The organism is Winogradskyella sp. HaHa_3_26 (genome assembly GCF_019278425.1).
Classification (GTDB): domain Bacteria; phylum Bacteroidota; class Bacteroidia; order Flavobacteriales; family Flavobacteriaceae; genus Winogradskyella; species Winogradskyella undariae.
The window spans coordinates 685,858-801,200 of sequence record NZ_CP058981.1 but is presented as its reverse complement, the minus strand read 5'-3'; the positions used below and the strand labels follow the sequence as shown (position 1 = coordinate 801,200).

The window sequence follows — 115,343 nt, the reverse complement described above, 5'->3', positions numbered from 1 at the left end:
GTGGAACTTATTGTTTTTAATCCGCCTTGGTTACCTGAAACTCGAAATGTAGAAAATTTAGATGCAGCTATTTATTATAATGATACATTGTTTCCTCATTTTTTCGAAGCAGCAAAACAAATGCTACTGCCAGACGGTAAGTTGGTGCTCATTTTATCTAATCTAGCAGAAATAACAGGCTTATCTAAATCAAATCCTATTGAACAAGAAATAGCAGAAGGAGGACGTTTTCAGTTAGAAAAATGTTATACCAAAAATGTTAAAAAGGCATCTGATAAAACAACTCGCGATTCTCATTATCGTAAAACCGAAGAAGTTCAGTTATGGGTGCTTACTCATGCTATGTAAAAGGTTGTAACATTTGGTTTTTAAAATGTAAATACGTGAAGGTATTATTGATTTAAATTTTAATCAATATAATAAGTTCATTAATATTTCGGTGTACCTACAAATAAGGTTAAAGAAGAATACAGGGATATTATAAAGGTTTTAAAATCTTAATATTTAGACGTTTCTATTATATATTTGTGAAATTAATTAGATTAATTCTCTATAAGTATCAAATATGTGATGTATTCGTCATACTTTTTAGAAAGTATCAATAATTTAGTATATATTGGCTAAAGAGCATTTTTTACCGACAAAGTGTTTTTGAAATTAGCCCCAATATAACATGAAAGTAGAGCAACTATCCTTAAAGGATTCTACATGGAATGATGAGGTAAATAATATTAAGATTGTACCTACTATTCTCTTATTATTTGTATCACCTTTATTTGTTTCTAAGAATGATTTGGTAAACAAATTAATTAAACTTTATCCTGAAGCTACAATTGTTGGCTGCTCTACAGCTGGTGAAATATCTAATACAAACGTATCTGATAATTCTGTCTCACTTACAGCAATTGAACTTGAAAAGACAAATCATAGATTAGTAAAAGTTGACGTGGATAGCATGGCCAAGAGTTATGAAGCGGCTACTTCTCTTGCAAAAAAACTTAATAAAGACAATCTTAAACATGTTTTGGTGTTTAGTGATGGCTTAAATGTTAATGGTGCTGAATTAGTAGCAGGCTTAAAAAGCATTTTACCAGAAGTTAGTATTACTGGTGGTTTAGCTGCTGATGGATCAGATTTTAACGAAACGTTTGTAATAGCAAATGGCACTATAACGGATAAGATAATGGTTGGATTAGGGTTTTATGGTGACCACTTAAAAATTGGTTATAGCTCTAAAGGAGGATGGGATAGTTTTGGCATTGATCGTTTGGTAAGTAGGTCTGAAAAAAATGTACTATACGAATTAGATGGTTTACCAGCATTAGAATTGTACAAATCTTTTTTAGGAGACAATGCATCAAAATTACCCAGTTCAGGCTTATTATTTCCTTTAAGTATGCGTGTAAATGAAACGGATGCACCTGTTGTAAGAACTATTCTAGGTATTAATGAAGAAGAACAAAGCTTAACTTTTGCGGGCAATATACCAGAAGGTTCTTATGTACGCTTAATGAAAGCAAACGTAGACCGGCTTATTAATGGAGCAGAAGATTCTGCAAAAAAAGCATTAGAAGTTACAAAGCAAGATACAAAATTGGCAATTTTAATTAGTTGTATAGGTCGTAGATTGGTATTAAAACAACTTATAGAAGAAGAAGTCGAGGTTGTAAGAGATGTAATAGGTAAGGATACTAAAATTACAGGCTTCTATTCTTATGGAGAAATAGCTCCCTTTGGTTTATACTCACCTTGCGAACTTCATAATCAAACAATGACAATTACGACATTATCCGAATGGTAAATTCTAACATGCATAGATTATTACGAAGACAAATTCGTAAAGCAGGCTTTGAAGAAGCAGATTTAGAAAAGTTTAAAGACTTTTTTGAAGTCGTTAATGAAGCCTATAAAAGTTTTGATGATGATGTAAAACATCATGAAATTATTTTTGAAGAAAGCTCTAACGAACTTTATAGAGCTAATCTAGCTTTGAAATCAAAAGTAAATAGTGTAGAAACTAATTTAAATGCCATTGTAAATTCTATTGAAGGTGTCATCTTTAAAACAGATATAGATGGCAATTTTAAATATCTAAACAAAGCTTGGGAAGACTTAATTGGTATACCTATTAAAGATGTATTGGGTAAGAACTATAGAGATTTATCAATAGGAATAAATAAAAAAGAACAAGTTAAAATTTCTAAATTTTTAAGAGGAAAAGATAATGATTATAGTTCTTTATTTTACTTTAATAAATCTAAAGGAGAAAAAATTTGGATTCAATTACGATTAGTTATTATTTGCGATTCAAATGGTACATATAATGGCACTATTGGTACTATGACAGATGTAACTCAGTTAAAAGAAATTGAACTAGAGTTAAGTGAGGCTAATAAAACAAAGGATGAATTTGTGTCTACAATGTCTCATGAAATAAGGACGCCTTTAAATGCTGTAATTGGTATGTCTGATATCTTGTTGTTGGAAAATTACTTGCCAGAACAATTAGAGAATTTGCAAATTTTAAAATATTCAGGAGAACATTTATTAGAATTAATTAATGACCTGTTAGATCTCAATAGATTTAAGTCTGATGAAATAAAACTTATTGAAAAAGATTTTAATCTTCCAGAATTTATTCAGAATATCCAACTACACTTTAAGCAAACAGCAACAAAAAAGAAACTCAATTTCGATACCATTATAGATAGTAACATTCCTTTGGTTTTAAAAGGAGATAGTCTCAAATTATCACAAGTTTTAAGAAATTTATTAAGTAATGCTTTTAAATTCACAGATGAAGGTGGTGTTGTTTTTAAAGTAGAGGTAGTTGAAACTGTTTCAAATAAAACTAAAATACGTTTTAGTATTATAGATACGGGAATTGGTGTTTCTTATAATAAGCAAAAAGATATATTTAAAAGCTTTGTTCAGGCCAATGATAACACATCTGCGCTTTATGGAGGTTCTGGTTTAGGATTATACATTAGCAAGGAACTTATAAAAATTCATGATAGTAATTTACATATAGAAAGTGAAGAAGGAAAAGGGGCTAAATTTTGGTTCGAAATTTCATACAAGCACTCTAAAGTAAAATTAATCGATGACCATAATTATGTATCAAAAACAGAAACAATTGATATAAAAGTTTTAGTAGCAGAAGATAATAACCTTAATGCATTATTACTTAAAAAGTTATTTAAAAAATGGAAAATAGATTATGCAATAGCTAAAAACGGACAAGAACTATTGGATATATACATAAATGAAGATTTCGATTTAATCTTAATGGATTTACAAATGCCTGTTTTAGGTGGTTATGAAACAACAATGAGAATCAGAAAAATGTCGGATAACATTAAATCGATCATCCCTATTGTTGCATTGACAGCTTTTACAGAATCTGAAGTTAGAGATAAAACAAAGCGCTATAAAATGAATGGATATCTTAGCAAACCTTTAGATATTAATGAATTATATGATGTTCTTAATCTTTACAGTTCTAAAAAACAATAATTATTATAATTGTTTTTGTTCAATATTTTAGTACTTTAGGTCAATGCAAGAAGATTTTCTTCATTATATATGGAAACATAAAGCCTTTAATTCGTCACTGTTAGTAACTACAAAAGACGATAAAGTTAGCATAGTACATTTAGGGCAGCATAATCATAATGCTGGTCCAGATTTTTTTAATGCGCAATTAACGATTGAAAATCAACTTTGGGCAGGTAATGTAGAAATTCATATTAAATCTTCAGATTGGTATGTTCATAATCATGAAACAGATAAAGCTTACGATAATGTAATTCTTCATGTGGTTTGGGAGCATGATACCGAGATTTTTAGAAAAGATAATTCAGAAATTCCAACCTTAGAATTGAAACATTATGTAGATAAAAGTTTAATTCATAATTACCAGAAACTTTTAAAGTCTAAAACATGGATTAATTGTGAAACCAATTTCAATGAGGTTGATGATTTTTTACTTAATAATTGGCTAGAGCGTCTTTATATTGAGCGTTTAGAGCAAAAATCAGAAACTATTCAAGATTTATTAATAGCTTCTAATAACGATTGGGAAGCTGTATTGTTTAAAATGTTATTGAAGAATTTTGGATTAAAAGTAAATGGAGAATCGTTTTTAAGCATAGCAAATTCTTTTGATTTTTCAGTTTTTAGAAAATTAAAAAATAATGTACATAATGTAGAGGCATTATTGTTTGGTCAGCCCAATTTATTAGAAGATCAAAATACAGAAGAAACCTATTTTTTAGACTTAAAAAAAGAATACGATTTTTTAAAGCAGAAGTTCAATTTAGATAACCGTGGTGTTTTACCTCTACAGTTTTTTAGGCTTCGGCCACCAAATTTCCCAACCATTCGTTTATCTCAATTTGCTAATTTATATGCGACTGAGCCTCATTTGTTTTCAAAAATGATGAATTTAAATACTTTGAATGAGTTATATGAATTATTTAATTTAGGTGTAACTCAATTTTGGGAGACGCATTATACATTTGCTAAATCTTCAAAAAAAGCAAAGAAAATAATGACTAAATCTTTTATAGATTTATTAATTATAAATACTTTAATTCCTTTTAAATTCAGCTATGCTAAATCACAAGGAAAATCGATTGAAGAAGATTTATTTCAGCTTATTAGAGATTTAAAAATTGAAAATAACAGCGTAATCAATAAGTTTTTAGAGCTTAAGTCTGTTGATAAAAATGCATTGAGTTCTCAGGCATTATTGCAATTAAAACAATACTACTGTGATAAAAACAAATGTTTGCATTGTGCCATAGGAAATCGTCTAATTGTAAAAAAATAGTAAATTGCAGCATGAATTGGTTCTATGCACTCTTATTATATTTTCAAAAACGCGGTTATTACGTTTGTCAACGTATAGCTGATCGTCTAGGGATTAGAGCAAAAATTGTGAGAACATCATTTATGTATCTCACCTTTGTAACTCTAGGTTTTGGTTTTGCACTGTATTTATTTATGGCCTTTTGGATGCGTATTAAAGACATTGTTTATACAAAGCGCTCTTCTGTTTTTGATTTATAAAAATGAATAACACTCTTTTAAAACTTTACCGATCTAAGATTTATACAGCTGTGATGCTAGTCATTATCTTGCTTACTATTGGTGTTTTAGGTTATCGGTATATTGCAGGGTATTTTTGGTTAGATGCTTTATATATGACAGTTATTACCGTAACAACTGTTGGTTTTGCTGAAGTCAATCCGTTAGATACTCCTTCTAAGATATTTACTATTTTTCTAATCTTAACAAGTATTATTGTTTTAGGATATGCTATTTCAATTATAACAGAATATATTTTGAACAGGAATAATTATGAAGATATAAAACAAAGGAAGATGCAAAAGAAAATTGAAGAGATGTCAGAACATATTATTATATGTGGATATGGGCGTAATGGAAAACAAGCTGCTAAAAAATTATTATCCTATGAAAAATCATTTGTAATTATAGAAGAAAATAAAGAAGTCATAGAGAAATGTCAAAATCATGATTTGCCTTTTGTCTTAGGAAATGCAAATGATGACGAAATCTTAATAGAAGCAGGTATAAAAAAAGCAACAACTTTAATTTCTGCTTTACCTAATGATGCAGATAATTTATTTGTGGTTTTGTCTGCAAGACAGATTAATGCTAAGTTAAATATTATTAGTAGAGCATCCGAAGAAACATCGTACAGTAAATTAAAATTAGCAGGAGCTAATAATGTAATACTACCAGATCGAATTGGAGGAGACCATATGGCTTCTTTAGTGGTTACGCCAGATTTAATTGAGTTTATAGATAACTTAAGTATTGTTGGAGAACGCAACGTAAATATGGTTGAAGTTAAAGTAGAGCAACTTTATAATGCACAAGAAGAAAAAACAATTAAGGACTTAGATTTGAGAAATAGAACAGGTTGTACCGTTATCGGATTTAAGAATAATAATGGAGATTATATTGTTAATCCTGAGGCAGATACTAGGCTGGTTCCTGGGTCCCATATCATAGTCTTAGGACGTCCTGAACAAATTATGAGGCTCAATTCTGAGTTCGAATTGGAGTAAAAAATATCATCATTTTTTGAGCTCATACTTCATATGCTCAATTTTTTTTTGCATCTTGTCGACTTCTAAACTTAAAAACTAACTAATAAAGATACTAATGAAGAAATACCTTCTATCAATTTTTGCATTGATTTTACCGCTTTTAAACTTCGCACAAGAAACAACTTCCGAAAAAATTGATGTCATTTTCAAAGATTACACAGGTTGGTTTGTAGATGCTATTTTTTATGAAATTCCATTCTCTGAGACTTATAAAATTCCATGGGTGCTTATCGTTTTAGTTGGTGGTGCCTTATTTTTTACGATCTATTTTAAATTTATCAATTTTACGGGCTTTAGAATGGCCATTAGAGTTGTTAAAGGGGAATATGAAGATATTGAAAAGCATGGTGCAGATACTTTATATGGCGATAATACAGCAAATGAAGGAGAAAATATAATTGAAACCATGAGAGATGATGGTGCAGACGGAGAAGTTTCGCATTTTCAGGCTCTAACAGCTGCTTTATCAGCAACTGTTGGTTTAGGTAATATAGCAGGTGTTGCTGTAGCCTTATCTATTGGTGGGCCAGGAGCTACATTTTGGATGATTGTTGCTGGATTACTAGGTATGGCTTCAAAATTTGCTGAATGTACACTTGGTGTAAAATATAGAGATGTTGGTGAAGACGGAACTGTTTACGGAGGTCCAATGTACTATTTAACCAAAGGATTAAGATCTAAAGGAATGGGTGGCTTTGGTAAAGTACTAGCCGTATTATTTGCCATATTCGTGGTTGGTGGTTCTTTTGGTGGTGGAAACATGTTTCAGGCCAATCAAGCGGCAGCACAATTTGTTAAAGTATTCGAATTAGATCCAGCTTCTAATGCAGGTCTATATTTTGGTTTAGTTATGGCTGTTCTTGTCGCGGTTGTAATTATTGGAGGTATTAAGCGTATTGCTAAGGTTACTGAAAAAGTAGTGCCGTTTATGGCAGGTATATATGTGTTAGCTTCTTTAATTATTTTAGGAGCTAATTTTAGTTTAATTGATGATGCTTTTGCTTTAATATATGAAGGTGCATTTTCAGGGTTAGGTATTGCAGGTGGACTCGTAGGTGTAATGATCCAGGGTATTAGAAGAGGAGCATTCTCTAATGAGGCAGGTGTTGGTTCTGCTGCAATTGCACATTCTGCTGTTCGTACTAAATATCCAGCTTCAGAAGGTATTGTGGCTTTATTAGAACCATTTATAGATACGGTTGTTATCTGTACTATGACAGCTTTAGTGATTGTAATTACTAATTTTGATGGTGGTTTTATGGAATATGGAGTAGAGATTACTGAAGGTGTAGAGATAACAGCGACAGCGTTTGATTCTGTGATTCCTCATTTCTCTATAATATTAACAATTGCAGTTATATTATTTGCTTTTTCAACGATGATTTCTTGGTCATACTACGGAATGCAAGGTTGGGTGTTTTTATTCGGGAAAGGGAAAATTACAGATTTAATCTATAAAATATTATTCTTATTCTTTGTTGTAGTTGGTGCTTCTATTAGTTTAGGTGCCGTAATTAACTTCTCTGATGCTATGATTTTTGCGATGGTAGTCCCTAATATTATAGGTGTAGTAATTTTATCTCCAATTATTAAGAAAGAATTGACGAGATATTACAAAGCTATTAATGTAAAACATGAGGCAATAGAAGACGGTGCTGATAACTTAAATGAAATTCTATAAAATAAAAATATAATATTATGAAATCCCATTTCCAGTTTACTAATCAACAGCGGAATGGGATTTTTTTATTGTGTGCTATTATAGTTATTCTACAGTGTTTGTATTGGTTTGTTCCAAATGTCTTTTCATTTACTAATAATACTATTCCTGAAAATACAAATAAGATAAATGCTTTTAAGAAAGAATTAGATTCACTTAGATTAATTGAAATAGAAAATAGTAAACCTAAAATTTATCCATTCAATCCTAATTATATTACAGATTATAAAGGCTATTCATTAGGTATGACAAATGCTGAAATAGATAGACTTCATAAATTTAGAGCGACAAATAAATGGGTGAATTCAGCTAAAGAATTTCAACAAGTCACTAAAGTTTCAGATTCTTTTTTAAAAACAATAACACCTTATTTTAAATTTCCTGATTGGGTTACGAATCCAAAACCAAAATCTCAAGGGAATTATAACTCGTACACTTCAAAGCCAAAGACTTTTAATCAAAAGATAGATTTGAATACTGCAACGGCAATCCAGTTGCAAAAAGTGTATGGAGTAGGTGAAAAGCTTTCAGAGCGTATTATTAATTACCGAAATAAATATAAAGGCGGATTTATAGCAGATATTCAGCTTTCTGAAGTTTGGGGTTTATCCACAGAAGTTATTGAGCGTATACATAATGATTTTACTGTTAAAACTCCTAGAGCGATAAAAATTGTCCATTTAAATACAGCAACAAGAGATGAGTTAGTCACCGTTCAATACATAGATTATGAGGTTGCTAACAATATTATTGAAGAAAGAACGCTTAGGGATGGCTTCAGTTCTTTAGATGAACTAATGAAGGTCGAAGATTTCCCTATCAAAAAAATAGAGATAATTAAGTTATATTTGCAACTCTAACAAACAACAATTCATGTCTAACTTATATTTTACAGAAGAGCACAATTTATTCAGAGAAAGTCTTAGAGACTTCTTGCAAAAAGAAGTCGTTCCTCATATTGATAAATGGGAAGAAACAGGCCATATAGAACGTTTTATTTGGAAGAAATTTGGAGATATGGGCTATTTTGGAATTGCTTACCCAGAGCAATATGGCGGACTAGATCTAGATCTTTTTTATACCATTATCTTTCTTGAAGAATTACAACGTATTAATTCTGGTGGATTTGCCGCTGCAATGTGGGCACATGCTTATTTAGCGATGACCCATCTAAATAAAGAAGGTGATGATGCTATAAAAGAAAAATATTTAGCAGATAGCATTTCGGGTGATCAAATAGGATGTCTTTGTATAACAGAACCTTTTGGAGGTAGTGATGTTGCCGGTATGCGCACAACAGCTGTAAAAAAAGGAGATACTTATGTTATCAATGGTTCTAAAACCTTTATAACAAATGGTGTTTATAGTGACTATTTAGTTGTTGCTGCTAAAACCAATCCTGAATTAGGAAATAAAGGGATTAGTATTTTTGTTATGGATAGAGATACACCTGGTATTTCTGCTACAAAATTAGATAAATTAGGCTGGAGAGCTTCAGATACTGCAGAAATTGCATTTGATAATGTTGTAATCCCTACTTCTAATTTAATGGGGGAAGAGAATAAAGGATTTCCATATATTATGCAACATTTTGCTTTAGAGCGCTTGATAATGGGGGTTAATTCTCATGCAAGAGCAGAGTATGCTTTAGAATACGCAAAACAATATATGTCTGAAAGAACAGCTTTCGGTAGAACAATAGATAAATTTCAAGCCCTAAGACATTCTTATGCCGATTGCGAAACGCAAATGGAAATTTGTAAGCAATTTAATTATTATGTTGCCAAGCGTTTAGATATGGGAGAATATGTAGTGAAAGAAGCTACAATGTCTAAGTTGCAGTCTACAAAAATGGCAGATGATGTTATTTATCAATGTCTTCAGTTCTTAGGTGGTTATGGTTATATGGAAGAGTATCCTTTAGCACGTATGTCTAGAGACAGTAGATTGGGCCCAATAGGAGGTGGAACTTCAGAAATACTTAAAGAAATCATTGCTAAAATGGTAATAGATAGTAAAGACTATAAACCAGCAACGTAAATCTCACATTATAATATTGAATTTAAAATCCTGCTAATTAGCAGGATTTTTTTTACCTATTCTTTAATTTTAGAGATGTTAATCGTTATATTTAAAATTAGTCGCACATTTGTAATATGAGTCTAAAACCTTTTTCAGATTATTTATTATTAGAAAAAAAATACTCTAAGCATACACTGATTGCTTATGTCAGAGATATTGAAACTTTTCAAGAGTTTTTAAAAAAGCATCACAATTCAGAGAGTGTCACTAAAGCAGGTTATTCCGAAATCAGACAATGGATTGTAGAGTTAGTAGATAATGATATTTCAAATAGAACTATAAATAGAAAGATAACGTCATTGAACACCTATTATAAATTCTTACAAAAAGTAGAAGAGATTAAAGAGAATCCTTTAAAAAAACATAAAGCTTTAAAGGTTGGAAAGAAAGTACAACTTCCATTTTCAGAGAAAGAATTAAAAATAGTATTAGAAAATGCTATAGAAGTAAATGATTTTGAAACGGCAAGAAATCAATTAATCATTGAGATGTTTTATGCAACAGGTATGAGACGAATAGAATTGGTCAATGTAAAGTTAGTTGATGTAGATGTCGAAAGCAATCAAATTAAAGTGCTAGGGAAGCGAAATAAGGAGCGTTATATCCCATTAATTGATTCTGTTATTAAATCTTTAAAATGTTATTTAAAATATAGAAAAGATTTGCCCTTAATAGAAAATAGTGAGATGTTATTTTTAACCCAAAAAGGGGTTAAAATTTATGAAAAGCTTGTTTACAGAATAATAAATAAGTACTTTAGTGAAGCTTCCACGAAAGTAAAATGCAGCCCTCATGTGTTAAGACATTCGTTTGCTACACATTTATTAAGTAAAGGAGCTGATTTAAATGCAATTAAAGAACTTCTTGGTCATGCTAGCTTAGCAGCCACTCAAGTTTATACACATAATAGCATTAGTGAATTAAAAAAAGTGCACGAAAAGGCACATCCAAGAAACCTACGTTAAGCTTTATGCTTAACATATAGAAATTACTGCTAAAGCAAATAAATAGGCTTTAGTAGGTTTATACAACTTAAAATAAACAATATGAAAGTAAACACTCAATCCGTTAATTTTACAGCAGACACTAAACTGATAGATTTTATTCAGAAACGAATGGATAAATTAGATATGTATTACGATAAAATAATACAATCAGATGTGTATTTAAAAGTTGAAAACACAAGTGATAAAGAAAATAAAATTTTTGAAGTAAAACTAAGTGTACCTGGTGATAGTTTTGTTGTTAAGAAGCAATGTAAGACATTTGAAGAAGGGGCAGACGCTGCTATTGCATCTTTAGGAAGACAAATTAAGAAGCGAAAAGAGAAATTAAGAGCACATATTTAAAATTTTTTTCAAAAAAGTTTTGAATAACTGAAAAAAGGTTTTACATTTGCATCCCGTTAGAGATAGCGGGACTTTTTATGAGCTCTTTTAGAGAGTTGAAAAGTAATAAAAGCCGATGTAGCTCAGCTGGCTAGAGCAGCTGATTTGTAATCAGCAGGTCGTGGGTTCGAGTCCCTCCATCGGCTCTTTAAGGATTTAGTTTTTAAATAAATTCTTGATGTTTTTTTTGAAATATTGAAATATTTTTTTGGGGAGATACTCAAGCGGCCAACGAGGGCAGACTGTAAATCTGCTGACTACGTCTTCGCAGGTTCGAATCCTGCTCTCCCCACAATTATTTTAAAACCTTTAATTAAAGAGATTTAATTATAAAATGCGAGAGTAGCTCAGTTGGTAGAGCGTCAGCCTTCCAAGCTGAATGTCGCCAGTTCGAACCTGGTCTCTCGCTCAAAATTTTCGAGTTTAGACGCGTGATTTTTACTTCATAAATCTAACTAATCGGTAATCGTAAATGAAAAGCCGGTGTAGCTCAGGGGTAGAGCGTTTCCTTGGTAAGGAAGAGGTCACGAGTTCAATTCTCGTCATTGGCTCTTTTTTTTTCTAAGTTAATTACATTTAGAATATATAATTAAACACTAATAATATAATTAAGATTAAAATAAATTAAACATGGCAAAGGCAACTTTTGATCGTTCAAAACCACACTTAAATATTGGTACTATTGGACACGTAGATCACGGTAAAACAACTTTAACTGCTGCTATTACTAAAGTATTAGCTGATGCAGGTTTATCTGAAGCGAAAGATTTCGATCAAATCGATAACGCACCAGAAGAAAAAGAAAGAGGTATAACAATTAATACTTCACACGTAGAATATGCAACTGCTAATCGTCATTACGCTCACGTTGACTGTCCAGGTCACGCGGATTACGTAAAGAACATGGTTACAGGTGCTGCTCAAATGGATGGTGCTATCTTGGTTGTTGCTGCAACAGATGGTCCAATGCCACAAACACGTGAGCATATCCTTTTAGGACGTCAGGTAGGTATTCCAAGTATGGTTGTATTCATGAATAAAGTGGATATGGTTGATGATGAGGAGTTACTTGAATTAGTTGAAATGGAAATTAGAGATTTATTATCATTCTACGAATATGATGGTGATAATGGACCTGTAATTGCTGGATCTGCTTTAGGTGCTTTAAACGGAGAACAAAAATGGGTTGACACTGTTATGGAATTAATGGCAGCTGTTGATGATTGGATTAAGGAGCCTGTTCGTGATATGGACAAGCCTTTCTTAATGCCTATAGAAGATGTATTTTCTATTACAGGTCGTGGTACTGTTGCAACTGGTCGTATTGAGACTGGTGTAGCTAACACAGGAGATCCTGTTGAGATCATCGGTATGGGTGCTGAGAAATTAACATCTACTATTACAGGTATTGAAATGTTCCGTCAGATTTTAGATAGAGGTGAAGCTGGTGATAACGCTGGTATCTTATTAAGAGGTATTGAGAAATCTCAAATCTCTAGAGGTATGGTAATCGTTAAGCCTGGTTCTGTAACACCACACTCTAAGTTTAAAGCTGAGGTTTACGTATTGAAAAAAGAAGAAGGTGGACGTCATACTCCATTTCATAATAACTACCGTCCGCAGTTCTACGTTCGTACAACTGACGTAACAGGGAACATTATGCTTCCTGATGGAGTTGAAATGGTTATGCCTGGTGATAACTTAACAATTACTGTTGAGTTGATTAACACAATTGCAATGAACGTAGGTTTACGTTTCGCTATCCGTGAAGGTGGTAGAACAGTTGGTGCTGGTCAGGTTACTGAAATTTTAGACTAAGCTTTATAGTTAAAATAATTTAATTAAGGTGTCTTGAAATCTCGAGACACCTTGATTAATGTTTACGGGTTTAGCTCAGTTGGTAGAGCACTGGTCTCCAAAACCAGGTGTCGGGAGTTCGAGTCTCTCAACCCGTGCAAATAAAATTTAATGGATTATTTTTTAATCCTTAATAAAGTAAATTACAAATGGCAGGATTAGTAACATATATAAAAGAATCGTTTGGTGAGTTGAAGAACAATGTGTCATGGACACCATGGCCAGAAGCTCAAAAATTAGCCGTGATTGTTGCTGTATTTTCAATTATTTTTTCTCTAGCTATTTGGGGAGTTGATACTGTTTTTAGTAGAGCGGTAAAAACTTACTTTGAAATAATTCACTAACAATTATACAAGAAGAGAGTATGTCTGATAAAAAATGGTATGTTGTTAGAGCGGTAAGCGGTCAAGAAAATAAAATCAAATCTTATATTGAAAGTGAAATTTCAAGATTAGGTTTAGAAGATTTTGTTGATCAGGTTTTAGTACCTACCGAAAAAGTAATTCAAATACGTAACGGGAAAAAAATAAACAAAGAAAAAGTTTATTTTCCAGGTTACATTATGGTGCAAGCTAATTTAAGTGGTGAAGTACCTCATATTATAAAATCGATTACTAATGTTATCGGTTTTTTAGGTGAAACAAAAGGTGGTGATCCTGTGCCTTTAAGACAGTCTGAAGTAAATAGAATGCTTGGTAAGGTAGATGAGTTATCTGTAGAAGCAGATGCTAGTGTTGCTATTCCATTTACAAAAGGAGAAACTGTTAAGGTTATCGATGGTCCATTCAATGGTTTTGATGGAACAATCGAAAAAATTAATGAAGAAAAGCGTAAGCTTGAGGTAATGGTTAAGATTTTTGGAAGAAAAACACCATTAGAATTAAGTTACATGCAAGTAGAAAAAGTTTAATAATTGTTACATAAAGAGCGTATTATCTATGCTTCCAATATAGATAATCGTAATAAACATTAAGAAATGGCAAAAGAAATAGACAAAGTAGTTAAGCTACAAGTTCGGGGAGGTGCTGCGAATCCATCGCCACCGGTAGGACCCGCTTTAGGTGCCGCAGGAGTTAATATCATGGAGTTCTGTAAGCAATTTAATGCTAGAACTCAAGATAAAGCAGGTAAAGTTTTACCTGTTGCGATCTCAGTTTACAAAGACAAATCATTTGATTTTGTAATCAAGACGCCACCTGCAGCAGTACAATTATTAGAAGCGGCCAAACTAAAAAAAGGATCAGGAGAACCAAACCGACGCAAAGTAGCAAAAGTAACTTGGGATCAAGTAAAAGCTATTGCAGAAGACAAAATGGTAGATCTAAATGCATTTGAGATCGGATCAGCTATGAAAATGGTTGCCGGTACAGCAAGATCTATGGGTATCACTGTTAAAGGAGGAGAAGCTCCAAACTAAATTTTTAGATATGGCAAGATTAACAAAGAAGCAAAAAGAAGCAAGAGCAAAGGTTGATAATAACAAAATTTACTCTTTAGAGGAAGCTTCAGCTTTACTAAAAGAAATTACATACACAAAGTTTGATGCTTCTATCGATTTAGCAATCAGATTAGGTGTAGATCCACGTAAAGCCAATCAAATGGTTCGTGGTGTAGTTTCATTACCACACGGTACAGGTAAAGACATGAAGGTTCTTGCACTTGTAACTCCAGACAAAGAAGCAGAAGCAAAAGAAGCTGGCGCTGATTACGTTGGGTTAGATGAATACTTACAGAAAATTAAAGAAGGTTGGACAGATGTTGACGTTATCGTTACAATGCCAAGCATAATGGGTAAGTTAGGACCATTAGGTAGAGTATTAGGACCAAGAGGTCTTATGCCAAACCCTAAGACAGGTACAGTAACTATGGATGTAGCTAAAGCAGTTGCAGAAGTAAAAGCTGGTAAAATTGACTTTAAAGTAGATAAAACAGGTATTGTACATGCTCCAATAGGGAAAGCATCGTTTGATACTGATAAAATTATTGGTAATGCCCAAGAATTATTATCTACAATCATGAAGTTAAAACCAACGTCGTCAAAAGGAACGTATGTAAAGAGTATTTACATGTCTAGTACTATGAGTCCAAGTATCTCAATTGACACAAAAATAGGATAGTAGTTAAACTTAGAATATTATGACAAGAGAAGAAAAATCCCAAGTAATTGAAGAGTTGACTGCTCAATTAGCAGATAATACTAATATCTATTTAACTGATATTTCAGGATTAGATGCAGCAACGACTTCAAATTTAAGAAGAGCATGTTTCAAAGCTAACATCAAATTAGCAGTTGTAAAGAATACACTTTTAGAGAAAGCAATGGAAGCATCGGATAGAGAATTCGGTGATTTACCTACAACTTTAAAAGGAAATACATCAGTAATGTATTCTGAAACAGGAAATGGTCCAGCTAAAGTAATTAAAGAATTCCGTAAAAAATCTGAAAAGCCTTTATTAAAAGGTGCTTTCATTGAGGAGTCTGTTTACATTGGAGACGATTTATTAGATACTTTAGTTGATATTAAGTCTAGAGAAGAGCTTATTGGAGAGATTGTAGGATTATTACAATCACCAGCTAAGAATGTAATCTCAGCACTTAAATCTAGTGGTGGAACCATCGCAGGTATCGTTAAAACATTATCCGAAAGAGAAGGATAATTGTATAGCATATACACATAGAAAATTATATTATAACACACATTATTAAACAATAGAAAAATGGCAGATTTAAAAGATTTCGCAGAACAATTAGTTAACTTAACAGTAAAAGAAGTTAATGAATTAGCAACTATATTAAAAGATGAGTACGGTATTGAGCCTGCAGCTGCTGCTGTAGCTATGGCTGGACCTGCTGCAGGTGGAGCAGATGCTGCTGAAGAGCAAACTGAATTTGATGTTATCTTAAAAGCGGCAGGTAGTTCTAAACTAGCTGTAGTAAAATTAGTTAAAGAATTAACTGGTTTAGGTTTAAAAGAAGCTAAAGGATTAGTTGATGATGCACCAAGCCCAATCAAAGAAGGTATTGCAAAAGACGAAGCAGAAGCTTTAAAAGCTCAGTTAGAAGAGGCAGGAGCTGAAGTTGAGCTTAAGTAAGCTTACTTTTTCTACAACATATGGTTTAGGTCTAGAGGGAAACTCTAAGACCTAAACCCTTTTGTGTATATAAACGTTATATACATTTTTTAGTTTTTATTTAATAAAAATCTCGTTCATCAATGTTAGCAAAAAAGGCTGAAAGAATTAATTTCTCTTCTATTGTAAATAGGACAGATTACCCAGACTTTTTGGATATCCAAATTAAATCCTTCCAGGATTTTTTCCAATTAGAAACAAAGTCAGAAGAAAGAGGTACTGAAGGTTTATACAATACCTTCATGGAGAACTTCCCAATAACAGATACACGTAATCAATTCGTACTAGAGTTTTTAGATTACTTTATCGATCCACCTAGATATTCAATAGAAGAATGTATCGAAAGAGGATTAACTTACAGTGTGCCTTTAAAAGCAAGATTGAAGCTATATTGTACGGATCCAGAACATGAGGATTTCGAAACAATAGTTCAAGATGTATATTTAGGTACTATTCCTTACATGACTCCTAGTGGGACATTTTGTATTAATGGTGCAGAACGTGTTGTCGTTTCTCAATTGCATAGATCACCTGGTGTATTCTTTAGCCAGTCTTTCCATGCTAATGGAACAAAATTATACTCTGCCAGAGTAATTCCTTTTAAAGGTTCTTGGATAGAATTTGCAACTGATATCAATCAAGTAATGTATGCTTACATTGATAGAAAGAAAAAATTACCAGTTACTACACTTTTCCGTGCTATCGGTTTTGAACGTGATAAAGATATTTTAGAGATTTTTGACCTTGCAGAAGAAGTAAAGGTTTCAAAATCTGGATTAAAAAAAGTTATCGGTCGTAAATTAGCTGCACGTGTATTGAATACATGGCACGAAGATTTCGTTGATGAAGATACAGGTGAAGTTGTATCTATTGAGCGTAACGAAATTGTATTAGATCGTGACACAGTTATAGATAAAGATAATATTGAAGAAATTCTTGAAGCAGACGTAAAAACTATTCTTTTACACAAAGAAAGTGCGCAACAAGGAGATTACGCAATTATTCATAATACATTACAGAAGGATCCAACAAACTCTGAAAAAGAAGCTGTTGAGCACATCTACCGTCAATTACGTAATGCTGAGCCGCCAGATGAGGAAACAGCACGTGGTATTATTGACAAATTATTCTTTTCAGACCAACGTTACTCTTTAGGTGAAGTAGGTCGTTATAGAATGAATAAAAAATTACAGTTAGATATCGGAATGGACAAACAAGTTTTGACCAAATTAGATATCATAACTATTATAAAATATTTAATTGAGCTTATCAATTCTAAAGCAGAGATTGATGATATTGATCACTTATCTAACCGTCGTGTACGTACAGTAGGAGAACAATTATCTTCTCAGTTTGGTGTTGGTTTAGCACGTATGGCACGTACTATTCGTGAACGTATGAACGTTCGTGATAACGAAGTGTTTACTCCTATTGATTTAATTAATGCTAAGACTTTATCGTCTGTAATTAATTCTTTCTTTGGTACAAACCAATTATCTCAATTTATGGATCAAACCAACCCTCTTGCAGAGATTACGCATAAGCGTCGTCTTTCAGCATTAGGACCAGGTGGTTTATCTAGAGAAAGAGCAGGTTTTGAGGTACGTGATGTTCACTATACTCACTACGGACGTTTATGTCCTATTGAAACACCAGAAGGACCAAACATTGGGTTAATTTCATCTTTATCTTGTTTTGCTAAAGTGAACTCAATGGGATTCATTGAAACTCCATACCGTAAGGTTGAAGAAGGTGTTGTAGATATTAAAAATGCACCAACATATCTAAGTGCCGAAGAGGAAGAAGATATGTTAATTGCACAAGCAACTATAAAAGTTGATGAAGATGGTAAAATTTTAGAGGACAAAATTATTTCTCGTCAAGAAGGTGATTTCCCTGTTATTGACCCAATCAATGTTAATTATACAGATGTTGCACCAAACCAAATTGCATCGATTTCAGCTTCATTAATTCCTTTCTTGGAACATGATGATGCCAACCGTGCATTGATGGGATCTAACATGATGCGTCAGGCAGTACCATTATTACGTCCTGAAGCACCAATTGTAGGTACAGGTTTAGAACGTCAAGTAGCATCAGATTCTAGAGTGTTGATTAATGCTGAAGCAGATGGTACTGTTGAGTATGTAGATGCTCAGAAAGTTACTATTAGATATGAGCGTACAGAAGAAGCTGCCATGGTTAGTTTTGAAAGTGATACTAAAACATATCCTTTAGTAAAATTCAGAAAAACCAATCAAGGTACTTCTATTAACTTAAAACCAATCGTTGAGAAAGGTGATAAAGTTGCTAAGGGTCAAGTTCTTTGTGAAGGTTATGCTACTGAAAATGGAGAATTAGCGCTTGGTAGAAATATGAAAGTAGCCTTTATGCCTTGGAAAGGGTATAACTTTGAGGATGCAATTGTAATTTCTGAAAAAGTAGTTAGAGATGATGTATTTACATCTATTCACATTGATGAATATTCATTAGAAGTAAGAGATACAAAATTAGGTAACGAAGAGTTAACTAATGATATTCCTAACGTTTCTGAAGAAGCAACTAAAGATTTAGATGAAAATGGTATGATTCGCATTGGTGCGGAAATTCATCCAGGTGATATCTTAATCGGTAAGATTACTCCAAAAGGAGAATCAGACCCAACTCCAGAAGAAAAACTTTTAAGAGCTATTTTCGGAGATAAGGCTGGTGATGTTAAAGATGCATCTTTAAAAGCATCTCCATCTCTTCATGGTGTTGTAATCGGTAAAAAATTATTTGCTAGAGCTGTAAAAGACAAACGTAAGAGAGCACAAGATAAAGAAGATATCGAAAAGTTAGAAGATGTTTATGATAACAGATTCGATGATCTTAAAAATGTTCTTGTTGATAAGTTATTTAATATCGTTAATGGAAAAACGGCACAAGGAATCTATAATGATTTAGGTGAAGAAATTATTCCTAAAGGTAAAAAATATACCTTAAAAATGTTAAATGCTGTAGATGATTATACACATTTAACTTCAGGAAAATGGACAACTGATGATCATACTAATGAGCTTGTTGCAGATCTAATCCATAACTATAAGATTAAGGAAAATGATTTACAAGGATCATTAAGACGTGAGAAGTTTACAATCTCTGTTGGTGATGAGTTACCTGCAGGTATCATTAAATTAGCTAAAATTTATATAGCTAAAAAGCGTAAGCTTAAAGTTGGTGATAAAATGGCGGGTCGTCACGGTAACAAAGGTATTGTTGCACGTATCGTTCGTCAGGAAGATATGCCATTCTTAGAAGATGGAACGCCAGTTGATATTGTATTGAATCCATTAGGTGTACCTTCTCGTATGAACATTGGTCAGATCTATGAAACAGTGTTAGGTTGGGCAGGTAAAGATTTAGGTAAAAAGTATGCAACACCAATTTTTGATGGTGCAACTTTAGATCAAATTAATGCCTACACAGATGAAGCTGGTATTCCAAGATTCGGTCATACTTATCTTTACGATGGTGGAACAGGAGATCGTTTTGATCAACCAGCAACAGTTGGTGTGATTTATATGATTAAACTTGGTCACATGATTGATGATAAGATGCATGCACGTTCTATCGGACCATACTCATTAATTACACAACAACCATTAGGTGGTAAAGCACAATTTGGTGGTCAACGTTTTGGAGAGATGGAAGTATGGGCACTTGAGGCTTATGGAGCATCAAGTACACTACGTGAGATCTTAACTGTAAAATCAGATGATGTTATTGGTAGAGCTAAAACTTACGAAGCTATCGTTAAGGGAGAGCCTATGCCAGAACCAGGACTTCCAGAATCATTCAACGTACTTATGCACGAATTGAAAGGTTTAGGATTAGATATTAGATTGGAAGAATAATTTATTAGAAATTATTCTATGTGAATAAGGTTCGCGCAGGGATAACTCGAGAGTTGTCCGTAATCGCAAAATTATTCATAACAATCGCAAAAAATTATTGGGCAGTTAGCAATAACTGCCCATACATAACACAAAATAACATGGCAAGAAAACAAGATAAGAATACAGTACAGAAATTTAACAAAATTTCTATTGGTTTAGCATCGCCTGAGTCTGTTTTAGGAGCGTCTCGAGGTGAGGTATTAAAGCCAGAAACTATTAATTATCGAACACACAAACCAGAAAGAGATGGTTTGTTCTGTGAGCGTATTTTTGGTCCTGTGAAGGATTTTGAATGTGCTTGTGGTAAATATAAAAGAATACGTTACAAAGGTATTGTTTGTGACCGTTGTGGTGTAGAAGTTACAGAAAAGAAAGTACGTAGAGATCGTGTTGGTCATATTAACTTAGTTGTACCAGTTGCACATATCTGGTATTTCCGTTCTTTACCAAATAAAATAGGTTACCTTCTTGGATTACCATCTAAGAAATTAGATATGATTATCTATTATGAGCGTTACGTGGTTATTCAACCAGGTATTGCTATGAATGTTGAAGGTGAGCCAGTACAAAAAATGGATTTCTTAACTGAAGAAGAGTATCTAAATATCTTAGAAACTATTCCTCAAGAAAACCAATATTTAGATGATACAGACCCTAACAAATTCATCGCTAAGATGGGTGCTGAATGCCTTATTGATTTATTAGCACGTATAGATTTAGATCAATTATCTTATGATTTAAGACATAAAGCTAATAATGAAACATCTAAGCAACGTAAAACTGAAGCTTTAAAACGTTTACAAGTTGTTGAAGCGTTTAGAGATTCTAACTTAGTTAGAGAGAACAGACCTGAGTGGATGATCATGAAAGCTGTTCCAGTAATTCCACCAGAATTAAGACCTTTAGTGCCTTTAGATGGTGGTCGTTTTGCGACTTCAGATTTAAATGATTTATACCGTCGTGTAATTATCCGTAACAACCGTCTTAAAAGATTGGTTGAGATAAAAGCACCAGAGGTAATTTTACGTAATGAGAAACGTATGTTACAAGAATCAGTAGATTCATTATTTGATAACACACGTAAATCATCTGCAGTAAAAACAGATTCTAACAGACCATTAAAATCATTATCAGATTCACTTAAAGGTAAGCAAGGGCGTTTCCGTCAAAACTTACTTGGTAAGCGTGTGGATTATTCAGCACGTTCTGTAATTGTTGTTGGACCAGAATTGAGATTATTCGAATGTGGTTTACCAAAAGATATGGCTGCAGAGCTTTACAAACCTTTTGTAATTAGAAAATTAATTGAAAGAGGAATTGTAAAAACTGTAAAATCTGCTAAGAAAATTATCGATAGAAAAGAACCTGTAGTTTGGGATATTTTAGAGAATGTTTTAAAAGGACATCCAGTTCTTTTAAACCGTGCTCCTACATTACACAGACTAGGTATTCAAGCATTCCAACCTAAGCTTATTGAAGGTAAAGCGATTCAGTTACACCCATTAGTGTGTACTGCATTTAACGCCGATTTCGATGGTGACCAGATGGCGGTGCATTTACCATTAGGACCAGAAGCTATTTTAGAATGTCAGATGTTACTTTTAGCATCACATAATATTTTGAACCCTGCAAATGGTTCTCCAGTTACTGTACCTTCTCAGGATATGGTACTTGGTTTATATTATATGACTAAGCTAAGAAAAACGGATGCAGATTATACTGTAAAAGGTCAAGGTTTAACATTCTACTCTCCTGAAGAAGTAAACATTGCTTATAACGAAAAGCAAGTTGATTTAAATGCAGGTATTAAAGTTAGAACAACTGACTTTAATGAAGAGGGAGAATTAACAACTCAAATTATTGAAACTACTGTAGGTCGTGTATTATTTAACGAACATGTACCTGAAGCAGCTGGTTATATAAATGAAGTTTTAACTAAAAAATCATTAAGAGAAATTATTCATGGTATTCTTAAGAAAACTAGTGTACCAGAAACGGCTGATTTCTTAGATGCAATTAAAACTTTAGGTTACAAATTTGCATTCCAAGGTGGTTTATCATTTAGTTTAGGTGATATTATTATTCCAGCTGAAAAGCAAGGAATGATTGATGCTGCTAATACTCAAGTTGATGGTATTATGGGTAACTATAATATGGGACTTATTACTAACAACGAACGTTATAACCAAGTTATTGATATCTGGACGTCTACAAATGCTGAATTGACTGAATTGTCAATGAAACGTATTCGTGAAGATAAACAAGGGTTTAACTCGGTGTTTATGATGCTTGATTCTGGTGCAAGGGGTTCTAAAGAACAGATTCGTCAGTTAACAGGTATGCGTGGATTAATGGCTAAGCCTAAAAAATCTACTGCCGGTGGTGGTGAAATTATTGAAAATCCAATTCTTTCTAACTTTAAGGAAGGACTTTCAATTTTAGAATACTTTATCTCTACTCACGGTGCTCGTAAAGGTCTTGCCGATACAGCTCTTAAAACAGCTGATGCAGGTTACTTAACACGTCGTTTAGTAGATGTTTCACAAGATGTAATTGTATACGAAGAGGATTGTGGTACATTAAGAGGTATAGAAGTTGCTGCTCTTAAGAAAAATGAAGAAATTGTTGAAAGCTTAGAAAATAGAATTGTTGGTAGAACTTCACTTAATGATGTTTATAATCCATTAACAGAAGAGTTACTAGTAGAAGCTGGTGGTCATATTGATGATATAATCGCTAAGAAAATTGGAGATTCTCCATTAGATTCTATCGAAGTACGTTCTCCATTATCTTGTGAAGCTAAGAAAGGTATTTGTGTTAAATGTTATGGTCGTAACCTTGCTACTGGTAAATTAGTACAAAGAGGTGAAGCTGTAGGTGTAGTTGCTGCTCAATCTATTGGAGAGCCAGGTACTCAGTTAACATTACGTACATTCCACGTTGGGGGTATTGCAGGTAACATTTCTGAAGATAATAAGTTAACTGTTAAATTTGACGGTATTGCTGAAATCGAAGATTTAAAAACTGTAAAATCTAAAGATAATGAAGGTAAAGAGGTAGATGTAGTGATCTCTAGAACTTCAGAATTGAAATTAATGGATGCTAAAACAGGAATTGTTTTAAGTACAAGTAATATTCCTTATGGTTCATTTGTTTACGTCAAACCAGGTGATAAGCTTAAGAAAGACGATGTTGTTTGTTCTTGGGATCCATATAACGGTGTTATTATTTCAGAATTTGCTGGTAAAGTGAAGTATGAAAACATCGAACAAGGTATTACTTACCAAGTAGAAATTGATGAGCAAACTGGTTTCCAAGAAAAGGTAATTTCAGAATCTAGAAACAAAAAATTAATACCAACGTTATTAATTGAAGATTCTAAAGGTGAAACTATCCGTTCTTACAACTTACCAGTAGGTGCACACATTATGATTGATGATGGTGATGATATTGAAATCGGTAAGATTTTAGTTAAGATACCTCGTAAATCTGCTAAAGCAGGTGATATTACGGGTGGTCTTCCTCGTGTAACTGAATTGTTTGAAGCACGTAACCCTTCTAATCCTGCTGTTGTAAGTGAGATTGATGGTGTTGTTTCTTTCGGTAAAATTAAACGTGGTAACCGTGAAATCATCATTGAGTCTAAATTAGGAGAGGTTAAGAAATACTTAGTAAAATTATCTAATCAAATTCTTGTACAAGAGAATGATTATGTAAAAGCTTGTATGCCTTTATCTGATGGTTCTATTACACCAAATGATATTCTTAACATTAAAGGGCCATCTGCGGTTCAACAATACTTAGTAAATGAAGTACAAGAAGTATATCGTTTACAAGGTGTGAAAATTAATGATAAGCACTTCGAGGTTGTTGTAAGACAAATGATGCGTAAAGTTAGAATTATTGATTCTGGTGATACTATTTTCTTAGAAAATCAATTAGGTCATAAATCAGATTTCATTGAAGAAAATGATAAGATTTTCGGAATGAAAGTTGTTGAAGATGCTGGTGATTCTGTGAATTTAAAATCAGGTCAAATTGTAACGGTAAGAGATTTAAGAGACGAAAACTCAAGCTTACGTAGAGAAGATAAGAATCTTGTTACTGCTAGAGATGCTAAACCTGCGACTGCAACTCCAATTTTACAAGGTATTACAAGAGCTTCATTACAAACTAAGTCGTTTATTTCTGCGGCATCGTTCCAGGAAACGACTAAGGTTCTTAACGAAGCAGCGGTAAATGGTAAAGTTGATTCACTTGAAGGACTTAAAGAAAATGTAATTGTTGGTCATAGAATTCCTGCAGGTACAGGTGTTAGAGAATTTGAAAACATTATTGTAGGTTCTAGAGAAGAATTTAATGAAATGATGAAAGCTAAAGAAGAGATGAATTTTAATTAATTCTCTAGTTTTTTTCAAAATAATAAATAAATTTAAAGCCTTCTTGTATTTTTACATGAAGGCTTTTTTAATTTAAAAAGTATTAATGAAGACTTCCTTTTTTAGGAAGCATAAATAATTTAGCATGGCAGACGAAAAAAATAATCCAAATAATAAAAAAGGGCAAATTAATATTGAGCTAGATGAGAAGATAGCAGAGGGTACATATTCTAATTTGGCTATAATTAATCATTCAGTATCAGAATTTGTTGTAGACTTTGTAAGTATTATGCCTGGTACACCTAAAAGTAAAGTAAAGTCTAGAATAATTTTAACACCACAGCATGCTAAACGTTTATTAAAAGCATTAGCTGAAAATGTTACCCGTTTTGAAAATGCTCATGGAGAAATAAAAGATTATGAGCAACCTCCAATACCATTAAATTTTGGACCAACAGGTCAAGCTTAATTTTTTTGATTCAAAAACAATTATAGCTTAAACCTATTGTTTATTTATATTAAATAGTTTTTTGTTATTTAAAAAGCTTATTTTAATATTGTTTATAGAAGGTTTTTAATTTAATTAATCATGTTGTAGGTTATTTTAATTAAAGTCCTTTAAATTGGCTTTAATTGATTTTTTACCTATCTTATTACAAATAAAAACCCTTAAAAATTAATTTAAGGGTTTTTTTATGTTTAATCTGTTAATAGTAAAATTACCATATATATGATAATCATAAATTTTTAATCAAATTCAGAAGTCATATGGAATGTAATACTAGGGTATTTCTGTTGTGTCATTTGTAATGTAAACATAGAATCTGCTAAAAAGACTAATTGATTTTGTTTGTCTTTAGCTAAAAAGCGTTGTTTTACTCGTAAAAACTCTTTAAACTCCTCGCTTTTTTCATTATCAGTTTGTACCCAACATGCTTTTTGTACGTTTAAGTTTTCGTAAGTACATTTTGCTCCATACTCATGTTCTAAACGATATTGAATCACTTCATATTGTAATGCACCAACCGTACCGATTACTTTTCTACCATTTAAATCTAAGGTAAATAGCTGTGCAACACCTTCGTCCATTAACTGATCTATTCCTTTAAATAATTGCTTAGATTTCATAGGATCAGCATTATTAATGTATCTAAAGTGTTCTGGTGAAAAGCTTGGTACACCTTTATAATGTAATATTTCTCCTTCAGTTAATGTGTCTCCAATTTTAAAACTTCCAGTATCTTGTAAACCAACAATATCACCTGGGTATGAGATGTCTACAATCTCTTTCTTTTCAGCAAAAAAAGCATTTGGACTAGAGAATTTTAATTTTTTGTTATTTCTAACATGTAAATAAGGTGTATTACGTTTAAATTCACCAGAAACAATTTTTATAAATGCCAATCTATTTCTATGATTAGGATCCATATTGGCATGTATTTTAAAAACAAATCCACTAAATTGATCTTCATCTGGTTTAACTAAACGTTCTTCACTCTGTTTAGGTCTAGGTTTAGGTGCTATATCAACAAAGCAATCTAAGAGTTCTCTTACACCAAAATTATTTAGTGCAGAACCGAAAAATACGGGCTGTTGACTACCGTTTAAATATTCATCTTTATTAAATTCAGGGTATATACCTTCTACTAATTCAATTTCCTCTCTTAAGGTATTTGCAGCTGTTTCTCCAATTAATTTGTCTAATTCTGATGATGATAAATCTGATATTTCTATCGTTTCTTCTATGTCTTTACGACTATCACCAGAAAATAAATTCACATTCTTTTCCCAAATGTTGTAAATCCCTTTAAAATCGTAACCCATACCTATAGGAAAACTTAAAGGAACGACCTTTAAACCAAGTTTTTGTTCTATTTCATCTAATAGATCAAACGCATCTTTACCTTCTCTATCCATTTTATTAATAAAAACAATCATTGGAATGTTACGCATTCTACAAACTTCAACTAGCTTTTCTGTTTGTTCCTCAACCCCTTTTGCTACATCAATAACAACAATAACACTATCAACAGCTGTTAATGTTCTAAAAGTATCTTCTGCAAAATCCTTGTGACCCGGTGTATCTAAGATATTTATTTTTATACCATTATATTCAAAAGCTAATACAGATGTTGCTACAGAAATTCCACGCTGACGCTCAATCTCCATAAAATCACTTGTTGCTCCTTTTTTTATTTTGTTACTTTTTACAGCACCTGCTTCTTGTATGGCACCACCAAACAAAAGTAATTTTTCTGTTAAGGTTGTCTTACCTGCATCTGGATGTGAGATAATTCCAAAGGTTCTCCTTCTTTCTATTTCTTTTAAAAAGCTCATAAATATTATTAAAAATCGATTACAAATATAAGTCTATAATAAGAAAAATTATAAAACCATTTGGAATATAAAACAAGATGTTTTTTTTGTATCGGCTTTTTTTTTAACACGAGTTTATTTTTTTTAACTATATTTTAACTTTATTAAAAGAGGTTTTAAAATATTGATTTTTTTACTAATTGTTAATGTTCTGATATGTAGTTTGTTATTTTGTTTTAATATTCAGTTTAGTTTTTTTTGTACTAAATACGACTGACAATAAAAATAAATAATCTTATAAATTTATTTGCTTTTATGCATTTTATCGGATATATTCGCACTTTTATCGAAAAATCTTAATACTCATTTTTGAATGAGAAATAAGACTTTACAACAACTATAATATATGGAAATTACTACTCGGTTCTTATGGACTAAAAATTTAATTGCTAACCTTTGTTTTTCTTTAAACAAAAGTTTTGGTTCTCATTCTAAAGTTCTTATTCTAAGTTTCTTTTTTCTTTTTAGTTCAGTAATCAATGCTCAACAAGATGTCACAGCTATCTATGGAGATCAAGGAGGGTATTATGTATCTTCTAATGTTGCACAAGTAACATCAGATGATTCAAATAATTTAATTGGTTTTACTTCTAACGGAGTAACTTATTCTACAGGGGTTGATAATTCTATTTTAACGGCCAATGGTGTAGTTTTTACACCCGTTGAATTCGTTGCTTTTCCAGTTCCAGGAAATATAACTTATAATAGTACAGAGCTAATAGGTATTGCTTATAATTGGGATGGTAATCAACAAAATGATTCTCCTTCCGATTATATTAAAACATTCGATCCTATTATTCCTAGTTTTTTTATTAGAGATGGAATTAGCGGACTAGAACTAGGAACTAACTTTTTTAATATACAAGCTCAGGATTTTGTTTATGATAACTTACTTATTAATGCTGTATCGGGTGTTAATGATGGTATACCTGATTTAATAGCGACACAGACTGGTGCTCCATCAGGAAGTGATGTTTTTAAATTTGTTGATGATTTAGGTAATACAGTCGGAAACGCAGTTAGTGTTGGTTTTGGAGGCGTTCCTATTGTTGGAGGAATGGATTGGACTATTTATGAAGTTGATACAAGTACAGGAGCTGTTTCAGGTACATTTAATAATGGAATTAATACATATAGAGATTTAAGATTATTAACTTTTGAGCTTAATGATTTCGGAATTACTACAGCTAACTTATCTCAAGCAACTAAATTTATACATAATACATCAGGAAATACTGATATTGCTTTTACAGCATTTAATAAAAATACGCTTAGTTTTAGTCCAGTTGATCTAGCTATTACTTCTAAAATTGAGACACCTTCAGATTTGTGCTCTACTAATTCTTTAGATTTTGTAACTACAGTTTATAATAATAGTGGTATTGATAGTAACGGTTTTGATGTTGATATGCCTATTGAATCAGGACTTAATTATGTTAGTAGTAGTGCTGTGTTTTCTTCTGGTATAGCTGTTGCAAGTTATAATAGTACAACAAATTTATGGAGTGTATCTGGCTTAGAAGCTGGTGAAAGTGTTGTGTTGACTGTAAATGTATCAGTCTCAGCTTTGTCTTTACCAATTACATATACTAATAGTATTAGTAACATGTTACAAGATGATACTAGTACTAGTAATAATTCTATTAGTGTTTCTGAAAATGATATCGATTGTGATGGCATATTTGATTCTTCTGATATTGATAACGATAATGACGGAATTCTTGATATTGTTGAGAACTCTTGTGATGCTAAATTCACTTTTAATACCGGTACAGCTGGCTGGTATTCACTAAATGATAATGATCTAAGTAAAATTGCATCAAATCCTATATCTAATTCAACTTCAACAGTTACAGGAAACCATGGTTGTACCATTGATATTACAGGTTTAGCAAATACTAATATTGCTGGTTTAAGTCCTGATGCAACTGATTATGCTGTAGATTCTGATATTGATACTGGATTAACATATTTAAGAAAATCAGATTTAGGTGGTCTAAATTATGGTGGTTTAATAGGGGGGACATTCTCTTATGATCATTATAATTATAGAGCTGGTTATACGGGAAATCCTGGTTGGTTAACAACTGGATCTGGGTCAGCCGTTAACGTGTATTTTTATGATACAGCAGGGAATTTTGTTAATGCAACAAGATTACTGACTTCTGCAGAACTTACTAATTGGGAAAATGGGGTATGGAATTCAATTTTGATAAATATTGATGATGCTTCTTTTTCTGGAACATTAGAAGATTTAACTAATGTTTTAAGCGATTTAAATGAAATAAGTATTCGTGTTGAAAATATTGGTAGTGGTCATGATGGTAATTGTTCGGATATAGAATATTTTGCTTTAGATAATGTAGCTTTTTCTTCATCTTTAGCCGCTTGTAATAATGATACAGATAATGATGGTGTGCCAGATTATTTAGATTTAGACAGTGATAATGACGGTATTTATGACGTTGATGAAGCAGGGAATACGGCATTAGATACAAACAATGATGGTGTAATAGATTCGAATGATACAGGCTTTGGTGATGTTGATAATAATGGTGCTGATGATGATGCAGAAATAACAACACCTATTGATACGTTAACTGATGATAGTTACGATTTTCAAAATACGGATAGTGATGGAGATGGCTGTACAGATGCTAATGAGGCTTACGGGATTTCATCTGCTGATGGCGGAGATGATGGCCAATTTTCTGTAGATCCTGCAAGTGTAAATCCTGCAAATGGTTTAGTTACAGAGACCGGTGTTAATTATGCACTCGGTACTAATGCTAATGTAACTGACAATTTAAATTCATTTGCATGTAATGGAGACGATGATGGAGATGGAAATCCAAATTCTTCAGATCCAAATTCTAATACACCAACAGCAGTAGATGATTCTGCGTTTATTGGTCTTAATGGTCCTAGTACTATAAATATTTTAGGTAATGATGATTATCTAGATAACATAGATATTAATAACATTGGGACAACAACTATTACAGATACAACTACAGGTACTGCTGGTGGAGCAATTACTTTCGATTCAGATACAGGTATATTAACATATACACCTTTATTAAGTGAGGTAGGTTCTGTAGTAACCGTTATTTATGAAGTTTGCAATGATTCAAATGGAGTTTCTATTTGTTCAATAGCTACGGTAACAATTACTGTAGAGCAAGATACAGACGGAGATTTAATTGGTGATTCTACGGACATAGATAGTGATAATGACGGTATTATTGATGCTGTTGAATGTGGGTTCTCAACAACTCCAGGACTTACTCTAACAGGTACAAATCCTGATTTTATTTTAACAGACGCATTAGGTAACATAATAGATAATACAATAGCTTCAGGGGGAGATTATATACCTTCTGAATTAAATATACAAAATGGGAATTTTTTAGAAATTGGTTATTTAATTAATTCAGCAGTAACAGGTGATACTTTTTATTCAACAGAAACATTCAATTCAGGTGTATCAGGAATAAAAGTAAGTTTACCAACTGATCGTACGAAAAATTCAGATGTTATAATTTGGACTATAAATTGGACTGGTGGTAATGTTGGTGCTACAGGATTCGTTGTTGATAATAACCCAAGAAATGGAAGTCAGCCAAATATTTATGATCCTTCTTCAACAAGCACTACACCTGTGTTTTCAGATTCAGTTTTAACGAATGGCTACCAATTTGTATTGGATGATAATGGTGAACTTTATGAGGCTACGAGTCCTAATTTGGAAGGAACAAATTGGATTAATGATTTTGATTTTGAAATTACTTTGCCAGATGGGATTACATCTATTACAATTACAGGAACTTTAAATAATGATGGTACAGATCATGATTATGCTAGAGAATTTATAGGTGTAGATTTTTCTGATGCTACTTTCGGACCAGATTGTGATTTAGACACTGATAATGATGGTATTCCAGATTATTTAGATTTAGATTCAGATAATGATGGAATATATGATGTAGATGAAGCAGGGAACACGGCATTAGACACTAATAACGATGGAGTAATAGATGCTAATGATGCAGATTTTAGTGATTCAACTAATAATGGTGCAGATGACGATGCAGAAATAACAACACCTATTGATACGTTAACTGATGGTAGCTACGATTTTCAAAACACGGATAGCGATGGAGATGGCTGTACAGATGCTAATGAGGCTTATGTAAGTGCAGCTGCTTCTGGTTCAGATGGAGGACAGTTTGGTGATTCAGATCCAGCTACGGTAAATCCAGCAAATGGTTTAGTTACAGAAACAGGTGTTGATTATTCTTTGGGAACTAATTCCGCAGTGACTGATGCAACAAATTCTTTTGCATGTTCAATAATAGCATTAGAAGCTGTTAAGACGGTAGCACTTACAACAGATGTATTACCAACGGGCTTAAGTTTAGGAGATACAATGACTTATACGATAACTGTAGAAAACACAGGAAACGTAAGTTTAGATAATATAGCTATCGCAGATACCTTTGTAGATGCTAACGGTAACACCTTAACTTTATTAACAGGTCCAACATTTAATAGTTCAGATGCAGGAAGTGCAGAAGGTTTATTAGCAGTAGGAGAAACGGCAACATATACAGCAACTTATGTTATAGAACAAGCTGCAATAGATGCAGGCGGTTTTAGTAACAGTGTTTTAGCCGAAGGTGATAGTCCAGCAGGAACAACAGTTGATGATACCAGTGATGATGATGATGATACAGATGGCAATACAGAAGATGATGCCACAGTAACAACAATTACAGCATCAGCAAGTATCGAAGCTGTTAAAACAGTAGCACTTACAACAGATGTATTACCAAGCGGCTTAAGTTTAGGAGATACAATGACCTATACGATAACTGTAGAAAATACAGGAAACGTAAGTTTAGATAATGTATCTATCGCAGATACCTTTATAGATGCTAACGGTAACACCTTAACTTTATTAACAGGCCCAACATTTAATAGTTCAGATGCAGGAAGTGCAGAAGGTTTATTAGCAGTAGGGGAAACGGCAACATATACAGCAACTTATATTATAGAACAAGATGCAATAGACGCAGGAGGTTTTAGCAACAGTGTTTTAGCTGAAGGCGATAGTCCAGCAGGAACAACAGTTGATGATACCAGTGATGATGACGATGACGCTGATGGCAATACAGAAGATGATGCGACAGTAACAACAATAACAGCATTACCAAGTCTAGAAGCTGTTAAGACGGTGGCAATCACAACAGATGTATTACCAACAGGCTTAAGTTTAGGAGATACAATGACTTATACAATAACTGTAGAAAACACAGGAAACGTAAGTTTAGATAATGTAGCTATCGCAGATACCTTTGTAGATGCTAACGGTAATACTTTAACTTTATTAACAGGCCCAACATTTAATAGTTCAGATGCAGGAAGTGCAGAAGGTTTATTAGCAGTAGGAGAAACGGCAACATATACAGCAACTTATGTTATAGAACAAGCTGCAATAGACGCAGGAGGTTTTAGCAACAGTGTTTTAGCTGAAGGCGATAGTCCAGCAGATACAGCAGTTGATGATACCAGTGATGATAATGATGATACAGATGGCAATACAGAAGATGATGCGACAGTAACCACGATTACAGCATCAGCAAGTATTGAAGCTGTTAAGACGGTAGCACTTACAACAGATGTATTACCAACGGGCTTAAGTTTAGGGGATACAATGACTTATACGATAACTGTAGAAAACACAGGAAACGTAAGTTTAGATAATGTATCTATCGCAGATACCTTTGTAGATGCTAACGGTAATACTTTAACTTTATTAACAGGCCCAACATTTAATAGTTCAGATGCAGGAAGTGCAGAAGGTTTATTAGCAGTAGGAGAAACGGCAACATATACAGCAACTTATGTTATAGAACAAGATGCAATAGACGCAGGAGGTTTTAGCAACAGTGTTTTAGCTGAAGGCGATAGTCCAGCAGGAACAACAGTTGATGATACCAGTGATGATAATGATGATACAGATGGCAATACAGAAGATGATGCGACAGTAACCACGATTACAGCATTACCAAGTCTAGAAGCTGTTAAGACGGTGGCAATCACAACAGATGTATTACCAACAGGCTTAAGTTTAGGAGATACAATGACTTATACGATAACTGTAGAAAACACAGGAAACGTAAGTTTAGATAATGTAGCTATCACAGATACTTTTGAAGATGCTAATGGTAATACGTTAACTTTATTAACAGGGCCAACCTTTGATAGTGCTGATGCAGGAAGTGCAGAAGGTTTATTAGCAGTAGGAGAAACGGCAACATATACAGCAACTTATGTTATAGAACAAGCTGCAATAGATGCAGGCGGTTTTAGTAACAGTGTTTTAGCCGAAGGCGATAGTCCAGCAGGAACAACAGTTGATGATACCAGTGATGATAATGATGATACAGATGGCAATACAGAAGATGATGCGACAGTAACCACGATTACAGCATCAGCAAGTATCGAAGCCGTTAAGACGGTAGCACTTACAACAGATATATTACCAACGGGCTTAAGTTTAGGAGATACAATGACTTATACGATAACTGTAGAAAACACAGGAAACGTAAGTTTAGATAATGTAGCTATCGCAGATACCTTTGTAGATGCTAACGGTAACACCTTAACTTTATTAACAGGTCCAACATTTAGTAGTTCAGATGCAGGAAGTGCAGAAGGTTTATTAGCAGTAGGAGAAACGGCAACATATACAGCAACTTATGTTATAGAACAAGATGCAATAGACGCAGGAGGTTTTAGCAACAGTGTTTTAGCCGAAGGTGATAGTCCAGCGGGAATAACAGTTGATGATACCAGTGATGATAATGATGATACAGATGGCAATACAGAAGATGATGCCACAGTAACAACAATTACAGCATCAGCAAGTATTGAAGCCGTTAAAACAGTAGCAATCAGTAATGATGTATTACCAACGGGCTTAAGTTTAGGAGATACAATGACTTATACGATAACTGTAGAAAACACAGGAAACGTAAGTTTAAATAATGTAGCTATCGCAGATACCTTTGTAGATGCTAACGGTAACACCTTAACTTTATTAACAGGCCCAACATTTAATAGTTCAGATGCCGGAAGTGCAGAAGGTTTATTAGCAGTAGGAGAAACGGCAACATATACAGCAACTTATGTTATAGAACAAGATGCAATAGACGCAGGAGGTTTTAGCAACAGTGTTTTAGCTGAAGGCGATAGTCCAGCAGGAACAACAGTTGATGATACCAGTGATGATAATGATGACGCTGATGGCAATACAGAAGATGATGCGACAGTAACCACGATTACAGCATCAGCAAGTATCGAAGCCGTTAAGAAGGTAGCACTTACAACAGATGTATTACCAACGGGCTTAAGTTTAGGAGATACAATGACTTATACGATAACTGTAGAAAATACAGGAAACCTAAGTTTAGATAATGTAGCTATCGCAGATACCTTTGTAGATGCTAACGGTAACACCTTAACTTTATTAACAGGTCCAACATTTAATAGTTCAGATGCAGGAAGTGCAGAAGGTTTATTAGCAGTAGGAGAAACGGCAACATATACAGCAACTTATGTTATAGAACAAGCTGCAATAGATGCAGGCGGTTTTAGCAACAGTGTTTTGGCCGAAGGTGATAGTCCAGCAGGAACAACAGTTGATGATACCAGTGATGATGATGATGACGCTGATGGCAATACAGAAGATGATGCGACAGTAACCACGATTACAGCATCAGCAAGTATCGAAGCCGTTAAGACGGTAGCACTTACAACAGATGTATTACCAACGGGCTTAAGTTTAGGAGATACAATGACTTATACGATAACTGTAGAAAACACAGGAAACGTAAGTTTAGATAATGTAGCTATCGCAGATACCTTTGTAGATGCTAACGGTAACACCTTAACTTTATTAACAGGTCCAACATTTAATAGTTCAGATGCAGGAAGTGCAGAAGGTTTATTAGCAGTAGGAGAAACGGCAACATATACAGCAACTTATATTATAGAACAAGATGCAATAGACGCAGGAGGTTTTAGCAACAGTGTTTTAGCTGAAGGCGATAGTCCAGCAGGAACAACAGTTGATGATACCAGTGATGATGACGATGACGCTGATGGCAATACAGAAGATGATGCGACAGTAACCACGATTACAGCATCAGCAAGTATCGAAGCCGTTAAGACGGTGGCAATCACAACAGATGTATTACCAACGGGCTTAAGTTTAGGAGATACAATGACTTATACGATAACTGTAGAAAACACAGGAAACGTAAGTTTAGATAATGTAGCTATCGCAGATACCTTTGTAGATGCTAACGGTAACACCTTAACTTTATTAACAGGCCCAACATTTAATAGTTCAGATGCCGGAAGTGCAGAAGGTTTATTAGCAGTAGGAGAAACGGCAACATATACAGCAACTTATATTATAGAACAAGCTGCAATAGACGCAGGAGGTTTTAGCAACAGTGTTTTAGCTGAAGGCGATAGTCCAGCAGGAACAACAGTTGATGATACCAGTGATGATAATGATGATACAGATGGCAATACAGAAGATGATGCCACAGTAACAACAATTACAGCATCAGCAAGTATCGAAGCCGTTAAGACGGTGGCAATCACAACAGATGTATTACCAACAGGCTTAAGTTTAGGAGATACAATGACCTATACGATAACTGTAGAAAATACAGGAAACGTAAGTTTAGATAATGTATCTATCGCAGATACCTTTATAGATGCTAACGGTAACACCTTAACTTTATTAACAGGCCCAACATTTAATAGTTCAGATGCAGGAAGTGCAGAAGGTTTATTAGCAGTAGGAGAAACGGCAACATATACAGCAACTTATATTATAGAACAAGATGCAATAGACGCAGGAGGTTTTAGCAACAGTGTTTTAGCTGAAGGCGATAGTCCAGCAGGAACAACAGTTGATGATACCAGTGATGATGACGATGACGCTGATGGCAATACAGAAGATGATGCGACAGTAACCACGATTACAGCATCAGCAAGTATCGAAGCCGTTAAGACGGTGGCAATCACAACAGATGTATTACCAACAGGCTTAAGTTTAGGAGATACAATGACTTATACGATAACTGTAGAAAACACAGGAAACGTAAGTTTAGATAATGTAGCTATCGCAGATACCTTTGTAGATGCTAACGGTAACACCTTAACTTTATTAACAGGTCCAACATTTAATAGTGCAGATGCAGGAAGTGCAGAAGGTTTATTAGCAGTAGGAGAAACGGCAACATATACAGCAACTTATGTTATAGAACAAGCTGCAATAGACGCAGGAGGTTTTAGCAACAGTGTATTAGCTGAAGGCGATAGTCCAGCAGGAACAACAGTTGATGATACCAGTGATGATGACGATGACGCTGATGGCAATACAGAAGATGATGCCACAGTAACAACAATAGCAGCATTACCAAGTCTAGAAGCTGTTAAGACGGTAGCACTTACAACAGATGTATTACCAACGGGCTTAAGTTTAGGAGATACAATGACTTATACGATAACTGTAGAAAATACAGGAAACGTAAGTTTAGATAATGTAGCTATCGCAGATACCTTTGTAGATGCTAATGGTATCACTTTAACTTTATTAACAGGCCCAACATTTAATAGTTCAGATGCAGGAAGTGCAGAAGGTTTATTAGCAGTAGGAGAAACGACAACATATACAGCAACTTATGTTATAGAACAAGCTGCAATAGACGCAGGAGGTTTTAGCAACAGTGTTTTAGCTGAAGGCGATAGTCCAGCAGGAACAACAGTTGATGATACCAGTGATGATGACGATGACGCTGATGGCAATACAGAAGATGATGCCACAGTAACCACGATTACAGCATCAGCAAGTATTGAAGCTGTTAAGACGGTAGCACTTACAACAGATGTATTACCAACGGGCTTAAGTTTAGGAGATACAATGACTTATACGATAACTGTAGAAAACACAGGAAACGTAAGTTTAGATAATGTAGCTATCGCAGATACCTTTGTAGATGCTAACGGTAACACCTTAACTTTATTAACAGGTCCAACATTTAGTAGTTCAGATGCCGGAAGTGCAGAAGGTTTATTAGCAGTAGGAGAAACGGCAACATATACAGCAACTTATGTTATAGAACAAGCTGCAATAGATGCAGGAGGTTTTAGCAACAGTGTTTTAGCCGAAGGTGATAGTCCAGCTGGAGTAACAATAGATGACACGAGTGATGATGGAGATGATAATGATGGAAATATAGATAACGATGCAACAGTAACAACGATCACAGCATCACCAAGTATAGAAGCTGTCAAGGTAGTAGCAATCAGTAATGATATCGCTCCAACCGGCTTAAGTTTAGGAGATACCATGACTTATACGATAACTGTAGAAAATACAGGAAACGTAAGTTTAGATAATGTAGTTATTACAGACACATTTGAAGATGCTAACGGTAACACTTTAACCTTATTATCAGAACCAACTTTTGATAGTGCAGACGCCGGAAGTTCAGAAGGTTCATTATTAGTAGGGGAGACAGCAACTTATACTGCAACTTATGTTATACAGCAAGATGCTATAGATGCAGGAGGCTTTAGCAACAGTGTATTAGCAGAAGGCGATAGTCCAGCAGATACAACAGTTGATGACACGAGTGATGATAACGATGATAATGATGGCAACACAGAAGATGATGCCACAGTAACAACGCTTACAGCATCACCAAGTATAGAAGCTGTTAAAACCGTAATAATCAGTAATGATGTATTACCAACTGGCTTAAGTTTAGGAGATACAATGACTTATACGATAACTGTAGAAAACACAGGAAACGTAAGTTTAGATAATGTAGTTATCACAGATACTTTTGAAGATGCTAACGGTAACACGTTAACGTTATTATCAGGACCAACCTTTGATAGTGCTGACGCCGGAAGTTCAGAAGGTTCATTATTAGTAGGAGAGACTGCAACTTATACTGCAACTTATGTTATAGAGCAAGATGCAATAGATGCAGGAGGCTTTAGCAATAGTGTATTAGCAGAAGGAGATAGCCCAACAGATACAACAGTTGATGATACAAGTGATGATGGAGATGATAATGATGGCAACACAGAAGATGATGCCACAGTATCACCAATCACTGCATCACCAAGTCTAGAAGCTGTTAAAACCGTAATGATCAGTAATGATGTATTACCAACAGGCTCAAGTTTAGGAGATACCATGACTTATACGATAGCTGTAGAAAACACAGGAAACGTAAGTTTAGATAATGTAGCTATCACAGATACTTTTGAAGATGCTAACGGTAACACGTTAACCTTATTAACAGGTCCAACTTTTGATAGTGCTGATGCAGGAAGTGCAGAAGGTTCATTATTAGTAGGGGAGACAGCAACTTATACTGCAACTTATATTATAGAGCAAGATGCAGTAGATGCAGGAGGCTTTAGCAACAGTGTATTAGCAGAAGGCGATAGTCCAACAGGAGTAACAATAGATGATACGAGTGATGATGATGATGATAATGATGGCAACACAGAAGATGATGCAACAATAACACCAATCACAGCATCACCAAGTCTAGAAGCTGTTAAAACTGTAGCGGTTAGTAACGATGTATTACCAACGGGCTTAAGTTTAGGAGATACGATGACGTATACGATTACTGTAGAAAACACAGGAAACGTAAGTTTAGATAATGTAGCTATCACAGATACTTTTGAAGATGCTAACGGTAACACGTTAACGTTATTATCAGGACCAACCTTTGATAGTGCAGATGCTGGAAGTTTAGAAGGTTCATTATTAGTAGGAGAAACAGCAACTTATACCGCAACCTATGTTATAGAGCAAGATGCAATAGATGCAGGAGGCTTTAGCAACAGTGTATTTGCAGAAGGAGATAGTCCAGCTGGAGTAACAATAGATGACACGAGTGATGATGGAGATGATAATGATGGAAATATAGATAATGATGCAACAGTAACAACTATAGTATCAAATCCAAGCATTAATCTAATCAAAACCACTTTAGATTTAGAAGATACTAATGGAGATGGTATTTCGGGAAGCTTAGGTGATTTAATTTCATATGTATTTACTGTTGAGAATACAGGAAATGTTACACTAACAGATATTGTAGTTCAAGATAACTTACCTGGTTTAAATTTATTAGGTGGACCAATTGCTCAATTAATACCTGGTGAAATTGATACCACAACATTTACAGCAACCTATGAAATTACACAAGCTGATTTAGATGCAGGTAATGTTATAAATTCAGCAACTGTTATAAGTGAAGGTCCAAGAGGAGATTTAATTGATCCTTCAGATGATATTACTGATACTAGTGATGATCCAAATAATTTAGATGACATTGATGATAACAATGATGATAATCCAGATGATCCAACTGTTACACCAGTTAATTCGTTCTTCGATATTGAAGTAACTAAAGTTGTAGATGTTTTAGAGCCCGTTATTGGTTCATATGTAACATTTACTATAGAAGTCGCTAATATTGGTAACGTAACGGCAACAGATGTTATTATTAACGAGCAAATCCCTAGTGGTTATGTATTCGTTTCTTACATCTCTACTTCTGGTGTTTATTCAGATTTTGATGATCAATGGGTAATAGGTCAATTAGATCCTGATCAGGTAGAAATATTTGAGGTAACTGTTGAAGTTTTAGGATTTGGAGATTATTTAAATGTCGCTTATGTTGAAAATGCATTAGGAGGTGAAGACACTAATACTTTTAATGATGAAGCTAGTGCAGAAGTAGATCCTATATGTTTAACAATTTATAACGAATTTTCACCTGATGGAAATGGTGTGAATGACACATTTGTGATTGATTGTATAGAACGATATCCAAATAATAAACTAGAGGTTTATAATAGATGGGGTAATATTGTTTATAGTAAAAAAGGCTATCTCAATAATTGGGAAGGTAAATCAAACGGAAGAACTGTTATTAACGAATCTAACGACTTACCAGTAGGTACATATTATTATGTATTAGACTTAGGGAATGGTATAGATCCACTTGTAGGATGGTTATATATAAATAGACTAAACTAATTAATACTGAATAATAAAAAAGATTAAAATGATACATAAATCATCACTAATAAAGGAATTAATAGTTTTAGTATTTATACTAACAAGTACTATTAGTTTTGCACAGCAAGATCCACAGTACACTCATTATATGTTTAATACAATGAGCGTAAATCCAGCTTATGCAGGTCAAAGAGAAACGTTGAGCATTGTAGGTCTTCATAGATCTCAATGGGTTGGTATAGATGGAGCTCCACAAACACAATCCTTAAGTTTTCATACACCATTACGTAATGAACGTATTGGGTTAGGTTTAAATATTGTTAAGGATGCTTTGGGGCCTGCAAGTGAAACATTTGTAGATGCTAACGTATCTTATACAATACCTTTAAATGCCAATGATTTAAAATTATCATTTGGAGTAAAAGGAGGGATTCATTTGTTAGATACCGATTGGAGTAAAGGTACATTTAGAGATGCAGATCCTGCATATCAAAATAATATAAATTTAGTTTCACCAATGGTGGGGGCTGGTTTATATCTGCACACTAGAAAATGGTATCTTGGTTTAGCAGTACCAAACTTTATAGATACTGATCATTATGACGATTATGAAGAGTCTGTAGCAACAGAGCGTATGCACTTTTACTTTATTGGTGGTTATGTCTTTAATTTAAGTGAAACAACGGAGTTTAAACCTGCATTTTTAGTTAAAGGAGTTTCTGGAGCACCATTAATTGCAGATGTATCTGCTAACTTTTGGTTTCAAAAGAACTTTACTTTGGGTGTTGCATGGAGATGGGATGATTCTGTAAGTGCTTTAGCTGGTTTACAAATAACACCAGGTATGTTTGTAGGCTATAGTTATGATATGACAACAACTGGATTGAGTAATTATAATAGTGGTTCACACGAATTAACATTAAGATTTGAGATCAAAAGACTAGGTAGAATATTATCCCCACGTTTCTTCTAAAAATAAGATTATGAAAAGAATATCGAAATATATATTATTGGCGTTTGTAGTTGCGTTTACTTCATCTGTATTTGCACAGAATGGAAAGATACAAAGTGTAAAAGATGATTATAGAGATTTTGCTTATGTAAAAACAAGTGAAGTGTTATTAGAAGTCGCTGAGAAAGGTTATAAATCTGCTGATTTATTTCAAAAATTAGGCAATTCATTTTACTATCAAGATAAAATGGAAGAAGCAGCTAAGTGGTATGGCGAATTAATGGCTATGGATGAAGTTATTGAGCCAGAATACTATTTCAGATACGCTTTAGCGCTTAAAGGAATTGAAGACTATGAAGGTTCTGATAAATGGATGAAAAAATTTAATGAGCTTAAGCCTGAAGATTTAAGAGGAAAGGCTTTTTTATCTAAAGTGGATTATAGAACATCTATTGAAGCATCAAGTAGAGATGATATTGAGGTTATTAACTTAGACTTTAATACAGAGTTTTCTGATTTTGGAGCTGCAGAATACGAAAACGAAATTGTATTCGCTTCAGCAAGTGGAGGAGGCCGTAAGTATAGATGGAATGAACAACCTTATTTAGATTTATTTTCAGTTGAAAAGAAAGAAGATGGATCTTTCGGAGAAGTGAAAAGTTTAGAAGGTGATGTAAATACTAAGTTTCATGAGTCTAGTCCTGTATTTTCTCCAAATGGAAAATATATGTTCTTTACAAGAAATAATTATTTCCATTCAAAATATAAAGAAGATAATACAGGTATTAATAGACTGCAATTATATAGAGCAAGTTTATCAGAAGATGGTTCTTGGGATGATATTCATAAAATTCATTTTAATAGTGAAGATTATAGTGTTGCTCATCCAACTTTAAATGTCACAGGTTCTAGATTGTATTTTGCTTCAGATATGCCAGGAACTTATGGACAGTCTGATATTTTTGTTGTAGATGTTAATGATGATGGAACCTTAGGTGAACCAGAAAATTTAGGAAGCTCTATAAACACAGAAGGAAAAGAAACTTTTCCGTTTATGAATACAAATGGTGATTTATATTTTTCTTCTACAGGATTTCCTGGATTAGGAGGAAGAGATATATTTAAATCTGAAGGTGTAGATGCAAAAGTTGAAAAAAGTTCGAGTAGAAATTTTCCAATTGAAAATGTAGGAAAACCTGTAAATAGCGTGTCTGATGATTTTGCTTATTATGAGAATTTAGTAACTAAACGTGTTTATTTTAGCTCTAATAGAGAAGGAGGGAAAGGAAGTGATGATATTTATACTTTTGAGATTACTGAATGTAAACAATTAGTTACAGGTACGGTTTTAGATATAAAAACAAACGAGCCTATTCCTAATGCTACAGTAGTTTTATTCGATGGAGAAGGAAATGAAATAGAACGCAAAACAGTTGCTGAAGACGCTGTATTTGAGTTTGATTTAGCATGTAAAACAGAATACTTAGTAAGAGGCGAAAAAGAAAAGTATACCTCAGATGAAAAACGTTTTGCTACGCCATCAAAACAACAAGACCTAGAGTTACAACTATTCTTAGAAATAGACGAACAACAAATTGAGCCTTGTGATGATTTAGCTAAGGTATTAGATATCCCAATCATCTATTTTGATTTTGATAAATCTAACGTTAGATATGATGCAGAGATTGAGCTACAAAAAGTATTGGCGGTATTAAATAAATATCCTACAATGCATATTGATATTCGTTCACATACAGATTGTAGAGGAACAGCTTCATACAATGAAAAATTATCAGAACGAAGAGCGAAGTCTACACGTCAATATTTAATAGATAAAGGAATTTCGTCAGAACGTTTAACCGCTAAAGGTTATGGAGAATCACGTTTAGTAAATGATTGTGGTTGCGAGCCGACTAGTGAATCTTCTTGTTCAGAAGAAGAGCACCAATTAAATAGACGTAGTGAATTTATTATCACAAGTATTGATGGAAAAACATGTGACGATTAATAAAAAACTCACATATAATAATTACAAAAGCCGTTTAATTTCTTAAACGGCTTTTTTGTGTTTAAATTTTAGTATTGATGTATTATACTTTTAGTTTTTTAAGATGCACTTTTCACCTTCCACTTAGATTGTAATGAACGATATGTTATTAGAGCAAAAAAAGACGGGTATAATCCTAAAGAAGAAATTTTTGAGACTCCTAAAAACCCTAAAACAATAGAGATGCCAATTGTTTTAAATATGCCATTGATTCTTAAAGTTTCAGATCCTTGTCCGCCTAATGATTTAGGTTGTAAATTAACGTTACAACCTATATATTTTGATTATGATGATTCAAATATTCGCTTAGATGAAGAAATAGAATTAGCTAAAATTTTAGCGGCATTAAAAGAATATCCGGAATTAAAAATTCATATAGAATCTCATACAGATTCTAGAGGTAGAGATTCTTATAATTTAAAACTATCTCAGCGTAGAGCAAGGTCTACATTAAAATGGCTATATGATAAAGGGATTTCAAAACGAAGATTATCTGCAACAGGTTATGGCGAATCTCAATTGATTAACGCATGTGGTAATGAAATAGATTGTAGTGATGAAGATCATCAATTAAATCGTAGATCAATGTTTATTATTAAAGATTAATTTATTAATTATTATTCTATCATAAAACTACCTTGCTTGTGTCTTACAAGCAAGGTATTTTCATTTCACAGGCTTTTTATGAAAAGATTAATGCGTTTTAAAGTTTTACTTGGTATTTTTACGGCATGATAGAAGAACAAGTCATCTTAGTAGATGAAAATGATAAACAAATAGGATTAATGCCAAAGATGGAAGCACATGAGAAAGCGCTTTTACATCGCGCATTTTCTGTGTTTGTATTTAATGATAAGAAGGAACTAATGCTTCAACAACGTGCTTTACATAAGTATCATACTCCTGGTTTATGGACCAATACTTGCTGTAGTCATCAGCGTGATGGAGAAAGTAATTTAGAAGCTGGTAAACGACGTTTACAAGAAGAAATGGGATTTGTAACAGAACTAGAAGAGAAGACTTCATTTATATACAAAGCTCCTTTTGAAAATGGATTAACAGAGCACGAGTACGACCATATTATGGTGGGTTATTATAATGACGAACCTGTGGTAAATCTAGATGAGGTAGCAAGTTGGAAATGGATGACTTTAGAAGCTGTTAAAACAGATATTTTAGAAAAACCTGAGATTTATACAGCTTGGTTTAAAATAATCTTCGAGAAGTTTTATGAATATATAAACGTTAATAAATAATGCAAGTCACAGTACATCGAAAAGCGCATTTTAACGCAGCACATAGACTGTATAGGAAAGATTGGAGTTTTGAGAAAAACGAAGAAGTATTCGGGTTATGTAATAACCCTAATTTTCATGGTCATAATTATGAACTAATCGCAAGCGTTAAAGGGGAAATAGATCCTGATACAGGTTATGTTATTGATATAAAAATATTAAAAGATATTATTAAATCTGAAGTAGAAGATGCCTTCGACCATAAGAATTTAAATATTGAAGTTCCCGAGTTTCAGGAACTAAATCCTACAGTAGAAAATATTGCTGTAGTTATCTATAATAAAATTAAACCTAAACTTAAGCCCGAATTTCAATTAGAAATTACCCTCTACGAAACACCTCGTAATTTTGTAACCTATTCTGGAGATTAGTTATATGAAAAACGTATTATATCCATTAAAATTTCAACCCATTTTAAAAGAAAAAATTTGGGGTGGAGAAAAATTAAATCAGCATTTTAATAAAGCTTCAGATTCTAAAAAACTAGGTGAAAGTTGGGAGGTAAGTACTGTTCCTAACGATATTTCTGTTGTTATAAATGGAGATTTAAAGGGGCGTTCACTTCAAGATTTAGTTAATGAATATCAAGCCGGATTTTTAGGAGAGAAAAACTGGAAGCGTTTTGGTAATGAATTTCCACTACTCATCAAATTTATTGATGCTAAGCAAGATTTAAGTATTCAACTGCATCCTAATGATGAATTAGCTAGAAAACGACATAATTCTTTTGGTAAAACAGAAATGTGGTATGTAATGCAAGCTGATGATGAAGCAAATTTAATTGTTGGATTCAATAAAAAAGTAAATAAAGAGATTTATTTAAAACATTTAGAAGAGAAGGCCTTAACAGAGATTCTAAATTTTGATAAAGTAAAGGAAGGTGATACTTATTTTATTGAATCAGGTAGAGTTCATGCCATAGGAGCAGGGGTTTTGTTAGCCGAAATTCAGCAAACGAGTGATGTAACGTATCGCGTTTACGACTGGGACCGTGTTGATGATGATGGAAATGAAAGAGAGCTTCATAATGATATCGCTATTGATGCTTTTGATTTTGAAATGAAAAATGATTTTAGAATCGATTATGGAAAACAAAAGAACAAAGTAAACCAAATGGTAGGTTGTCTTTTTTTTACTACAAATTTTATTGAATTAGACACTGTAATAGATAAAATAAATACATACGATTCATTTATAATTTATATGTGTGTCGATGGTGAAGTTGAAATTTCTTCACCTATTTTAAACACGAGTATATCTAAAGGAGAAACGATTTTACTCCCTGCGAGTATTAAAAATTTCAAATTAAATTCGGCTTACGGTAAGTTATTAGAAGTATACGTTTAAAACTTCAGATAAAAATTAAATATGAGAATCAATTAACTAAAAGGATTTAGTATTTTTGCGGTTATTATAAAATAAAATTATTATGGCAAATAAAAGAGAATTAAAAAAAGATATCAATTACGTATTAGGAGATATTATTGAAGCAGTTTACGTTTGGGAATTAGCTAATGCTCAAAAACCAACAAAAGATAGTGAAGCTGTTATTGATGAAGCTATTGTAACGTTTGATGAGTTAATTACTCGTGTAAACGACAGAAGTGTAGAAAATAAAAAAGCTCATTTTAAAGCTATAAGTGCTGATCTTGAGTCAAAAGGGAGAGCTCTTATAGAAAAAATAAATAAATTAAATTAAATTTGCTTGCAGATTTAAAAATCTATCTTAAATTTGCGCTCGCTTACCGATATTAGGTAAGCATTTATTGCCGATGTAGCTCAGCTGGCTAGAGCAGCTGATTTGTAATCAGCAGGTCGTGGGTTCGAGTCCCTCCATCGGCTCTTCTTTAAAACTTCAATTACTGTAAAGTAGTTGGAGTTTTTTGTTTAATAGAAGTTTTTAGTTGAAAATAAGGGGATTAGGCTTTTTAAAACGGAGTGATTCCTATTTAAATACAATAGAACATAAAAAATCCAATCATATAGTTATGATTGGATGTTTAATATTTAAGAGTTATATCTAAACTTTATATTATAAAAGTATCAGGTTTATGAAGAAACAGCTAGTTGTCTTAATTTCTATTTGCTATAACTTCTTTTAGCTTTTTACCGTAAAGAGAGTTTTTAATTTCTTCATTTAGGTTGTTGTAAATAGAATCTATATATACTGGATTAGCATTTTGCGTTTCGTATAAAGCTAGGTAAGGAGCAATTTCACTATCCTTATTATTTATAGCGTATTGAATAGTGTAAGCATACTTACGTTTTATAAGTTTATCTGCTATATTATTTAAAGAGTCTAGTGTTATGCTGTCATTATCTTTTTGTGCGATAAAACTAGCCTCAATTAAGTCAAGATTCTTGTGATTGTATGAAGACATCACTTTTACATATGCTCCTAAAAGCTCTTGTTGTTTAGAACCTTTAATTTCATAATCGTAATTAAAAGTTTTTAACGTTGTTGAGATTTCAGTAGTTCCTTTATCAGCGAAAAATGGAATGTAATGCTCGTCTTTATCATTTTTATGAAGTTTTAAATAAAGGATAACAGGTTCGTCAATATTTGTATGTAATGAAAATTCTGTTTGGCCTGATATAACCATAGAATCTAAATCAATAATACTAGAATCCCCTTCTTTTTGAAGATAAACGATTCCTTTTTTTAAGCCTTTAATGTTTCCTTTTAATGTGAAATTAGCATCATTGTCTTTACCACAAGATACAGCTAATGCTACTAAAATTATGAGACTTAATACTTTGTTTAATTTTGTCATGTTTTGCAGTGTAATTAGGTAAGCAAATATCTTATTTTAGTTTTAATATAACTAGCTAACGGCTGCTAATTCCATTAAAATAGTACAGCCAATAGCAGCAATAGTTCCAACAGCATATCCAAATACAGCAAGTAGAACTCCAACGGTTGCTAAAGACGGGTGAAATGCAGAAGCTACAATAGGGGCAGAGGCTGCTCCGCCAACATTGGCTTGGCTACCAACTGCTAAAAAGAAATAAGGCGCTTTAATTAGTTTGGCTACGACTACTAGTAGTATAGCGTGAATAGTCATCCATACAACACCAATAGCGATAAGACCAAGATTATCAAAAATCATGGTTAAATCCATTTTCATTCCGATACTAGCAACAAGAATGTAGATAAAAACACTTCCAAATTTACTTGCACCTGCACCTTCATAGTTTTTGGCTTTTGTATTTGATAATAAGATAGCAATTAAAGTCGCGATACTAATCATCCAAAAGAATTTTGAGCCTAAGAAAGTGAAAATATTTCTTGTTGTTGGTGATTCTATTCCTGCAACAACACCTTCAAAAAGAGGGCCTAAATAGTTAGCGCTTAAATGGGCGATACTTACCGTTCCGAAAGCAATCGCACAAATAATCATAATATCTGATAATGATGGATTTCGCTTTACTTTTTCAGTAAACGTAGACATTTTTTCTTTTAATTCCTCAATAGAAGAAGTGTCTGCTTTTAGCCACTTATTAATTCTATCTCTTTTTCCGATACCAATTAATATAATAGCCATCCAAATATTAGCGACTACGATATCTACAAATACCATTCCTCCATATTTGGCTTGGTTATAACCAAAGATTTCTAGCATGGCTGTTTGGTTGGCACCTCCACCAATCCAACTTCCTGCTAAGGTAGAAAGCCCTCTCCAAACGGCATCTGGACCAACGCCTCCAACAGTATCTGGTGAAACGGTTGCAATTAATATAATAGCGATAGGTCCGCCCATAACAATCCCTAAAGTCCCTGTAAAAAACATTACTAATGCCTTCCATCCTAAATTAAAAACAGCTTTTAAATCGATACTTAAAGTCATTAAAACTAAAGCGGCCGGTAATAAATAACGGCTAGAAACATAATATAAACTTGTACTGTGTTCTGTAATCACTCCTGTTTCTGAAACTGTGGTCCATTCTGGTGAGATTAAACCTGTAGTTGTTAAAAGTGCAGGTAGCATGTAAGCCATAAATAAACCAGGTACTATTTTATAAAACTTGGGCCAAAATCCTGTTTTTATAGATTCTGTGACAAACACAAAACCTAAAGCAATCATTAAGAGTCCAAATACAATAGTATCATCAGTAAAAATTGGAGTATTATCCATAAATAAAGTTATTTTAGAGCACGCAAAATACAAAAATTAAAAAATAAAAAAGTGACCATTTACGGTCACTTTTTTTCTGTTGAATCATCTTTTTGTTTGGGCTGCCTATTGTGTTCTTTTAGATATTGCATTAGCATCCATTCTATTTGTCCATTAGTGCTACGAAATTCGTCTGAAGCCCATTTTTCAACGGCTTTCAGCATATCTTCATTCATTCGTAGTGCAAAGGCTTTCTTTTTAGACATTATAATTAATTAAATTTTGATTTATAATAAGCTATTATGCTTTTAGCATTCTCTTGTTTTTGTGTTCCAAGTAATAGCTTTTTACCGTTTTTTAATTTTAGTTGAATTCCAATATCTCCAGATATGTTAATGGCTTGTCCTTTAGATCTGTTCCAAAGTGTTCCTCCTTTTAGTCCCCAACCTCCATAATCTGTAATAGGATCGTATGTTCTGATATATGCTTTTTCAATTTCACTCCATTTAATTGTTTTATAATTCCAATGAATAGGGAAAAATTTATAGTGGATTCCTATTTCATCGATTCTAGAACTTAGCTTAACAAAAAAGATTAAACCTGTGGCTACTATAAATATAGAAATAAGTCCTATTAATTCAGAACTAGAATAATTATCAGGGTTTTCTAAATATGCTTTTATAAAAAGTCCTAAAGGAATTAATGTGCTAATTGATATCAATATAATCAACCATAATTGATTGAAGCGTTGTTCTTCTTTAAATATCCTCATTATCTATTTTTTTCGCGTTCAAAAACTACAGTAGACCAATTTACAGCAATTTGCTTAACGCTCCATCCTTCTCGAGCATATTGATTGAGTAAATCTTCAAAATTTTGAATACGGTTTCTAAAGCCTAGTCTTGGTGTTATTACTTTGTATTCTTTCATATGTTTAATGATTTAAAGTGCCAGTGTTTAGTACTGGGGAGGCATCTTTATCTCCACATAATACAACCATTAGGTTACTGACCATAGCGGCTTTGCGTTCTTCATCTAAATCTACAACTTGTTTTTTGCTTAGTTGTTCAATAGCCATTTCTACCATACTTACGGCACCTTCTACGATTTTATGTCTTGCAGCTACAATAGCTGTTGCTTGTTGGCGTTTTAACATGGCGTTTGCAATTTCTTGTGCATAAGCTAAGTAACCGATTCTAGCTTCTAAAACTTCTATACCAGCAATAGATAAACGCTCATCTATTTCTTGTTCTAATGCATTACTAACTTCATTTACACTAGATCGTAGCGTAATATCTTCATCAACACCTTCATCTGCAAAATTATCATAAGGATACATACTTGCTAATTTACGAACAGCAGCATCTGTTTGTACACGCACAAAATTTTCATAATTATCAACATCAAAAGCAGCTTTGTAGGTGTTTTTAACACGCCAAACTAGAATTGTACTTATCATAATAGGATTTCCTAATTTGTCATTCACTTTTAAGCGTTCACTATCAAAATTACTAGCTCTTAAAGAAATTTTCTTTTTAGTATAAAAAGGATTTGCCCAATAAAAACCATTCTTTTTTACAGTACCAACGTATTTTCCGAATAAAAGTAAAACACGAGATCCATTAGGTTGCACCATAAGAAACCCACAAGCTAAAATTAAAGCAATTATAACACCGAATGTAGCCCAACCTGTTTTTGTGATAATCATAATTGCAATACTTCCGAAAAAGAGTATTACAAATAAAAATAGCATAAGATACCCATTAGCAGGGACGATAATTTTTTCTTCTTTCATAAGTTCTAAATTTAATTGATTGATAATTTAATATGATATCAATATGATATCATAAAGATATACTTTTATATATTAGTATCCTAATGTTTTATTTTGTTACAGTCTTGAAGAAAAAAGATATAATCAAACTTTGGCACACAGTTTGCAAAGTATTAATTGTAATGCTAATAACATGTTACTCTAGGTAACAAGATTACAAAGTTGTAGCATTACATTGGTTGGTTAGTTAGAAAAGCATCTCGTGGTTGGGATGCTTTTATTTTTTGTTTTTTAATAAAAAAAGCATCACGGTAGTGATGCTTATAGTTTTTAGAGCCTTAAATGATAATATAAAATTATGGTTCTATAAAATTTGTGATACTTATAATAAGCTGTGGAGAAATAGCTCTAAAAGATTCGTTATAAGATTTTGAATTTTCTAAATCACCTCCTTCAATTTCAAAGAGCACGTGATTCATGTTTTCTATGATTACTAATTGGGATTTTTCATTAGCAGCACTTAATACTTCGGCTTCTTTTTCTGAAACTTGAAGATCTTTTGTTCCGTTTATAATAAGAATAGGCATATCTAGATCCTTAATTATTTCTGTAGGGTTATAAGACATCCAATTCATCATAAAGGGTTGTATCTCGGCGTTAAATACAGAAGCTAAAGCAATAGGGAAATCTGTTGTTGTTTTTCCTTCTTTTAAGCTTGTTACAATACGTTTTGTGTCTTCACTAAACATTGGTGCCGTTTTATCAATTTGCTCAATTAATACATCTCCTATATTATTACCAGCACCAGCTAATGAAATAAAACCATCAGCTTTATCTTTTGCAGATACCATACCAACTAAACTTCCTTGGCTATGACCAATAACGTAAATCTTACTATAATTATTTTTTTCTTTGAAGTAATCTAAGACGTCTGAAGCATCAGTTATAAAATCATCAAACATCATGTTTTTGTCTATATTATTATGTAGAATTTGTTTTACAACACGTTTATCATATCTAAAAGTTGCAATTCCATTATTAGTAAGTCCTTCTGCTAATTTTTTTAAAGAATTATTTTTAAGAAAATTCTGATTACCATTTCTGTTGGTAGGACCAGAGCCTGCTATGATAATTGCTAAATTTGGTTTTTCAATGTCATTAGGAGTTAGTAATGTACCATCTATCCATTTTGATACTGATAATTCATCTTCGGTATAAGTTGTAGCTTGGCTGAAACCTAAAAAGGTTGTTAAAGATATAAAGAGGATTAAATATTTTTTCATATTAATAGTTTTAAAAGTGTCTAAAGTTACTTCATATTGAATTAAATTTTACATAATGAATTAATTTTTATTTCTAATAACATCTATTAAACGTATAAAAACATGAATTTCTACACGTGTATTTTGTCGGTAAAAAGAGTGTTTTAATCGGTAAATGTTAAAATTTAATGTATTTCATCGATTAAATATGTTTATTGTCTAATGAATTGAAAATGAATTATATATTTGACTCGTACTGAAATTAAGTTTTAGTTCAATGGATTAATTAATTAATATTTGCCATGTGTTGAGTTGGCTTAGAGACCCTGAATCTACCAGCATATAAAAGCAAATAAAATGAAAACCGAGATTGAGGGATCTCGGTTTTTTGTTTTTATAATTTTTTTATAAGGTGTTTTTTTTAGCCATTTTGACTTCTACATACAATCATAATCTCCTATTCTTTAATTTTATTAAAAAACGTTTCAACTTCTTCTTTAAAAATAGATATAGGAATGCGGTGAGCTAAATGATTACGGAGATGAATATTAAAGTCGGGTTGGAGATCAATCATATTAGCTATAAATTGAAGTGTGTCTTTAGGATTAACAATAGCATCTTCAGTTCCTAAAACGATATGTTTATTGTTGCTTATTTTATGTGTGATTTCAGGTATGTTCTGTGTTGCAGGGCGTTTTGTTAATGCCGGATTGAAGAGTAGAGCAGGGCATTGAAAATGATTTGATACATAATAGCCTGCAAAGCCACCCATACTACTTCCCATAACGATATCAAAATTAATATCAGGATAGTATTCAATGATATCAATTATACTATTTGGTGCATTTTCATAATCAATTGAAGGTGAAAATACGTCTCCATAATGTTCTAAAACGATTCTTTTTTCAGGACTTAAACTGCCATTTAATCCGTGTATGTATAAAATATTCATGACGTAAATTATATGATGATGGTTATAAAATTATTTCTGCTTTAAAGATGCAATTGTATTTGCTATGATAAAAATAACTTACCTTGTTTAGCATATATCATATAATAGAATATTTTTTGAGATGAAATGATTTAATGACACTCAATAGCACTAGTGGCTGTATCTACAATTGGAGCAGGAGAGATATAAGGAATACCTAAACCTAAACCTCGAAGTATAAATAAAACCCCAATGATTATAACAAAAACAGGAATCGCTTTTTGGATGCGTTGTTTTATAGTACTATTTAAAAATTTACCTAAATAAATAGCCATTGTCATTAAAGGAATAGTCCCAAGTCCAAAAAGAAGCATATACAAACTTCCTTGAAGTAGACTGCCGCTTGCAATTGCTCCGAATACAGCCATATAGACTAATCCGCAGGGTAAAAAACCATTAAGAAATCCTATAGTTAAAAACGTATCTGCAGTTTTCTTTTTTAGAGCTTTTCCTAAGGAAGATTTTACCTTAGAAATAACTTTATAAAGTGGTTTTGAAAGATTGTATTTACCGATTATATGATGTGGTAAAAGAACCACAATAATCATTAAAGCACCAATTATTATAGATAATTGTTGTTGAATGCCAAAGATGTAAAAGCTTTTGCCAACAATACCAAAAATTAAACCGATGATACTGTAAGCAAGTAGTCTGCCAAAATGATATATTGCTATCTGACTTACTTTTTTAAATGAATTAGAACGATCTACAGGTAACATAAAAGCTATAGGTCCACACATACCTACGCAGTGTAAACTTCCTAATAGCCCAAATACAAATGCAGAAACTAACATTTAGTAAATGATTTCAGTTCTATAAATGTATGAATTATCGTTAGATTTCCAGTCTACTTTAATGTTCCAACGACCATCCAATAAACTTTTGTCAGGTATGAGCAAATTGTGTTTAGATAATGAAATTGGAATTTCAAAATCAAATTGTTTATTAGATGGTCTATATAGGAACACTGTACCTGAAATATTCTTATAATCTATATCTTCTGGGAAATTAATAATAACACCTTCGCTAGATTTTGTCCAGTTAAGATTTGTTGTTAACGTTTTAGAATGTTCTTCTTTATTTAGGTCTTCTTGAAACTCTAACTCTTGGCCATAATAATCCTCTGTTACTAAGTCATAATCATATTTATCATCTACACTCATGGTAATGATAAAGTACATGATGAAGCTAATAAAGCATAAAAATGCAATGACTATACCTGTTCCCCAATTTATTTTCATATCTTAATTTCCCTTAAAAGGGATTTTTTAAATTATTATATTTTGTGCGTTAGCAGAAAATTTAACTGTATTAATTATAACTTCTTGGTCCTAAAAAGTTAACTGTTGTAGTTTCTATCAATTCTTCATTGCTATAAACTTCAATCACCAATTTATTTTTATCACCAGATAGTTCACTTTTATCAATTTCTACAAATAAGGTTCCTTCAGCTAAATCTTGAGCAGGAACGATAAAGTTTTTTGTTGTAGAAACAAGTTTTATTGTTCCATCATACTTTCTTAATTTAAAGTTGATGTGTTCAATATCTTTCGTTGTTTTATTGACTAATTTATAAGTAAAAACGTTACTAATGATATTGCCTTCTTTGTGTTCATATAATTGACCAGGAAGTCTAAGTACTGTTGCTTCAACATCATTTCTAAGAAATAGTAAGCCTATAAAAATACCAGTTAGAATGGTTAATACGGCTATATAGCCTTTCATTCTAGGGGTTAGTTTAAACTTCTCTTTCTTTTCAATTTCGTTTTCACTAGCATATCTAATTAAACCTTTAGGAAGGTTAATACTTTCCATAATATGGTCACATTCATCAATACAAGCTGTACAGTTTACACATTCTAATTGCGTACCGTTTCTAATATCTATTCCTGTAGGACAAACATTAACACATTGTAAGCAATCTATACAATCTCCATGGCCTAAAGCTTCACGATCTTCATTTTTTCTAAACTTCTTTCTTCCATTTTCTGCTTCGCCTCGTTTATGATCATAAGCTACAACGATAGATTTTTCATCTAGTAAAACACTTTGCAATCTTCCGTAAGGACAAGCTATTATGCATACTTGTTCTCTAAACCAAGCAAAAACAAAATAGAATACCGCAGTAAAAATCAGTAGAGGAAACAGCGTACCTAAATGATCTAAAGGATTTTCTGATATGTATTTTAAAAGTTTGTCACTTCCTATTAAATAAGCTAAAAATACATTTGCTATTATAAATGAAATGATTAAAAAGATAAACCATTTTAATCCTTTCTTTCTTATTTTTTCAGCATTCCACTCTTGCTTATCTAACTTACGTTGTTTGTTTCTATCGCCTTCAATCCAATATTCAATACGACGAAAAACCATTTCCATAAAAATGGTTTGTGGACAAATCCATCCACAGAACACACGACCAAAACCTACTGTAAATAAAGCTATAAAAACAATGGAAATAAGCATTGACATAACTACAAGATAAAAATCTTGAGGCCAAAAAGGCAAGCCAAATACATTAAAACGACGTTCTAAAATGTTTAGTAATAGAAACTGATTTCCATTAATTTTAATAAATGGAGCCACCAATAAAAAGATAAGTAAACCATAGCTTACAATCTTCCTGTATTTATAAAAATGTCCACTTGGTTTTTTAGGATAAACCCAAGCGCGTTTACCTTCATCGGTTACTGTACCGATGCTATCTCTAAACGATTCTTTTTCTGATGGTTCCACTTTATTTTTTGTTCTAAATTATTCTGCAGTTTCTTCTACCCAAACGTCTCCTTCTGGAGCTTTTGGTTCTGCTGGTGTTGTACCTTGAAATTGTAAAACATAACTAGCTACCTGTGCAATTTCAGCAGGTTTTAAACTTTGTTTCCAGGCAATCATACCTTTTCCATCTCTACCACCTTCAGATACTGTTTTGAAGACATTTTTAATACCACCACCTAATATCCAATGATCGTCAGTAAGGTTAGGTCCAATACCACCACCTCCATCGATTTTATGACAAGCCACACAGTTGGTTTCAAATGTTTTTTTACCGCTATTTAAATCTGAAGCTTCAGTTAATAATTCAACGGTATTAAAATCTACTAAGTCTTTAGCTGTTTTTTTGTATTCATCAATAGCTATTTGAGCTTGAGCATATTCTGTTTCTAATTCGTCAAACTGATTATCGGCATCAAAAACTTCATATTTTATAAGATAAATGATGGCAAAAACGATTGACACATAAAAACCGTATAACCACCATGGCGGAAGGTCATTGTCTAATTCTTTTATTCCATCGTAATTATGATCTAGAATAATTTCGTGTTCTTCTTCAATGGCTTTTGCACCTAATAATTTGATGTAAGTAGTTTGTATCCAAACAAGAAGTTTAGAAGGTTTTTGAGCGTTGGCATCAAAAACAGCTTTTTCTTCTTCATCTAAACTTTGGTATAGGATATTTTTTAATGAACCAGATATTGATTCAATAGCAATTAGTATTAATAGAACTAATAATAAAAATAGTAATATTAAAGGTTGCTGAATAAATGCAGGTTCATCACCAGAATCTACAAAGTATTCTATGATTCCGAAAATGATAAAGAATATAATAGGCACTCTTAACCAAGATGGCGTTAAATTTTTCATAGTTCAGTTTGGTTTTGGTTGTTATCTAATGGTAAATTACTTACCGTCGTTATATAGTCTTTCTTTGCAGACAGTACCCACCAACATAAGATGACAAAAAAGCCAAAGAAGATAAGTAGTGAAATGATTGGATAGATTTCTATTCCAGCGATACTATCCATATAGTTTTTTACAAATTTTAGCATCTTAATTAATTTTTAGCAGTTTCAGATTCTATAATATCCTTTACTTTGATATCTGTACCTAAGCGTTGTAAATATGCTATTACGGCAACTATTTCTCTGTCTCGCATTTCAACGAACCCAGCACCACCTGCTTGTTTGTCTGCTTCATATGTAGCAGCGAAATCTGGATCAGCATAAAGGTTTTTCTCAATTTGAGTTCCTTGTTTTGTCATGTGTTGTTGCGCATTAGCAATCTCTTCTTCTGTATAAGGTACACCAAGTGTTACCATACCTTCCATCTTAGCTTCTGTTTGAGACTTGTCTAATTCATCTCTCACTAACCATTTATAAGATGGCATAATAGAACCCGATGAGGTACTTTGTGGATCATACATATGATTTAAGTGCCAATTGTCTGAATATTTTCCTCCAATACGATGTAAATCTGGACCTGTACGTTTACTTCCCCAAAGGAATGGGTGATCGTAAACATATTCACCAGCTTTAGAATATTCACCGTAACGTTCTACTTCACTTCTAAAAGGACGAATCATTTGAGAGTGACAACCCACACAACCTTCACGGATGTATATATCACGACCTTCTAATTCTAATGGTGTGTAAGGCTTAACACTAGATAGTGTTGGTATATTAGATTTAATCATAATGGTTGGTACAATTTGTACAACACCACCAATTAAAATTGCTATAGTAGCTAAAATTGTTAATTTAATTGGTTTACGTTCTAATACAGTATGCCAACCTTCACCAGCAAGTCTGTGTTTAGGTACACGTTTTAATGCAGGTGCTTCAGCTAATTCATCTTCTACACTAACTTCAGCATTTCTAATCGTAGCAATAACGTTATACAATAAGATAAGCATCCCAGTAATGTAAAGAGTTCCACCGATAGCACGCATCCAATACATTGGCATAATTTCAGTAACTGTTTCTAAGAAGTTACCATATTTTAATGTCCCATCAGGATTAAATTGTTTCCACATACTTGCTTGTGTAAATCCAGCAACATATAATGGTAAAGCATAAAATATAATACCTAGGGTTCCTATCCAGAAATGAGCATTTGCTAATTTGATAGAATATAATTTTGTTTTGAATAATCGTGGAATTAACCAATAGATCATACCAAAAGCAAGGAAACCATTCCATGCTAATGCACCAACGTGTACGTGAGCAATAATCCAATCGGTAAAGTGACCAATTGCATTTACGTTTTTAAGCGATAATAAAGGCCCTTCAAAAGTCGCCATACCATAACCGGTAAGTGCAACAACCATAAATTTTAAAACAGGATCTGTACGTACTTTATCCCAAGCACCACGCAAGGTTAAAAGTCCGTTAATCATACCACCCCATGAAGGCATTAATAACATTACAGAGAATGCTACACCTAAATTCTGAGCCCATTCTGGTAAAGCAGAATATAATAAATGGTGAGGTCCTGCCCAGATATAAATAAAGATTAAAGTCCAGAAGTGAATAATAGATAATCTATATGAGTATACAGGTCTATTAGCGGCTTTAGGTACAAAATAGTACATCAATCCTAAAAATGGAGTTGTTAAGAAAAATGCCACGGCATTATGTCCGTACCACCATTGTACTAAAGCATCTTGAACACCAGCATATACAGAATAACTTTTCATTCCACTTACAGGAAGTTCTAAACTATTAAAGATATGAAGTACTGCAACAGTAACAAACGTAGCTAGATAAAACCATAAAGCAACATATAAATGACGTTGACGACGTCTTAGCATAGTTCCAATTAGATTCCAACCAAAAACAACCCAAACCAATGTAATAGCAATATCAATCGGCCATTCTAGTTCAGCATATTCTTTAGAAGATGTATAACCCAATGGTAACGAAATTGCAGCAGCAACAATAATGGCTTGCCATCCCCAAAAGTTAATGTTACTTAAGGTATCGTTAAACATTCTGGCTTTAAGTAGACGTTGTGAAGAGTAATATACACCTGCAAAAATTGCGTTTCCAACGAAAGCGAAGATTACAGCATTGGTGTGTAATGGTCTTAATCTACCAAAACTTAGCCATGAAATGCCATCGGTTAAGTTTGGGAAAACAAACATGAATGCGAGTAGTAACCCTACTGCCATACCTACAACACCCCAAAATATAGTGGCATAGAGGAAATTTTTAACGATCTTGTTATCGTAATAGAATTGTTGTACTTCCATAGTAATTAATTGGTCTTATTGGTTTTATTAGTTGTTTTTGGTTTTTCTTTTACTAGTTCGTCTTCAAAAAGCATGCGTACAGAAGGTGTATAGCTATCGTCAAATTGACCGCTCCTTACCGCTACAATAAAAGCAATAAAGAAGATGATAGCCACAAGAATACTTATGGATAATAAAATATATATAACACTCATACCTACTGAAGTTATGGCCCAAAATTAATATTGCACCTGTTTAAAAAACATGACATTTATCATGTTTTCTTATTTTGATTCATTCTAATCGTTTACCTAAAATATTAGTTGCTATTGTTGTAAATACAACGATGCTTATTGAGCTTAAAGGCATTAAAATAGCTGCAACTACAGGTTCTAATTGTCCAGTTACGGCAAAATATAACCCAATAGTATTATAAAAAAATGAAAGTACAAAGCTCCATTTTATAATTTTTATGGCGGACTTAGATGCTGATATAAAGCTAAATAGTTGTTTAAATTTAGAAGCGTCTAATATAGCATCACAGGCTGGTGAGAATACGTTAACATCTTCAGATAAAGCGATACCAACATCACTTTGTGCTAATGCACCAGCATCATTTAAACCATCACCAATCATTAATACTTTAGCGCCTTCTGTTTGATGATATTTTATAAAGTCTAATTTATCTTCTGGTTTCTGATTGAAAATTAATTTAGTTTTAGCAGGAAGTAATTTTGTTAAGTTTTCTCGCTCTCCTTCGTTATCACCAGAAAGAATCACTAAATCATAATGTTTTTTTAGTTTGTTGAAGAGTTTTGAAACTCCTTTTCTATAGCTATTATAAAACGTGAATTTTCCTTTATAAACATTGTTAGTACTAACATGTACTGTAGTATTTAAAATAGCACTTTTATTAGGATTGCCAACAAAGCTAGATGATCCAATTTTCATGTTTAAGGCATCGTGCTTTACTTCAATACCTTTACCTATGTGCTCTTCAAAAGCATCTAGAGTGATGATATTGTTTTCTTTTAATATACTATATAATGTTCTACTTAAAGGATGATTAGATCCGCGAAGGGAATTTTTTAAAACTAAGTTCTCAGCTTCAGAAAGTAATTCGCCATCGTATTCGGCATTACTTTTTTTGTTAGAGGTAATGGTTCCTGTTTTATCAAATATAACAGTATTTATTTGTGCCAGTTTTTCAATTACACTTGCATTTTTTACATAGAATTTTTGTTTTCCAAAGATTCTAAGCATGTTTCCAAAAGTGAAAGGAGCAGAGAGAGCAATGGCGCAAGGACAGGCAATAATTAATACTGCTGTAAATACATTCATTGCTTTACTAGAGTCTACAAATAACCAAAAAACCGTTGCTATTAAAGAAATAGTTAAAATTGAAATCGTAAAATATTTACTTATAGTATTGGTGATATTTGTAAATCCTTCTTCTTTATTTTTATTGAAAACATCATTACTCCAAAGTTGTGTAAGGTAGCTTTGTTCAACAGATTTTAAGGCTTCCATTTCAATAACACCATTTGTTTGTTTTCCTCCAGCAAATAATTTATCTCCAGATTGCTTGGTGACCGTTTGTGATTCTCCGGTAACAAAACTGTAATCTATTTTAGCCTTTCCGTTTATTAAAATACCATCTATAGGAATTAATTCTTCATTCCGAATTAAAATACGATCCCCTTTTTCAATATCATAAACTTGAATTGTAGCTTCGTGTCCTTCTTTATCTATTTTGGTGACGGCAATAGGAAAATAGGATTTATAATCGCGTTCAAAGGATAAGAATTCATAGGTTTTTTGTTGAAAAAACTTTCCTGTTAATAAGAAGAAAATTAATCCTGCTAAACTGTCAAAAAATCCTGAACCTATATTCAGCGAGATTTCAATAGTACTTCTCACAAATAATACCGTAATACCTAAAGCAATAGGGACATCTATATTTAATATTTTAGCTCTTAGACCTTTAAAAGCTGAAATAAAATAATCTTGAGCAGAATAAAATACGATAGGTAAGGATAACGCAAACATTAGCCAGCGAAAGAAGAATTTGTATTGGTCGAGCCAAAATTCGTTAACCTCAAAATATTCTGGAAAGGATAAAAACATAATGTTTCCAAAACCAAAACCTGCGACTCCTAGTTTATAGATTAGGGCACGATTGATTTGTTTTTTACCCGAATTAAAATCATCTAAACTAATATAAGGTTCATAACCAATAGAACTTAATAATAAGACTACAGATTTTAAATTAGTAGTATCAGGTTTATACGTTACTCTAACTGTTTTTTTACCGAAATTAACTTGAGAATCGGTAATATTAGGATTTAATTTGTTGAGGTTTTCAAGTATCCATATACAAGAACTACAATGTATATGCGGAATATAGAGTGTTGCTATTTCTATAGTTTTATCTCTAAATTCTGTAAGTTTTTCTATGATATTTTCTTGTATAAGAAAATCATATTTACCTTCAATTTCTTTTGGAACTGCACCAGGAGAATTCTCTAAATCATAATAACAAGTAAGGTCATTTTCGTTGAAAATTTCGAAAACAGTTTTACAGCCATTACAACAAAAATGTTTGTCTTGGAACTCAATTGGGTGATGCCCACAGTCATCCCCACAGTGAAAACAAGTGTTGTTTTCCATTTTATAATTTGCTCATTTATACCTACCGCAAAAGTATTAAAACTACCAAGTAATATCTATGATATATGTCATGTTTTACGTAACTTTGAATTTAATAGTTTCTGCAATGAGTAAGTGCCAACAATGTATTGTTAAACAGTTTAATGCTTTAAAAGCGTTAGGTAAAGAAGATTTAATTCGTATCTCTGGCTGTAAGACTTCAAAGAGTGTAAAAAAAGGAGAAATTCTTTTTAGAGAAGGAGAAAGTGTTAACGGTATCTATTGTATAAAAGATGGTGTTTGTAAGTTATCTAAGTTGAGTGCAAACGGTAAGGAACAAATTGTAAAACTAGTAGTGAGAGGTGATTTAATAGGGCAGCGCTCTTTGGTTACTGATGAGAAATCTAACCTTACTGCAATTGCTGTAAATGAGATGCAAGTTTGTTTTATTCCTAAAAGTGAGGTTCTTCATGATTTATCTAGAAATGCAAGTTTTTCTTTAGACATGCTTCAAGACATGGCAAAAGAGTTGAGGTTAGCCGATAATATTATAGTAGACATGGCTCAGAAACCTGTAAAACAACGCTTAGCGGATGTTTTAATTTATTTGTACAATACTTTTGGAAATGATGATAAAGATTATTTAGGAGTTATCCTTTCTCGGGAAGATTATGCTAGTATTGTTGGTACCGCAACAGAATCTGCGATTAGAATTTTATCTCAATTTAAAAAAGAAGGTCTAATATCGACCAGAGGAAAACATATAAAAATTTTAGATTTAGAAGGTTTAAAACGTATTGAATAATACCGTTTAAATTGATAGATAGTAACTACGATTGATTAAGTTGAATCTTATTAAAAAAAAATAAAAAACATGAATAAATTTAAGCTATCATTAATCTTAATCCTTGTCTTTTCTTTAGACTGTTTTGCGCACCAATCTGGTGATAATGGAGTAAGAAATACTGCTATAAGTAGCGGAATTGGATTAGGTAGTGTTTTAGCTGTAGTTGTTTCTTGGGAAAGAAATAAATCTGTTTTATTAGCTTTTTTACACGGTATTTTTAGTTGGCTTTATGTGATCTATTTTGTGTTGACTAGAAGGCCAGAAGAAAAGCGTTAAAAGAGATTGAATATAAGTCTTACAATCTTATTAGATCAAATGAGATTGTAAGACTTACTTTTAAGTGAAATTTGTTTAAAGATTGTTACAAACTGAAGATTTAGTGTAACAATTTTTACTTCTTATTCCTGTTATTATAATTTTTATCCCCTCTTGTTTTTGGCTTTTTGTATTTAGCCGCAATCTTAAACTTATAAGAACCACCTAAATTTTCTTTAGAGTTCTTTTCAGATTTTTCATGGAATGCTGGTCCTGGTGCATCTGCATCAGTACGTTTAATAGGATTATTATGTTCTCTAATTTGTGGACGTTCTTCTTCTATTAATTCCGTAGAAATTTCAACATATTCAGGGATATCGAGAGTTTCAATTTTCATTTGCATTAACTCTTCAATACGCTCTAAACCTTCTTGCTCTTTATTTGTAGAGAATAAAATAGATTGTCCTTCTTTCTCGGCACGACCGGTTCTACCAATTCTGTGCATATAGTTTTCTGGATAATCAGGTGTGTCAAAGTTAATAACATGAGAAACGCCTTCAATATCTAACCCTCTTGCCATAACGTCAGTGGCAACAAGTAATCTGTTTTCTCCTTCTCTAAATTGTTCAATACTACGTAATCTGTAATTTTGAGTTTTGTTAGAGTGAATAACACAAGATTGGTTTGGAAATAATTCTTCAAGTTGATCAAATAAGCGATCAGCCATTCTCTTATAAGCAACGAAAATTAAGACTTTAGAAAACTCGTCTTTATCTCCAATTAATTCTTGTAGCAGATTAACTTTGGTATAAAAATTAGGAACATCGTAACGAACTTGTGATATGTTTTCTAAAGGAGTACCTGAGACTGCAATAGATATTTTTGATGGCTTTTTGAAGAAATCTACAATTAATTCATCAACATCTTTAGTCATTGTCGCCGAATACATAATGTTTTGTCGACGTTCTGGTAAAATATCAAATATATTAAGGAGTTGATGTCTAAAGCCTAAATCTAACATTACATCAACTTCGTCAATTACTAATTTCTGAATAGATTTTAATTTTAAAACTCTACTCACAGCTAAATCATACAAACGCCCTGGTGTAGCAACAATAATATCTTGTCCTTGTGCAACAGCTTGCTTTTGTGTGTTAATGTTAGTTCCTCCGTAAACACCCAAAACACGATTGTTAATGTATTTAGAAAGTTTTTCAATCTCACTTACAACCTGTACAACCAATTCTCTTGTTGGTACTAAAATTAAAACTCTTGGGTTTTCTTGTTTAGAATAGGCAAGGCTTTTAAGTATCGGTAGCATATAGGCAAAGGTTTTACCTGTACCTGTTTGCGCTATACCTACAACATCTTTACCTGCAGCAACTACATTAAAAGATTCTGCTTGGATAGGAGTAGGAGTTGTAAAACCTAAATCGTCTAAAGCGTTGTATAAAGGTGTATTTAAATTAAGGTCGTTAAAAGTCACGTTGTAAAATTTTGTTGCAAAGCTACCACTTTATTAATCAACTTACACTAATCGGCTTTTTTCTATTTCAATATAGTAAGCAGCACTGTATTTAGTACTTGGTTCTAGCTCTAAAATACCTTCTTTATTCTCTATCTTTTGATCTGTTGTTTCATTATCTGCAAAACCTAACCAAGGCTCAATACAAATGTAAGGAGCATTTGGTTTTGCCCAAATTCCTATTTGATCAAAATCTTCAAAGGTCATTGTTAAGAGTTTTCCTTTGGTTTTATGTTTTAAACTTACAATTCTTGATTTTAAATCTTTAAAAATTAAAGCATCTTCAATAAATAAATCAGGATGTAAATTAATTTTGTTACCATCAGTAAAAGCAGGTTTCGTTTTTTGTGTAAGCAAACCTATATCCATATTTAATAAATAAGATTCGCTGTCTTCTGTTTGTTCAAATTCTAAATAATAATCGGTGTAATCTTCATCATCTGAAATCGGGCAATTAAAAGCGGGGTGACCTCCTAAAGAAAAATAAAGTGTTTTTTCGTCTAAATTTGTAACGGAGTGGTTTATACTTATAATGTTTTTAGAAAGTGTATAGGTAATTTCAAATTCAAATTTAAAAGGATATAAGGTAAATAGCTCTTCATCTGAAATTAAAGAAAATGTAATGCTCGAATTAGATTGGTTTTTAACAGTGAAATTTTCATTATGTCTAGCAAAACCATGCTTGGGCATATGGTATGTTTTACCGTTGTAGATGTAAGTATCATCTTTCATGCTGCCAATTATGGGAAACAAATTAGGCGCATGACTTCCCCAAATATTTGGATCTGCCTGCCATAAAAATTCGGTTTCATTTTTTACAGAGGTAATATTACTTAACTCAACACCTTTAGATTTTATATTGATATTTAACAGGTCATTTTTTAAGCTGTACATTCGTCTAGGGTTTTATTTTTTAAAGATACAATTCTTATGTTTTTTATGCCATTAGATTATGAGAATTTAACTCATGTTTTTATTCATTCTTAATGAATGATATCAATGCTGTGAAAATATTAAAGAGAAGAAATATATTGAGAAACTTGAGATGTAAACTATTATAATTGTACAATCTATTTTTAAATATAAAAAATTAAATTAATGAAAAAAAAAGATCTAAAAAACAGAAAAGATGTATATCTATTAGTTTCTGAATTTTACAAAAAAGTAAGAAAAGATGAGGAATTAGGTCCGTTTTTTAATGAAACCATAAAAGATTGGGATGCCCATTTAGATCATTTAACCACATTTTGGGAATCTAGTTTATTTCTAAAAACAAAATACTCTGGAAATCCTTTAGAAGCGCACACTAGGGTAGATGCTGCATTTGGCCATAGTATTACAGAATTACATTTTGGTATATGGTTGAATTTATGGTTTCAGACTATAGATGAATTATTTGAAGGAGATTATGCAGAGAATGCCAAACGCAGAGCTCGTAAAATGGGAACTTTTATGTACATGAATATTTTTGCTGCAAGAAACTCAGAATAATAATTTGCACCTTATAATTATTAAATACGATAAGAATGGGCTTATTAAAAGAGTTTAAAGAATTTGCTGTAAAAGGAAATATGATGGATATGGCAATTGGTATCATCATTGGAGCAGCATTTAATAAAGTAATAGATGTCTTGGCTAAAGAGGTTATTTTGCCACCTTTATCTTTATTAACTGATGGTGTAAATATTGGAGAAAAGAAATTAGTATTAAGAGATGCTATTTTAGATGCAACAGGAGCCATTAAAATAAGCGAGGTTTCTGTAGCTTATGGAAAATTATCAGAAGTGTTTTTAGATTTTTTAATCATTGGGTTTACAGTTTTTATTATTGTAAAATTCATGAATCGCCTTAGAACTAAATCTCACGATGCAAAGGATAAAACAGTAGTGACACCAAAAGATATTCAGCTTTTATCAGACCTAAAAGAATTGATGATAGAGCAAAATAGAATGCTAAAAGCAAATACAACTAAGTAAGCTCTTTTTTTACTAGAATTTTAACATCTTTAGAGGTATTAAACCCTTTATGTTAATCGTTAAAAACTATATCTTTGCGCGAGCTTAAAAAAGCCTATTGTTATGCAAAAGAAAATCGCCAATTTACTATTCTCCACAAAACTTACTGCGTTTTTATTTATTGCCTTTGCCGTTGCTATGGCTGTAGGTACTATTTTAGATAGAAACATGGATACTTCCCCAACGCCATACACCCGCACATTAATTTATAATGCCTGGTGGTTTGAAGCTATAATGGTGTTTTTTGTAATCAATTTCGCAGGTAATATTTTTAGATACCGTTTATATAAAAAAGAAAAATGGGCAACCTTAATATTACATTTATCTTTTGTTTTTATTCTTTTAGGCGCTTTTATTACACGTTATGTAGGGTTTGAAGGAATGATGCCAATTAGAGAAGGTGAAACTCAAAGCGAATTTTTCTCACAAAAAACATATATAAGTGGTCGTATTTTAGGCGATTATAAAGTGAATGGTCAGTTGCAACAACGCCGAATAGAAGAAGCTGTAGACTTTTCACCACGCTTAAATAATACTTTTAGTGAAACCTTTGATTATGGAGGTACTGAAGTTCATATTGAATTAGAAGAATTTATTGAAAGTGCAGAGCAAGATATTATTCTTAATGAAACAGGAAAGCGTTATTTAAAAATAGTTGAAGGTACCCAAAGCGGGCCACACAATCATTTTTTAGAAGAAGGTAAAGTTACCAATCTTCATAATACTTTAATCTCTTTAAATAAATTTCAAGAAGGTGCTATAAATATTTCAGAAACTGAAGATGGTTTATTTATTCAGTCTCCTTACGAAGGTGAATATATGACTATGGCTACTATGGCAACCGGTAAATTAGTTAAAGACAGTTTACAGCCTTTAATCTTAAGATCGAGGTATGTAATAGGTGATATGCAGATAGTGATGCCAAAACCGATAGCGAAAGGTGACTTTGGAATTATAGAAAAGCCAGAACTGTTTAAAACCAATAACGATGACGACGGACTTGTTTTAAATGTTACAGTTAATGGTGAAACAAAAAAAGTTGGCTTATTAGGTGGATCTGGTTCTAATAACGAATTTGAAGAAATTGAAGTTGGTGGATTAGAAATAGCATTAAAATATGGACCTAAAGCATTAAAATTACCTTTTGAAATTAAATTGAATGATTTTATTGCAGAAAAATATCCTGGTACAGAAAAAGCATATTCATCTTATGAGAGTAAAATAACTGTTTTAGATAAAGAAGATGGTGATTTTGATTATCGCGTATATATGAACCATGTTTTAGATCATAAAGGTTATCGCTTTTTTCAAGCTAGTTTTCACCCCGATGAAAAAGGAACTGTACTTTCTGTAAACCATGATTTTTGGGGAACTAATATCACTTATATTGGTTATATGTTATTGTATTTTGGATTGTTAGCTATTCTTTTTGCTAAGCATACACGCTTTGATGAAATTAGAACAAGACTTGGTAAAATAAAGCAGAAGAAAGCTAAGATGATGACTATGATTTTGCTTTTAATCAGTTTCTCTGGTTTTACACAAGAGCATTCAGAAGATGATAGTCATAATCATGGAAATCAGCCAGGAAAAGAACAAATAGATTCTATTTTAAGAGTACACATCACACCAAAGGAGCATACCGCTAAGTTTTCAAAAATGGTAGTTCAAGATTATGGTGGTCGTATGATGCCGATGCATACTTATGCTTCAGAAATGTTAAGGAAGTTGAGTAAAAGTGATGTTTACGAAGATTTTGATGCCGATCAAGTTTTCTTATCTATTCAAGAAAGTCCGATGCTTTGGTACAATGTGCCAATCATTTATTTAAAATCTAGAAAAGCAGATTCTATCAGAACTATAATAGGTATTGACTACGACGAGCAATACTCAAGACTTGTTGACTTTTTTACACCAGATGGGCGTTATAAATTAGCGCCATATTTAGAAGAGGCCTATAAAACAACAGAGCCAAACGGATTTCAAAAAGAAGTAAAAGAAGCAGATTCTAGAGTTAATTTATTATACAATGCCATAGAAGGACGTACTGTAAAAATATTTCCTGTTCCTAATGACGAAAATAATAAGTGGATTTCTTCTCTAGAATTTAGAGAACAAGAATATAGAGAAAAAATAACAGATACTTTATATGGTAACTTTATAAACAATGGTTTTAGTGCTTATTTAGTAACGCTCAATAACGCGAAACAAACAGGAGATTATTCTAAAGCAGAAGAATTACTTAACGGCATTAAAAAAACTCAACAACGTTACGGTAGTAAAGTAATGTTATCTGATGATAAGATAGATGCTGAAATTCTATATAATGATTATGATATTTTTAAACGATTATTTAGCTGGTATATGTATGCTAGTACGGTATTGTTTATTCTTATTATTATTCAGATTTTTAAATATAGAAGTAAGTGGTTAAATATTGCTATTAAAGTATTAATAGGTGTTATTATAGCATTATTTGTATTGCATTTAGGCGGATTAGCATTACGTTGGTATTTATCAGGGCATGCACCTTGGAGTGATGCTTATGAGTCTATGATTTATGTAGCTTGGTCCGTAATGTTATTTGGGCTATTGTTAGGTGTTAAAAAGAGTAGTTTAACTATTGCTGCATCAGCATTTGTTTGTTCTATGATTTTAATGGTAGCACACTGGAACTGGATGGATCCTGCAATTGCAAATCTTCAACCCGTATTACAGGGCTATTGGTTAATGATTCACGTTTCTGTAATTGTAGCAAGTTATGGTCCTTTTGCTATTGGAATGATCTTAGGAGTTGTGTCATTATTTCTTATGATTTTTACAACTAAAGAGAATAAGGATCGTATGCTAATCAACATAAAAGAATTAACCATTATTAATGAAATGGCTTTAACCGTTGGTTTAGTAATGCTTAGTATTGGAAACTTCCTTGGTGGTATGTGGGCTAACGAAAGTTGGGGTCGTTACTGGGGATGGGATCCAAAAGAAACTTGGGCACTTATTAGTATTATGATTTATGCTTTTGTAATCCACATGCGTTTGGTGCCAGGGCTAAGAAGCCGTTGGATTTATAACTTAATGTCAATAATTGCCTTTGGTAGTATTCTAATGACTTATTTTGGTGTAAATTTCTACTTATCAGGATTACATTCTTACGCTAGTGGAGATCAAATTTTAAGTTTCCAGTTTATAGCAATTACATTAGGTGTAATTGGTGTGTTAGGAATTTTATCTTACTTACAGCATAAAAAATATTATAAAAATAAATAACGGTTTTATTTTTTTAAAGTTGAAGAAATTGGTTGATGAACATAAAAGTTTGTCAACCAATTTTATTTTTATATTAACACCATTTACTTTCCTTTTTATTAATTTTAGAATCTAAAAAGAAAAGCAATGTCAAAGAAAAAATTAGGTTTAAATACCATTTGTACACATGTAGGAGAAGTAAAAGATGAACAATTTAAAGGGGCTGTTTCGCCAATGTACTTAAGTTCTTCTTATGAGTTTTTAGATGTTGAGGTAAAACGTTATCCGCGTTATTTTAATACACCAAATCAAGCGTATTTGGCAAAGAAAATAGCAGCTTTAGAGCATACTGAATCTGCATTGATATTTGGTTCTGGGATGGCTGCCATTAGTACCATGTTTTTAGCTTTTTTAAAACAAGGAGATCATTTAGTGGTTCAAAATACTTTGTACGGTGGAACGGTTAATTTTATAAAAGAAGAATTTCCTAAATATGGAATTGAATTCACGTTTACCAATGGTTATAAAGTTGAAGATTTTGACGAAGCTATAAAACCAAACACCAAATTAATTCATATTGAAACGCCTTCAAATCCTTTAATGACTATTACGGATATTAGAGCGATTGCTAAATTAGGAAAGGCTAGAGGTGTCTTAACTTCTATAGATAATACATTTGCTTCGCCTGTAAATCAAAACCCAATGGATTTGGGTATAGATATGGTAATGCATTCTGCTACAAAATACTTAGGTGGTCATAGCGATATACTTGCAGGGGTTGTAGCAAGTACAGAAGAACATATAGAACGCATTTGGAATGTCGGTAAAAATTTAGGTGGAAACTTAAGTGATATGACCGTTTGGATGTTAGAGCGTAGTATGAAAACTTTAGGCTTACGTGTTAAAGCCCAAACAAACAATGCTATGAAATTAGCCAAATGGCTAGAGAAACACCCTAAAGTAGCTAAAGTTTATTATCCAGGATTAAAATCGCATCCAGAGCACAAATTAGCTAAATCTCAAATGAGTGGTTATGGTGCGATGTTGTCTTTTGAATTGACTGAAGATTTAGATGCCTATAAATTTCAAAAGGAATTGCAGCTTATTAAATCATCTATGAGTTTAGCAGGAGTAGAAAGTACGGTAATTTCTCCGCACTTAACTTCTCATGCTTTATTAACTCAAGAAGAACGTGATGCCGTTGGTATTAGTGATCAGTTAATTCGTTTTTCTGTTGGAATAGAAGAAGTAAAGGATTTAAAGCAAGACATCAATCAAGCAATTATGGCTTTAAAGTAGTTTTAGGTTTTCTAGAATCGGTTTGAATGCTAATACCTACTTGGATTCTATTTAGATTTTTTTTCTTAGCATGACGTTTTAAATAACCCATTTGTAGTTGCGCATGTTTTAAAATATTGAAACCTATACCAGCATAAAATCGGTTTTCATGAAATACTTGATCCTGAAAATTAACAAAAGGTTCTTCAGTAAGTCCTAAAAATAAGGTTTTACTTAAAGGGTATTTTAAGCTTAATCGATAACGGAATCGGTGTTGTAGTTCATTTCTATCTGTGTATTCTAAAAAACGTTGTTCAAATCTTAAGCGGTGTTGTATACTTAGGCTACCTAACTTATGCTTTTTGGAGTATTGCTCCATAATTCTATGTTCAATAGTATTAGGTTTTTTGTCGCTACCTAAATAGCTATCTATATCTAAATAAGCAGCAGCAAGTGTTAAGGTTTGGCTATTTTTAATATGATAATTAGCATTCAGACTTAAAAAAGTAAGATTATAATTTGATGTCGGTTCATAGAACCTTAATTCGGCATAAGGCATTAAACTAAAGTGATCTGTAAATGTATGGTTTACGCCAAGTGTATACCAGGCTCCTAAATAATCTTCAGATGTATTTTGAGCATTTAATGCTGCACTTGTGCAAAGCACTAAAAATAAGGCTAAGATTTTTTTCATAATATTTAAAACAAAAAAGAGCCCTAAATAGGGCTCTTTTTTAATTATGTTAATAATTAAACGTGATCGTTTAAGTGATGATGTTCATCAATTAATGGCCCACCTTCTATGATTTGTTCAGAAGCTTCACTAGCAAATTTCTCGAAGTTTAAGTGGAATGAATGTGCTAATTGAATTGACTTACTGATGTAATCTCCTTTTTCTTTCCAAGTGTTCATTGGATCTAAAATTTCATTAGGAACATTAGGACAAGTTTTTGGCATAAATAAACCAAATATTGGGTGTTGGCTAAATTCAGCGTTATCTAATTCTCCATCTAAGATCGCTGTGATCATAGCTCTCGTGTATTTTAATTTAATACGAGATCCTACTCCGTAAGGTCCTGCACTCCATCCTGTATTAATCAACCAAACGTTAACACCTGCATCTTGCATTTTTTTACTTAGCATTTCTGCATATTTTGTTGGGTGTAATGGCATAAATGGTTCTCCAAAACAAGCAGAGAATGATGGTACTGGTTCAGTAATACCTGCTTCTGTACCTGCAACTTTAGCTGTATAACCAGAAATAAAGTGATAAGCAGCTTGTCCTGGTGTTAACTTAGATACTGGAGGTAATACACCAAATGCATCTGCTGTTAAGAAAAATATGTTTTTAGGGTTTCCTGCGTAAGAAGGAACTTGGATATTATCAATATTATAGATTGGGTAACTTACACGTGTGTTTTGTGTAATACTGCTATCCATATAATCAACTTCACCATTATCTTTAAAAACTACGTTTTCTAAGATAGCACCTGGTTTAACAGCTCTAAAGATGTCTGGTTCTTTTTCTTCTGATAAGTCAATAACTTTTGCGTAACATCCACCTTCAAAATTAAAGATATTATTGTCAGCTGTCCATCCATGTTCATCATCACCAATTAATTTACGAGTTGGATCTGCAGATAATGTTGTTTTACCAGTTCCTGATAATCCAAAGAAAATTGCAGTATCACCAGCTTCACCAACATTTGCAGAACAGTGCATTGGTAAAACATTTTTCTCAACTGGTAATACAAAGTTAAGAGAAGAGAATATACCTTTTTTAATTTCTCCTGTATAAGCAGAACCACCAATTAAAGCTACTTTTTTAGAGAAGTTAAGAATAGAGAAGTTTCCTTGACGTAAACCAACAGCTTTAGGGTCTGGAGCTTCATAACCTGGAGCACAAAGTACTAACCAATCTTCTTTAAAGTTTTCTAATTCAGACTCATCTGATCTTAAAAACATGTTATAAGTAAACATGTTAGACCAAGGTAATTCTGTTACAGTTCTAACGTTTGTTTTATATTCTGGGTCAGCACATACATAAGCATCTCTTACGTAGATTTCTTTACCACTTAAGTATTTTGTTATTTCAGTTTGTAAAAGTTCAAAATTTTCTGTAGAGATAGCTTTATTTGTTTTCCCCCACCAAACACGATCAGCAGTATAATCGTCTTTAACAATAAAACGATCTTGAGGAGAACGTCCTGTATATTTTCCTGTATTTACAGCAAGTGTTCCATTAGCAGTTTCCTTACCCATACCTTTTTCAACTGTGATACGTTGTAATTCTTCAGGTGATAAATTCCAATGTGCATTGGTGTCTTTTAGTCCGTACTTTGTGAGATCTCTTGTTTTCATGTTTGATTTATTTTATAAAGTTTCTATAATTTAATTGTTTTCTTACTTTTAATTATAGTGTAAAGATATAGGCATTAACAAGTATTATTTATGACGAAAGTCATACTTTGAATCTATTATGAATTTTTAAGTTTTCATTACACTTTTTTGAAAAAATCACAAATTTATACAGACGATAACGTTTGCGAAATAAAAAGAAATGTAATATCTACCTTATTTTTAATATTTTTGACAATTAGAAAACTTATTTTTTTATGAAATTAGACATATTAGCCATTGGAGCACACCCTGATGATGTAGAATTAGGTTGTGGAGGAACACTCGCAAAAGAAGTTTCAAAGGGTAAAAAAGTTGGTATTATAGATCTCACAAGAGGAGAGTTAGGAACTAGAGGTACAGCAGAAACACGAGATGAAGAGGCTTTTAATGCCGCTAAGATCTTAGGAGTGCACTCTAGGATAAATATGAGATTTGCTGACGGATTCTTTGTGAATGATAAAGAACATCAGCTAGAGCTTATTAAAATGATTCGTTATTATAAACCCGAAATTATAATATGCAATGCTATTAATGATAGGCATATTGATCATCCTAAAGGAAGTCAGCTTGTAAGTGATGCTTGTTTTTTAAGTGGACTGAAGAAGATAGAGACTTATAATGATGAAAATGAAGTTCAAGATCCTTGGAGGCCTAAAACAGTTTATCATTATATACAATGGAAAGATATTGAACCAGATGTTGTTGTAGATGTTACAGGATTTATAGATAAAAAGGTAGATTCTGCACTAGCTTATAAAACACAATTTTTTGATCCAAATAGTAAAGAGCCTGAAACTCCGATATCTAGCAGAAACTTTACAGATAGTATAGATTATAGAGCAAGAAATTTAGGACGTTTAATTGGAGTAGAACATGCTGAGGGTTATACAGTTGAACGTTATGTTGCTGTGGATTCTTTATTTAATTTAAAATAAAGTAAAAAACTATTTGCAGATAATAACAAAACTATTATCTTTGCAATCCAATTTAAAATGGTGGTTGTAGCTCAGCTGGTTAGAGCGTCGGTTTGTGGTACCGAAAGTCGCCGGTTCGAACCCGGTCTTCCACCCAAATTACAAAGCTTCTCTGAAAAGAGAAGCTTTTTTTGTGGAATAAACTTTCGTTAATTATTAGATATATCTATTCAGATTTTTTAATTATTCACTCTTATGATCAATAGAATCATAATCGTTCAAAAGAATTATTGTTTACTTTTGAAAAAAATAAGATAAATGTCTATTATAAAAAAGTTACAATGGCGTTATGCGACTAAGAAATTTGATTCATCAAAATCACTTTCAAAATCACAATTAACCACTTTAAAAGAAGCTTTTAATCTTACAGCTTTGTCTTATGGGTTACAGATTTTAAAACTCGTTATAGTAGAAAATAAGGAAGTCAGAGAAGATTTGGTTAAAATTGCTTTTGGCCAACGACAAGTCGTAGATGCTTCTCATTTGTTAGTGCTTTGTGTTCAAAATGAAATTAATGGAGATAATGTTGAAGAACATTTTGAAACTATAAAAGCTATTAGAGATACACCAGATGCTATTCTTAGTCCATTTAAAAATGAATTAAAGTCTACGATTGAAAATATGTCTGCTGATAAAAAATTAAGTTGGGTAACTAAACAAGCCTATATTGCTTTAGGAAATTTAATGACAGTTTGTGCGGTAGAAGGGATAGATAGTTGTCCAATGGAAGGGTTTATTCCTACTGAATTAGATAAAATATTACAATTAGATCAGTATGGACTTAGTTCTGTTTTATTACTTCCTGTAGGTTTTAGAGCCGAAGATGATATATTTTCAACTTTCAAAAAAGTAAGATTGCCTGTTTCAAAAACCATCATAGAATTATAAGCCTTTTTAAAAGTATGACTTCTGTAAATTGGTATCTTTGTTTTTAATCTAAAAACAAAAATAAAATTGATATGCCAGGATTTGAGTTATTCAGTGATTTAGAACGCAAAGAAGTTAATGATGTATTAGACAATGGAGTTTTAATGCGTTATGGTTTTGATGGGATGAGAAATGGCCATTGGAAAGCTAAAGAATTAGAAACAGAATTAGGAAATACTTTTAAATCCAATTACGTACAATTAGTTTCAAGTGGAACTGCAGCTGTATCTGTAGCCTTAGCTTCTGCGGGCGTTGGAGCAGGTGATGAGGTTATTATGCCAACATTTACTTTTGTTGCGAGTTTTGAGGCTATAATGATGCTTGGAGCGATTCCGGTTTTAGTAGACATTGATGATACGCTAACTTTAGATCCTAAAGCGGTTGAAGCGGCTATTACTCCAAAGACAAAAGCTGTTATGGTGGTTCAGATGTGTGGTAGTATGGGAGATATGGATGCGCTACAAACTATTTGTACTGAGAACAACTTGTTGTTTATTGAAGATGCCTGCCAAGCTATTGGAGGAACTTATAAAGGAAAACCTTTAGGTAGTATTGCTGATTTAGGTTGTTTTTCTTTCGACTTTGTAAAAACGATTACATGTGGTGAAGGTGGAGCAGTAGTAACAAATAAAAAGGAGTATTACATTAATGCAGATCATTATAGCGATCATGGTCACGATCATATTGGTGGTGATAGGGGAGCAGAAACACATCCATTTTTAGGTTATAACTTTAGGATTTCAGAATTGCATGCTGCCGTTGGTTTAGCGCAAGTAAGACGTTTACCTGAGTTTATTGAGATACAGAAAAAGAATTTTAATACTTTAAGAAACGCTATTGCGAGAGTAGCTGGTGTTACTTTTAGAAGTGTTCCAGAAGGAGGAGAAGAAAGTTATGCATTTTTAAACTTCTTTTTACCTGATTTAGAAACGGCACAAAAAGTTATAGCAGGTTTTAAAGAAGGTGGTGTTGATGCCTGTTGGAACTATTACCAGAATAACTGGCATTACATTAGTGAGTGGAACCACTTAAAAGATTTAAAATCTTTGGTACCTCTTTCTAATGAAGTAAAACAAGGGTTAGAATATCTTCAAACAAAAACCTTTGAACAATCTGATTATTATATAGCACGTAATATTTCTTGTTTAATCAAACTTTCTTGGTCTGAAGAAGAAGTTAAACAACGTGCAGAAAAAATGGCAAAGATTATTAAAGAAAATATTTAATATTCAACATATTCTACAATCTCTAAACCATAACCGATCATTCCAACGCGTTTGGTTTGGAGACTGTTAGATATTAGGACCAATTTACTGATTTTTAGATCATGTAAAATTTGTGCTCCTATACCAAAATCTTTAGTATCCATACCTAAGCTTGGTGCTTTTACTAACTCTCCTTCAACTTGATTGTCTCTTAAAATATTAAGTCGAGTTAATAAGTTAATAGATTCTGGTTGTTGGTTAATAAAAATTACAGCTCCTTTTCCGTTTTTATTGATAACATTAAACATGTCATCTAATTTCTGATCAGGGTTATTGGTTAAAGATCCAAGAATATCGCTATTAACTAAAGTGTTATTTACACGTGTAGGGATAGGTTCATCGGATTTCCAAGTTCCTTTTGTTAATGCAATATGAACTTGATCGTTTGTAGTTTGTTGGTAGGCTCTAAGTCTAAATTTACCAAAGCGCGTTTCAATATTAAAATCTTCTTTCTTATCAATTAAAGAATCATGCTCCATTCTGTAAGCAATTAGGTCTTCAATAGAAACAATTTTAAGATCAAATTTTTCAGCCACTTTCATTAGCTGAGGTAGTCTAGCCATTGTTCCGTCCTCATTCATGATTTCAACAATAACTCCAGCAGGTTCAAAACCAGCTAATCTTGCAAAATCAATAGCAGCTTCTGTATGTCCAGTACGTCTTAAAACACCACCTTCTTTAGCAATTAAAGGGAAAATATGCCCTGGTCTTCCTAATTCAAAAGGTTTTGTTTCTGGATCAACTAAAGCTTTAACTGTTTTAGCTCTGTCTGCAGCAGAAATCCCTGTAGTGACACCATTACCTCTTAAATCTACAGAAACTGTAAATGCTGTTTCCATAGGGTCAGTATTATTTCTAACCATAGTAGAGAGTTCTAACTCTTCACAACGCTTTTCTGTTAGAGGTGCACAAATTAAACCACGACCATGAGTTGCCATAAAATTAATCATCTCTGGCGTTACTTTTTCTGCAGCAGCTAAGAAATCACCTTCATTTTCACGATTTTCATCATCTACAACAATAACAACTTTGCCTTGTTTGATGTCTTCTATAGCTTCTTCAACGGTATTTAAAGTCAATTTTGTATTCATGGTTTTAGTTATCATGGCACTAGTTTTTTAGACAGAGTAAAGATACGGTTATTTTATGTTTTGAAGCGTACTCAAGAAGAAGTCTTGAGAAATTTTACTTCGTACAATAATATATTTTAATGGGTAAATAGGGAGTGTTAAACAAAGAAGTAACGGGTTAATTCGCTTTTCTTTTAACTTAATACTTTTATAAAATTTCGAATAATTATAAGCACTGATGATTACAAATATGAAGAAAATGACAAATGCTATGATGCTAATAATAAGTGCATACTCTGAAATTTCTACAAGTTTATTGTTTTTTAATACAAAATGTAATGCTAATAATACAGCACCAATACAATAATTAACTAAGCTAATTTTTGAATAATTTTGATACCCTTTCATTAATTTTTTAGCTTCAATGAGATCGTTAGGGATTTCTAAACCTTCATGCTTTAACTCTTCAAGTGATTTACCTCTGTTTAATAAATTACGAATAGCAATTTCTTTAGGTTTCTTATCAAAATCAAACTCGTCTTGTTGTTTTATGATTCCAATTAACTCCTCAACAGTATATTTTGAATAAGAATTAAAGGTTTTAGTATCACTTTCTGAAAGTTGAAGTTTTTGCTTAGAATTAAATAAACGTTTTAAGGGTACTAATATTCCATCAAACTGAAAAACGCCTTTATCATTAGTTGCACGTGTTGTAAGATATATACTTAAAGGAAGCATAACAACGGTAGAAAGCCAAGATCCTATAACAGGACTAAAACTGCCTTTTTCAGCACTATTTCTTGCAAAAATACCAAAGAAATGATAGGTTAAAAATAATACAATAGCAATTATCATAGGGAGTCCTAAACCTCCTTTTTTAATTAGGGCACCAAGTGGCGCACCTACAAAGAATAAAATGATACAAGCAAAAGCTAATACATATTTATCATGTAAAGAGATAATATGTTTGTTTAGAAAAATTTGTTTTGTTGATAGATTTTTAGCATTAGAATCTAAAACTTGTCTTGTGCTATTAGAAGAGTTTATTGCTAAATTAAGAATCTGTACTTTTTGAGCAGTAGTAAAGTAATCTAAGAATGCTTTATTAGGAATAGTGTCGTTACTAATGCTATCAGTATTTATTGAATCTTTAATTTTAATATTAATACCTAATGTAGGATAAGTACTTCTATTTATTAATGTTGTTGATAATGCTTTGTAGTCATTTGTTCTTTTATGCTTTAATGTGTCAATTTGTTTGTTTAGTTGACTTGCATTAAGCATGTTATATCTGTCGTGATAATTTTTTTCGTCTAGATCTTCCGAATTTAAAATTTCTAAATCTACATTAGTAATGTATGTTTTAAAGTAGCTTTTTACATGCGGTTTATTTATGTTTTTACGAATATCTTTATTAATAATTTCTTCGTAATAATAACCGTTTTCTAATTCGAGTTGAAGAATATTAGAATCAGGACTACTTTTTAGTTCTCCTTTTTCTGAAACAATAACTTTGAAGTTTCCTGAGCGCGTTGTACTCTTTTCGTGTATAATTACATTTTTAAGGAACTGACCACGATCACCAGATTTGCTTTCTACTTTAATATTAATATTTCCCATTTCATTAAACTGACCTTCAGCAATTGCTAAAGCCGGTTTCATTTTGGCAATATTTCGTCTTAAATTATAAAAGTTATATTCTGCCCTAGGAATCACATTATTTGCAAAAAAGAAACAGCCAATACCTAGCGCAACTATAAATACACTTAAACTTCGCATGGCACGTTGCAATGAAATACCTGTAGATTTCATTGCCGCAAATTCATAATTTTCAGCAAAATTACCGAAAACCATAATTGAAGATAATAAAATTGTTAAGGGTACTACCAAAGGAATCAGCTTTGGCATATAGTATAAGATGAATTTAGCGGTCACCATGACATCTAAATCTTTACCAGCAAGCTCAGCTATATAGAGCCAAACGCCTTGTAAAATGAAGATAAACATGAATATAATAAAGACGCTAAAAAACGTCTTTAAGAATGTGATAAGTATGTACCTATCTAATATTTTCACAGTGTATAATTTAATTTAGCCTTAATCTATTTTATTGATAAAGTAATTACTGTATTTACTTTTATCAAATGTAAATAAGGTTTTTGAAATAGGTTGGTCGGTTTTAAAAGAATTAACAGTTAAAATTGTTTTTGTTCCATTTTTACCAACTTCAATTAAATTGTAAATATGTTTTGTTGTGGCATCAATTCCTAATAAAATGTGCTTTATTTCAGAATTAGTATCCATTGGACTCAATTTAATGTATTGAATTTTTCTCCCTTTAATAGTTTGAGAAATGTCCATCTTGTAAGTGTAACCATCTTCGTAGAATGATAACATTTTGCTTGGTGTTATTGTACTTTCATCTTCAGTATTGTCTGAAGAAACTGTTACTTCTTCATCTTCAGGACTAATAGTATATAACGTTTTACCATCAAAAACACGAGTGATACCTAAAATGTTAAGTTTGTATTTATCACCTTCAAGAACAACATCTCCACGTGTTTCTTGCTTAATGTTTTCACTAACATTATTTAATTCGTATTTAAAATCTAAACTGATGTTTTTGTAGCTTTTAATTTTAGTATTTACTTCTTTTAACATGGCTTCAGCTTTAGCATCATTTTGAGCAAAAGCGTTAAATCCTAAAGCAATACATGCGATAATAATTAAATTCTTCATTCGTTTTTTTTCTTTTAATCTTTTAAAATCTTAATTTATTATTCGTTTTCTAATAATTGATCTAGAGCAACTAAATCTGGTACTAATACTTGGCGTGCTTTGCTACCTTCAAAGTTACCAACAATACCTGCGGCTTCTAATTGGTCAATAATTCTACCAGCTCTATTATAACCTAATTTTAATTTTCTTTGTAATAAAGAAGCGGAACCTTGTTGTGCTGTAACAATAAGTTCTGCGGCATCTCTAAACAATTTATCTCTATCTGAAATATCTATATCAAGATTTATGCCACCTTCTTCGCCAACATACTCTGGCAGTAAATGAGCATCAGGATACGCTTTTTGAGAACCAATAAATTCTGTTATTTTTTCAACTTCTGGTGTATCTACAAAAGCACATTGAATACGGATAAGTTCGTTACCTTGTGTATATAACATATCTCCACGACCAATTAATTGATCTGCACCTGAGCCATCTAAGATAGTTCTCGAGTCAATTTTACTTGTAACTCTAAATGCTATACGCGCAGGGAAATTGGCTTTAATAATACCTGTGATTACATTTACAGAAGGACGCTGTGTGGCTACAATTAAATGTATACCAATAGCACGAGCTAATTGTGCCAATCTAGCAATAGGGGTTTCTACTTCTTTACCCGCTGTCATAATTAAATCGGCAAACTCATCTACCACTAAAACAATGTAGGGTAAAAAGGCGTGACCATCATTAGGATTTAATTTTCTAGCTTTAAACTTGGTATTGTATTCAGCTATATTTCTGCAAAATGCATTTTTAAGCATTTCGTAACGGTTATCCATTTCGATACAAAGCGAGTTTAAGGTGTTTATAACTTTAGTGTTATCTGTAATAATGGCATCTTCGCTATCTGGTAACTTGGCTAAATAATGACGTTCTATTTTATTGAAAAGCGTTAATTCTACTTTTTTAGGATCTACAAGAACAAACTTTACTTCAGCAGGATGTTTTTTGTATAATAATGAAGTTAAAACAGCATTTAAACCAACAGATTTTCCCTGGCCTGTTGCACCAGCCATAAGCAAGTGTGGCATTTTAGCTAAATCAACCACAAAGGTTTCATTGCTAATGGTTTTTCCGAAAGCAATTGGTAAATGCATTTCAGATTTTTGAAATTTCTGAGAAGCAATAACAGAACGCATCGATACGATAGTCGAATTTTTATTTGGTACCTCAATACCAATTGTTCCTTTTCCTGGGATTGGTGCAATTATACGAATACCTAATGCTGCAAGAGATAAAGCAATATCGTCTTCTAAATTTTTAATTTTTGAAATACGAATTCCTGCATCAGGTACAATTTCATAAAGCGTAACTGTTGGTCCTATTGTTGCTTTTATACTCGCAATACCAATTTTATAATTGTTAAGGGTTTCAACAATTTTATTTTTGTTTTCTTCTAATTCTTCCTGATCTATAGAAATACCTTCGTTATCGTATTTCTTTAATAAATCTAGAGTAGGGAATTGGTATTTTCCTAATTCTAATGTTGGATCGAATTGACCAAAATCTTCAACTAATTTATCCGCTAAATTATCTGATTCTGATTTTTCTTCTTCAACCTCTTCAACTTCTATTTTTAGCTCAGGAACCTCAATGGTTTCTTCAATAGTCTCCTCTTTTGGTTTTTCAGTGACTTCCATTTTTAAACCTTCGGCTATAGGATCCTTTTTAGGTTCAACCTTAGGTTCTGGTTTAGAATAATTAGTTATGGTAGGCTCTGCATTTTCCTTTGGAATATCGAAAGCAGATTTTATAGAGTCAGCCTCTTCAGTTAAACTATTATCTATGATAACAGAAGGTTCTTTTACGGGTTCATCTGAGCTTAAATCTTCTTTAATAGCGCTTTTGGCGTTTTTAAAGCTATTCATAATTGATTCACCTGTAACTTTAAATCTAATAGCTATATAAGCAATAAGTCCAAGTAATAGTAAAAGTATAACGCCTGTTTTTCCTATATAGTCTTGAAGATATTCGTTCATTTCGAAACCTATAGTACCACCTAAAATATCATATTTATGCGTAAAAAAACCAAATAAAATAGACAACCAAATAACCGTGAGTGTTCCCCAAACCCAATGTTTTCTTAGTTTAGCTTTACTAAGATTTATGGAAACATAAATACCTGAAAGAAAAAGTAAACCTGAAAATATAAAAGAAGGTAAACCAAATCCTTTTGTGATAAAAAGATCACTGACCCAAGCTCCTAATTGGCTTGCCCAGTTTTTGTAATTATTAGTTCGTTCTGGAAAGTTTTGAAGTATACTTTGGTCTTCCTTTCCTGTAAATACAAAGGAAAGAAAAGAGATGAAAAGAAGAATCCCTAGTATAACAAGGAAACTACCAAAAATCAGTTTTTGCTGATTGGTTAGCGTAAACGAAGGCTTTTTTAGCCTTGACTTAGCTTTATCCTTCGGTGCTGCTTTAGTTGTAGTTCTCTTTCTTGTTGTTTTTGCCATTATAAGCCGAATTTATTTCGGTAGCTAGTTCCTTTTAAGGAAATTTATTATTTGTGTTCTTTTATTTTTTTTGAAATACCATTAACATACGAGTTAATAATATCTACTCCTTTGGCTTGTTCATAACCTTTAAAGCCTTTAATATCATTAAGGGTTACATTTTGATTGTAATACTCTAAATAAGTGTTTGCTAAAGGTAAATAAGACCAATGCCATTTTTCAATACTATAACCTGTTCGTTCATTGTCTTTATCTGTATAAACTTGGTAAAAATCATAATCATTAGCGTTTTTTACTAACCAATTATAAATATTTTTACCTTCTTTACTGCTAAAATACGAATTACTTAAATTATTTAAGTCTAAATCTGTACCCCAATGATGACGAGATGAGCTAGGCATAGAGCTGTATTCTAAAATCATCTTTGCACGCAATAAAGGTTCTTGATTAGAATAGCGTTTCCATTTGCGTTCCCAAATAACTTTTTGTTCTTCAAAATTTCGGGTTCCAGATAAAATAATGAGCTTAATATTGTCTTGTTTTGCAGCGTTATACATTTTTAAAAAAGAGGTGTAAGCTTCTTTTTTAAGGTATAATGTTTTTGCTGCATATTGTTTGTCAACTTTTATAAAAGTTGTATCAGTTTTGTAATCAAACTTACCTAAAACAAAGTTTTTAGTAATGTTAGTCTGAGGTTTTTTAGTCGGTTTTGGATCTGTTATTTCAGTTTTTATAATGGCTTTTGTTTCCTTTTTTTTATCCTTTAGATTGCAACTAAACAAAGTAAAAATAAGAGTAAGGGTCGCAAATAATGATTTCATTTTAAAACTCTAAATTTTAATTGATTTGATTACTGCAAAAATACAAATATGAAATGTTTATTCTATCGATTTTCTAACGGAAATGCTAGCTAAAATGACAGTAATAATTTTTACATTAACTTAGGGATGTAAATTATTCCGGCAATAATTAATGCTGAAATAGCGGCGATAAAAACAGCTCCTGCAGCGACATCTTTTATCAATCCAATTTTTTCGTGATAATCTGGATGAACAAAATCTGCAATCGCTTCAACAGCTGTGTTTACACCTTCAATGCTTAATACTAAACCAATCATAATAACTTGTGCCATCCATTCTGTTTTAGAGATTTCAAGATAGAAACCTGCAATGGTCACAGCAATAGCTATAGTGAGTTGTACTTTAATACTTGCTTCGGTTTTAAAAAGTATTATCATACCTTTAAAAGCAAAGCCAAAACTCTTAATTCTATTAATTATAAAAGGTTCTTTTTTCGGCATTCAGTAATTATGCTAAACTTGCTAATGCACTTTCGTAATTAGGCTCGTCTTTAATTTCGGCAACTTGCTCGGTATGTAAAATTATTCCGTCAGTATCTAAAACAACGATACAACGCGATAATAAAGGTACTAATGGACCTGTTTTAAAAGTAATACCGTAATCTTTACCAAAATCTCCTGTTTTAAAATCTGAAAGGCTTTCTACATTTTCTAAACCTTCAGCACCACAAAAACGTGCTAATGCAAATGGTAAATCTTTAGAAATACATAATACTTTAGTGTTTTCTAACTCACTTGCTTTTTCATTAAAAGTTCTAACAGATTGTGCACAAGTACCTGTGTCTACACTAGGGAAAATGTTTAATACAACACGACTTCCTGAGTAATCTGATAAAGATTTTGCAGATAAATCAGTTGCTGTTAATGTGAAATTGGGTGCTTGAGTACCAGTTTTAGGTAATTCTCCAGTGGTCTCTATAGGGTTTCCTCCTAATGTTATGTTTGACATGATTTGTTTTTTTAAGTTTGTTAAAAATAGGAACTTTATAATTGAATTATATTAAATAAAGGATAATATTTTAAATTGTAATTATTAAGTATTCTGAAACAGAGTTATAGTGAGAATCTATAATTTGATGATTTTACTATGAAATAAAAAAGCCCTTAATCGTATTTGGTTAAGGGCTTTTTTGAAAATAATTAGTAATTATTATCGTAATTCAGCGCCTAGCTTACTTTCAAAATTAGATTGTAGCTTAGACATGATTTTATCAATCTGTTTATCGTTTAATGTTTTGTGCTCATCTTGAAAAATAAAGCTTACAGCATAACTCTTTTTACCTTCTGGTAAATTTTTGCCTTCGTAAACATCAAATAAGTTGATGCTTTGTAGCAATTGTTTTTCAGTTTGCTTCGCGATAGTGTGTATATCTTGAAACGTTACTTTGTTATCTAATAACAGTGCAAAATCTCTTCTTGTTGAAGGATATTTAGAAATAGGAGTAAACTTAACTTTATTATGTTTAGCCGTTTCTATAACATTATCCCAATTAAAATCAGCAAACAAAACGTTCTGAGAAATACCAAAGTGTTTAAGTACTGATTTTTTAACCAGTCCAAAAGTTACAAGTTTAGTTTTGCCTAATGAAAGCGTCATACCTTCGCTTAAAACATCGGATGTTGAAGGTGCTGATTTTAAACGTGTAATACCTAGACGTTCTAAAATCACTTCAATGGTTCCTTTTAAGTAAAAGAAATCACTTGGTGTTGCTGTAGCATTCCAACGTGCTTCTGTTTTATTTCCTGTAACAAAAACAGATAAATGCTTGTGTTCTTCTCGTTCTTCTGAAAATTGATGGTATGTTTTACCAAATTCAAAAAGCTTTAAATCATCACGTTTTCTATTAATATTATGTGCTACAGCTTCTAATCCAGAAAACAATAAGGATTGACGCATTACTTCAAGATCATTACTTAAAGGGTTTAGCATTTTAATATTATGTGCTTCATTTAAATCTTCACTTAGCTCTATATATTTAGGAGTCGTAAGTGAATTAGCCATAATTTCAAAAAAGCCTTGAGATGCTAATTGATTTCCAATAATATTTTGAAGTTTATAATCTTCAAAACGAGATGAATTAGAAATTGAAGCATTCAATTTTGTAGTTGTAGCAATATTATTATATCCATAGACTCTAAGGATTTCTTCAATAATATCAGCTTCACGTTGTACATCGTTTCTAAATGCAGGTACGGTTAACCCTAAACCAGCTTCAGTAACGTTGTTTACTTTAATATCTAAAGATGTTAAGATGCTTTTTATAGTTTCTTCAGGGATACGCTCTCCAATTAATTTCTGAGCATGATCAAAACTAAGTCTTACTTCAAAATCTTTTATTTTCTTTGGGTAAGTATCTAATATATCACTTGTAATTTCTCCGCCTGCAATCTCTGTAATTAACAAAGCAGCACGTTTTAAAGCGTATTCAGTAAGGTTAGGGTCAATTCCTCTTTCAAATCTAAAAGAAGAATCTGTATTTAAACCATGACGTTTAGCTGTTTTACGAACACTAACAGGATTAAAATAAGCACTTTCTAAGAAAATACGAGATGTGTGTTCTTTAACACCAGAATCAATACCACCAAAAACACCGGCAATACACATTGGTTTACTGTCATCACAGATCATTAAATCTTCCTCATGCAATTCACGCTCAACACCATCTAAGGTTGTAAATTTTGTTCCTGCTTCGCAAGTCTTAACTTCAATTTTACTACCTGAAATTCTATCACCATCAAAAGCATGTAAAGGCTGTCCTAACTCGTGTAATACATAATTTGTAATGTCTACAACATTATTAATAGGAGATAAGCCAATAGATTTTAAGCGGTGCTGTAACCAAGCAGGTGATGCTTCAACTTTTATTCCTGAAATAGTAACTCCACAGTAACGTGGTGCTTTTTCATAGTCGTGAACATGCACATCAACTTTATAAGCTCTGGCATCAACATGGAAAGAACTTACTGAAGGTGTTATCAGTTCTAGTGACACTTCTTTTTGTAATAATCCAGCTTTTAGATCTCTAGCAACACCATAATGACTCATTGCATCAGCACGGTTTGGTGTTAAACCGATTTCGAAAATCTCATCGTTTTCAACTTTAAAAAGGTCAGCAGCAAGTGTACCAACTTTTATATCAGCATCTAATACCATAATACCATCGTGAGATTCACCAAGGCCTAATTCATCTTCAGCGCAAATCATACCATGACTTTCTTCGCCTCTAATTTTTCCTTTCTTAATGGTCCAAGCTTCACCTTCTTCAGTGTATAATGTAGTACCAATTGTAGCTACAGGAACTTTTTGTCCGGCAGCAACATTAGGTGCACCACATACAATCTGTATTGGGTTTTCGCCATCGATATTTACAGTCGTTATTTTTAACCTGTCAGCGTTAGGATGTTGCTCGCAAGTTAAAACTTCGCCTACAACAATACCTTTTAAGCCACCTTTTACGGATTCGTAGGCATCAATACCTTCTATTTCTAATCCCAGATCAGTTAATAATTCGCCTGTTTTTTCAGCGTCCCAATCTGTCTTTATAAACTGTTTTAGCCAGTTGTATGAAATTTTCATATGTTGATTTTAATCAGGCGACAAAGATAATAATACTTGTTGCGTTACGAAATATCCATTCTAAAAAAATTATTTAAATGTGAAGATAATTATTTCAGAGCGTCATAATACGGCTAAAAGTGCTATTTAATGGTCTACGCCTCTTTAAATAAAGCGTGTTAATAGCAAAATTTCAGGGTTATATATTGAATATAAAGTTTCAAATTAAGATTTTTTTGTGATGCAGTCCATTGCGATGACAATCATTTATAAGTATTTTAGCCATGCTGCTTGTAAGGTAATACCATTAAGCAGCACTAATATTTACAAAATATAATGCTATTAAAGTCTAAAATATTCATGAGATATATACTAATTTGCCTTGTTGCCTTAACCATAGTGTCTTGTAAAAATGATGCTAAATCTACAAATTTAGATACTGAATATCAACAAGAAAATACGTTGAAAACAGGGATGTATAAAGCTGTTTTAGAAGTACAAGACGGTGAATTATTACCTTTTAATTTTGAAGTAGAGTCGGCAACACAATTAAAAGTTTTTAATGCAGAAGAAGTTATTGAGGTTGATGAAATTACTTATGAAAATGATTCTGTAGTTATAAAACTACCGGTTTTTGAGGGTTACATTTCAGCAAAACTAGAAGGAGATAAACTTAAAGGAAACTTTATTATAGAAAGTTTAGAGCGATCAGTTCCGTTTTCTGCTGAATTAGGAGTAGAAAAACGCTTTAAAACGACATCAAAACCATCACAAGATGTTTCTGGTGTTTGGGAAACTATTTTTAGTCCAAATAATGCAGAAGATACCTATATGGCAAAAGGAATTTTTAAGCAAAAAGGAGCTGTTGTAACTGGAACCTTTAGAACAACTACAGGAGATTATCGTTTTTTAGAAGGTGTTATGGATGGAAACGAAATGAAGCTTTCTGCTTTTGATGGTGCACATGCATTTTTATTTAAAGCTACAGTTTTAGATTCAACATTAGAGGGCGTATTCTATTCTGGTAACCATTGGAAAGAACCTTTTACAGCTAAGAGAAATGAAGCTTATGAATTAGAGAAAGCTGATAATTTAACTTTTTTAAAAGAGGGTTATGACAGTATTGATTTTGAATTTCCAAATACTTCAGATGAATTGGTGTCTCTAAAAGATGATCGTTTTAAAAATAAAGTTGTGATTGTACAAATTATGGGGAGTTGGTGTCCTAATTGTTTAGATGAAAGTAAATATTATGCTGAGTTTTATAAAAACAACAAGGATAAAGACATTGAATTTGTAGGTTTAGCTTTTGAGTATGCTAAAACAAAAGAAGCTGCTTTTAGTAGAATTGATCGCTTAGCAGATAGAGTTGGTATAGATTACCCAATTTTGTTGGCGCAATATGGAACTTCAGATAAAGAGAAGGCACAAGAAAAATTATCAATGTTAGACCATGTGTTATCTTACCCAACGTCTATTTATATTGATAAAACAGGAAAGGTTAGAAAAATTCATACAGGATTTAATGGACCTGCAACAGGAGAGAAATATATAGAGTTTAAAAACGAGTTTGAAGCTTTTGTAGCTCAATTATTGGCAGAATAAGTTTTGCTATTATAAAATGTTTTAGGTATTGGATTTATTCAGTGATTTTTATGTTACTGTTTAACTTCAATATTTTTTTTATAAAAGTTTCATTTGTTTTTGGGCTGATATAAATTTCATCGTATTTATTATACTTTATGATTAAACCATTTCTAGAAGTTGCTGGTTTTAATCCTACCCAAAGTGTTTTTCCTTTTATAATTTGAGTAATGTCTTCAATCTTTATTTGTCCTTTTAAAGGTCCACATTTATATATCAGTCCGTCTTGTTTTGTTAACTTATAGTTAGTCCCGAAAAATAACCAGAAGATTAGAATCACGACTCCAAAAATCACTATTAATGGCCAATATTCCTGTTGCTTTATTTCTCCGTTAATAAGTCCTATAACTATAATTGTAATAAAAAAAGCATTTAAGCCCAGTATAATTACGCTGAATAGCATGTCTTTTTTACTTTCAAATTTCATTCTGTTTAATTAATAGGTTAGGTTATTAAAAATACTAATATAATAAATTAGGAATAGTATTATTTTTAAAAAGGAACAGTTCATCTTCTAAAAATTACATTTCAGTAAATTTCGTTTTAAAATCGATGTGATGTATTCGATATTTGTATCAAACAAAACCAACAATCATGAATATACTCGTAAAAATGACTACTATTTTAATTATCTGTTTTTTAAGCTTTCCAATAGAAGCTCAAGATAATCTAACTATTACTATAATTGTAGATGAGGCTGCTAGCAATGATGGAAAAATGTTTATCGCACTCTACAATACAGAAACTGATTTTTTAAAAAAACCTTTTAAAAATTCAATAAGTGTTATTGAAAATAACTCTAGTACGGTTGTTTTTAATAATATTCCTCAAGGAACTTATGGTATTTCTGTTTTTCATGATGAAAATGATAACGGAATAATGGATACTAATTTTATGCACATTCCTAAAGAAGCTTATGGATGCTCAAATGATGCTAAGGGATTTATGGGGCCACCAAAATGGTCGGATGCTAAATTTCAGATGAAGGAAAATAAGACTGTAAACATATCTATTTAACCTTATAAAAATCTTATTATGAAAACGATAATTACCACTTTATTATTTATACTAACTACAGTAACACAAGCACAAACCGATTTTGAAAAAGGAATGGCAAAGGCTTTTAAACTTTGGGAACAAGGAGAAACAGACAAAGCAGAAAATATGTTTGAGCGTATAGCAAAAGCAGAACCTAAAGAATGGTTGCCTGATTATTACATTGCTCAGATTAATAGTTTAAAAAGCTGGGGAGAAAAAGATGAAGTAGTCTTAAAAGCACAGTTAGATAAAGCACAAAAACATTTAGACGATGCAATGCTTAAAAGTGAAAATAACGCAGAATTATTGGTGATGCAAGCTCACATTTTAACCAATTGGGTGGCTTTTGATGGTATGACTTATGGTATGAAGTATAGTGCGAAAATATCTGAATTGTATGCGAAAGCAAGCGCTATAGATGCTACAAACCCAAGAGTAGCTTTTGGTAAAGCGGAATGGGGAATGGGAAGCGCAAAATACTTTGGTAAAGACATCGCCCCTTATTGTAAAGAGATTGAAGCTTCTGTTAAACTTTTTGATACCTTTAATCCAAAGAGTGCACTTCATCCAAACTGGGGTAAAGAACGTGCAATAGCTGTATCAAAGCAATGTAAAGCTTAATAGCATATGAAAAAGTCATTAAAAAAAATATTTTTAACGTTCGGAATTGGGACTGTGGTTTATGTTGTAGGGAATTTAATTTCGTCAGGATTTCAATATCAAACGATTAATGACTTTTTAATTGACTTTGGTTTTTATCAACTTTATGCCTTTGTTTTAGGATATTCAAATATGGCATTTTTCGCCTATATGGGAAGTCGTGAATGGAAAACTGATGATACCATAAAACGTTTAATTTATGGAATTATAGGAAGTACAACACTTACGCTAATTGGCTTGTTCTTTATAAGAGTTTTTACAGCGACCGTGATTTATGATCTAGAGTTAAAGTCGTTTTTAAGCCGTGAATCTTGGCGAGGCTATTCTTTTGGTTTATGGGTTACCATAGTTATAGTTACTGTTTTTCATTTGGTTTATTATTATAATCGCTATCAGAAAAATAAAATTAAAGAGCAAAAGGTTATCGCAGGTACGGCAAGTGCCAAATTTGATGCTTTAAAAAACCAATTAGATCCACATTTTTTATTTAATAGTTTAAATGTATTAACGAGTTTAATTGAAGAAAATCCAGTTAATGCTCAGAAATTTACAACATCATTATCTAAGGTTTATCGCTATGTTTTAGAGCAAAAAAGTAAAGAATTAGTTACTGTAGATGAAGAATTAAAATTTGCAAGAACCTATATGTCGCTTTTAAAAATGCGATTTGAAGATAGTATCATTTTTGAAATTCCAGATAAAGCATCCAATCCAGAAAATAAAGTTGTACCCCTCTCATTACAATTACTTTTAGAAAATGCGGTAAAGCACAATATGGTAACGTCTACTAAACCATTACATATCATAATTTATGAAGACGGAAATCATTTAGTGGTAATGAATAACCTTCAACTTAAACAAATTGTAAAAAAGAGTAGTGGTGTTGGATTAGAAAATATTAAGCAACGTTATGCTTTATTAACCAATAGAAAAGTACAAATTAATCAAAGAGAAAAAGATTTTGCAGTAGCTATACCTATGCTAAAAAAACAAGTTACAGTTATGAGAAGTATAGAAAAATCGCGAGTACGTATTAATGACCATTATGTAAAAGCTCGTAAGCGTGTAGAAGAGTTAAAAGCTTTTTACTACAGTTTAGTGTCTTATTGTTTAGTTATTCCTTTTTTAATTTTTATTTGGTACAAATACTCTTATTATACCATTCAATGGTTTTGGTTCCCGATGGCAGGTTGGGGAATTGGTTTAGCATTTCAAGCTTATAAAATTTTTGTAAATGATGGAGCTTTCGGTTCTAAATGGGAAGAACGAAAAATTGAAGAATACCTGCGTAAAGAAGAGGAAACTAAACGTTGGAATTAATTTATTGAATTATGAAAATAGATAACTCAGATTTAAAATATTTGAAAGCAAAGAAGAAAGTTGAAAAACTAAAAGCTTTCTACACACATCTTTCGGTTTATTTTATTGTTAATACGTCTATTTCTGGTATTAAGATTATAAGTTATATGAACAATGGAAAAAGTTTTATGGAAGCTTTTTTTGAATTATCTACCTCAATGTCATGGTTAATTTGGGGAGTTGCCATTGTGTTGCATGGCCTTTCTGCATTTGACATTTTGGTGTTTTTTGGTGAAGAATGGAGAGAGCGAAAAATTAAAAAGTTGATGGATGATGAATTGTCTAATAATTAAAAAGAAATAATATGGAAAAGTATCATATAGAGTCTGATATAGAAAATGATGTTAGTATCAATTCTGATTTCAGAAAAGAAGAGGCTTATTTAAGAGCAAAGAAAAAAGTAGATGCTATAGTTGGTTTTTACTGGCATTTGGTAAGTTATGTAGTGGTAAATTTGTTTTTAATTATACTAATTGGTGTAAATTCAGAAGAAGGATTTACAGGTTTTGGAACTTATGCTACCGCAATTTTTTGGGGAATTGGGTTATTCTTTCATTTTTTAGGAGTTTTTGGTCCAGATTTCTTTTTTGGAACCAGTTGGGAACAACGAAAAATTGATGAGTTTATGCACAAAGAAGAACAGAACTGGGAATAAAAATCTTTACGACTCAATAAAGAATAATATAATTTAAAGCATATGAATGTAATTATTATAGAAGACGAAAAACCATCTGCAAGACGTTTGCAGCGTATGTTAAAAGCTTTAGATATAGAAGCAGAAACGATGTTGCATTCTGTAGAGGAATCTGTAGAATGGTTTAATAACAATGAACATCCCGATTTAATTTTCTTAGACATTCAATTGAGTGATGGATTATCTTTTGAGATTTTTGAAACTATAGATATTAAGTCGGCCGTAATTTTTACAACAGCTTATGACGAATATGCTTTACAAGCTTTTAAACTCAATAGTATAGATTATTTATTAAAACCAATTGACGACGATGATTTAGCTACTGCTGTAGAAAAGTATAAAGTAAGATTACCGCAAAAAAAATCTGTTACACTGGACTTTAATGATATTAAAAACCTGCTTATTAATCCGATTGAACGAGAATATAAAAAACGTTTCTCAGTTAAAGTAGGGCAACATTTAAAACTTATTAATATAGAAGATATCGAATGCATTTATAGTGAAAATAAAGGAACCTATGCTTTTACTAATGAAGGAAGAAACTATCTTTTAGATGTTACTTTAGACCAATTAGAAAAAGAATTAGAACCAGATGTTTTTTTTAGAATCAGTAGAAAATTCTATGTAAATATTAATGCTATTAAAGATATGGTAAGTTACACCAATTCTAGATTACAAATAAAACTAAATCGTTTTAATGAGCAAGATATTATTGTGGCAAGAGAACGTGTTAAAGATTTTAAAACCTGGTTAGAATAAGTTTATTTCTTATCGTCTATTCTATTATCATCAAAAGCAGAAGGCAATAGAGTAGGAATAAATTTAATAAATAAAGGTAAAAGTAACATGCCGCCTGGTAACATAAAAATGGCTAAACTTGGTATGGATTTAAAAATATCCATAAGTTGTGTCTGAATTTTTTTCTGCTCTTCGTCTGTTAAGTTACGTTGTGTAGATTGTGTTAATAAATACAAAGCCTCTTTGCTTTCCGATAATTCTTTAATTAATCGTTTGCTATTTCTTCTTATAAGTTTAAAAACAACCTTTGTACTATTGTCGTAAAAACTTTGTGCTAAATTTTTAGAACTTAAAAAAGCAACATCATGTTTATGCTCGTCGTAGAATAGATTTATATCATTTATAGATTTTACAATGACCGTGTTTTCTACATTTAAATCTATTTTTAATTGGTCTAAAAAGTTTTGCTCTTCTTTATCTATAATCTTGTCTGTCCAAGATGCCATACAAACTAAGTCTATGACATATAATTTTTCTAAAGGCTCATTTATAACCGAAATAGCATCTTTATAAGTTAAGATTTCTGCATTTTTATGACGAATAGAGCTTTCAAATAATCGAATAAGGTTATCGTCATATTCAGATTTTTGAGACTTATTCTCTATAGCAGCAAAAACAATAGTTTCTAGAGCAAATTCAAGATTAGTTACATAATCTCTAACACCTTTTTCATCTTTTAAAAAACGATGGTAACCTAATACATCAACAAATAAAAGTGCGTTAATTAAAAAATAATTAAAACTCTTTGAAATAAAATTGTCATCAATATGTATCCGCTTATGAATAATTTTCTCAAGTAAGCTGTCCGGTCTTTTATCGCTAAATAAATCTTCAAAAAACGATCGTTTTTGGTCACTTATCGTTTTGTAATATCTAATAAGGCTATCCGTAAATTGCTCTTCTGGTGGTTGTTCCTTATTGTAAATAAAGTAAAAGGTAAGTAGTAAATTAGTTTTACAGCGTTCTTCTTCTGTAAGCGTAAAGGTTTTAGCGATATCTAAAACCACTTTAATATTACTGCCATATATAAATCCTGCACGCTTAAGGCTTCTATAAAATGTGTCATTCTCTGTCTGAGAGTACTTTGTTTCAGAAACTTGATTAAGCAGTTTTTTTATCCAGCCGCTAGCTGATGGATTCATAATAGAATATTTTAAAAATTCAAAGTTAAATTTTTATAACGGAATATCATGAATTTATTTCATTAACAAAATTCAAGTAAAACATAGGTTATTTTTTTACTAATTGTATATAAACTAAATTAGCGGCTTATTAATTTAAATTATTCTTTGAAAGAAACAGAATTTATACAAGAACTAAAGTTAAAAAGCCCCAAGGCTTATAGTCAGCTTTTAGATGATTATCAGCATAAGGTTTTTAGTACTTGTATTTCATTTGTGCCTAATAGGGAAGATGCAGAAGACATTGCACAAGATGTTTTTGTTGAGGTTTTTAATTCAATTAAAAAATTTAAAGGTGACTCTAAGTTGTCTACTTGGATTTATAGAATTGCCACTAATAAATGTTTAGAATTTATTAGAAAGAAGAATACAAAGAAACGTTTTGCTTTTTTGCAGTCTATAACAGGAAATGCTATTCCTATAGATAAAACAGATTATTTTACAGAGATGAATCACCCAGGAATTTTGCTAGAGAACAAAGAGTTAAATGCAACGCTGTTTAAAGCTATAAATAATTTACCAGAAAGTCAGATTGTAATATTTACCTTACATAAAATAGATGGTAAAAGTTATCAGGAAGTCGCCGATATAACAGGTAAAAGTCTATCTTCTGTAGAGTCTTTAATGTTTAGAGCTAAAAAGAATTTACAGAAAATTTTAGAAATTTATTATAAAAATGAACATTAGCACAAGTTTTATGAAGCTTTTGCATCTAAAGATATAATTATGAAACCTAATGTTGAAATGTATAAAAAAGTAAAAGCCACTTTTGATTCTATAGAATCGATTGAAAAGGCTAAAGTATCTCCTTTTTTTAAAGAAAATGTGATGCATCAAATCCGTAATGCTTCCCAAGATGTACAAGATAAAACTTGGTCATGGTTTACACCACAATTACAATTAGCAACACTAGTTTGTATTATTATTTTAAATGTATTAGCATTTAATAATCTTAAAGAAAATACTTACGATAATAATGTTACTAGTTTTGCTGAATCTTATGGATTATCTACAAGTACAGAATCTACTTTATTAAATTAATTATGAAGAAAAATGTAATTTTATATATACTACTGATTTTTTTAATTGTGGTTAATGTGTTTTTTTTATTTACATATATAGGAAGTCAAAATGATAGATTACCAAGAGAACCACAAGGAAATAAAGATTTTATTGTAAAAGAATTAGGCTTTAATGATGAACAAATAGCAAAATTTAAAGCGAATAATGTAGGGCATCATGAAAAAATAATGAAGCTGTCCGATGATGTAAAAGGTTTAAAAGATTTACTTTTTGATAAATTATCTGATGTTGATGTTCAGGAATCTTCAATAGATTCTATTACGTCATTAATTTCTGAAAAAGAAAAAGAAAAAGCTAAAGAAGTATTTTATCATTTTAAAATGATTCAGGAATTATCTACTGATAAACAAAAAGAAAAGTTTAAAACTATCATAATAGATGCACTTCGTCAAGGAGAACAAGGGCAACAACGACCTCCAATAAGAGAAGGAGAAGAACATAGACCTCCACCTCCAAATAGACAATAACTAATTAAAGTTATATAAAAAGACCTTCAATATTTTGAAGGTCTTTTTTTGTGTTTTATTTAACAAAGGTGAGTACAAGTTTAAAAGTATAAGTGCATCTAAACTTATATAACATTAAAAATATTCAACATGAAAAGTATCACATTTAAAACAGTAGTATTAGTATTTGGTTTAGTCGGATTTTCAAATTTAACTTATGGACAGGGAGAAAGAAAAAAGCCAACATTTGCAGAGTTATTAAAAGAAATGGACGCCAATGAAGACGGAAAACTTTCAGAAGCAGAAGTAAAAGGACCTTTAAAAGATGGGTTCTCTGATATCGATACAGATGAAGATGGTTTTATTTCAGAAGAAGAATTTAAAAATGCACCAAAACCTGAACGTAAAGGAAGAGGTAGAGATAAGTAAGAATAATTTGATTGGTTAATTGTTTTGATTATGAAAGGCTTCGTGAGAAATTATGAAGCTTTTTTTTACAATGAAAATGACTATAAGCATCAAAATTTAATGCATTAAGGTATGAGATTATTCAGGAAAGTTAGAAAAAAATTACTAGACTCAGGAAAAATAAAAAGTTATCTAGTTTATGCGCTTGGGGAGATATTATTAATCGTTATAGGTGTTTTAATAGCATGGAAAATCAATAATCTAAATGAATTAAGAAAAAATAGAATTGTAGAGTTGAAAATTTATCAATCACTTAACGAAGAATTAAATGCAAATCTTATTCTTTTAGATGCTTCAATAGCGAGTTATAATAAAAATGTAGAAAGTATACAGAATACCATAGATATTATAATGAGAGATCAACTTGGGGAAATAGATGAAGATGATAAATTAGAGATTATTAATGTTAATTATCACCCAATACAACTTCATAGTGGAGCCATAAATTCAGTTAATACAACTAATAAATTCGAATTTATTGAAGGTGTTTTACTAAAAGATTTAATTGCAGCTTACCCTAATGAATTGGATGCTTTTGAAAATCAAGAATCAAAAATAGAAAACATTATCGTTAGCAGATTACAACCTGCTATAGAAAAACATATTTCCTTAATTGATATTATTTCTAAACGGGAATTAAAAAGCAATAATTATCAGATGCTTTCTCTAGGATCTAATTATACTAACTTACTTAAAAGTAGGGAGTATCAAAATTGTTTAGTGGATAGATTATTACAAACGGAAATTCAATTATTGAATGCTAAAAGCTTGAAAAACAAAACAAAAACAATGGCATTTAGGTTAGGAAAAGCATTAGGAGATTAACAGATTATATTTTTATTTCAATTTAATCACAAGTTTATAAAAAGGTTCGCATCTAAAATAATATAATCACTAAAAAAATAGAATATGAGAAATGTAGAAATAAATCAAATTTTTATAAAGCCTGTAGCAATACTAAGTGTGTTATTATTGCTTTTTATGGCTTGTAGTTCAGATGATGATAGTACTGATACATCAGAAGGTACAGATGATTCAGATAGTTCAGTTGTAAATGTAAATACATCTTATTTTACTACAGAAGATGAGTCAGTTATCATAACAATTGTTCCCTGTACTTTATCTGATGGTACAGTTACAGATTGTTACCAAGTTGTAACAAGTAGTTTACCAACAGATCACAACATGGGGCCATGGTGTCCAGATAATATTAGCGATGATGCAGAAGCTGGTGGTATTTGGTTAGAAGATGGTGAGGTACATGATGTAGATGGTGCTTTTATTGAAAATTTAGCAACTTTTTACAACGATGATAATTGGATGATGTATGATGGAAATGGTGATATTTATATTACTGAATCTGAAGAAGATTGTATAAATGCGGCTAACCCAGATGTAGGAGAAGAATATGAGAACTTTTGTGTAGAATGTCTTCCTGCTTATATCTCAGATTTAACACAGACTTGGTTAATTCCAATAACACCAGTATTACAAGATACTTCACTGTTTTTTACTACTGAAGGTGGTGGGGCAGTTGGTCCTGGTGGTCCAGGGGAAGTTATAGAGTCAGTGCCTTCCACTCGAGGTATCGCTTTAAACGGTATTGAATTTTCGGCACCTGCACCAACAGACAATATTCTTTCAGCTTACACCATTGCTCCCTTTGATGATGCTGGTGGACATATAAATGTTCATCAAGGTTATCACTATCATGCAGCAACAGGTTTCAGTACAAAGGTTGAGCAAGAAGATGGTCACGCCGCATTAATAGGTTATGCTTTAGACGGAATTGGTATTTACGAATTAGAAGATGAGGACGGTAATGAAGCTATAGATTTAGATGAATTACGTGGACATACTGATGAGGCACGTGGGTATCATTATCATGTAGACGAAGCTGGAAACAACAATTTTATTAATGGACTAAAAGGTGCTTATGCTATTTAAAAATAATTGTATAAGTAGATATTTCTTCTTAATAATAATAGGAGGGGTGATGTTTTTTTCGACATCAATACAAGCACATCAACCAGAAATTTCTACAACAATGTTAGTAGAAAATAATAATGATACTTGGGCATTACAAATAAGTGCATCATTAACGGCTTTTCAACATGAAATTAGAAAGTATTATGCTGAGGTACCATATAAAACGCCAGAAGAGTTTCAAGAAATGGTTCTTGAGCATATTAAAAATAATCTAAAAATAGAATTCAACGGTAATAAAACGGTAACGCTAAGCCATGGTATAGTGAAACTAGGACATGAGACTAAAGTTATTTTTGAAGTTTTAGGTGTTCCTGAAAATATAGAATCTGTTTTGGTTGAAAATGAATCATTTAAGGATATTTATAATAATAAAAGTGCCTTAATAATTTTGAAAGAGGGTTTTAGTAAAGAAAATTTTGTTTTAACGAAGGATAATAATCATGTATTAAAATTAGAAGTAGACGGAAATAAATTTGTACGTGTGGATGAGAGAATAATAAGTTCATCGTCTTTAAACGTAATCTTAATTTTAGCTGTTGTTTGCACTTTTGGGTTACTAGTTCACAGCATGAAACAAAGAAGAAAATTAAAGGAAACTCACAATTAATTATGTTTAATATGAAGAGAGAAAGAATACTCAAAGAATTTTATTTCATAGGAATAGTATTATCTAGATTCATTTTTTTTTGGCATGTAGTAGAGATGATAGTTCTGAAGAAACAGATGTAACAGCAAATGAGGGTATTGCTGAGTCCTTTTTTAATACATCATCCTCATCCTCACCATTGGAGTTTCTATTAATGGAAATCCACTATTTGTAGCAAACCAAGAATTCAATAATGTGTATTTTTTTAAATTATATATGTTAAAATGGATGTTAGAAAAGTATTTCCATCACACAAACTATAAGGTATTAAAATATTGTTTAAGTTTATTAATTGTTTCATTAAGGCTTCGTGAGAAATTACGAAGCCTTTTTTTGTTTTTATTTAACATTTTATGCAAGTTTTATTCTGTAAACGCATCTAAAGTTATATCACTGAAAAACAATTCAAAAATGATAAATAATGAAAAAAACAATTACACTTTTAACAATCTTGTTTCTTACAATAAATTTGTTTTCACAAGAATTATATGATATTAACACCATTCAAACTATAGAGATCGAATTTGCAGAAAGCAATTGGGATGCTTTACTAGATGCAGAAAAAGCGGGTGATAATAATTATACAGAAGCTACATCCGTAACGATTAATGGAACTGTATTTAACCAAGTAGGAGTAAAATATAAGGGGAATAGCTCTTACAGTTCTAGCCAAGTTAAAAACCCTTTTCATATTGAGTTAGATACTTATGTAGATCAGGATTACCAGGGGTATACAGATATTAAACTAGCAAATGGTTTTGCAGATCCTTCATTTGTTAGAGAAACAGTGGCTTATAATATAGTTAATCAGTATATGGATGCTCCACAGGCTAATTATGCTAATGTTTATGTTAATGGAACTTTAATTGGTTTATATACTAATACGGAAGCTATTTCTAAGAAGTTTGTAAATAAACATTTTAACTCTAATGATAATGCCTTTTTTAGTTGTAGTCCACCAGATGGAGCAGGGCCAACGACAACCACTTTACCTAATTTAGAATATTTAGGGACAAGTTACACCAGTTATGATGATGCTTATGAAATTAAATCAGATGACGACGATGATGAATCAGTTGCACTTGCACATTGGGATAATTTAATAGAACTCACAAATATTTTAAGCAACGACATAGATAATATTGAAAATGTTTTAGATGTCGATAATGCAATTTGGATGTTAGCTTTTGATAATGTAATGGTAAATTTAGACAGTTATATAGGTCAGTTTAAACAAAACTATTATTTGTATAAAGATAATAATGGTCAGTTTAAGCCTGTAGTTTGGGATTTAAACATGTCTTTCGGAACATTTGCTATGACAGGAGAAACTAGTACTAGTGGACCAGGAGGTCCAGGCGGACCAGGAAGTTCTACAGGAACCTTAAGTTCAACTACAGAAAAAGCAGAATTAGATCATTTACTACATGACGATGATGATAGTAATTTCCCTCTTATTTCAAAATTGCTAGCGATACCAAAATACAAAAGAATGTATTTAGCACATTATAAAACTATTTTAACAGAAAACATAAGTAACTCAAATTACTTAACCTTAGCTAACGATTATCAAGCAATTGTTACGGAAGCTGTTACAGCAGATACTAATAAATTTTATACAGATGCTCAGTTTACAGGAAATATAAATACAGACTATTCTGTAGATGGTAATACCGCATGTGGTTTAACCAACTTAATGTCTGCTAGAAGTTCTTATTTATTATCGCAATCAGATTTTACAAATACACAGCCAACAATAAGTGCTGTAGAAACTTCTAATGAGACTCCAATAATAGGAGATACGGTAACAATTACAGCAAATGTTACCGATGAGAATACTGTTTATATAGGTTACAGAACAGACGAAACATTGCCTTTTACAAAATTAGAAATGTATGATGATGGTGCACACAATGATGGTACGTCTGGTGATGGAGTATACGGTTTAGATATCGTTGTAGAGACTGCTAATCTTCAATATTATATTTATGCTGAAAACTCAAATATTGGGGCTTTTTCACCTGCAAGAGCAGAGTATGAATTCTACAGTATTGAAGGAACCTACACAACAATAGCTGTTGGTGATTTAGTGATTAATGAAATTATGGCCTCTAATGAAACGACTGCAGTTGATCAAGATGGCGAATATGACGATTGGTTAGAGCTATACAATAATAGTTCTGAAACTTTAAGCTTAGATAATTTGTACTTATCCGATGATTCAGATGAATTATTAACTTGGGCATTCCCTTCAGGGTTAACAATAGAGCCTGATAGTTATTTAATTGTTTGGTGTGATAAAGATGATGATCAAGAAGGTTTACATGCAGATGTGAAATTTTCTTCAGGTGGAGAAAGTGCTATTTTATCTTATGATGATGGTACAATAATAGAAAATATAATATTCGGTGAACAAACGGATGATATGGGGTATGCTCGTGTACCTAATGGAACAGGAGATTTTGTAATTCAAGAACCAACCTTCGGGGAGAATAATGAATCACTCTCTGTAGATGAGGTTTTATTTAACAATGGACTTAAAGTTTATCCTAATCCGACATCTAATTATTTAGAAATTCAAAATTCAAATTATACAATAGAGTCAGTTACGGTTTATAATTTACAAGGGCAACAGTTGTATAATAATAGCTATGCTAATGAAAATACAATTTCTCTTGATTTTTCATCGTTCTCAAAAGGATTATATATGGTTGTAGTGAATAAAATAGCCGTTATCAAAATTGCAAGGAATTAAACAATTGATATATTCTTAATTAATAAAAAGCTTCATGATACAGTCATGAAGCTTTTTTTGTGCCTAACGCAAGTTTGTTTTAAAGAAAACATCTAAAGATAAAATAGATATTATGAAAACAAACAAATTAAAAAATACGCTAGGGATTTTATCAATACTATTATGCAGTTCTGCTTTTGCACAAGGACCAGGCGGAAGAGGTGGTAGACAGGGTGGAGGACCCCCAGAAGGAGGAAAACCAGATGCTTCTAAAATTATTGAAATGTTAGATACAAACGGTGATGATAAAATTGATATAGATGAAGCCGCAAAAGATGAACGCGGTAAGATTTCTGAAGATTTTAGTAAAATAGATGCTGATGGTTTTATTAATCTTGAAGAGTTAGAAGCTGCATTAGATAATACAAAACCAAAACCGGTATCAGCTGAAAAAATCTTAGCAGAAGTAGATCAAGATGAAGATGGTCTTTTAAATGAATTAGAAGTCGCAGCAAAAGACAAGCGTGATCTTATGGCTAATTTTAGTGATATTGATGTTAATGGAGATTCACAATTAGATTTAGAAGAATTAGAAGCTTTTTATTCTAAAGATGATGACGTTGATAGAAAAAAAAGAAGAGACAAGCATTAATAATAGATAATCAGTTTAGCTATTTCTAAGGATTAATTATACTACAGGTATTGTAACTGTTTATTAGATTTATAGAGCTTTATTGATACTGAAAGTAAAATAAAATTTAGTTTGATGCGCAAGTTTTATTTTGTAATCTCATCTAAATTTTCAGAGAATTAAACAAACAAAAAAAATAAAAAAAAACGACTATGAGAAATTTATTAAAATTATTAGGTTTGATTGTACTGGTCTTTTCGTTAAATATTGCTTGTTCAAGTGATGATAGTACTGAAGATTCAGTAGCAGGTACAGATGATACGGATGATGAAATTGTAACAGAACTTCACGCCGCATTTTATGCTTTTAATACGGATGCTACTACAATTTATTTAGACGGTTCTAATGTTGTTATTGAAACAACAGGTTTACCAGATCACGAAACTGTTTATTGGGGAGAAGGAAATGATTTATATATTAATGAACCAACTGTTGAGGTTACACCAAGTATAATGTCTAGTAACAATAATGCTGTTACTATAACTGTAGACGCAACCCCTAATTTAACAGGGAGTTCAGTATCTACAACTTTTGATACTATAGGGATTGCAGTAAGTGGAGCATCTATTTTTAATGACCAAGAAGGCGCAGGAGATCTAGATGAGGCTGCAGCAAGTTTAGATTGGACAGGTGGTCATATTGGTCCAGGTGTATATCATTATCACTTAGAACCAAAAGCATTTAGTAACGATGATGATAATTTGGTAGGTATCTTATTAGATGGTGTTTTTCTATATGGAAGACAATGTTCTTCAACAGGAACATATCCAACAGATTTAGACACATCAGGTGGTCATACTTCTACAACAGAATACACAGATGGTGAAGAAGAATATCATTATCATATTATAAATGAAGTTTATTCAACAACAGGTTCTTATTTAGCATTTGCAGGGCCATTTCAAGGTTATTAATCATGAGGATATCATTTTTATTAGTTGTTTTTTTTATAACTTTTGGGAGTTGTAAGGAGTCTTCAGAAGATTTAAATTCTGAAAATTCCGCAATTCCAAAAGAAAGAATATTTCTTATTAAAAATGTTGAAGTAAAAAAATCAGATCTTGTTTTAAATCCGTTAGAAGGTGTTTGGTATTATAATGATGAACCTTATAATGGGTATTCATTAAAATTTCATAAAAATAATACGCCTGAAGAAAAATTAGGTTTTTATAATGGTAAAAGAGAAGGAGTTGCCAAAACGTGGTCGGCAAACGGAGTATTACGTGTAGCTTCTAATTATAGTCAGAACAAATTAGTTGGTGATTATAAAAGTTACTGGGAAAATGGTAATGTTGCTTTACATGTAAATTATGTAGATGGGAAAAAAGAAGGAGAAGAAAAACAATTTTATCCAAATGGAGAAATTTCTAAACTACGTTGGTTAGAACGTGGTAAGGAAAGTGGTTTACAGAAAGCATGGTTGCCAAACGGAAAACTTTATGTGAATTACGAAGCCAAAAATGGAAGAGTTTTTGGGTTAATGCGTGCTAACGCTTGTTATAAATTAGAAAATGAAAAAGTTGTTAAAAAGAAATAAGTTAACTTTAGTTTTGCTATCTCTGATGTTTATTACAATAAGCTGTAATGAAGTAAATAAGAATAGGGTAAAAGAAGAAGTTGAAGAAGTAAGTAGGGTAGATTACTTACCTTATTACAATGAAGAATCATTTACACCTCATTGGTTAGTGCCAGAAAGTGAGGAAGAGAAATCTTTTCATAAAATAAAAGATTTCAAATTAGTGAATCAGCTAGGCGAAACGGTAACGCAAGAAACATTTAAAGATAAGATTTATATTACAGATTTCTTTTTTACAAGCTGCCCAGGGATTTGCCCTCAAATGACTGGAAACATGTTTAGTTTGCAAGAGGAATTTAAAGAGGATGATGAGATCTTATTTCTGTCACACTCTGTGACGCCAACAAGAGATTCTGTACCTGTTTTAAAACAATATGCAGAAAAATTTGGTGTAATAGATCATAAATGGCATTTGGTAACAGGTGCTAAATTTGATATTTATAATTTAGGGAGGTCTCAATATTTTATTGAAAATGATCTAGATGAACCTAAAAGTATAGATGACTTTTTACACACTGAAAACTTCTTACTTATAGATAAGAATAAACATATTAGAGGTATTTATAATGGCCTCAATAGAGCTTCTATGCAGCAGTTAATTATTGATGCAAAAGCATTAAAAGAAGAAGGTTAAAATGAATTAATTAGAATTGTTTATAAATTGTTTTTTTGAAAAGGCTTTACGATTATATCGTGAAGCTTTTCTATTTTTATAAAAAATTAAACTTAATGAGATTACTAATCATTTGCTTATTATTACTTGCTTTAGGAGCTTGTAAAGCTAAAATAACACAAAAACCAAAAAGTTTTAATAACGTTGAAATTGTTCACTTGGTAGAAGACAGTACTTTGAATATAAGAGCCCTTGAAATTTTAGATTCCTTGGGTCCTATATACTTAACTTCTAAAGGAGAATTAGGAATGTTGTTTCAAAATAAAGTTCTTCAATCAGTAGATTCTTTAGATACTAATCTAGTTCCATATTATAAGCTAAACCTAACTACAGATTCACTTCAACTTAATTTTAGAGCCTTAGCAGTTAATGAAAAGAATGGTTTCGGAATTACAGTAGGGAATCCTGCACTTTTATATAAGCTAAATGCAGATTTAGAAAAAAATAAAATAGTATATCAAGAAAATCATCCTAATGTTTTTTACGATGCTATGGATTTCTGGAATGAACAAGAAGGTATTGCTATTGGTGACCCAACAGACGGTTGTATGAGTATCATTATTACTAGAGATGGAGGAGAAAATTGGACAAAAATGAGTTGTAATAATTTGCCAAGTATTAAAGATGGTGAAGCTGCTTTTGCAGCAAGTGATACTAATATTGCCATTGTAGGAGATGAAACCTGGGTGGCTACAGGAGGTAAAACAAGTAGAGTAATGTACTCACCAGACAAAGGAATCACTTGGCGTGTTTTTGATACGCCTATTGTTCAAGGAAAAGAAACAACAGGTATTTATTCTATTGATTTTTATGATGAAAATAATGGTTTTGCTATCGGAGGAGATTATACAAATCCCGAAGCAAATTCGGCTAACAAAATAAGAACGACAACAGGTGGAGTTACATGGCAGGTTGTTTCAGATAATGAAGGTCCTGGTTATAGAAGTTGTGTGCAATATATCCCTAATAGTGACGGCAATGAGTTAGTTGCTGTTGGCTTTAACGGAATTGATTATAGTGCCGATTTTGGTAATACCTGGAAACATCTTAGCGATGAAGGGTTTTATACCATTAGATTTCTAAATGATTCTACAGCATATGCAGCAGGAAAAGGAAGAGTTAGTAAATTGATTTTTACAAAATAAAAAGGAAGCTATTACAGCTTCCTTTTTTTAATATATTAAGGGGTATTAATCTATATTAGTAGGGTTAATCGTTAGAATGGCGTTTTTTATATTCATCAAACATCTTTTGTCTGAAAGAATGTTCTGCTTGGTAGAGCTTAATTATTTTTTTAGCAGGAAGAATACTTAATAATTCTTTTAAGTATTTAGATTTCAAATCTGTCTTTTGTTTTTCAAATTTTTCAATATCAAGTAAAAGAGTTTTAGCTTCCGATTCAGAAAGATCATCAGAATTTTTTTCTTTACGTCTAGCGATAGACTTTTCTCTTAATTCATTTTCTGCATTTTCATTTGCATTATATATAGGCCAAAATTTTTGAGCTTCAGTTTTAGTGAAATCTAATTTTTCTGTAATATGAGCTATTTTTAATGTTTTAATTTTTTCTCTATCAAATTTTTGCGCAAATAAGCTTATAGAAAAAAGTAAGAATAGAATAACAGTAAATGTCATTCTGTTCTGTGAATTCAATAGGTGATTTTTATTTGAAATATTCATAGTGTATTATTCAAAAATTAGGTCTTCAGGTTCTATATTTTCAAAATATTGATCTAGTGTTTCTTCTGAAATGTTTAAATCAATAAAATCAGTTTCCGAAATGTCTTCAGTTACAAATAAAGATGCAAAATCTTCATTAGTATATTCTTCTTGGTATAGATAGCCTTCAATAATAGCAGTATCTAAGCTGTTAAATGAAATATTATTTTTAGTGTTAAATACTAAGCTAAAGAATAATAAAAAACTAGCAGCAATACCAGCAACATAATAAAATGAGCGTTTAGTTTTTAATGAGATAACAGGTGTTTCAGTATCCGTTTTAAGCTTTTCTAAAATAGTATTATCTACAGTATCAAAATAATCATTTGGTAACTCAAAACCAGGATTCTCTATACCTTTAAAAGTTTTTTTCTCTTTTAAACGGTCTAAAAAATTAGTTTCGAAAGACTCAAAATAATGATCCGGAGTCTTTAAACCTGTAGATTTAATATGATGTAAATTTTTATCTTTCATTTTATGCTGAACTTGTTTCAGTATATGTTCTACGCTTTTAGAAATTTCATTTATCTATTAGACTTCAAATTTCCTAAATGGTTTAATTTGAGGTTAAAAAAGCTTCAATTTTTTTAGCTGCAATATGATAAGAGGCTTTTAAAGCCCCTTCGCTAGTTTCTAAAATTTCGGCAATATCTTTATATTTTAAATCATCAAAATAGCGCATATTAAAGACTAACTGTTGCTTTTCCGGTAACGTCGCTATCGCTTTTTGTAATTTAAGTTGAATGGCATCACCTTCAAAATAAACATCAGCTGTTAAGTTATTAATAGCCTTGTCTTGATATTCTTCATTAGTAATTTGTAATCGTTTTGCATTTTTGTTTAACAATGTAATAGATTCATTTGTAGCTATACGGTACATCCAAGAAAATAATTTACTTTCTCCTTTAAATTTATCTATGCTTCTATAAATTTTAATAAATGAGTTTTGAAGCACATCATCTGCATCATCATGATTGAGAACAATTTTACGAATATGCCAATAGAGTCGCTCTTTATAAAGTTGTAACAACTCTCTAAATGCAGCTTCTTTAGACTTGGGGTCTTTTAGACGTAATATGAAATCCGATTCGCTATTCAATTAATCTACTTTAGTATTTAGACGTTCTAATGTCTTAAAGGTTTAATGATGATCTAAAATAATTTAATTACATTCATTTTGCTTTTGTTGATTTTCAGTGTTTTAAAATGTATTTAACCGACAAAAAGTATATAAAATCGATGAAATGTATTTATTTTCTTGTGGGATAACTAATTTTATTATATGTTTGCCTCAGCTTAACCTAACAAGCGTTATCATTGCCCCAAATCTGATAACAAAGAAAAGGATGTATAATATATACATCCTTTTTTTATTTCTACTAAGTTTTTAATTTTAAATTGTTCAGCTTATTCAAAGCTTTGCATATCTACTAGTTTTCTGTAAACGCCATTTTTTGCAATAAGATCACTATGTGTACCTTGTTCTGCAATTTCTCCTTTTTGCATTACTACAATAAGGTCCGCGTTTTGGATGGTAGATAGACGGTGAGCGATAACAATAGAAGTTCTATTCTTCATCATATTCTCTAAAGCATCTTGTACTAGTCTTTCACTTTCAGTATCTAAAGCTGAGGTTGCTTCATCTAAAATCATTATTGGTGGATTTTTAAGGACTGCTCTAGCAATGTTTATTCTTTGCTTTTGTCCTCCAGAAATTTTACCACCAGAATCTCCAATATTAGTATGAATACCTTCAGGTAAATCTTTTACAAATTCCCAAGCATTTGCAATTTTTAAAGCTTCTGTAATCTCTTCGTCACTAGCATCTTCTTTTCCTACTTTTAAATTATTAGCGACAGTATCGTTAAATAATATTGAGTCTTGATTAACTAAGCCTAAAAAGCCTCTTAAAGATCTTTTAGATAGATTTTTTATGTTTTCTCCATCAATATTAATGTGACCTTCATTAACATCGTAAAATCGAGTTACTAGATTTGCTATAGTACTTTTACCACTTCCAGATTGTCCAACAAGAGCTATAGATTTTCCTTTAGGAATTGTTAAGCTGAAGTTTTTTAAGACATAATGATCTTCATATTTAAATGAAATATTTTCAACAGTAATTTCCTTATCAAAAGTTTGTTTTTCGATAGGGTTTTCAATTTCTTTTATTTCATTCTCTGTTTCTAAAAACTCTAGGATTCTATTAGCGGCTCCATCTCCACGTTTTACACTATAGCTCGCTTTAGCTATTGCTTTTGCAGGTGTTAAAATGTTATAGGCTAATGTAATGTACCCCACAAAGAAACTTGCATCCATTGTTTTGTCTACAAAAACAAGATAGCCACCATAAACTAATAAAACACCAATAACTACAATTCCTAATAACTCACTTAAAGGAGATGCTAAGTTTTGTCTATTAAGTAGCTTGTTAGAATAATTATAATATCTGTCGTTACTGTCTTCAAATTTACGTGCAAACATTTTCTCTACGTTGAAGGCTTTTATAATTCTTAAACCTCCCATAGTTTCTTCTAAAACAGATAAAAATATCCCTTGTTCTTTCTGAACTTTTAGAGAGCCTTTCTTTAAGGATTTTCCGATTTTAGAGATTATAAAACCTGAAACAGGAATAAATACGAGAACAAATAGTGTAAGTTTAGGACTAAGAATAAGCATTGTAACTAGAGAGAATAATATTGTAAGCGGTTCTCTTACAATCATTTCTAGTATAGCTAAGAATGAATTTCTAACCTCGTTAACATCTGCACTTACTCTAGATATAGTATCTCCTTTTGACTTTTCTGAATAAAAAGCAAGTGGTAGTGTTACTATTTTATCGTAGAGTTTGTTTCTGATATCTTTTAACACCCCATTTCTTAAGAAAGTAATAAAATACATTGCGAGATAGTTAGAAATGTTTTTGAGTAAAAACATACTTATTATAACTCCGACCATCATCATTAGTACTTTAAAGTCTCCATATTTTTCAATATTATCGACTATAAAATAATTGAGATAATCTTCCCCGTAATTTTGTAATTTAAACCAACCTTGCCATATCGGTTTTGCTGTAACGACACGTTGATCACTAAAAATAACTTTAAATACAGGAATTAAAGCGATAAAAGAAAGTGTGCTAAAAAGCGCATATAAAATATTAAAGAAAATGTTTAAATACGCATACCTCTTGTAAGGTAGGGCAAAAGGTATGAGTTTTTTTATGTAATTCATCTATTGTAATTTCATGTCTACTAAAATAGCATCGATTCTGTCATCCAACAATTGCTCCGTTGTTTCAAAGTCTGCCGAATTGTCAAGATCTTTATTTACGCTGATATAGAATTTTATTTTAGGTTCTGTTCCACTTGGTCTTAAAGCTATTTTGCTTCCTTCTTCTGTATAATAAATTAAGACATTAGATTTAGGAATTTCAATCGCTGTTTCTTCATTAGTTTGAAGATTTTTTGAGATTGATAATTGGTAATCTTCAATTAAAACCACTTTTTCACCATTGATTTCTTTTAAAGGATTATTTCTTGCATCAACCATCATTTGCTTAATTTCTTGTGCACCTTCAATACCTTTTTTAGTTATAGATACTAAACGTTCTTTAAAGAAACCATGCTCAACATATAAGTCAATTAAGCTTTGGTACATTGTTTTACCTTCAGCTTTTGCTTGAGCTGCAATTTCGCAAGCTAATAGAGTAGAGGTAACCGCATCTTTATCGCGTACAAAATCACCAACCATAAAACCAAAACTTTCTTCTCCACCACCAATGAAATCCATGGTTGGGAAATCTTTAATCATTTTAGCAATCCATTTAAAACCTGTAAGACCTATTTTGCATTCTACATCATAAGCACTAGCTAAAACAGACATCATAGGAGTTGATACAATTGTAGAACCAACAAATTGGTTATCGTTGATTTTTCCTGAGTTTTTCCATTGTTTTAGTAGAAAATTCGTCATTAAAATCATCGTTTGGTTTCCGTTAAGAATTACCAATTCATTTTCTAAATTACGAACTACAACTCCTAAACGGTCACAATCAGGATCTGTTCCGATCACAATATCACCATCAACTTTTCCTGCAAGTTCCACTGCCATTTTTAAAGCTTCTGGTTCTTCAGGGTTAGGTGATACTACCGTTGGGAAATCTCCATTTGGTACACGTTGTTCTTCAACAATATTAACGTTGGTATAACCCGCACGTTTTAAAGTTTCAGGAATAGCTGTAATAGAGGTTCCATGTAAAGAGGTAAAAACAATGTTTAAGTTTTCTTTAGCTTCTTTTGAAGTATCAAAACTTCCATTTTTTATAGATGAATTGATAAAAACATCATCAACATCTTTACCTATATATTGAATTAAGCTGTCATTAGCTTCAAACTTAATTTCAGAATACTCTAATTTATTTATTTCTGCAATAACTCCAGAATCTTGAGGTGGCACTAATTGTCCGCCATCTTGCCAATATACTTTATAACCATTGTATTCTGGTGGATTGTGAGATGCTGTTAATACAATACCACAATGACAATCTAAATGTTTTAGTGCAAATGATAATTCTGGGGTTGGTCTTAAATCTTCAAATAAAAAGACTTTAATTCCATTAGCAGAAAATACATCTGCAACCAATTTTCCAAATGTTTTACTATTGTGTCTACAATCAAAAGCAATTGCCACTTTTAATTCTTCACTAGGAAACGATTCTTGTAAATAGTTACTTAAACCTTGTGTGTTTTTTCCTAATGTATATTTATTCATTCGGTTGGTCCCAAGGCCCATAATACCACGCATTCCACCTGTTCCAAATTCAAGATCTTTATAAAAACTCTCCTCTAATTCTTTCGGATTAGTAGCAATTAGGTTTTTTATTTCTTTTTGAGATTCTTCATCAAAAGTTGGTGTTAACCAAGAGTTAACACGTTCTAGTATTTCTGGTTTAATATGAATCATGAGTAAAATAGATTTATTTAGAGTAAAAATAATTGAGTAACAAAAATAAACAATATAACAATTTTAGAACGAGTTATCGCTTTATAATTGTGGTGTTCTTTGTAAATTTAATTGCTCTTTAATATAGTAACGTTGTTGGTTTTGTCGGTTGCTGCGTAAAACAAGTTCACCTAAAAAACCAGCAATAAATAATTGTGAACCAATAATCATTGTAGATAGTGCAATGTAGAATTGCGGACGATCTGTGATAAGTCTTCCTGTTGGGTTTAAAAATAATTTATCGATACCTAGATAAAATGCAAATCCGAAACCAATAAGTGTCATTATAACACCAAGGGCACCAAATAAGTGCATCGGTCTTTTTCCGAAATGAGAAACAAACCAAATCGTTATTAAATCTAAAAAACCGTTGATAAAACGATTCATTCCAAATTTAGTTTGGCCATATTTCCGAGCTTGATGAAGCACTACTTTCTCGCCAATTTTAATAAAACCTGCATTTTTTGCTAAGACAGGGATATAACGATGCATTTCTCCATAAACATCAACGTGTTTAACTACAGTATTACTGTAAGCTTTTAACCCACAATTAAAATCATTGAGTTGTACACCTGAGGTTTTTCTTGCCGCCCAGTTAAATAATTTTGAAGGTAGATTTTTAGAGATAAAAGAATCATATCGTTTCTTTTTCCAACCAGATACAAGATCTAAACCTTCTTTTTTAATCATTTTAAAAAGTTCGGGTATTTCTTCTGGGTTATCTTGTAAATCAGCATCCATGGTAATAACAACATCGCCTTCTGCTTTTGCAAAACCGGCATGTAAAGCTTGAGATTTCCCAAAGTTTTTTAGAAACCTTATGCCTTTTACATTTGGGTTTATTTCACCGAGTTCTGTTATTGTTTGCCAAGATTGGTCCGTACTACCATCGTCTATAAATAGTATTTCGTAAGAAAACTGATTAGACTGCATCACAGATACAATCCAATTGTGTAATTCTTTTAGGGATTCGTCCTCATTAAGTAGTGGTATAACTACTGATATATCCATAGAGTTTTGATGTAATTTCTGAACTTCAAAAGTAAAGAAATTAATTAAGCTTCGTTAGGGTCTTTACGTTTTGTAGCAAGAGCAACAATAAGGCCAATAACACTATAAGCAACAAGTTGATATGCGTTTGTTTTAATTGTATTTGCTAAAGAGAAAAAACTATCCTCTGCTTGCATTTGTTCCATAGCTTGGTCAACGGCTTCTTGTGGAGCTCCAAAATTAGACATCATTGCAATTTGAGAATTTATAATTTTTTCTTGAAGAATAACGGCTGCCTCAGGATCTACAATATTAAAAATAACAAAGCCAATAAGTGCAGGGATTAAAGTTCCGATTGCAATTGTGATAAAAAAAGCAGAAAAAGCTTCTTTAAAACTAATAAAGCCACCTAAAAGTTTTTTAGCATTTATAGAAGATATAATTCCAAAAACTATGACTAATAACATTTGAGTGATGCCGTACCACCATTGTGTAAACAAATCTAGATAAACAGCGTAACCTATAATTGTAAAAGAAGATATGATTAGAGCTAGATATAAACCGTAATTAATTGCTATAGATTTTAAAGATTTGTCCATTTTAAAATAAGTTTTTTAGTTTAATTATCTAGTTAGTATGCAAAGTTATAAATATGTTACATATATTTGTAAAATAAAATTTGTAAAAAAGATTGTAGGTTTGTGAAAAATAATTAAATTTGCACCTCGAAAAAATCGAATTTATTTAAAGCATTTAGTAATGAAAGCAGGAATACACCCAGAAAATTATAGAGTTGTAGCGTTTAAAGACATGTCAAATGAAGAGGTGTATTTAACGAAATCTACAGCAGACACAAGTGAAACTATCGATGTAGATGGTACTGAATACCCATTAGTAAAATTAGAGATCTCTAGAACATCTCACCCTTTTTACACTGGTAAATCTAAATTAGTAGATACAGCTGGTCGTATTGACAAGTTCAAAAACAAATATGCTAAGTTTAAAAAATAAACTTTGCTTACTAATACTACAAAAAAAAGCCTTTCTGTTATCAGAAAGGCTTTTTTATTTTATGCAATTAAGTTATTTTTGATATTATAATTAAGTCTGAATTTTAGATATTATCATCTAACATCAACTTCAAATTTTAAACATTCAATGAACTATATATTATTTGATGGTCCTTACCGCAATAATCTCTTACCTTTTACTTTTACAAAACCAGTAGCAGAATTAAGAATTGGTATTTTAACAATTCGTCAGAAATGGGAGTCTTATTTAGAATATACAACCACTACAGTTACTGAAGATTATTTATCAGACAAATATCCAATGGTAGAAATGGAAGAGAACATTATGATTAATGCTTCGTTTTTACCTAATCTAGAAGTTGTAGAAGTTGTAAAAAACTTAAAACATAATGAAGCTTTATTTAAAGACGAAGATGTTATTGCTTTTTTTGCAAAAGAAGGTGAAGAATTTTCTGATTTTTCAAATTTTGACGCCATTGAATTTAATGGCGATATCTTGAAGATTGAACATACTTGGGATATTTTCTCTAAGAATAGAGAAGCAATTATTGAAGATTTTAATTTAATTACAAAAGATAGGGAGTCAGAACCTATACCAGCAACAATAAACACAATTAACCCTGAAAACATATTTATAGAAAAAGGAGCAACCTTAAATTTTGCGACTTTAAATGCCAGTTCAGGACCAATTTACATAGGTAGAGATTCTGAAGTTATGGAGGGGTCTATAGTTAGAGGACCTTTTGCACTTTGCCATGATGCTACTTTAAAAATGGCAAGTAAAATCTACGGACCAACAACAGTTGGTCCGCATAGTAAAGTTGGTGGAGAGGTAAGTAATTCTGTTATTTCTGGGTATTCTAATAAAGGACATGATGGCTTTTTAGGGAATTCAGTTTTAGGAGAATGGTGTAATCTTGGTGCAGATACTAATAATAGTAATTTAAAAAACAACTATGCAGAAGTAAGACTTTGGGATTACGAAACTGAAGGTTTTGCAAAAACAGGATTGCAATTTTGCGGCTTAATGATGGGAGATCATAGTAAATGTGGTATCAATACCATGTTTAATACAGGTACTGTCGTTGGTGTAAGTGCTAATATCTTTGGAAGTGGTTTTCCTAGAAACTTTGTTCCTAGTTTTTCTTGGGGCGGAAGTAAAGGCTTTGTAACCTATAAAACCAATAAAGCTTTTGAGGTGGCAGAAGTTGTAATGAAACGACGTAAAATTGAGTTAACAGATCAAGATAGAGCTATTTTAGAACATGTTTTTGAAGAAACAAAACAATACAGAAGAGATTAAGACGATGTTGAAATTGAAATTTACACTACTAATTTTATTAGTTTTTAATTTTGGGTTTACTCAAAGCAAAGACGTAGAAGTTGAAAAACTAGAAATAAATACGAAGCTAGATCATTTTGCTCCTCGTGTTGTAGGAGATAAAATATTTTTTAGTTCGAATCTTATAACTAAAAGAGGTCGTGCTGTGAAAGATGATTTTGGTGGATTTTTGTATGATATATATGAAGGATCTATTGATGAAAAAGGTGAAATACAAAATGCGAAACCTATAGTTAAGACAGAATTAGGACGATTTAATATGTCTGCAGCGACCTACTCTAAAGACGGTAAATACATGTATTTTACCACAAATCAGGCAAGTAAAGGGAATAATAAATATAAGGGCGTTGAGACTTATAATTTGCAGATTCAGAGGGCTGAATATGTAGAAGGTAGTGGTTGGACTAATTTTACAACATTACCGTTTTGTGATCCTGATTTTAATTTTTTACACCCAGCATTAAGTCTTGATGAAACTACACTTTATTTTGTAGCAACTGTTAAAGGAACAAAAGGGAAGTCTGATTTATATAAGGTTTCTGTTAGCGACCATAAAACATATGGAGAAATTAGTAAATTAAGCGAAAAGATTAACTCATCACGTACCGAGATTTATCCTTTTGTTAGTGCAGATAATAAACTTTATTTCACGTCAGATAGACGTGGAGGTAAAGGTAGTTTAGATATTTATAGTTATGACTTAAGCTCTAAAAATGAGGAAGAAATACCAGTCTCTTTAGAAGAACCTATTAATAGTCCTGGAGACGATTTTTCTTTTTTCTTAAATGATGATTTAACAACAGGTTATTTATCTTCTAGACGTTTAAAAGGAGAAGGTGGTGATGATTTGTACTATTTTTCAAAATTTTAAATTATAG

At 31.9% G+C, this 115,343-nt stretch carries 99 protein-coding genes and 7 tRNA genes (1 of these 106 running past the window's edge); 68 read left to right on the top strand and 38 right to left on the bottom strand.

All coding sequences use genetic code 11. The annotated features are described in order from the left end of the window. The 26 genes from H0I32_RS03515 to H0I32_RS03390 form a co-directional block, all read left to right on the top strand. Window positions 1–348, top strand: the final stretch of a protein-coding gene (locus tag H0I32_RS03515; RefSeq protein WP_218841366.1) for a methyltransferase. It extends 720 nt beyond the left edge of the window; the window shows 348 of its 1,068 coding nt (coding positions 721–1,068); its start codon lies off the left edge, out of view; its stop codon occupies window positions 346–348. Between the two features lie 325 nt (window positions 349–673). Then, window positions 674–1,801 (top strand): FIST signal transduction protein, encoded by a 1,128-nt coding sequence (locus H0I32_RS03510; protein WP_179314711.1) that lies wholly within the window; start codon window positions 674–676, stop codon window positions 1,799–1,801. Beyond that, complete coding sequence (locus H0I32_RS03505; protein ID WP_179314710.1) at window positions 1,795–3,516, top strand: ATP-binding protein; 1,722 nt, start codon at window positions 1,795–1,797, stop codon at window positions 3,514–3,516. Before H0I32_RS03510 ends, H0I32_RS03505 begins: the two co-directional genes overlap by 7 nt. Before the next feature lie 43 nt (window positions 3,517–3,559). Next, on the top strand, window positions 3,560–4,834 hold the full coding sequence (locus H0I32_RS03500; protein WP_179314709.1) for a DUF2851 family protein: 1,275 nt from the start codon (window positions 3,560–3,562) through the stop codon (window positions 4,832–4,834). Between the two features lie 11 nt (window positions 4,835–4,845). Then, window positions 4,846–5,073, top strand: coding sequence for a PspC domain-containing protein (locus H0I32_RS03495; RefSeq protein ID WP_173586635.1), 228 nt, complete (start codon window positions 4,846–4,848; stop codon window positions 5,071–5,073). Window positions 5,074–5,075: 2 nt separating this feature from the next. After that, a complete protein-coding gene (locus H0I32_RS03490; RefSeq protein WP_179314708.1) occupies window positions 5,076–6,098 on the top strand; it encodes a potassium channel family protein in 1,023 nt (340 codons plus the stop codon). A gap of 97 nt (window positions 6,099–6,195) precedes the next feature. Further along, window positions 6,196–7,821: an alanine/glycine:cation symporter family protein gene (locus tag H0I32_RS03485; protein ID WP_179314707.1), complete on the top strand. Its 1,626-nt coding sequence runs from the start codon at window positions 6,196–6,198 to the stop codon at window positions 7,819–7,821. 17 nt (window positions 7,822–7,838) lie between these two features. Then, a complete protein-coding gene (locus H0I32_RS03480) occupies window positions 7,839–8,720 on the top strand; it encodes a ComEA family DNA-binding protein (RefSeq protein WP_173586638.1) in 882 nt (293 codons plus the stop codon). Between the two features lie 13 nt (window positions 8,721–8,733). Continuing rightward, window positions 8,734–9,900 carry an acyl-CoA dehydrogenase family protein gene (locus H0I32_RS03475; RefSeq protein WP_173586639.1) on the top strand — a complete coding sequence of 389 codons (1,167 nt, stop codon included), beginning with the start codon at window positions 8,734–8,736 and terminating at the stop codon, window positions 9,898–9,900. 116 nt (window positions 9,901–10,016) lie between these two features. Then, the gene (locus H0I32_RS03470) at window positions 10,017–10,907 is read left to right on the top strand and encodes a tyrosine-type recombinase/integrase (protein ID WP_173586640.1); all 891 of its coding nucleotides are present in this window, start codon (window positions 10,017–10,019) and stop codon (window positions 10,905–10,907) included. An 81-nt stretch (window positions 10,908–10,988) separates the two neighbouring features. Further along, window positions 10,989–11,291: a ribosome hibernation-promoting factor, HPF/YfiA family gene (hpf, locus tag H0I32_RS03465; RefSeq protein WP_173586641.1), complete on the top strand. Its 303-nt coding sequence runs from the start codon at window positions 10,989–10,991 to the stop codon at window positions 11,289–11,291. 111 nt (window positions 11,292–11,402) lie between these two features. Then, a tRNA-Thr gene (locus tag H0I32_RS03460) sits at window positions 11,403–11,476 on the top strand. A gap of 64 nt (window positions 11,477–11,540) precedes the next feature. Then, window positions 11,541–11,622, top strand: a tRNA-Tyr gene (locus H0I32_RS03455). Window positions 11,623–11,666: 44 nt separating this feature from the next. Beyond that, window positions 11,667–11,739 (top strand) — tRNA-Gly (locus H0I32_RS03450). A gap of 70 nt (window positions 11,740–11,809) precedes the next feature. Continuing rightward, a tRNA-Thr gene (locus tag H0I32_RS03445) sits at window positions 11,810–11,881 on the top strand. A 79-nt stretch (window positions 11,882–11,960) separates the two neighbouring features. Further along, window positions 11,961–13,148 carry an elongation factor Tu gene (gene tuf, locus H0I32_RS03440; RefSeq protein ID WP_173586642.1) on the top strand — a complete coding sequence of 396 codons (1,188 nt, stop codon included), beginning with the start codon at window positions 11,961–11,963 and terminating at the stop codon, window positions 13,146–13,148. Window positions 13,149–13,212: 64 nt separating this feature from the next. Continuing rightward, window positions 13,213–13,285, top strand: a tRNA-Trp gene (locus H0I32_RS03435). A gap of 51 nt (window positions 13,286–13,336) precedes the next feature. After that, window positions 13,337–13,531: a preprotein translocase subunit SecE gene (secE, locus tag H0I32_RS03430; protein ID WP_173586643.1), complete on the top strand. Its 195-nt coding sequence runs from the start codon at window positions 13,337–13,339 to the stop codon at window positions 13,529–13,531. 20 nt (window positions 13,532–13,551) lie between these two features. Next, the gene (gene nusG, locus H0I32_RS03425; protein WP_179314706.1) at window positions 13,552–14,097 is read left to right on the top strand and encodes a transcription termination/antitermination protein NusG; all 546 of its coding nucleotides are present in this window, start codon (window positions 13,552–13,554) and stop codon (window positions 14,095–14,097) included. Window positions 14,098–14,163: 66 nt separating this feature from the next. After that, on the top strand, window positions 14,164–14,604 hold the full coding sequence (gene rplK, locus H0I32_RS03420) for a 50S ribosomal protein L11 (RefSeq protein ID WP_173586645.1): 441 nt from the start codon (window positions 14,164–14,166) through the stop codon (window positions 14,602–14,604). Window positions 14,605–14,614: 10 nt separating this feature from the next. Next, window positions 14,615–15,304, top strand: coding sequence for a 50S ribosomal protein L1 (gene rplA / locus H0I32_RS03415; protein WP_173586646.1), 690 nt, complete (start codon window positions 14,615–14,617; stop codon window positions 15,302–15,304). A gap of 19 nt (window positions 15,305–15,323) precedes the next feature. After that, window positions 15,324–15,845, top strand: coding sequence for a 50S ribosomal protein L10 (gene rplJ / locus H0I32_RS03410; RefSeq protein ID WP_173586647.1), 522 nt, complete (start codon window positions 15,324–15,326; stop codon window positions 15,843–15,845). Window positions 15,846–15,905: 60 nt separating this feature from the next. Then, window positions 15,906–16,280: a 50S ribosomal protein L7/L12 gene (gene rplL, locus H0I32_RS03405; RefSeq protein ID WP_173586648.1), complete on the top strand. Its 375-nt coding sequence runs from the start codon at window positions 15,906–15,908 to the stop codon at window positions 16,278–16,280. Between the two features lie 122 nt (window positions 16,281–16,402). Further along, complete coding sequence (rpoB, locus tag H0I32_RS03400; RefSeq protein WP_173586649.1) at window positions 16,403–20,215, top strand: DNA-directed RNA polymerase subunit beta; 3,813 nt, start codon at window positions 16,403–16,405, stop codon at window positions 20,213–20,215. A gap of 140 nt (window positions 20,216–20,355) precedes the next feature. After that, entirely contained in the window at window positions 20,356–24,657 is a 4,302-nt protein-coding gene (gene rpoC, locus H0I32_RS03395; RefSeq protein WP_179314705.1) for a DNA-directed RNA polymerase subunit beta', read from the top strand. A gap of 124 nt (window positions 24,658–24,781) precedes the next feature. Continuing rightward, entirely contained in the window at window positions 24,782–25,105 is a 324-nt protein-coding gene (locus tag H0I32_RS03390) for a DUF3467 domain-containing protein (protein ID WP_173586651.1), read from the top strand. Window positions 25,106–25,383: 278 nt separating this feature from the next. On the opposite strand, the gene H0I32_RS03385 is transcribed toward H0I32_RS03390, so the two are convergent. After that, the gene (locus tag H0I32_RS03385) at window positions 25,384–26,973 is read right to left on the bottom strand and encodes a peptide chain release factor 3 (protein ID WP_179314704.1); all 1,590 of its coding nucleotides are present in this window, start codon (window positions 26,971–26,973) and stop codon (window positions 25,384–25,386) included. 385 nt (window positions 26,974–27,358) lie between these two features. Between H0I32_RS03385 and H0I32_RS03380 the strand changes: the two genes are divergently transcribed. The 9 genes from H0I32_RS03380 to H0I32_RS03340 all read left to right on the top strand — a co-directional run bounded on the left by H0I32_RS03380 (window position 27,359) and on the right by H0I32_RS03340 (window position 46,289). Next, a complete protein-coding gene (locus H0I32_RS03380; RefSeq protein ID WP_218747113.1) occupies window positions 27,359–40,171 on the top strand; it encodes a gliding motility-associated C-terminal domain-containing protein in 12,813 nt (4,270 codons plus the stop codon). 28 nt (window positions 40,172–40,199) lie between these two features. Then, a complete protein-coding gene (locus H0I32_RS03375) occupies window positions 40,200–41,126 on the top strand; it encodes a type IX secretion system membrane protein PorP/SprF (RefSeq protein ID WP_179314080.1) in 927 nt (308 codons plus the stop codon). A 10-nt stretch (window positions 41,127–41,136) separates the two neighbouring features. Next, window positions 41,137–43,113, top strand: coding sequence for an OmpA family protein (locus H0I32_RS03370; RefSeq protein WP_179314079.1), 1,977 nt, complete (start codon window positions 41,137–41,139; stop codon window positions 43,111–43,113). Between the two features lie 222 nt (window positions 43,114–43,335). After that, complete coding sequence (locus tag H0I32_RS03365) at window positions 43,336–43,758, top strand: OmpA family protein (RefSeq protein ID WP_218841354.1); 423 nt, start codon at window positions 43,336–43,338, stop codon at window positions 43,756–43,758. Between the two features lie 125 nt (window positions 43,759–43,883). Beyond that, complete coding sequence (gene idi, locus H0I32_RS03360; protein ID WP_179314078.1) at window positions 43,884–44,408, top strand: isopentenyl-diphosphate Delta-isomerase; 525 nt, start codon at window positions 43,884–43,886, stop codon at window positions 44,406–44,408. Beyond that, window positions 44,408–44,818, top strand: coding sequence for a 6-pyruvoyl trahydropterin synthase family protein (locus H0I32_RS03355; protein WP_173586657.1), 411 nt, complete (start codon window positions 44,408–44,410; stop codon window positions 44,816–44,818). The genes idi and H0I32_RS03355 overlap by 1 nt, the downstream gene beginning before the upstream one ends. A 4-nt stretch (window positions 44,819–44,822) precedes the next feature. Then, window positions 44,823–45,794: a type I phosphomannose isomerase catalytic subunit gene (locus tag H0I32_RS03350; RefSeq protein ID WP_179314077.1), complete on the top strand. Its 972-nt coding sequence runs from the start codon at window positions 44,823–44,825 to the stop codon at window positions 45,792–45,794. Window positions 45,795–45,876: 82 nt separating this feature from the next. Next, window positions 45,877–46,146: a hypothetical protein gene (locus H0I32_RS03345; RefSeq protein WP_179314076.1), complete on the top strand. Its 270-nt coding sequence runs from the start codon at window positions 45,877–45,879 to the stop codon at window positions 46,144–46,146. A 69-nt stretch (window positions 46,147–46,215) separates the two neighbouring features. Then, window positions 46,216–46,289 (top strand) — tRNA-Thr (locus H0I32_RS03340). A gap of 230 nt (window positions 46,290–46,519) precedes the next feature. On the opposite strand, the gene H0I32_RS03335 is transcribed toward H0I32_RS03340, so the two are convergent. The 16 genes from H0I32_RS03335 to H0I32_RS03260 form a co-directional block, all read right to left on the bottom strand. Next, the gene (locus tag H0I32_RS03335) at window positions 46,520–47,221 is read right to left on the bottom strand and encodes a DUF4369 domain-containing protein (protein ID WP_179314075.1); all 702 of its coding nucleotides are present in this window, start codon (window positions 47,219–47,221) and stop codon (window positions 46,520–46,522) included. A gap of 51 nt (window positions 47,222–47,272) precedes the next feature. Beyond that, window positions 47,273–48,583, bottom strand: coding sequence for a DUF819 domain-containing protein (locus H0I32_RS03330; protein ID WP_179314074.1), 1,311 nt, complete (start codon window positions 48,581–48,583; stop codon window positions 47,273–47,275). A 65-nt stretch (window positions 48,584–48,648) separates the two neighbouring features. Further along, complete coding sequence (locus H0I32_RS03325; RefSeq protein ID WP_173586662.1) at window positions 48,649–48,828, bottom strand: Arc family DNA-binding protein; 180 nt, start codon at window positions 48,826–48,828, stop codon at window positions 48,649–48,651. A gap of 5 nt (window positions 48,829–48,833) precedes the next feature. Next, window positions 48,834–49,334 (bottom strand): hypothetical protein, encoded by a 501-nt coding sequence (locus H0I32_RS03320; protein WP_173586663.1) that lies wholly within the window; start codon window positions 49,332–49,334, stop codon window positions 48,834–48,836. Beyond that, on the bottom strand, window positions 49,334–49,492 hold the full coding sequence (locus tag H0I32_RS03315) for a DUF4177 domain-containing protein (RefSeq protein WP_173586664.1): 159 nt from the start codon (window positions 49,490–49,492) through the stop codon (window positions 49,334–49,336). The genes H0I32_RS03320 and H0I32_RS03315 overlap by 1 nt, the downstream gene beginning before the upstream one ends. Before the next feature lie 4 nt (window positions 49,493–49,496). Next, on the bottom strand, window positions 49,497–50,357 hold the full coding sequence (locus H0I32_RS03310; protein ID WP_179314073.1) for an SPFH domain-containing protein: 861 nt from the start codon (window positions 50,355–50,357) through the stop codon (window positions 49,497–49,499). Window positions 50,358–50,692: 335 nt separating this feature from the next. Next, window positions 50,693–51,619 carry an alpha/beta hydrolase family protein gene (locus H0I32_RS03305; protein WP_179314072.1) on the bottom strand — a complete coding sequence of 309 codons (927 nt, stop codon included), beginning with the start codon at window positions 51,617–51,619 and terminating at the stop codon, window positions 50,693–50,695. A gap of 436 nt (window positions 51,620–52,055) precedes the next feature. Further along, window positions 52,056–52,550: a YqiA/YcfP family alpha/beta fold hydrolase gene (locus tag H0I32_RS03300; RefSeq protein WP_179314071.1), complete on the bottom strand. Its 495-nt coding sequence runs from the start codon at window positions 52,548–52,550 to the stop codon at window positions 52,056–52,058. Between the two features lie 131 nt (window positions 52,551–52,681). Beyond that, window positions 52,682–53,383 (bottom strand): sulfite exporter TauE/SafE family protein, encoded by a 702-nt coding sequence (locus H0I32_RS03295; protein WP_173586668.1) that lies wholly within the window; start codon window positions 53,381–53,383, stop codon window positions 52,682–52,684. Next, on the bottom strand, window positions 53,384–53,830 hold the full coding sequence (locus tag H0I32_RS03290; RefSeq protein WP_173586669.1) for a FixH family protein: 447 nt from the start codon (window positions 53,828–53,830) through the stop codon (window positions 53,384–53,386). 70 nt (window positions 53,831–53,900) lie between these two features. Continuing rightward, window positions 53,901–55,325, bottom strand: a complete 1,425-nt coding sequence (gene ccoG, locus H0I32_RS03285; protein ID WP_173586670.1) for a cytochrome c oxidase accessory protein CcoG — start codon at window positions 55,323–55,325, stop codon at window positions 53,901–53,903. 18 nt (window positions 55,326–55,343) lie between these two features. Continuing rightward, a complete protein-coding gene (locus H0I32_RS03280; RefSeq protein ID WP_179314070.1) occupies window positions 55,344–56,231 on the bottom strand; it encodes a cbb3-type cytochrome c oxidase N-terminal domain-containing protein in 888 nt (295 codons plus the stop codon). After that, the gene (locus H0I32_RS03275; protein WP_173586672.1) at window positions 56,228–56,416 is read right to left on the bottom strand and encodes a CcoQ/FixQ family Cbb3-type cytochrome c oxidase assembly chaperone; all 189 of its coding nucleotides are present in this window, start codon (window positions 56,414–56,416) and stop codon (window positions 56,228–56,230) included. Before H0I32_RS03275 ends, H0I32_RS03280 begins: the two co-directional genes overlap by 4 nt. A gap of 5 nt (window positions 56,417–56,421) precedes the next feature. Next, complete coding sequence (gene ccoN / locus H0I32_RS03270; RefSeq protein ID WP_179314069.1) at window positions 56,422–58,617, bottom strand: cytochrome-c oxidase, cbb3-type subunit I; 2,196 nt, start codon at window positions 58,615–58,617, stop codon at window positions 56,422–56,424. A gap of 5 nt (window positions 58,618–58,622) precedes the next feature. Further along, window positions 58,623–58,811, bottom strand: a complete 189-nt coding sequence (gene ccoS, locus H0I32_RS03265; protein ID WP_173586674.1) for a cbb3-type cytochrome oxidase assembly protein CcoS — start codon at window positions 58,809–58,811, stop codon at window positions 58,623–58,625. Between the two features lie 79 nt (window positions 58,812–58,890). Next, window positions 58,891–61,266, bottom strand: a complete 2,376-nt coding sequence (locus tag H0I32_RS03260) for a heavy metal translocating P-type ATPase (RefSeq protein WP_179314068.1) — start codon at window positions 61,264–61,266, stop codon at window positions 58,891–58,893. Between the two features lie 106 nt (window positions 61,267–61,372). Between H0I32_RS03260 and H0I32_RS03255 the strand changes: the two genes are divergently transcribed. Then, window positions 61,373–62,050, top strand: coding sequence for a Crp/Fnr family transcriptional regulator (locus tag H0I32_RS03255; RefSeq protein WP_173586676.1), 678 nt, complete (start codon window positions 61,373–61,375; stop codon window positions 62,048–62,050). Window positions 62,051–62,119: 69 nt separating this feature from the next. Further along, the gene (locus H0I32_RS03250) at window positions 62,120–62,368 is read left to right on the top strand and encodes a hypothetical protein (protein ID WP_179314067.1); all 249 of its coding nucleotides are present in this window, start codon (window positions 62,120–62,122) and stop codon (window positions 62,366–62,368) included. Between the two features lie 115 nt (window positions 62,369–62,483). Here H0I32_RS03250 and H0I32_RS03245 read toward each other — a convergent pair whose 3' ends face one another. Beyond that, window positions 62,484–63,833 carry a DEAD/DEAH box helicase gene (locus H0I32_RS03245; protein WP_179314066.1) on the bottom strand — a complete coding sequence of 450 codons (1,350 nt, stop codon included), beginning with the start codon at window positions 63,831–63,833 and terminating at the stop codon, window positions 62,484–62,486. A 42-nt stretch (window positions 63,834–63,875) separates the two neighbouring features. Next, entirely contained in the window at window positions 63,876–64,766 is an 891-nt protein-coding gene (locus H0I32_RS03240) for an aldose 1-epimerase family protein (RefSeq protein WP_179314065.1), read from the bottom strand. A gap of 204 nt (window positions 64,767–64,970) precedes the next feature. Between H0I32_RS03240 and H0I32_RS03235 the strand changes: the two genes are divergently transcribed. The 4 genes from H0I32_RS03235 to H0I32_RS03220 all read left to right on the top strand — a co-directional run bounded on the left by H0I32_RS03235 (window position 64,971) and on the right by H0I32_RS03220 (window position 70,435). After that, complete coding sequence (locus tag H0I32_RS03235; RefSeq protein WP_179314064.1) at window positions 64,971–65,363, top strand: group III truncated hemoglobin; 393 nt, start codon at window positions 64,971–64,973, stop codon at window positions 65,361–65,363. A 35-nt stretch (window positions 65,364–65,398) separates the two neighbouring features. Then, window positions 65,399–65,848 carry a large conductance mechanosensitive channel protein MscL gene (mscL, locus tag H0I32_RS03230; protein ID WP_179314063.1) on the top strand — a complete coding sequence of 150 codons (450 nt, stop codon included), beginning with the start codon at window positions 65,399–65,401 and terminating at the stop codon, window positions 65,846–65,848. Between the two features lie 102 nt (window positions 65,849–65,950). Continuing rightward, entirely contained in the window at window positions 65,951–69,157 is a 3,207-nt protein-coding gene (gene ccsA, locus H0I32_RS03225) for a cytochrome c biogenesis protein CcsA (protein WP_179314062.1), read from the top strand. 126 nt (window positions 69,158–69,283) lie between these two features. Further along, a complete protein-coding gene (locus H0I32_RS03220; RefSeq protein ID WP_179314061.1) occupies window positions 69,284–70,435 on the top strand; it encodes a trans-sulfuration enzyme family protein in 1,152 nt (383 codons plus the stop codon). Here the strand turns inward: H0I32_RS03220 and H0I32_RS03215 are convergent. Both H0I32_RS03215 and pckA read right to left on the bottom strand, forming a co-directional pair. Further along, window positions 70,419–71,108 (bottom strand): DUF2490 domain-containing protein, encoded by a 690-nt coding sequence (locus H0I32_RS03215; RefSeq protein ID WP_179314060.1) that lies wholly within the window; start codon window positions 71,106–71,108, stop codon window positions 70,419–70,421. The genes H0I32_RS03220 and H0I32_RS03215 overlap by 17 nt on opposite strands. A gap of 56 nt (window positions 71,109–71,164) precedes the next feature. Continuing rightward, a complete protein-coding gene (pckA, locus tag H0I32_RS03210; RefSeq protein ID WP_179314059.1) occupies window positions 71,165–72,775 on the bottom strand; it encodes a phosphoenolpyruvate carboxykinase (ATP) in 1,611 nt (536 codons plus the stop codon). A gap of 254 nt (window positions 72,776–73,029) precedes the next feature. On the opposite strand from pckA, the gene bshB1 reads away from it, so the two are divergent. The 4 genes from bshB1 (at window position 73,030) to H0I32_RS03190 (ending at window position 75,941) form a co-directional block, all read left to right on the top strand. Beyond that, on the top strand, window positions 73,030–73,749 hold the full coding sequence (gene bshB1, locus H0I32_RS03205) for a bacillithiol biosynthesis deacetylase BshB1 (RefSeq protein ID WP_179314058.1): 720 nt from the start codon (window positions 73,030–73,032) through the stop codon (window positions 73,747–73,749). A gap of 59 nt (window positions 73,750–73,808) precedes the next feature. Further along, window positions 73,809–73,884, top strand: a tRNA-His gene (locus H0I32_RS03200). A gap of 162 nt (window positions 73,885–74,046) precedes the next feature. Beyond that, window positions 74,047–74,676, top strand: coding sequence for a nitroreductase family protein (locus H0I32_RS03195; RefSeq protein ID WP_179314057.1), 630 nt, complete (start codon window positions 74,047–74,049; stop codon window positions 74,674–74,676). A 71-nt stretch (window positions 74,677–74,747) separates the two neighbouring features. Beyond that, the gene (locus H0I32_RS03190; RefSeq protein ID WP_179314056.1) at window positions 74,748–75,941 is read left to right on the top strand and encodes a DegT/DnrJ/EryC1/StrS family aminotransferase; all 1,194 of its coding nucleotides are present in this window, start codon (window positions 74,748–74,750) and stop codon (window positions 75,939–75,941) included. On the opposite strand, the gene ribB is transcribed toward H0I32_RS03190, so the two are convergent. From ribB to pheT, 8 genes are all read right to left on the bottom strand, one after another. After that, the gene (gene ribB / locus H0I32_RS03185; RefSeq protein WP_173586697.1) at window positions 75,938–77,086 is read right to left on the bottom strand and encodes a 3,4-dihydroxy-2-butanone-4-phosphate synthase; all 1,149 of its coding nucleotides are present in this window, start codon (window positions 77,084–77,086) and stop codon (window positions 75,938–75,940) included. The genes H0I32_RS03190 and ribB overlap by 4 nt on opposite strands. Window positions 77,087–77,119: 33 nt before the next feature. Beyond that, complete coding sequence (locus H0I32_RS03180) at window positions 77,120–79,126, bottom strand: LptF/LptG family permease (RefSeq protein WP_179314055.1); 2,007 nt, start codon at window positions 79,124–79,126, stop codon at window positions 77,120–77,122. A 21-nt stretch (window positions 79,127–79,147) separates the two neighbouring features. Next, window positions 79,148–79,789 carry a LolA family protein gene (locus tag H0I32_RS03175; RefSeq protein ID WP_173586699.1) on the bottom strand — a complete coding sequence of 214 codons (642 nt, stop codon included), beginning with the start codon at window positions 79,787–79,789 and terminating at the stop codon, window positions 79,148–79,150. A 38-nt stretch (window positions 79,790–79,827) separates the two neighbouring features. Continuing rightward, complete coding sequence (locus H0I32_RS03170; RefSeq protein ID WP_173586700.1) at window positions 79,828–82,284, bottom strand: FtsK/SpoIIIE family DNA translocase; 2,457 nt, start codon at window positions 82,282–82,284, stop codon at window positions 79,828–79,830. A 47-nt stretch (window positions 82,285–82,331) separates the two neighbouring features. After that, window positions 82,332–83,105 carry a M15 family metallopeptidase gene (locus H0I32_RS03165; protein ID WP_179314054.1) on the bottom strand — a complete coding sequence of 258 codons (774 nt, stop codon included), beginning with the start codon at window positions 83,103–83,105 and terminating at the stop codon, window positions 82,332–82,334. Between the two features lie 110 nt (window positions 83,106–83,215). Further along, on the bottom strand, window positions 83,216–83,584 hold the full coding sequence (locus tag H0I32_RS03160; RefSeq protein WP_179314053.1) for a diacylglycerol kinase family protein: 369 nt from the start codon (window positions 83,582–83,584) through the stop codon (window positions 83,216–83,218). 7 nt (window positions 83,585–83,591) lie between these two features. Then, on the bottom strand, window positions 83,592–84,092 hold the full coding sequence (tpx, locus tag H0I32_RS03155) for a thiol peroxidase (RefSeq protein ID WP_179314052.1): 501 nt from the start codon (window positions 84,090–84,092) through the stop codon (window positions 83,592–83,594). A 201-nt stretch (window positions 84,093–84,293) separates the two neighbouring features. Next, a complete protein-coding gene (gene pheT / locus H0I32_RS03150) occupies window positions 84,294–86,720 on the bottom strand; it encodes a phenylalanine--tRNA ligase subunit beta (protein ID WP_179314051.1) in 2,427 nt (808 codons plus the stop codon). A gap of 339 nt (window positions 86,721–87,059) precedes the next feature. On the opposite strand from pheT, the gene H0I32_RS03145 reads away from it, so the two are divergent. Continuing rightward, window positions 87,060–88,304 (top strand): peroxiredoxin family protein, encoded by a 1,245-nt coding sequence (locus H0I32_RS03145; protein ID WP_179314050.1) that lies wholly within the window; start codon window positions 87,060–87,062, stop codon window positions 88,302–88,304. A gap of 34 nt (window positions 88,305–88,338) precedes the next feature. On the opposite strand, the gene H0I32_RS03140 is transcribed toward H0I32_RS03145, so the two are convergent. Continuing rightward, a complete protein-coding gene (locus tag H0I32_RS03140; protein ID WP_179314049.1) occupies window positions 88,339–88,770 on the bottom strand; it encodes a PH domain-containing protein in 432 nt (143 codons plus the stop codon). Window positions 88,771–88,937: 167 nt separating this feature from the next. On the opposite strand from H0I32_RS03140, the gene H0I32_RS03135 reads away from it, so the two are divergent. The 6 genes from H0I32_RS03135 to H0I32_RS03110 are packed head-to-tail and all read left to right on the top strand — an operon-like array spanning window position 88,938 to window position 92,853. Further along, window positions 88,938–89,360, top strand: a complete 423-nt coding sequence (locus tag H0I32_RS03135) for a DUF2141 domain-containing protein (protein WP_179314048.1) — start codon at window positions 88,938–88,940, stop codon at window positions 89,358–89,360. A gap of 18 nt (window positions 89,361–89,378) precedes the next feature. Continuing rightward, window positions 89,379–90,002 (top strand): hypothetical protein, encoded by a 624-nt coding sequence (locus H0I32_RS03130; protein ID WP_179314047.1) that lies wholly within the window; start codon window positions 89,379–89,381, stop codon window positions 90,000–90,002. 6 nt (window positions 90,003–90,008) lie between these two features. Then, on the top strand, window positions 90,009–91,361 hold the full coding sequence (locus H0I32_RS03125) for a histidine kinase (protein WP_179314046.1): 1,353 nt from the start codon (window positions 90,009–90,011) through the stop codon (window positions 91,359–91,361). 11 nt (window positions 91,362–91,372) lie between these two features. Further along, the gene (locus H0I32_RS03120) at window positions 91,373–91,693 is read left to right on the top strand and encodes a 2TM domain-containing protein (RefSeq protein WP_173586710.1); all 321 of its coding nucleotides are present in this window, start codon (window positions 91,373–91,375) and stop codon (window positions 91,691–91,693) included. Window positions 91,694–91,704: 11 nt separating this feature from the next. Further along, complete coding sequence (locus H0I32_RS03115; protein WP_173586711.1) at window positions 91,705–92,055, top strand: 2TM domain-containing protein; 351 nt, start codon at window positions 91,705–91,707, stop codon at window positions 92,053–92,055. A gap of 42 nt (window positions 92,056–92,097) precedes the next feature. Next, window positions 92,098–92,853, top strand: coding sequence for a LytR/AlgR family response regulator transcription factor (locus H0I32_RS03110; RefSeq protein ID WP_173586712.1), 756 nt, complete (start codon window positions 92,098–92,100; stop codon window positions 92,851–92,853). Between the two features lie 2 nt (window positions 92,854–92,855). On the opposite strand, the gene H0I32_RS03105 is transcribed toward H0I32_RS03110, so the two are convergent. Then, a complete protein-coding gene (locus H0I32_RS03105; protein ID WP_173586713.1) occupies window positions 92,856–94,034 on the bottom strand; it encodes an LETM1-related biofilm-associated protein in 1,179 nt (392 codons plus the stop codon). Between the two features lie 147 nt (window positions 94,035–94,181). Here H0I32_RS03105 and H0I32_RS03100 point away from each other — a divergent pair, with 147 nt between their 5' ends. From H0I32_RS03100 to H0I32_RS03040, 13 genes are all read left to right on the top strand, one after another. Beyond that, the gene (locus H0I32_RS03100; protein WP_179314045.1) at window positions 94,182–94,760 is read left to right on the top strand and encodes an RNA polymerase sigma factor; all 579 of its coding nucleotides are present in this window, start codon (window positions 94,182–94,184) and stop codon (window positions 94,758–94,760) included. A 39-nt stretch (window positions 94,761–94,799) separates the two neighbouring features. Further along, window positions 94,800–95,114, top strand: coding sequence for a hypothetical protein (locus H0I32_RS03095; RefSeq protein WP_173586715.1), 315 nt, complete (start codon window positions 94,800–94,802; stop codon window positions 95,112–95,114). A gap of 2 nt (window positions 95,115–95,116) precedes the next feature. Further along, complete coding sequence (locus H0I32_RS03090; RefSeq protein ID WP_179314044.1) at window positions 95,117–95,623, top strand: hypothetical protein; 507 nt, start codon at window positions 95,117–95,119, stop codon at window positions 95,621–95,623. Window positions 95,624–95,752: 129 nt separating this feature from the next. Next, window positions 95,753–96,031 carry an EF-hand domain-containing protein gene (locus H0I32_RS03085; RefSeq protein WP_179314043.1) on the top strand — a complete coding sequence of 93 codons (279 nt, stop codon included), beginning with the start codon at window positions 95,753–95,755 and terminating at the stop codon, window positions 96,029–96,031. A 111-nt stretch (window positions 96,032–96,142) separates the two neighbouring features. Then, window positions 96,143–96,895, top strand: a complete 753-nt coding sequence (locus H0I32_RS03080; RefSeq protein WP_179314042.1) for a hypothetical protein — start codon at window positions 96,143–96,145, stop codon at window positions 96,893–96,895. An 84-nt stretch (window positions 96,896–96,979) separates the two neighbouring features. Then, window positions 96,980–98,017 (top strand): YHYH protein, encoded by a 1,038-nt coding sequence (locus tag H0I32_RS03075; protein WP_179314041.1) that lies wholly within the window; start codon window positions 96,980–96,982, stop codon window positions 98,015–98,017. Then, window positions 98,007–98,666: a DUF6702 family protein gene (locus H0I32_RS03070; RefSeq protein WP_179314040.1), complete on the top strand. Its 660-nt coding sequence runs from the start codon at window positions 98,007–98,009 to the stop codon at window positions 98,664–98,666. Before H0I32_RS03075 ends, H0I32_RS03070 begins: the two co-directional genes overlap by 11 nt. A 460-nt stretch (window positions 98,667–99,126) precedes the next feature. After that, the gene (locus tag H0I32_RS03065; RefSeq protein ID WP_179314039.1) at window positions 99,127–101,460 is read left to right on the top strand and encodes a CotH kinase family protein; all 2,334 of its coding nucleotides are present in this window, start codon (window positions 99,127–99,129) and stop codon (window positions 101,458–101,460) included. A 112-nt stretch (window positions 101,461–101,572) separates the two neighbouring features. Then, the gene (locus tag H0I32_RS03060; RefSeq protein ID WP_179314038.1) at window positions 101,573–102,091 is read left to right on the top strand and encodes a hypothetical protein; all 519 of its coding nucleotides are present in this window, start codon (window positions 101,573–101,575) and stop codon (window positions 102,089–102,091) included. 191 nt (window positions 102,092–102,282) lie between these two features. Then, the gene (locus H0I32_RS03055; RefSeq protein WP_173586724.1) at window positions 102,283–103,044 is read left to right on the top strand and encodes a YHYH protein; all 762 of its coding nucleotides are present in this window, start codon (window positions 102,283–102,285) and stop codon (window positions 103,042–103,044) included. Between the two features lie 2 nt (window positions 103,045–103,046). After that, window positions 103,047–103,667 (top strand): toxin-antitoxin system YwqK family antitoxin, encoded by a 621-nt coding sequence (locus H0I32_RS03050; RefSeq protein ID WP_179314037.1) that lies wholly within the window; start codon window positions 103,047–103,049, stop codon window positions 103,665–103,667. After that, the gene (locus H0I32_RS03045) at window positions 103,642–104,340 is read left to right on the top strand and encodes an SCO family protein (protein ID WP_179314036.1); all 699 of its coding nucleotides are present in this window, start codon (window positions 103,642–103,644) and stop codon (window positions 104,338–104,340) included. The genes H0I32_RS03050 and H0I32_RS03045 overlap by 26 nt, the downstream gene beginning before the upstream one ends. Before the next feature lie 95 nt (window positions 104,341–104,435). Further along, complete coding sequence (locus H0I32_RS03040; protein ID WP_179314035.1) at window positions 104,436–105,524, top strand: WD40/YVTN/BNR-like repeat-containing protein; 1,089 nt, start codon at window positions 104,436–104,438, stop codon at window positions 105,522–105,524. A gap of 64 nt (window positions 105,525–105,588) precedes the next feature. Here H0I32_RS03040 and H0I32_RS03035 read toward each other — a convergent pair whose 3' ends face one another. The 7 genes from H0I32_RS03035 to H0I32_RS03005 all read right to left on the bottom strand — a co-directional run bounded on the left by H0I32_RS03035 (window position 105,589) and on the right by H0I32_RS03005 (window position 112,691). Then, window positions 105,589–106,032, bottom strand: a complete 444-nt coding sequence (locus H0I32_RS03035) for a sensor of ECF-type sigma factor (protein WP_179314034.1) — start codon at window positions 106,030–106,032, stop codon at window positions 105,589–105,591. A 33-nt stretch (window positions 106,033–106,065) separates the two neighbouring features. Next, a complete protein-coding gene (locus H0I32_RS03030; protein ID WP_173586729.1) occupies window positions 106,066–106,572 on the bottom strand; it encodes a hypothetical protein in 507 nt (168 codons plus the stop codon). Between the two features lie 82 nt (window positions 106,573–106,654). After that, window positions 106,655–107,197: an RNA polymerase sigma factor gene (locus H0I32_RS03025; RefSeq protein WP_179314033.1), complete on the bottom strand. Its 543-nt coding sequence runs from the start codon at window positions 107,195–107,197 to the stop codon at window positions 106,655–106,657. 308 nt (window positions 107,198–107,505) lie between these two features. After that, on the bottom strand, window positions 107,506–109,332 hold the full coding sequence (locus tag H0I32_RS03020; protein WP_179314032.1) for an ABC transporter ATP-binding protein: 1,827 nt from the start codon (window positions 109,330–109,332) through the stop codon (window positions 107,506–107,508). Next, window positions 109,333–111,063 carry a phospho-sugar mutase gene (locus tag H0I32_RS03015; RefSeq protein ID WP_179314031.1) on the bottom strand — a complete coding sequence of 577 codons (1,731 nt, stop codon included), beginning with the start codon at window positions 111,061–111,063 and terminating at the stop codon, window positions 109,333–109,335. Window positions 111,064–111,144: 81 nt separating this feature from the next. Then, window positions 111,145–112,113 carry a glycosyltransferase family 2 protein gene (locus H0I32_RS03010; RefSeq protein WP_179314030.1) on the bottom strand — a complete coding sequence of 323 codons (969 nt, stop codon included), beginning with the start codon at window positions 112,111–112,113 and terminating at the stop codon, window positions 111,145–111,147. Between the two features lie 44 nt (window positions 112,114–112,157). Next, window positions 112,158–112,691, bottom strand: a complete 534-nt coding sequence (locus tag H0I32_RS03005) for a DUF4199 domain-containing protein (protein WP_173586734.1) — start codon at window positions 112,689–112,691, stop codon at window positions 112,158–112,160. 160 nt (window positions 112,692–112,851) lie between these two features. Here H0I32_RS03005 and H0I32_RS03000 point away from each other — a divergent pair, with 160 nt between their 5' ends. From H0I32_RS03000 to H0I32_RS02990, 3 genes are all read left to right on the top strand, one after another. Continuing rightward, window positions 112,852–113,103: a type B 50S ribosomal protein L31 gene (locus tag H0I32_RS03000; RefSeq protein ID WP_092467308.1), complete on the top strand. Its 252-nt coding sequence runs from the start codon at window positions 112,852–112,854 to the stop codon at window positions 113,101–113,103. 147 nt (window positions 113,104–113,250) lie between these two features. After that, entirely contained in the window at window positions 113,251–114,426 is a 1,176-nt protein-coding gene (locus H0I32_RS02995) for a GlmU family protein (protein WP_179314029.1), read from the top strand. After that, a complete protein-coding gene (locus H0I32_RS02990) occupies window positions 114,395–115,336 on the top strand; it encodes a TolB family protein (RefSeq protein WP_173586736.1) in 942 nt (313 codons plus the stop codon). The genes H0I32_RS02995 and H0I32_RS02990 overlap by 32 nt, the downstream gene beginning before the upstream one ends. Window positions 115,337–115,343: the final 7 nt, after the last annotated feature.

Coding starts and splice junctions, on each gene's coding strand:
- H0I32_RS03005 (WP_173586734.1), bottom strand. CDS start 112,691: ATGGACAAATCTTTAAAATCTATAGCAATTAATTACGGTTTATATCTA.
- H0I32_RS03015 (WP_179314031.1), bottom strand. CDS start 111,063: ATGATTCATATTAAACCAGAAATACTAGAACGTGTTAACTCTTGGTTA.
- H0I32_RS03505 (WP_179314710.1), top strand. CDS start 1,795: ATGGTAAATTCTAACATGCATAGATTATTACGAAGACAAATTCGTAAA.
- H0I32_RS03060 (WP_179314038.1), top strand. CDS start 101,573: ATGAAAACAAACAAATTAAAAAATACGCTAGGGATTTTATCAATACTA.
- H0I32_RS03335 (WP_179314075.1), bottom strand. CDS start 47,221: ATGACAAAATTAAACAAAGTATTAAGTCTCATAATTTTAGTAGCATTA.
- H0I32_RS03010 (WP_179314030.1), bottom strand. CDS start 112,113: ATGGATATATCAGTAGTTATACCACTACTTAATGAGGACGAATCCCTA.
- H0I32_RS03195 (WP_179314057.1), top strand. CDS start 74,047: ATGTCTATTATAAAAAAGTTACAATGGCGTTATGCGACTAAGAAATTT.
- H0I32_RS03260 (WP_179314068.1), bottom strand. CDS start 61,266: ATGGAAAACAACACTTGTTTTCACTGTGGGGATGACTGTGGGCATCAC.
- ccoS (WP_173586674.1), bottom strand. CDS start 58,811: ATGAGTGTTATATATATTTTATTATCCATAAGTATTCTTGTGGCTATC.
- H0I32_RS03105 (WP_173586713.1), bottom strand. CDS start 94,034: ATGAATCCATCAGCTAGCGGCTGGATAAAAAAACTGCTTAATCAAGTT.
- H0I32_RS03500 (WP_179314709.1), top strand. CDS start 3,560: ATGCAAGAAGATTTTCTTCATTATATATGGAAACATAAAGCCTTTAAT.
- H0I32_RS03255 (WP_173586676.1), top strand. CDS start 61,373: ATGAGTAAGTGCCAACAATGTATTGTTAAACAGTTTAATGCTTTAAAA.
- H0I32_RS03295 (WP_173586668.1), bottom strand. CDS start 53,383: ATGTTAGTTTCTGCATTTGTATTTGGGCTATTAGGAAGTTTACACTGC.
- H0I32_RS03140 (WP_179314049.1), bottom strand. CDS start 88,770: ATGAAATTTGAAAGTAAAAAAGACATGCTATTCAGCGTAATTATACTG.
- H0I32_RS03240 (WP_179314065.1), bottom strand. CDS start 64,766: ATGTACAGCTTAAAAAATGACCTGTTAAATATCAATATAAAATCTAAA.
- H0I32_RS03510 (WP_179314711.1), top strand. CDS start 674: ATGAAAGTAGAGCAACTATCCTTAAAGGATTCTACATGGAATGATGAG.
- H0I32_RS03125 (WP_179314046.1), top strand. CDS start 90,009: ATGAAAAAGTCATTAAAAAAAATATTTTTAACGTTCGGAATTGGGACT.
- ribB (WP_173586697.1), bottom strand. CDS start 77,086: ATGATAACTAAAACCATGAATACAAAATTGACTTTAAATACCGTTGAA.
- rpoC (WP_179314705.1), top strand. CDS start 20,356: ATGGCAAGAAAACAAGATAAGAATACAGTACAGAAATTTAACAAAATT.
- H0I32_RS03080 (WP_179314042.1), top strand. CDS start 96,143: ATGAGATTATTCAGGAAAGTTAGAAAAAAATTACTAGACTCAGGAAAA.
- H0I32_RS03135 (WP_179314048.1), top strand. CDS start 88,938: ATGAATATACTCGTAAAAATGACTACTATTTTAATTATCTGTTTTTTA.
- H0I32_RS03300 (WP_179314071.1), bottom strand. CDS start 52,550: ATGAATATTTTATACATACACGGATTAAATGGCAGTTTAAGTCCTGAA.
- H0I32_RS03165 (WP_179314054.1), bottom strand. CDS start 83,105: ATGAAATCATTATTTGCGACCCTTACTCTTATTTTTACTTTGTTTAGT.
- H0I32_RS03485 (WP_179314707.1), top strand. CDS start 6,196: ATGAAGAAATACCTTCTATCAATTTTTGCATTGATTTTACCGCTTTTA.
- H0I32_RS03320 (WP_173586663.1), bottom strand. CDS start 49,334: ATGAGGATATTTAAAGAAGAACAACGCTTCAATCAATTATGGTTGATT.
- H0I32_RS03000 (WP_092467308.1), top strand. CDS start 112,852: ATGAAAGCAGGAATACACCCAGAAAATTATAGAGTTGTAGCGTTTAAA.
- H0I32_RS03330 (WP_179314074.1), bottom strand. CDS start 48,583: ATGGATAATACTCCAATTTTTACTGATGATACTATTGTATTTGGACTC.
- H0I32_RS03190 (WP_179314056.1), top strand. CDS start 74,748: ATGCCAGGATTTGAGTTATTCAGTGATTTAGAACGCAAAGAAGTTAAT.
- H0I32_RS03315 (WP_173586664.1), bottom strand. CDS start 49,492: ATGAAAGAATACAAAGTAATAACACCAAGACTAGGCTTTAGAAACCGT.
- rplJ (WP_173586647.1), top strand. CDS start 15,324: ATGACAAGAGAAGAAAAATCCCAAGTAATTGAAGAGTTGACTGCTCAA.
- H0I32_RS03090 (WP_179314044.1), top strand. CDS start 95,117: ATGAAGAAAAATGTAATTTTATATATACTACTGATTTTTTTAATTGTG.
- H0I32_RS03145 (WP_179314050.1), top strand. CDS start 87,060: ATGAGATATATACTAATTTGCCTTGTTGCCTTAACCATAGTGTCTTGT.
- H0I32_RS03040 (WP_179314035.1), top strand. CDS start 104,436: ATGAGATTACTAATCATTTGCTTATTATTACTTGCTTTAGGAGCTTGT.
- bshB1 (WP_179314058.1), top strand. CDS start 73,030: ATGAAATTAGACATATTAGCCATTGGAGCACACCCTGATGATGTAGAA.
- H0I32_RS03385 (WP_179314704.1), bottom strand. CDS start 26,973: ATGAGCTTTTTAAAAGAAATAGAAAGAAGGAGAACCTTTGGAATTATC.
- H0I32_RS03020 (WP_179314032.1), bottom strand. CDS start 109,332: ATGAATTACATAAAAAAACTCATACCTTTTGCCCTACCTTACAAGAGG.
- H0I32_RS03350 (WP_179314077.1), top strand. CDS start 44,823: ATGAAAAACGTATTATATCCATTAAAATTTCAACCCATTTTAAAAGAA.
- H0I32_RS03110 (WP_173586712.1), top strand. CDS start 92,098: ATGAATGTAATTATTATAGAAGACGAAAAACCATCTGCAAGACGTTTG.
- tpx (WP_179314052.1), bottom strand. CDS start 84,092: ATGTCAAACATAACATTAGGAGGAAACCCTATAGAGACCACTGGAGAA.
- H0I32_RS03070 (WP_179314040.1), top strand. CDS start 98,007: ATGCTATTTAAAAATAATTGTATAAGTAGATATTTCTTCTTAATAATA.
- H0I32_RS03120 (WP_173586710.1), top strand. CDS start 91,373: ATGAAAATAGATAACTCAGATTTAAAATATTTGAAAGCAAAGAAGAAA.
- H0I32_RS03390 (WP_173586651.1), top strand. CDS start 24,782: ATGGCAGACGAAAAAAATAATCCAAATAATAAAAAAGGGCAAATTAAT.
- secE (WP_173586643.1), top strand. CDS start 13,337: ATGGCAGGATTAGTAACATATATAAAAGAATCGTTTGGTGAGTTGAAG.
- H0I32_RS03215 (WP_179314060.1), bottom strand. CDS start 71,108: ATGAAAAAAATCTTAGCCTTATTTTTAGTGCTTTGCACAAGTGCAGCA.
- H0I32_RS03220 (WP_179314061.1), top strand. CDS start 69,284: ATGTCAAAGAAAAAATTAGGTTTAAATACCATTTGTACACATGTAGGA.
- H0I32_RS02995 (WP_179314029.1), top strand. CDS start 113,251: ATGAACTATATATTATTTGATGGTCCTTACCGCAATAATCTCTTACCT.
- H0I32_RS03345 (WP_179314076.1), top strand. CDS start 45,877: ATGGCAAATAAAAGAGAATTAAAAAAAGATATCAATTACGTATTAGGA.
- H0I32_RS03370 (WP_179314079.1), top strand. CDS start 41,137: ATGAAAAGAATATCGAAATATATATTATTGGCGTTTGTAGTTGCGTTT.
- ccsA (WP_179314062.1), top strand. CDS start 65,951: ATGCAAAAGAAAATCGCCAATTTACTATTCTCCACAAAACTTACTGCG.
- H0I32_RS03250 (WP_179314067.1), top strand. CDS start 62,120: ATGAATAAATTTAAGCTATCATTAATCTTAATCCTTGTCTTTTCTTTA.
- H0I32_RS03375 (WP_179314080.1), top strand. CDS start 40,200: ATGATACATAAATCATCACTAATAAAGGAATTAATAGTTTTAGTATTT.
- H0I32_RS03235 (WP_179314064.1), top strand. CDS start 64,971: ATGAAAAAAAAAGATCTAAAAAACAGAAAAGATGTATATCTATTAGTT.
- idi (WP_179314078.1), top strand. CDS start 43,884: ATGATAGAAGAACAAGTCATCTTAGTAGATGAAAATGATAAACAAATA.
- H0I32_RS03095 (WP_173586715.1), top strand. CDS start 94,800: ATGAAACCTAATGTTGAAATGTATAAAAAAGTAAAAGCCACTTTTGAT.
- H0I32_RS03075 (WP_179314041.1), top strand. CDS start 96,980: ATGAGAAATGTAGAAATAAATCAAATTTTTATAAAGCCTGTAGCAATA.
- H0I32_RS03085 (WP_179314043.1), top strand. CDS start 95,753: ATGAAAAGTATCACATTTAAAACAGTAGTATTAGTATTTGGTTTAGTC.
- mscL (WP_179314063.1), top strand. CDS start 65,399: ATGGGCTTATTAAAAGAGTTTAAAGAATTTGCTGTAAAAGGAAATATG.
- rpoB (WP_173586649.1), top strand. CDS start 16,403: ATGTTAGCAAAAAAGGCTGAAAGAATTAATTTCTCTTCTATTGTAAAT.
- hpf (WP_173586641.1), top strand. CDS start 10,989: ATGAAAGTAAACACTCAATCCGTTAATTTTACAGCAGACACTAAACTG.
- H0I32_RS03170 (WP_173586700.1), bottom strand. CDS start 82,284: ATGGCAAAAACAACAAGAAAGAGAACTACAACTAAAGCAGCACCGAAG.
- H0I32_RS03470 (WP_173586640.1), top strand. CDS start 10,017: ATGAGTCTAAAACCTTTTTCAGATTATTTATTATTAGAAAAAAAATAC.
- H0I32_RS03045 (WP_179314036.1), top strand. CDS start 103,642: ATGAAAAAGTTGTTAAAAAGAAATAAGTTAACTTTAGTTTTGCTATCT.
- H0I32_RS03380 (WP_218747113.1), top strand. CDS start 27,359: ATGGAAATTACTACTCGGTTCTTATGGACTAAAAATTTAATTGCTAAC.
- H0I32_RS03325 (WP_173586662.1), bottom strand. CDS start 48,828: ATGTCTAAAAAGAAAGCCTTTGCACTACGAATGAATGAAGATATGCTG.
- H0I32_RS03065 (WP_179314039.1), top strand. CDS start 99,127: ATGAAAAAAACAATTACACTTTTAACAATCTTGTTTCTTACAATAAAT.
- H0I32_RS03475 (WP_173586639.1), top strand. CDS start 8,734: ATGTCTAACTTATATTTTACAGAAGAGCACAATTTATTCAGAGAAAGT.
- H0I32_RS03275 (WP_173586672.1), bottom strand. CDS start 56,416: ATGCTAAAATTTGTAAAAAACTATATGGATAGTATCGCTGGAATAGAA.
- H0I32_RS03130 (WP_179314047.1), top strand. CDS start 89,379: ATGAAAACGATAATTACCACTTTATTATTTATACTAACTACAGTAACA.
- H0I32_RS03305 (WP_179314072.1), bottom strand. CDS start 51,619: ATGAAAAAATATTTAATCCTCTTTATATCTTTAACAACCTTTTTAGGT.
- H0I32_RS03365 (WP_218841354.1), top strand. CDS start 43,336: ATGCCAATTGTTTTAAATATGCCATTGATTCTTAAAGTTTCAGATCCT.
- H0I32_RS03175 (WP_173586699.1), bottom strand. CDS start 79,789: ATGAAGAATTTAATTATTATCGCATGTATTGCTTTAGGATTTAACGCT.
- rplL (WP_173586648.1), top strand. CDS start 15,906: ATGGCAGATTTAAAAGATTTCGCAGAACAATTAGTTAACTTAACAGTA.
- H0I32_RS03490 (WP_179314708.1), top strand. CDS start 5,076: ATGAATAACACTCTTTTAAAACTTTACCGATCTAAGATTTATACAGCT.
- H0I32_RS03055 (WP_173586724.1), top strand. CDS start 102,283: ATGAGAAATTTATTAAAATTATTAGGTTTGATTGTACTGGTCTTTTCG.
- rplA (WP_173586646.1), top strand. CDS start 14,615: ATGGCAAGATTAACAAAGAAGCAAAAAGAAGCAAGAGCAAAGGTTGAT.
- rplK (WP_173586645.1), top strand. CDS start 14,164: ATGGCAAAAGAAATAGACAAAGTAGTTAAGCTACAAGTTCGGGGAGGT.
- H0I32_RS03030 (WP_173586729.1), bottom strand. CDS start 106,572: ATGAAAGATAAAAATTTACATCATATTAAATCTACAGGTTTAAAGACT.
- H0I32_RS03495 (WP_173586635.1), top strand. CDS start 4,846: ATGAATTGGTTCTATGCACTCTTATTATATTTTCAAAAACGCGGTTAT.
- H0I32_RS03480 (WP_173586638.1), top strand. CDS start 7,839: ATGAAATCCCATTTCCAGTTTACTAATCAACAGCGGAATGGGATTTTT.
- ccoN (WP_179314069.1), bottom strand. CDS start 58,617: ATGGAAGTACAACAATTCTATTACGATAACAAGATCGTTAAAAATTTC.
- H0I32_RS03290 (WP_173586669.1), bottom strand. CDS start 53,830: ATGAAAATAAATTGGGGAACAGGTATAGTCATTGCATTTTTATGCTTT.
- pheT (WP_179314051.1), bottom strand. CDS start 86,720: ATGAAAATTTCATACAACTGGCTAAAACAGTTTATAAAGACAGATTGG.
- nusG (WP_179314706.1), top strand. CDS start 13,552: ATGTCTGATAAAAAATGGTATGTTGTTAGAGCGGTAAGCGGTCAAGAA.
- tuf (WP_173586642.1), top strand. CDS start 11,961: ATGGCAAAGGCAACTTTTGATCGTTCAAAACCACACTTAAATATTGGT.
- H0I32_RS03115 (WP_173586711.1), top strand. CDS start 91,705: ATGGAAAAGTATCATATAGAGTCTGATATAGAAAATGATGTTAGTATC.
- H0I32_RS03280 (WP_179314070.1), bottom strand. CDS start 56,231: ATGAAAAATTTAACGCCATCTTGGTTAAGAGTGCCTATTATATTCTTT.
- H0I32_RS03355 (WP_173586657.1), top strand. CDS start 44,408: ATGCAAGTCACAGTACATCGAAAAGCGCATTTTAACGCAGCACATAGA.
- H0I32_RS03050 (WP_179314037.1), top strand. CDS start 103,047: ATGAGGATATCATTTTTATTAGTTGTTTTTTTTATAACTTTTGGGAGT.
- H0I32_RS03160 (WP_179314053.1), bottom strand. CDS start 83,584: ATGCCGAAAAAAGAACCTTTTATAATTAATAGAATTAAGAGTTTTGGC.
- H0I32_RS03310 (WP_179314073.1), bottom strand. CDS start 50,357: ATGAAAGAAGAAAAAATTATCGTCCCTGCTAATGGGTATCTTATGCTA.
- pckA (WP_179314059.1), bottom strand. CDS start 72,775: ATGAAAACAAGAGATCTCACAAAGTACGGACTAAAAGACACCAATGCA.